We start from the raw sequence: 115,343 nt of genomic DNA on the forward strand, positions 1-115,343 counted from the left end.
CCGTAGCTCAGTTGGTTAGAGCACCACCTTGACATGGTGGGGGTCGGTGGTTCGAGTCCACTCGGACGCACCAAATTTCTAAAGCAGTGCAGTGCGTCCGTAGCTCAGTTGGTTAGAGCACCACCTTGACATGGTGGGGGTCGGTGGTTCGAGTCCACTCGGACGCACCAAAGCGTTGTTTTCTCAAACTTGCCCTATCAGCTTAACACTCACGCTATTGTTAACTCGCCAGCACGGCCCCATACTTTTGTTTCTGCCATCGCAGGCCATATATCCTATCATCAAGGCGAATACCTTATCAGGACAGATCCCATGCTGACATTTACCGCAGAGACGCCCTTTGAGAAGCTCGACAATGGTCTCTCCCGCCGACAAGGGAAAATGAACGACGGAGCACGCGCCACAGAAGTCAAATTTGACGCGGGTGCCTTCGGCCAACTGCAAAAGTACCCCCACGCGTTGCAAACACGGGTAGTCTCTGGTGAGTTTGAATTCACCGTAGGCAGCGACACCCAGATAGTACTCGCCGGTGAAACCATCACGATCCCCGCGAATACCGCGAGTGGCTGCTTCTGTTTGTCTGCCGGTACGCTGTGGGAAATCATCACGTCAAGCTAACCCTCGACGGTACTTGTATTTACAGAAGGGTTATTTGCGCAACAAACACCTGCTGTTGGTTTGCATTTGCGCCACATTTGCTGCTGATTTGACGGTTCCGCGATTTAGCATCGGTTTTTATTTTGTTTCCCGCCGCTTAGCCTTTATAATGCGCAACGTCTTTCAGTTGAATGGTTTCAGCCCTTGATCTGCGAAAACGCAATAACAACATATTTTCACCTCATCTCGTTGCGCAGCATCCCCGCATCCCGGCGCGGGCTGAATTTTTCCGCCCCATTTCGACTCTGGTCACCTATCCTTAACTTTGTTTTGTATCACCAGGCACGACTCAAATCCCTTATCAGTGGCCTGACCGCTGGTTTTATTCGTTTCTTTATCCATCACAACTTGTAGAAAAATCCGTCATGAAAAAGACCAAAATTGTTTGTACCATCGGTCCAAAAACCGAATCGGAAGAAATGCTGACCAACCTGCTGAATGCCGGCATGAACGTAATGCGCCTGAACTTCTCACATGGTGATTATGAAGAGCACGGCAACCGCATCAAGAACATGCGTGCCGTAATGGCGAAAACCGGTCAGAACGCAGGCATCCTGTTGGATACCAAAGGCCCGGAAATCCGCACCATGAAACTGGAAGGCGGCAAAGACGCCGCACTGGTTGCAGGTCAGACTTTCACTTTCACTACCGATCAGAGCGTTATCGGCAACAATGAACGTGTCGCGGTCACTTACGCAGGTTTTAGTGCTGACCTGAAAATCGGCAACACCGTGCTGGTAGACGATGGTCTGATCGGTATGGAAGTCACCAACGTGACCGAAAACGAAGTGGTTTGTAAGGTGCTGAACAGCGGCGACCTGGGCGAAAACAAAGGCGTTAACCTGCCGGGCGTTTCTATTCAGTTGCCTGCACTGGCAGAAAAAGACAAGCGCGATCTGATTTTCGGCTGCGAGCAAGGCGTAGACTTCGTTGCTGCGTCCTTTATCCGTAAACGTTCAGACGTGCTGGAAATCCGTGAACACCTGAAAGCCCACGGCGGCGAGCAGATCCAGATCATCTCTAAAATCGAAAACCAGGAAGGCCTGAACAACTTCGACGAGATCCTCGAAGCCTCTGACGGCATCATGGTTGCTCGTGGTGACCTGGGTGTGGAAATCCCGGTAGAAGAAGTGATCTTCGCGCAGAAGATGATGATTGAAAAATGTAACCGTGCACGCAAAGTGGTCATCACCGCAACGCAGATGCTCGATTCCATGATCAAAAACCCGCGCCCTACCCGTGCAGAAGCTGGCGACGTTGCCAACGCCATTCTGGATGGTACCGACGCCGTCATGCTGTCAGGTGAGAGCGCCAAGGGTAAGTACCCGCTGGAAGCCGTTACCATCATGGCGACCATCTGTGAGCGCACTGATCGCGTGATGCCAAGCCGTATCGACAGCCTGAATGACAACCGCAAACTGCGCATCACCGAAGCGGTATGCCGCGGCGCGGTTGAAACCGCAGAAAAGCTGGATGCGCCACTGATCGTCGTCGCCACCAGCGGCGGTAAATCAGCCAAGTCCGTGCGTAAATACTTCCCTAACGCTGTGATCCTGGCGCTGACCACCAATGAAGTCACCGCTCACCAGCTCATTCTGAGCAAAGGCGTGATTCCACAAATGGTTAAAGAAATCGCCTCCACCGACGATTTCTACCGCATTGGTAAAGAAGCGGCACTGGCCAGTGGTCTTGCACAAAAAGGCGACGTTGTGGTGATGGTTTCTGGTGCACTGGTACCAAGTGGCACCACCAATACGGCCTCGGTTCACGTGCTCTAATATAAAACGTGACATAATTATTTTGACAAAAACGCCGCTTTGCGGCGTTTTTTTTAGCACTAGTAAACTATTTTATCAAAAACGCAACCATCGATTGCTCATTATTTGGCTAATTACAAATCGGAGTTGTCCCATGGAATCCGGCTGTTTTCCCTACATTTTTTAACTATTTTTCAAAAGAAGATGCAAGTTTGAGCGAACGATCAAAATAAAGCACTCCAATACAAAAAAATTATTCTCTTTCGAAAAAAGTTTGTGTAATACTTGTAACGCTACATGGAGATTAACTCAATCTAGAGGGTGTTATAATGAATCGTACTAAACTGGTACTGGGCGCGGTAATCCTGGGTTCCACTCTGCTGGCAGGCTGCTCTAGCAATGCTAAAATCGATCAACTGTCTTCTGACGTTCAGACTCTGAACGCTAAAGTTGACCAGCTGAGCAACGACGTGAACGCAATCCGTTCTGACGTTCAAGCAGCTAAAGACGACGCAGCACGTGCTAACCAGCGCCTGGACAACCAAGCTCACGCTTACAAAAAGTAAGTTAGCTTCGGTTAATGAAAACGGCGCACATTGTGCGCCGTTTTTTTTGTCTGTTGATCCCCCCGATGAATCCCCTCTTGCCACCAGGCAAAAAAAAGGGCTCAGCACGCTGAACCCCTCAGTAATACCCGTTATAAGCACATTTTAATTCACAGAGCTGATGGGTGCCCCTTTGAATAAGCCTTTATTCGCTTCCTGCGAGGCTACAGGCGTTAAACTCACCTCAGATGGGTTCTGACCAAGGTTAACCAGCACCGGCATGCCAGAGCGGCGTACAAGCGCACTGTCGAACACGGCCTTATCGGTCTGTGCATCGCCAACAAACGCTTTTTCGGTTTTAGACAGTGCGATCGGCATGGTTTGCGGATCATCGCTTTCAACTCTCGACAGCGGCTGATGCACTTCAACATAGCGTTTACCGTCCGGCTCAACGGAAATTTTCACCGGATCGTTGATCACCTGAACCCGCGTGCCACGCGGTACCATATTGAATAGCGCCTCGATATCGGTTGGCCGCAAGCGGATACAACCGGAACTGACGCGCATGCCGATACCAAAGTTGGCGTTGGTACCGTGGATCAAATACTCACCGTGCCCCATCGCCAAGCGCATGGCGAACAGCCCCATTGGGTTATCAGGACCGGCCGGAACCACGCCAGGCAACGTCACACCTTTTTCTTGATAGCGTTTACGAATATTAGCCGTCGGTGTCCAGGTCGGGTTCGGGATTTTTTGGCTGACAGACGTCACCTGCAGCGGCGTATGCATCCCCGTCTGACCGATACCGATAGGATAAACGATGACCTTGTTCTCGCCCTTCGGGTAGTAGTACAAACGCAGCTCAGCCAGGTTAACCACAATCCCCTCACGCTTGGTGTCTGGCAGCAGCATTTGGGTCGGGATGGTCAATACCGTGCCCGGCTTCGGCAGAAACGGGTCTGTACCGGGGTTGGCCTCCAACATACCCAGCAGACCAATCTTATAGTCGGCCGCAATGGCCTCCAGCGGACGCCCGTCGTTCGGCACGGTATAAGTGGTGTTTTCGCCAATCAGGCGGCTATCTGGCGGCGGCAGCGGGTATTCGCTCGCGCTGGCGGCTTGGGTGCCGGTCAGTACGGTGGCAAACAGCATGCCCATTAAACTCAACGCACGTTTCATTATCATCCCTATTATGCTTATTACGGTTCGGCAACAAGGCTATCTGGCGCCTGGCCGCGGGTAAATCAGACAAGACCTGATTAATACTAGCAATGCTGACGTCAAAGGCAATAAGTCCTCTAAAAATCAACATGTTATAACGTAATCGCTTTATGCATTTGTCAACAGAACGTCAATAGGTAACCTGCTGATATGTCACTAATTTGCGGGATGAATGGCGAGGTGGGCAGGTCTTTGTAAAGACTCACTGACACAAGAAAACATGCAACGTATCAATGAGTCTTAGCGCACATCAGAGCTTGGCAGCCTGAGCGCGGATTGCACGGATCATGGCTTCTAACCCTTGCGAACGTGAAGGTGTCAGGTGTTGGCTCAACGCTAACTCGGCAAAAAACGGACGAACATCCAATGCGATAATCTGCTCTGGGGTCATATGGTGATAAAGAATAAACACCACTGCCAGCAGTCCTTTTACAATCGCCGCATCGCTGTCACCATGAAACTCAACGTGCCCTTGCTCGTCAACCCGCATCACAATCCACACCTGGCTCTGACAACCGGAAATCAGATTTCCCGCCTGACGCTCACTGTCGTCCAGTGCCGGTAGCTTCGCGCCCAGTTCGATGACATACAGATATTTATCTTCCCAGTTAAGGCAACGGGAAAAATTACGCACTAACTTATCTTTGTCCGGCAAGTTCGCCATGAGGATCCTTTCAATAATTTAGGGGCCGGCATGCCGACCCCATGTCTTATACAACAGACGTTCATTCACTCGGCGGCTATGCACGCCGATCGCCCCTATCCCAGCAGTTTGTGAATTCGCTGCAACCCGGCCACCAGCCGATCCACGTCGTCCCTCGTGTTGTAGACAGCCAATGAAGCGCGACACATACTCGGCACATTATAGAACGCCATCAGTGGCATCGCGCAATGGTGCCCGGTGCGAATAGCGATACCATACTTGTCCAGGAAGCTACCAACATCATAGGCATGGTGTTCACCCAGATTAAAGGCGATCACACCGGCGCGCTCTGCCGGGCCGTAGATTTTAAGGGTAGGCACCTGCTGCAGCGCTTCCAGTGCGTAATGCATTAATGATTGCTCATAATCACCAATCGCAGCCAGCCCCAGCGCATTCACGTAATCAATCGCCGCACCCAATCCCATGATGCCTGCGGTATTGGGTGAGCCCGCCTCAAAGCGCCACGGTGGCTCCGCATAGGTTGTGCCATGCGTCAGGCTGACCTGCTGAATCATCGAGCCGCCCCCTTCCCACGGCGGCATTTGCTGCAATAGTGACTGCTTGCCATAAAGAATGCCAATACCGGAAGGCCCATACAGCTTATGGCCGGAAAACACGTAGAAGTCACAGTCCAGCGCCTGTACGTCCACCTGCTGGTGCATCACGGCCTGTGCCCCGTCGATCAACACCTTAAGGCCTGCGGCCTTCGCCTGCGCCGTAATGTCGCGTACCGGGTTAACCGTCCCCAACACATTGGAAACCTGGGTCAACGCCAGCAATTTGGTGCTGGCGTCGATAAGGCCAGGCAATTGTGCCAGATCCAAGGTGCCGTCTTGCTGTAACGGCCAAACACGCAGGTTCAGTCCTCGTTCCTTCGCCAGCATCTGCCAAGGCACGATATTGGCGTGATGTTCCATCTCGGTGATGATAATGCTGTCACCGGATTGCAGGAAATGACGGCCAAAGCTGTTAGCCACCAGGTTAATGCCCTCGGTGGTGCCTTTAACGAACACAATCTCTTCAACGGAAGCGGCATTAATAAACGCGGCTACTTTTTCACGCACCGCTTCCATGTCCTGCGTCGCTTCAGCACTCAGGGTGTGGATGCCTCGGTGAACGGCCGCATAGCCATGACGATAAAAATCCAACTCGCGATCGATCACCGCCTGCGGCTTTTGCGCGCTGGCAGCGCTGTCGAGGTAAGCCAGCGACTGGCCATTGACGTCACGCGCCAACAGCGGGAATTCACTGCGTACCCGTTCAATCGGAAAACTCATGCGGCCTCCCCCGGCAGGCGCTGCGCAATGCGTGCCAGTACCGATTCTCGGATGAGATCGTTACCAATCCCCTCAGTCAGCTCAGCGGCAAAAGCAAAGATAATCATCTGCTGCGCCGCGTGCTTGTCAATGCCGCGCGATTGCAGATAAAACAGCTGCTCTTCATCGATACGACCAACGGTAGCGCCATGGCTGCACTTCACATCGTCGGCATAGATTTCCAATTGCGGTTTGGTATCCACTTCCGCCACCTTACCCAGCAACAGGTTATGGTTGGTCATCTGCCCATCGGTTTTAATCGCGTGTTTTGCCACTTTGATCATGCCGTTAAATACCGCTTTGGCGCGATCGCTGACCACCACTTTGTGCAATTGGCGGCTCTCGCAATAGCCTTTGTTATGCTCAAGGTAAGTACGGGTGTCACACACCTCTTTACCGACCGGCAATACCAGGCTATTGATCACCAAATTAGAGCCTTCACCATTAAGCTGTGCGCTGGTGTTATGCCGTGTTAGCCCAGCCCCCAACAGGAAGCTGTCGCTCTTCACCCGTGCATCGCGGCCAATCACCAGATCGTTATGGGCGAAGTGGTAACTCGGCTGGCTCTCAAACGCCAACTTGCAATGGTTCAATTGGGCATTATCACCGATGTTAGCGGTGAGGCGCGCGCCAGTGAAATGCGCAGCCTGGTTCAGGCTGACGTAATGCTCTATCACCTCGGCCTGCGCATTACGCGCAATATCAAGGTGATGCCGGTGATGCACGGTATTCACCTCACCTTCAGCCCCGCGTCCGCTGCTGATATGCAGCAGATACAGCGGTCGCGCCGCGATTTTACCGGCGGCCACGCGAATAATGCTGGTTTCCTGCGCCAGGCTTTCCGTCAGATGCAGAAAGATCTCGGGCTGGATCGGTTCGGGTAGCGCCTGTAACGTCCCGTAGGGTGCGATGTCGAACTGATAATCACCCAGGTCGCTGTCGCTCAACGCCGCACAAAAACGCCCGTCAACAAAGACCAGCCGATAAGCATCAATCGCCAGCGCCAACGCATCTAACTGCGCGGCAGTGACTGGCTCCACCGGTGGCTCAAGGAACTGCTGTTCAAGCAAACCTTCCAGCGGTGTGTATTTCCAGTTTTCATGCTTGCGCGTCGGCCACCCCAAGCGCAAAGCCTGTTGCCAGTGTGCCAATGCATGGGCAGAGTGCTCACCACCGCGTGCTTCAAACAGGCTATACAGTTGTTGCAGCGCGCGCGCGTTATTGTTCGTCGGTAAGCCAGCCATAGCCCTGCTCCTCCAACTGTTTCACCAGAGAGAAATCGCCGGACTTGACGATGCGCCCCTGAGAAAGAACATGGACGTAATCCGGCTTGATGTAGTCCAGGATACGTTGGTAGTGCGTAACGATAATGAACGAACGCTTGCCATCACGCAGCGAGTTCACGCCGTTAGCGACAATCTTCAGCGCATCAATATCCAAACCGGAGTCGGTTTCGTCTAAAATACAGAGATCCGGCTCCAGCGCCGCCATCTGGAGGATGTCATTACGTTTTTTCTCACCGCCAGAGAAACCGACGTTGACCGAACGGGTCAGCAAGTCAGGCGGCATGTTCAACAATTCAATTTTTTCTTCGATAAAATCAGCGAAGTCGAAACGGTCGAGCGGTTCTTGCTGGCGGTATTTGCGTACGGCGTTAACCGAAGTTTGCAGGAAGAAATGGTTGCTGACGCCGGGGATCTCCACCGGATATTGGAAGGCCAGGAATACGCCCTCACCCGCACGATCTTCCGGGTCCAGCTCAAGCAAATCCTTACCTTTAAAGGTCACTTCACCTTCGGTGACTTCATATTCTTCGCGTCCCGCCAGCGTTGCCGAAAGCGTGCTCTTGCCTGAACCATTCGGCCCCATGATGGCATGCACTTCACCCGGTTTAATCTCCAGGTTCAATCCCTTAAGGATTTCGTTGCCTTCCGCGCTGACTTTTAAATTCTTGATACTTAACATGCAGTGTCCTTAGATCGCGCTGTCGCGCTGTAAATCCGGCGTTTAGCCCACGCTGTGTTCCAGGCTGATGGCCAATAACTTCTGCGCCTCGACGGCGAACTCCAGCGGTAGCTCAGAGAACACGTCCTTACAGAATCCGTTAACAATCATCGAAATGGCATTGTCTTCGCTAATGCCGCGCTGCAAACAATAGAACAGTTGGTCATCGCCAATTTTTGATGTCGTCGCTTCATGTTCCAACTGGGCACTGTTGTTACGCGCTTCAACGTACGGGAAGGTATGGGCACCGCTGTCCGGCCCAATCAACATCGAGTCGCATTGGGTAAAGTTACGCGCGTTTTCTGCCCCCGGCAGGATCTTCACCAGGCCACGGTAGGTATTCTCGCTATGTCCGGCAGAGATACCTTTGGCGATGATGGTTGAACGGGTATTTTTGCCGATGTGGATCATCTTGGTGCCGGTGTCGGCCTGCTGATGGCCGCTGGTCAGGGCTACCGAGAAGAACTCACCGATAGAATTATCCCCCTGCAGGATCACGCTAGGGTATTTCCAGGTGATTGCCGAGCCGGTTTCCGACTGAGTCCATGACATTTTTGAACCTGCGCCTTCACACAATGCGCGCTTGGTCACAAAGTTCAGGATGCCTCCCTTGCTGTCACCGCCAGAGAACCAGTTCTGCACTGTCGAATATTTCACTTCGGCATCCTTGTGCAGGATCACTTCTACCACCGCGGCATGCAGTTGGTAACTGTCGCGTACCGGCGCCGAACAGCCTTCGATGTAGCTGACATAACTGCCCTCATCGGCGATCAGTATGGTGCGTTCGAACTGACCGGTTTTAGCGGCATTGATACGGAAATACGTCGACAGTTCCATTGGGCAACGTACGCCCTTCGGCACATAGACAAAGGTCCCGTCGGAAGCCACCGCTGCGTTCAGTGCGGCGAAGAAATTGTCGTTGGACGGTACGACGCGACCGAGGTATTTACGCACCAGATCCGGGTATTCGTGTATGGCCTCACCGAACGAGCAGAAAATGACCCCGCTTTCCGCCAACTTTTCGCGGTAGGTCGTCGAGACAGAGACAGAGTCAAAAATCGCATCGACCGCGACTTCACTGCCTTCGCGCACAGGGACGCCGAGTTGGTTAAACGCCAACTCAACCTCGTTGGTCAGGTAGTTGTTATCGGTCGGTGCGCCCGGTTGCTGTTCTGCGCCCGGCTGGGATCCACAGGCATCGTCACAACTGCCACAGGAGGGCGCGGAGTAATAGCTGTAGTCCTGGTAGTTCAGCCGATCGTAGTTCGCTTTCAGCCAGTGTGGCTCTTCCATTTGCAGCCAGGCACGGTAGGCTTCAAGGCGGAACTCCAGCATCCACTCAGGTTCATTACGCTTGGCCGAGATGGCGCGCACCACGTCTTCATTGATGCCCTTCGCTAACTCATCGGTGGCCAGTTGGGTAAAAAAACCTTCTTTGTAGCGACCTTCGCTGACCCAAGCCTGCACTTCATTAGGCATTTCTACATTGCTTCGTGTCATGTTGATTGCATCGCTCAAACGCCAAAACTCTCGCCGCACCCGCAGGCATGCTGAGCTTTAGGGTTATTAAATTTGAATATCTGATTCAGCCCTTCACGGACAAAATCTACCGTGGTGCCATCGATAAACGGCATGGCTTTCAACGGCACATACAGTTTGGCGCCATCACGCTCAAACAGCAGGTCGTCGTCAGCAGGAGCACGGGTGAGATCCAGCACATAGGCAAACCCGGCGCAGCCTGACTGCTTGACCCCGAGTTGCAGCCCCTTCACCTGTGGATCCTGCTGCATTAGTTTCGTTATTTGTTGTACGGCGTTGTCACTGAGCAAAATGCCTTGCCAGACATTTTCGTCCAGAGAAAAAGTGCCGACATTTTCCGTTTGCATATGGCCTACCTCACACTCGTGTTTTACCACAGCCAATCTGGGTTGCTACTATGTTAGTGATAACGATTATCACTTCAACCGTTTGTTTTGCGGGGTTATCCGCCAAAAGCCCGGATTTTTGCTTTGGCATGCGGCAACTGCGTGGGACAGTCAGCGCGTCTGGCGCTGCCGGTCGGAAATGGAATCATTTTATCCTTATGAATTTACTGTACATCCTGTCATACCATGCCCCTTACCCGCTGGCGCGAAGGCTTTACAGAACCGGGCTTTTTATGTCGATTTAAACATTCATAGAAAATACCTATTTCTGAATTTTGTCTGTCTCAAAAATGCGTTTATCGACAATTAACGGCTTTTCCCCCTCTTTTGCCTTTCCGTCCGTCCCAACAAAAGCGGCAATCTCTGATTAAAGTTTAGTCGCTACTGACTATGTTGGGGTGCTGTCCCCCCAATGCATCCCCTGCTGGCGATAAAAATTTCAACAGAATGATTGATCACGAACGCACCAATAAATATGATAATGATTATCATTCAATTCTAATTGAGCACGGGCAAATGAATATCTCGATGAATGCGTGGCTGCTGGGCAAAATTGATGACTATAAATTCAGCGTGCGCGACGCTACGGTAGATTTCTACATGGCAGAGGCGTCGCTTAAACGGCCGGAGTGCAATATCAACCATCTGAAACGCTACAACAGTGTCAGCCTGAATATGGCCAATCTGTGTCTGGAAAACGGTGATGATGAAAGCTATCTGCACGCGTTGAGCAAACTGCATAACCGGCTGATCGTAGAGATCAACAACCCACAGCGTTGTCAGCTGTTCCGGGTTCAGAGCTATCATTTTGCCCGTCATACTCTGACCTTAATCTGTCAAAAATATGCAATGGAAGGCACTTGGGAGAAGGCCAATGCCTTCCAGAAAGACTTCGTTAAGCGGGTGCCCTTTCAGTTATGAACGGGCTGAATGGCAAAAATACCCGCAGGTAAGGCTACCTGCGGGGTAAACCTAGTCGATAACGGCCGTAGTCAGGCGTGAAGTGCAGCACAGGCGATCGCGTGAATCGAAGATTTCTATCTGCCACACCTGATGGCGACGCCCCACATGCAACGCCCGACACACGCCGCGCACCTGGCCTTCAAATACCGCACGCAGATGGTTGGCGTTGATTTCCAACCCCACCACTTTCTGTTCCCCTTCGCTACACAGGTAACCGGCCATCGACCCCATCGATTCTGCCAGCACTACCGATGCACCACCGTGCAACAGGCCAAATGGCTGCCGGGTACGCTGATCAACCGGCATGGTCGCTTCGAGATAATCGTCCTCCAGTCGGGTAAATTGGATCCCCACATGACTGACCATACATCCTTCACCGGCCTGGTTTAGTTGCTCCAGCGTCGTCTCTCGTTTCCACAGTTTCACTCAATCATCTCCAGAAGTGCCTGTAATGGGTGTCGTACACCGTTACCCTCAATACGTTTGACCTGGCTGCGACAGGAATAGCCGGTCGCCAGACAACGTTGCCGCGGCAGACGTTGTAATGCCTGATGCCAGGATAGCTCATAAATCCCGAGCGAATTCTCCAGGTTCTTTACTTCATGCCCGTAAGTTCCCGCCATGCCGCAGCAACCGACGCTGACGTTTTCCAGCCTGGCCCCAAAGCGTGCAAAGATGGACGCCCAATGTTGGCCGCTGGCAGGCAAGGCCGTGGTTTCCGTACAGTGACCGAACAAATACCAGGCTTCGCCCGTCGCAGGCTGTTCTGCACGTTCAGCCAAGCGCTGCTGCAACCACTCGTGCACCAGTTGTACCTGGAAATCCCCGCGGGCCTCACCGAGGATCTCGTTATATTCGTCGCGATAGCACAACACCAACGCCGGATCGACACCCACCAGCGGCATGCCAAGCTTTGCCACTCGGTTAAGAAAATCAGCTGTCTTGCGCGCGGTGCGGGCAAATCGTGTCAGAAAACCTTTGATATGTTGGGCTTTCCCGTTCGGTGAGAACGGCAACAGCACAGGACGGTAACCGAGCTTTTCCACCAGCCGTACAAAATCCGCCACCACTTTGGCGTCGTAATAGCTGGTAAAGGGATCCTGAACGATCAGGACATACTGTTCGCGCTTTTCTACGCTCAGCGCTTCAAGCTGCTCCAGCGTCATGGTCATGGCACCATGACCTGAAAGTTGCTGGCGCAGCGTCGGGCTGGAAAGCATCGGCAAATCAACCATGCCAATCGTGTTACGGCTCAATTCACGAACCCAGGGCTGGCGGAAAAAGAAGTTGAACACTTTCGGCGCTTTCGCCATCAGCGGCGTGTAGCTCTCGACCCCTGCGACCATATAGTCGCGTGCCGGCCGCAAATAGCGCGTGTGGTATAGCTGCAGGAAGCGCGAACGGAAGCCCGGCACGTCAATTTTGATCGGGCACTGGGTAGAACAGGCTTTACAGGCCAGACAACCGGACATGGCCTCTTTCACTTCATGGGAGAAATCATATTCGCCTTTGCCGGCGTACCAACTGTTGCGCGTTTTCTCTATCAGAGCCCGGAAACTGAGACGTTGTTGTGGCAGCTGTTTCTCCAGCACCAGCGGATCGACGCCCTGCTCTGAAAGCAGACGTAACCATTCACGTACCAACGCCGCCCGACCTTTGGGTGAATGAATACGGCTACCGGTGATCTTCATCGACGGGCACATTGGGCTGCGTACATCAAAATTGAAGCACAAACCATTGCCGTTACATTCCATCGCGCCACGGAACGAGGTGCGTACCTCTACCGGGATAAGGCGATCAAGCGTGCCACGCTTGGCGGCATCAACTTTCATCATCGGCGCATCGACACCTAATGGCGGGCATATTTTACCGGGGTTGAGACGGTTGTTCGGATCAAACGCGGCCTTAATACGCCGCAGTTCCAGGAACAGCTGATCACCGAAGAATTCAGGGCTGTATTCAGCGCGGAACCCTTTGCCATGTTCCCCCCACAGCAACCCACCATATTTGGCCGTCAGCGCCACCACCTGGTCAGAAAGCTGTTTCATCAACACTTCCTGCTGTGGGTCACACATATCGAGTGCAGGGCGTACATGTAATACGCCAGCATCCACATGGCCAAACATGCCATAGCTCAGGTTATGGCTGTCCAACAACTGGCGGAACTCGACGATGTAATCGGCCAGATGCTGCGGCGGCACACAGGTGTCTTCGGCAAACGGAATAGGTTTAGCGCGCCCTTTGGCGTTGCCTAATAGCCCGACAGCCTTTTTACGCATGTTATAAATTCGTTCAATGCCGGCCAGATCCCCACAGATCTGATAGCCGATCACACCGCCCTGCTTTTCGGTGATCAATTCGTCCAGCCGCTGACAGAGATCCTCCATCTGCCGATCGATCAACACGTTGTCATCCCCGGCAAACTCGACGATGTTAAGACCAAGCATTTCTTTATCTGGCACGTTGGTGATTAATTCATTCACCGAATGCCAGACAATATCTTCACGAGCCAGATTCAGGACCTTGGAATCGATGGTTTCAACCGACAGAGCCTTGGCATCCACCATGAACGGGGCATTGCGCAGTGCAGAATCAAACGAATCGTATTTGACATTCACCAAGCGGCGCACCTTCGGCAATGGCGTAATATCCAGCCGCGCTTCGGTAATAAACGCCAACGTCCCTTCAGCGCCCGTCAGAATACGTGTCAGATCGAAGGTTTGCATGTCATCGCTAAACACATGCCGCAGATCGTACCCGGTCAGAAAGCGATTAAGTTTGGGGAATTTTTCCAGAATCAGTGTGCGCTGCTCACGACAGCTATTGAGCACGGTGTGGTAAATCCGGCCTTCAACCGTATCTTCGCGAGCAATCGTTTCCGCCAACGGCGTCGGCATAGCACGCGTGTCGATCATGTCCCCACCCAGCAGGACAGCTCGCAGGCCCAACACGTGATCGGATGTTTTACCGTACACCAGAGAGCCCTGACCGGAGGCGTCTGTGTTGATCATACCGCCCAGCGTGGCGCGGTTACTGGTAGAAAGCTCCGGCGAGAAGAAATAGCCGAACGGCCGCAAATACTGGTTAAGTTGGTCTTTAATGACCCCCGCTTCAACCTTGACCCAGCCTTGCTCAACGTTGATCTCAAGGATGCGGTTCATATGGCGCGACATATCCACCACAATACCGGTATTGAGCGACTGGCCGTTAGTGCCGGTACCCCCGCCGCGCGGGCTAAAGACCAGCGTACTGAAACGCTCCTCTGCCGCCAGACGCGCAATCAACGCCACGTCTGCCGTTGAGCGAGGGAACACGACGGCATCGGGCAATAACTGATAGATACTGTTGTCGGTCGCCATCGTCAGTCGATCGGCGTAGCTGGTGGCGATATCGCCGTTGAATCCGTTTTGCTTTAACGCTTCCAAAAAGTCGAGCACCCGCTGAACGAGGCCGGGCGCTTGAGAAATCTGTGGGATCATTCGATTTTTGACCCTGTCTGTCTGTTTTATATGCGTTAATGAACGCTGAATCAGGCCTTTATTCAGACCCGCCCTATTTTTTATTAGAGATAAAAACTAACATACTCGTTTAGTGAAGGCATGCACATTATTGCAATTGTCCTGTCACAGAATGGCCCGCAACAAAAGGTGTGCCGCCCTGTAATTTTTGACCAATATGCACCATGATTAAACGGTCCCAAGGACTAAACCTACCAGGATGAGAACCCATTCATGACAATCCCGCAATCTCGATACGATTTGCCACGGATTATTTTTGGCGTGCTATTTATCGCCATTATGATCGTCGCTTGTTTTTGGGTCATTCAACCCTTCATTCTCGGCTTTGCCTGGGCGGGCATGGTGGTCATCGCCACTTGGCCATTGCTCATTAAGTTGCAAAAAGTACTTTGGGGCAGACGTTCACTGGCGGTCGTCGTGATGACGATACTGCTGATCCTGCTATTCATACTGCCGATATCCCTGCTGATAAGCAGCGTAGTGGACAACAGTGCGCCCGTTGTTGCCTGGGCTAGCACGCCGGGAAAATTGCATATTCCCGATCTGGCCTGGCTACAATCAATCCCGATGATCGGCGATAAGATCTATACCAGTTACCACACGCTGGTGAGCGCGGGGGGGACGGCGCTGGTCGCGAAGGTCCAGCCTTACTTCGGCCAGACCGCAACCTGGTTTGTCGCGCAAGCGGCGCATATTGGCCGCCTCTTATTGCATTGCACCTTGATGCTGCTGTTTAGCGTCTTACTCTATGCGCGCGGTGAGCAAGTTGCTCTGGGTATCCGTCACTTTGCGACACGTCTCGGTGCTGCACGCGGCGACGCGGCGGTGGTATTGGCCGGGCAGGCAATCCGCGCAGTCGCGTTGGGCGTTGTAGTGACAGCGCTGGTGCAATCGGTCCTGGGCGGCATTGGCCTGGCAGTAACCGGCATTCCTGCCGCGACGCTGCTGACCGTGCTGATCTTCATCTGTTGCGTTGCACAGCTAGGGCCGCTACTGGTGCTGGTGCCGGCAATCATCTGGCTGTATTGGAGCGGGGACACAACCTGGGGCACCGTGCTATTGGTCTGGAGCTGTGTGGTGGCCACGCTGGATAACGTTCTGCGCCCTGTTCTGATCCGCATGGGTGCAGATTTACCGATGTTGCTGATCCTGTCCGGTGTTATTGGTGGCCTGCTCGCGTTCGGTATGATTGGCCTGTTTATCGGCCCGGTCGTGCTGGCGGTATCCTATCGTTTACTCACTGCCTGGATGAGCGAAGCGCCAGAGCCCACCGCCGATGTAAAAGAGGTCGCCAAAGATCTGGAGCAAATGTAACCCTCTTTAAACTCTGCCCGGGCTGCCGGGCAGAGATATTTCCCCGCCCCTGCCTCTCACCTGGTTTTTTGGATTAACCGGTCACGATAATAAAATCACCACCGTGACTTTCTTTCGAGCACGCATTGAACATACCGAATAAATACACCTTTTTATCAGCCCAATAATAATCACGCCTGGTAAAAATAAAGGGGGATAGGGATATTGATTAGGATGATTCTTAATGACTAATGGTGTTTAAATATCTAGTATTATTGCCATATATTGCTTCAAATACCTGATTTAAAGCAAGATTTCCAAACAATGTAATGCCATACATGTGAATTGCTGTGTGTAGTCTTTGCCCGTCTCCTATGATGGGCTTTTTTTTATTCTTTTTTTGGTCATTATTATTCCTGTGCCCCTTTTTATTTACATTCAGAAATAAAAAAAGCCGCAACAGGGTCGCGGCTTTAGAGTGAGCAATTAATCAACTCCAGAGAATTACTTTCTCTTCGACAGATTAACCCAAGTTTGTACGACAGTGTCCGGGTTGAGTGACAGGCTATCAATACCCTGATCCATCAACCACTCGGCAAAGTCCTCGTGATCAGAAGGACCCTGGCCGCAGATACCGACATATTTACCCTGGCGCTTAGCCGCCTGAATCGCCATCGACAGCAGAATCTTCACCGCTTCGTTACGCTCATCAAAGAGTTCAGACACCACACCCGAGTCGCGGTCCAGACCCAATGTTAACTGAGTCATGTCGTTAGAGCCGATGGAGAAGCCATCAAAGTGTTCCAGGAACTGATCCGCCAACAGCGCATTGGATGGGATCTCGCACATCATGATCACTTTCAGGCCATTCTCACCGCGCTTCAGACCCTGACGCGCCAATTCGGTAACGACGGCTTCCGCTTGTGCTACGGTGCGGACAAACGGCACCATGACCTCAACGTTGGTCAGGCCCATTTCGTTGCGAACGTGTTTTACCGCATCACATTCCATCGCGAAGCAGTCGCGGAAGTTATCAGAGACATAACGACCTGCCCCACGGAAGCCCAGCATTGGGTTCTCTTCGTGCGGCTCATACTTCTCACCGCCAACCAGATTGGCGTATTCATTGGACTTAAAGTCAGAAAGACGCACAATCACACGCTTTGGCCAGAACGCAGCACCCAGCGTCGCGATCCCTTCCGTCAGACGGCCCACATAGAACTCGGCCGGGTGGTCGTAGCCCTGCATCAGCGCCTTGATTTCATTTTGCAATTCGGGGGTTTGTTGATCAAATTCCAACAAGGCCTTCGGATGCACACCAATCATGCGGTTGATAATAAATTCAAGGCGAGCCAGACCCACACCTTCATTCGGTAAACGCGCAAAGTCGAAAGCACGATCGGGGTTACCGACGTTCATCATGATTTTCAGCGGCAGTTTAGGCAATTCAGTCACTTCAGAACTCTGCACGCTAAAATCGAGCATCTCACTGTAAACAAAGCCGGTATCACCTTCTGCGCAAGAAACCGTGACTTTCTGGCCTTCTTTCAACAGATCGGTCGCATTGCCGCAGCCCACCACGGCAGGAATACCCAGTTCGCGGGCGATGATGGCCGCGTGGCAGGTACGACCGCCCCGGTTGGTGACGATTGCGGCGGCCTTTTTCATGATCGGCTCCCAATCCGGGTCAGTCATGTCTGTCACCAGAACATCACCCGGCTCGATACGATCCATCTCGCTGATATTGTGGATGACCTTCACCGGGCCCGCGCCAATGCGGTGACCGATAGCACGCCCTTCCACCAGCACCGGGCTGGAACCATTAAGCTGGTAACGCTCCATGGTTTGCTCGTTAGAGCGCACGGTTTCCGGACGCGCCTGCACGATCAGGAGCTTGCCGGTATGGCCATCTTTGGCCCACTCGATATCCATTGGGCGACCGTAGTGTTTTTCAATCAGCAGTGCCTGATGGGCCAAGCCTTGTACTTCTTCGTCAGTCAGAGAGAAACGATTGCGTTGCTGCTCTGGCACGTCTTCGATTTGTACCTGCTTGCCGTGATCCTGCGAAGGTGCGTACACCATGCGGATTTTTTTCGAACCCAGGTTGCGGCGCACGATCGACGGTTTGCCTTTCAGCAATGTCGGTTTGTGCACATAGAATTCGTCAGGGTTTACCGCACCCTGCACCACCATTTCACCCAGGCCGAAGGCGGAGGTGATAAACACCACCTGATCAAAACCCGATTCGGTATCAATGGTGAACATGACGCCGGAAGACGCCAGGTCAGAACGCACCATACGCTGCACGCCCGCTGACAGCGCCACACCGCGGTGGTCATAACCCTGATGCACACGGTAGGAGATGGCGCGGTCGTTAAACAGCGAGGCGAATACGTGTTTGATCGCCACCATGACGGCGTCGATCCCCTGCACGTTGAGGAAGGTTTCCTGCTGGCCGGCAAAAGAGGCATCCGGCATATCTTCCGCAGTCGCCGATGAACGTACTGCAAATGACGCCTGGGGTTCCCCGTCGGCCAGCTGCTGGTAAGCCAGATTAATTTCACGCTCGAATTCTGCATGGAACGGCGTGTCGATAATCCATTGGCGTATTTGCGCGCCAGCCTTGGTCAGTTGAGCAATGTCGTCAACATCAGTTTGATCCAGTAGCTGATAGATGCGCTGGTTAACACCGCTTTGCTCGAGGAAATCGTTAAACGCCTGCGCGGTGGTGGCAAAACCGTTTGGCACGGCCACGCCCAAATCGGAAAGATTGGTGATCATTTCACCGAGGGAGGCATTTTTGCCGCCGACACGGTCAACGTCGTGCATGCCGAGCTGGTTGTACCAAAGCACATTACGCAAGTCTGGGCCATTGTTGGGCATCGAGACAATCCTTATTGCTATCAGTAGGGTATAGACGGATTTAATTCGCTTGCTTTCTCAGCACCGCCAAAACGGCGCCGAATCAGACTAGCACAATGATCCATAGGAAATGGAAAGGTGAATCGATCAACCCGGCGAAGAAAGTGGATTTTAGGAAAACTTCCTGACAGGGAAAATGGCGATGGAATCGTTCCCTGCCGCACTAATAGCTTAAAACTCAACAAATTAAGTATTTTTTAAACTTCAGTTTTAAAAACCACACTCAAATTCATGTTTTAGACCAAAATAACACCACAATGCGGAATAATAACGCAGGATAAATAACCTTAAACTCTTCATTAAAATTGAAATAGTGTTTCACTGAAGTTTTTACCCACCGCCGCCCCCTTTTTTTGCCCGATTAATGACCGACTCTGACCGCGTTATCACAATTTTTCTGCCCGCCCCTTTACCGCTGGATTACCTGGAGCCCATGATAAGAACAAGCAGACGTGAAAATTACGTCACTGTTCCAGGTAAGGAGTCTAGGGTGGAAAGAAGCGTTTTTTATATTTCGGACGGCACGGCGATCACTGCCGAGGTTTTGGGTCATGCCGTGTTGTCGCAATTTCCAGTGACGGCCACGACATTTACGCTGCCCTTTGTGGAAACTGAAGCGCGCGCCCGCGGTGTTTGTCAGCAGATAAACGAGATTTATCGTGAAACCGGCGTGCGCCCGCTGGTGTTTTACTCGATCATATCGCCGGAAGTGCGCAATGTTATTACTCAGAGCGAAGGCTTTTGTCAGGATATCGTACAAGCGTTGGTTGGTCCGTTACAGGGTGAGCTGGGTGTGGAACCGACGCCGGTACCGAATCGCACCCACGGACTGACGGCCAGCAACCTTGGGAAATATGACGCACGTATTGCCGCCATTGACTACACATTGGCACACGATGACGGAATCTCGTTACGCAACCTCGATCAGGCACAGGTGATTTTGCTTGGCGTGTCCCGCTGCGGAAAGACCCCCACCAGCCTGTACCTGGCGATGCAGTTCGGGATTCGCGCTGCCAACTACCCGTTTACCGCTGACGATATGGACAATTTGCATCTGCCTGCCGCGCTGAAACCGTTTCAGCACAAGCTTTTCGGTCTGACGATTGACCCGGAACGTTTAGCCGCGATCCGTGAAGAGCGGCGCGAAAACAGCCGTTATGCCTCAATACGCCAGTGCCGTATGGAGCTTGCAGAAGTCGAAGCTTTATTCCGCAAGAATCAGATCCGATATCTGAATACCACCAACTATTCGGTAGAAGAAATCTCAACCAAAATTCTGGATATTCTGGGTATGAGCCGCCGTATGTTCTGATCTGACCCTCTACAATACGGACAGGCACCTGACATGATTGAAGGGGCGCGGCATGCTGCGCCCGCGTTAATCGCGGCAAACGTATTCGCCCCCGCAAATCACTGGAAGGACAATTCTACCGGCAGCAGATTTGAATGCTAATCGCAGAGGCTCTCCCCTGCCATCTGTTGATTATTCCTCCATAGCCCATCATTTTTGCGCTTTTTTTCGCGGCTTTGATCAACAGAACACAGTTTCTACGGTTGAATTCATCGGTTTTTACGTTATTGTGATCGCCATCACTTCCCGGCACTCCGGCCGCAGCGAAGAAAAATCTTTAGAGAAAATCATGCACAAAACAGATGAACTGCGGACCGCGCGCATCGACAGCCTCGTGACGCCGCAAGCGTTGGCAGAGACGTTGCCGATCTCGGCGGAAATCGCTGATAACGTGACGGCGTCACGTAAGCGAATTGAAAAAATCCTGACCGGTGAGGATCGCCGTCTATTGGTGGTTATCGGCCCTTGTTCTATCCACGATCTTGACGCCGCCATTGATTATGCCGGCCGGCTGAATGCCCTGCGCATCCGTTATCAGGATCGCCTCGAAATCGTGATGCGTACCTATTTTGAAAAGCCGCGCACCGTGGTGGGCTGGAAAGGCCTGATCTCCGATCCTGCACTGGATGGAACTTTCCAGGTGAATCGTGGCATTGAAATGGCCCGTAGACTGTTGCTGGAAGTGAACCAACTCGGCCTGCCTACCGCCACCGAGTTCCTCGACATGGTTGTAGGCCAATACATTGCCGATCTGATCAGCTGGGGTGCCATTGGCGCACGCACTACCGAAAGCCAGATCCACCGCGAGATGGCTTCGGCGCTTTCTTGCCCGGTAGGCTTTAAGAATGGGACAGACGGCAACACCCGTATTGCCATAGATGCCATCCGTGCCGCACGCGCCGGGCATATGTTCCTGTCCCCGGACAAGCACGGGCAAATGACGATCTATCAGACCAGTGGTAATCCGTATGGCCATATCATCATGCGCGGGGGCAAAACGCCGAACTATCACGCAACCGACATTGTTGCCGCCTGCGATAGCCTGCGTGAATTCGACCTGCCGGAACACCTGGTGATCGACTTCAGCCACGGTAACTGTCAGAAATTGCATCGTCGCCAGCTGGAAGTGGCAGAAAACGTCTGCCAGCAAATCCGTGCAGGTTCTGTCGCTGTCACTGGCGTAATGGCAGAAAGCTTCCTCGTAGAAGGCACACAGAAAATCGTTGCCGGACAACCGCTGACCTACGGCCAGTCGATCACCGATCCTTGCCTGAGCTGGTCCGACAGCGAACAGTTGCTGGCTATGCTCGCGGATGCGGTAGATACCCGCTTCTGAGCCACTCACCGGGGCGCCCGCCCCGGCTTTTCTACCCGCCAGCGACTCATCTATAATTATGCCCAGTCTGCAGCGCGAAAGCGCTTTCGTCACAGGATATGGAGTTCCCTGCATGAGCAATTCATTGTTATCCATCCCCTGCGTTACATTGCAAGGGGAACACAAAACCCTGGGTGATTTCCCTGCCCGGGCCTATTTGGTGGTGAATACCGCCAGCAAATGCGGGTTTACGCCGCAGTACCGTGGGTTGGAAAACCTTTGGCAATACTACCGCGAGCGCGGCCTGATGGTACTGGGCTTTCCCTGTAATCAATTCGGAGCACAAGAACCCGGTGATCCGCTGGAAATCGCCAACTTCTGCACGTTGAACTACGGCGTCAGCTTCCCGCTGTTCAGCAAAATTGAAGTTAACGGTCCGGGTGCACACCCGCTGTTTAACGAATTAAAGCGACTGGCACCGGGTGTATTCGGTAGCCAACGCATCAAATGGAACTTCACCAAGTTCTTGCTGACGGCAGACGGCCAACGAGTGAAACGCTTCGCGCCGATCACCAAACCCGAACGCTTATTTGACCGTATCGAAACCCTGCTGAAATAACCGCAATTTTCACGGGCTGAGTCGCTCAGCCCGTATCACATCACTTTCCTGCAAAAAGGTTCCATTGGTAAGAAAATTTTCCTTGATGTAACCTTTCGTTCACATGATAATGATTCTCACTTTGATATTAATTACTATTTAATGGTCTGTTTTATAAACACATGACGATGGATAATCACAATCATAATCTACCCGCCAAAGCCGCTAGCCCCGCGGCGACCGGCCTGACCTCGCCTCCTTGCTACGACAGCACTCAGCTGCTTGATGCCGATGGCGTGGCGATCATCATCCATCAGGGCCAGCGCTATCAGCTGCGGCAGACCAAAGCCGGGAAATTGATCCTGACCAAATAACACCTATCCCTTAACGCCAGCCACCCCGATCGATGTTGATCCAGGCAGCCAGCAAATCTATTGATATGTTAAAAACATACGGAGAGTTGCGACATGCCTCTGACCCCTTCCACCCGGCTGCGTTTATCCGCATTGAGTCTGGCGATTGCCTGTGCTCTGCCGGCGGTGACTTTTGCACAAACCAACAGCACGACGTCTTCTCGTTCTACGACGGCGGCTTCACCAGCGAAAAAAGACAAAGCCAGCGACGAAACAATGACCGTGGCCGCCACCGGCAACGCGCGCAGCAGCTTCGAAGCACCAATGATGGTCACGGTGATCGAGGGCGATACGCCTGAAAGCCAGACCGCCACCAGCGCCGCCGATATGCTACGCCGCGTGCCGGGTATTACCGTCAATGGCACCGGTCGCAGCAACGGTCAGGACGTTTTTATGCGCGGCTATGGTAAAAATGGCGTACTGACGCTGGTAGACGGTATTCGTCAGGGCACTGACACCGGGCACCTTGGTGCGACATTCCTCGACCCTGCTCTGGTAAAGCGTATCGAAGTAGTGCGCGGCCCTTCTGCCCTGTTGTATGGCAGCGGTGCGTTGGGCGGCGTAATTGCCTATGAAACGGTGGATGCCGCCGATCTATTAATGCCGGGCCACAATAGCGGCTACCGGGTCTATGGCACCGCGGGTAGCGGCGATCACAGCCTGGGTATGGGCGCCAGCGCCTACGGCAAGACCGACAGCCTCGACGGCCTGCTGTCATTCGGCACCCGTGATGTCGGTAATCTGCGCCAGGGTAACGGCTTCGATGCACCGAATGATGAAACCATCAGCAATGTGTTAGCCAAAGGGACATGGATGCTCGATGAGAACCAATCGTTAAGCGGGAATTTACGCTACTACAATAACCGGGCGCAGGAGCCAAAGAACCCGCAAGAGTCCGCCAGCAGCAGCGGTAACCTGATGACCGACCGTTCTACCATCCAGCGTGACGGTCAACTTAGCTACAAATTGAAACCTGTAGGCCAAGACTGGCTCGACGCAGAAGCGAAAATCTATTACTCCGAAGTAGAGATTAACGCACACACCAACGGCAGTGAAGATGAGGCCCGCAAGCAAACCACGCGGGGTGCTAAGTTGGAAAACCGCACGCGGCTGTTTGCGGATACCTTCGCTTCCCACTTGTTTACCTACGGCAGTGAAGCTTACAAGCAGGAACAAACGCCAGGTGGCGCCACGGAAAGCTTCCCACAGGCAAAAATCAATTTTGCTTCCGGCTGGTTACAAGACGAAATCACCCTGCGTGATTTGCCTATCACCCTGCTTGCCGGGACGCGCTACGACAATTACAAAGGCTCTAGCGACGGATATGCGGACGTGGATGCCGACAAGTGGTCCTCGCGCGGTGCAGTCAGCATCACGCCAACCGATTGGTTGATGCTGTTCGGCTCCTACTCGCAGGCATTCCGTGCCCCAACGATGGGCGAGATGTACAACGATTCCAAACACTTCTCGATCCCTATGGGGCCTACCACCATTACCAACAACTGGGTGCCCAACCCAAATCTGAAGCCTGAAACCAATGCGACCCAAGAATACGGTTTTGGATTACGCTTTGACGATCTGTTGTTGGCTGATGACAGCCTGCAATTTAAAGCCAGCTACTTCGACACCAAGGCGCGGGACTACATCACCACGGACGTCACCATGGAGCTGGGGCGCGGCCCACGTGGCCCTTATTGCATCAGCTGTACCACGTTCTCGACCAACATCGACCGGGCAAAAATCTGGGGTTGGGACGCCATGCTGAGCTATAAAACCTCGATTTTTGGCTGGGACTTGGCATACAACCGTACCCGCGGCAAGAACGAAACCAGCGGCGAATGGCTAAACAGCATCAATCCAGACACCGTCACGAGCACATTGGATATTCCACTCGGCGAAACAGGCCTGTCAACCGGTTGGGTCGCCACCTTAGCCCAACGGGCTAGCCGCGTAGAAACCGGCACGCCAGAACAAGGCGGCTACGGCGTCAACGATTTCTACCTGAGCTATAAAGGCCGCGATCGTCTGCAAGGCGTCACCACCACCGTGGTGCTGGGGAACGCCTTCGACAAAGAATATTACTCGCCGCAGGGCATTCCGCAGGATGGCCGTAATGCCAAACTGTTGGTCAGCTACCAGTGGTAACGTTTTAAGTCCGGCGGGCAACCCGAATGCCCGCCGATTGCACCTTACACAGGAGAACTATTTATGAGCAATACCCTCTACGCACGCTACCAGCAGGCCAAGATTGATAACCCAGGCAAATATGCACGTGATTTGGCCGAACTGCTTGGCGTTAGCGAAGCGGAACTGACCCATGCTCGCGTTGGTCAGGATACCCGCCGCCTCCAGACTGATGCCCGTACCCTGCTGACCGAATTGGAGCAGGTTGGCGTCACCAAATCCATCACCCGTAACAGCTACGCGGTGCACGAGCAGATGGGGCGCTACCTCAACCAACACCTGAACGGACACGCGGGGCTGATCCTCAACCCGCGCGAGTTGGATTTGCGGCTGTTCCTCAACCAGTGGGCCAGCGCCTTCGCCATGAGCGAAACCAACAAGCGCGGCGTGCGTCACAGCATTCAGTTCTTCGATCATCAGGGTGACGCGTTGCATAAGGTGTACACCACCGACGAGACCGATCTGTCCGCCTGGATGGCGTTGGTGGAGCGCCATCTGAGTGCAGAAAATCCGGCGTTGGAACTGAAAGCCCCGGACGCTACGGTCAGTAACGCCGCACCGGACAACGAAAAGATCGACCGCGAATGGCGTGAAATGACCGACGTTCACCAGTTCTTCCAGTTGTTAAGCCGCAATAAGCTGACGCGTCAGCAGGCCTTCAAGGCCGTCGGCAACGATTTGGCCTACCGGGTGGATAACAGCGCCCTGTCCCAGTTGCTCAACGCAGCGCTCGGCCTGCAAAACGAAATCATGATTTTTGTCGGCAACCGTGGCTGTGTGCAGATCTTTACCGGTCAGATCGAGCGTCTGATGCCACAGGAAGGCTGGATTAACGTGTTTAACCGTCGCTTCACCCTGCACCTGATCGAAGATGCCATCGCCGAAAGTTGGATCACCCGCAAACCAACCAAAGACGGCTTTGTCACCAGTCTGGAATTGTTCGCTGCTGATGGGACACAAATCGCCCAGCTTTACGGTCAACGTACTGAAGGTCAACCTGAACAAACCCAGTGGCGCGAGCAGGTTGCGGCACTTGAACCTAAGGATATTGCTGCATGACATCCTCATTGACCCGTCGCCTGGCGTTGTGCATTGCGCTGGCGTTACCCTTCACCGCTACGGCGGCAGAACGTATTGTCTCGATAGGCGGTGACGTCACCGAAATTGCCTTCGCACTGGGCGCGGGCGATGAGGTGATAGCGCGAGACAGTACCAGTCTGCAACCGGAAGCCGTCAAAAAACTGCCGGATGTCGGCTACATGCGCCAGCTTAATGCCGAAGGCATTCTGGCGTTAAAACCCACGATGGTATTGACCACTGAGTTGGCCGAGCCGGCCTTGGTACTGAAACAACTGGAAGAAAGCGGCGTTAACGTGGTGCGCATTCCAGGCGATACCACGTTGCAGAGCGTGCCGGAAAAAATCACCGTCATTGCCAATGCACTGCAACGAACCGCCCAAGGCAAGGCGTTAAACACGCGCTACCAGCAACAGTTGGCGGCGGTAAAAACAGATGCCTTGCCGGTCAGGGTCTTGTTCGTCATGAGCCATGGCGGCATTACCCCCATGGCTGCCGGGCAGCACACCGCGGCTGATGCGGTCATCACCGCAGCCGGTCTGAAGAACGCCATGCAAGGATTTAGCCGCTACCGCCCGCTGTCGCAGGAAGGCGTGATCGCCAGTGCACCCGATCTGTTGTTGGTCACCACTGACGGCATTAAAACCCTCGGTGGGCAGGAACAACTTTGGAAATTGCCCGGCATTGCACTCACGCCTGCCGGTAAACAACATCGTGTGCTGGTCGTTGACGATATGGCGCTGCTCGGTTTTGGGTTAGAAACGCCTGCCGCGCTGGCTAAATTGCGTAATGCGGCGGAGCAAAAGTAATGCGCAGTCGCACTTCCCCACGCCTGGCGATTGCCAGCCTGCTGGTGTTACTGACGCTGCTGGCGCTGGGTGCCGCCAATATGGGTGCACTGACCTTGTCATTCCGTACCTTGTGGCAGCAACCGTTCAGCGACACCACCTGGCATATCTGGTTAAACATCCGTCTGCCGCGCGTGCTGTTAGCGGTGGTGATTGGCTGCGCGTTAGCCGTGTCCGGTGCCGTAATGCAGGGGCTGTTCCGCAACCCGTTGGCTGACCCCAGCTTGCTGGGTATCAGCAGTGGCGGTGCGCTGTTTGTCGCACTGATTATCGTGATGCCACTGGCGTTACCACCGGTAGTTGCCCTCTATGGCCACATGCTGGCGGCGTTTCTCGGCAGCATGCTGGTGTCTATCCTGATCTACGGCATCAGCCGCAGCGGGCACGGGAGCCTGTCGCGTCTGTTACTGGCGGGCATTGCCATCAATGCGCTGTGCATGGCGGCAATTGGCGTACTGTCTTACCTCAGTAACGATCAGCAATTGCGCCAGTTTTCATTGTGGATGATGGGCAGCTTGAGCCAGTCGCAGTGGCCTACGCTGGCGGTTTCCGCCACCCTGATTTTACCAGCGACCCTACTCACGCTGTTGCAAGCGCGTAGACTGAACCTGCTCCAACTGGGTGATGAAGAGGCACATTATCTTGGCGTGAACGTCCAGCGTGCCAAACTGCAGCTGTTGTTATTAAGCGCATTGTTGATTGGCGCGGCAGTGGCAATGAGCGGCGTGATTGGCTTTATCGGGCTGGTGGTACCGCATCTGGTTCGTATGCGCCTTGGCGGTGACCATCGCTGGCTGTTGCCTTGTTCTGCACTGGGGGGAGCTTGCCTGCTTTTAGTCAGCGATACGTTTGCACGCACGCTGGTTGCACCGGCGGAAATGCCCGTCGGCTTGATGACCAGTCTGATTGGCGGGCCTTACTTCTTATGGCTGGTCATGCGCCAGCGGGAGCGTGTGGGTGGATAACACATCAAGTCTGACAGCGCAGCAATTACGCTACAGCCTGGGTTCACGCAGGTTAATCAACGACGTGTCACTCAGCATCAACAGCGGTGAAATGGTGGCGATTATCGGGCCGAATGGTGCGGGTAAGTCGACGTTGCTACGTGTGTTAACCGGGTATCTGGCTCCAGGTTGTGGCGAATGCCAGTTGCTCGGACGCCCGTTAGAACAGTGGCATCCCCAGCAATTGGCGAAGGTGCGCGCGGTAATGCGCCAGCATAGTGATTTGGCCTTTCCCTTTACGGTAGAAGAAGTGGTCAGCATGGGGCGTGCGCCACATGGCAAGCGGGATGCGCAGCAAGCAATACAACAGGTGATGACGCAAACCGGCTGCCTTGAATTGGCACAACGAGATTATCGCCAACTTTCCGGCGGTGAACAGCAACGGGTGCAGCTTGCCCGCGTATTGGCACAACTCTGGCAGCCACAGCCCTCTCCGGCCTGGCTGTTTCTTGACGAACCGACGTCAGCATTGGATCTCTACCACCAGCAGCATACGCTGAGGCTACTGCGGACGCTGACACGCCAGCAGCCCATTGCCGTGTGCTGCGTACTGCACGACCTCAACCTGGCCGCGCTGTATGCCGACCGCATTTTGTTGCTGCATCAGGGGCAACTAGTCGCTTCGGGGACGCCGCAAGAGGTCTTGCAGGCGGAGATTCTCACCCGTTGGTATCAGGCGGACTTGGGAGTGGTGCACCACCCGGAAGTGGCGTTGCCGCAGGTGTATTTGCGCCAATAAGTTGACTGCCATGCCTATACCCGATGAATGTTAAGTTGCAGCCAGGCGCCCAGCTGATGTGAACGCGGCTCGCAGCGAGGGGTGTGGCCCATGGACGGGCCACCTCACTGAGTGCAGGTAACCACCCTGCAGCTTGAAAGACGACGGGTATTTCAGCTCGAGCAGGAAATCTCCAGGTGTTTGCCCCAATCTGGCGGCAACGCCGCGAGATCGTCATATTCCGCTGTGTCAGCAAAAGGGGTCAGTAAGGCCTGATGTAAACGTGCCAGTTTGCTGACATCGTTCTGTTCAGCACTCTCGATCGCCTGCTGTGCCAGATAGTTGCGCAGAATTAACTTAGGGTTCACGGCATTCATTGCCCGCTGACGCTCGGCATCACTCACCTGTTCTTGCTGCAAACGCTGACGATATTGCTGATACCAACTGTCGAATGCGGCGCGATCAATAAACTCATCCCGTAATGGCGACTGCGCTTGTTGCTGTTCCGTTTGGCCCAACAAACGGAAGGTACGGCTATAATCCCGCCCTTCTTGTGCCATCATGCTCAACAACCCGGTAAGCAGATCGTTATCCTGCTGCGACTGGGTGAAGAAACCGAGCTTGGCCCGCATTTGCTCTCCGTAGGCACGCATCAGCGCCGGTTCGTAGGCTCCTAGCGCCTGCTGCAACTGTTCGGTGCTCATCAATCCGGACAGCGTCTGCGCCAGCCGGTGGAGGTTCCACAATGCGGCTGCCGGTTGATTATCAAATGCATAACGGCCCTGATGGTCAGAATGGTTGCAGATATAGTCGGGCTGGTAATCATCCAAGAAGCCATAGGGGCCGTAATCAATGGTCATACCCAGAATCGACATATTATCGGTATTCATCACGCCATGTGCGAAGCCAACGGTCTGCCAATGGGCGATAAGCCGTGCGGTACGTTCGACGACATCGGTAAACCACTGCAAATAGCCATCGCTTTGATCTTGAAACTGCGGCCAGTGGCGGGCAATGACAAAATCAGCTAACTGTTGTACCTGCTCTGGCTGTTTGCGGTAGTAGAAATGTTCAAAATGGCCGAAGCGGACATGGCTTTCTGCTACGCGCAATAGCATCGCTCCGTGTTCTGGCTGTTCACGGTAAACGGGATGCTCACTGGTCACAATGGTCAGTGCTCGCGTTGTTGGAATACCCAGATGATGCATTGCCTCAGAGGCCAGGAACTCGCGGATCGCCGAACGTAGCACCGCACGGCCATCCCCCATACGCGAGTATGGCGTCATTCCGGCCCCTTTCAGATGCCAGTCCATACTGCGGCCATCGGCCAGTCGCTGTTCGCCCAGCAGAATGCCACGGCCATCACCCAACTGCCCAGCCCAAACCCCGAACTGGTGCCCACTGTATACCTGTGCCAACGGTTTCATCCCTGGCAGCAGCGTTTCACCCGCCCAAATCGGGGTTTTATCTTGGGTAAACCAACTTTCGTCCAGCCCCAACTCACGCGCGAGTGGCTCACTGTGATACAGCAGGCGAGCGCCTTTCAGCGGCGTAGGGTTCAATTCGGTATAAAAACCGGCTAGCTGGTCATGGTAAGCATTTTCAAACTGCGGCATAGGCCCTCCGTTACAGCTAGTGTAGAGCCAGGACGGAACGATTAACACAGAGGAAATGTAGGGAGAACGCATCTGCCCGAAACGCGGGCAGATGCGGGAGATCAGCGTTTATGCCGATACGACTTAAATGTCTTTTTACGCTGGTAGATAAAATACTTAATCAGCGAGAAAATGATAATGAATAACAGCGCCGGAATCACAGAAAAAATCATCCAGTCCACTATTGGCTCCGTTGTGTGTGCGGTCTCAATTATTGTTATTAAACTCATCGGGTGTTACCCGTAACGCTGCCAGATTATCCACACCGACGCTAGGCCATAAAAAACCTTGCAGCCCAAAAACGCCAGCATGTCTGAGCTTATTAAAGTATTCCTTTTTCTCTATTCCTCCGACGATCACCCCCTTACACAGCAGATTGATATTCTTTAATAGCGAGTCAATGACCACGTCATATCCCTGATGGGTAAACAACTGCCAGTAAAAACGCTTGTCAATTTTCACATAGTCGAACAAACCATCATACAATGCCGTCAACGTTGCCTGACCAGAACCAAAATCATCCAACCATAGCGAAAACCTCTCGCTAAGCCGGTAGATTTTTTCATTGTTTTTACCTGCCGAAAGATTCGGAAAACCTTCACTGATTTCAAAGGCAATAAAAGGCCACTTTCTGATGCGTTCACACAGTTGATCATCAGTGAGTATCAAATCGACAAGAGTTTCTTCGATATTCAGCGTCAACAACACGTTGTTTTCGGCAAACCAGGGTGCATTCTGTTCTGCCAATTTCAATTGCTCATTAAATAACTCAATCCTTTGCTCAGCGGTCAATAAATTAATCCCAATGTCAGCCGGCATAGCCAAATCACCGTCCAGACTATTAAAACGGTTCAAGATTTCTACCGCTAACAGCCTGCCCTCCATTGAGTAAACAGGTTGAAAAACATAGCTACTAATAAAGTCAGCTTCGAATTGGATTTTCATTTCAATGCCACAGGCTGAATGGCGAGCACCTCATCGTATATCAATATATTTTATCGATCAATCCCTCTGAGATTAATCGGAAATATCAATGCAGCCTCCCATAACTTATCATTTAATTGATAGATTAAAGCTATATCCACGACACATCAGACGGAAACAGAAACAATTTGGCTTAAGGGTAAAAACACGCACCACACCCTAAAAAAAGCGATATTTAACTTAAGTGATATCGTCACGCTAAAAATTTGACTTATTATCATTGTTTTCATTAAAGAAAATCCTAACAACGTAAATCTATTAACAAGGTATACGACAAACATAAGCACAAGAGACACATAAACTGATTAAATTTAATTACGCATCAATTTCACTCGTTATTCCTTGCATTGAAACGGTAAAAAAATGCCACCTTGCTTTTTGAGAAAAATCTACTACATCGATGTTTTGGCTGCATTTTTTGTCGAAGGGAGGATACCGGCCGTCAGTAAGCCCCTCTTTCTGGCATAAAAAAGGGATGAGTTGCCTCATCCCAGAACATTCAGAATCTGAATATTATTTAATCGTCTCAACCAGCCATTGCCGCAGCTCGGCCAATTCAGCCCCCTGTTCTGGAAACTGGGCAATCAGACTGTCACAGCACGCTGCCAGTGCATCAGTACGGTAGGCACAGCCAATCAGCATGTCGGCCAAATGTTGTAACGGTGCCGGGCTAAGGCTGTCGGTAAAGATTTGCGCCCGGCAGATGAGGCCCTTCTCTACGTCAAAAAAGATATCTACCCCGCCCCAGACAAAACGTTCATTTAGCAAATGACTAAACGCTGGCGCCTTGCCAAAGTTCCATTCCCAACTGCTTTGTTTGGCGAACTGTGCGGCAAAATCCGGCAGGTCAGGATAGACATCAGGCGAGATGATCTCCGCCGTGGCGGTCTCTCCATAGTGATTAAAGAACGCCTGGATCACCGCGTTGCATACGTGTTCATGGCTAATGTCGGGTAGAAATTCGGACAGATTGGCAACGCGAGAGCGTACGGACGTGATGCCTTTAGCCTGCAATTTCTTGGGGTCAGGATTAAGGTAGTCCGCCAAGCGGTTAAGATCGGCATTGAGCAATAACGTACCGTGGTGGAACCCACGATCCTGCGTTTCTCGGTAGGCTGAGCCGGAGATTTTGCGTACGCCGTCTGCGGTATCGATCACGAGATCATTACGCCCGGATGCGGTGGCGGAAATACCCAGCTGTGCCAACGCCTGCAGGATAATCCCGGTTGAGACTGTCTTATCGTAATCGGGCTTGCCCGCCATAAAAGTAAAACAGGTATTCCCCAGATCGTGAAATACCGCGCCACCGCCACTGCTACGACGTGCCAGGCGAATACCGTCTTGTTCCATCCTGCGGGTATTGCACTCTTTCCAGGGGTTTTGTGACTGGCCAATGACCACGGTTTCGGCGTTGCGCCATAAGAACAGAATTTTCTGCGTAGTCATTTCGCGGAAGATGCATTCTTCCACAGCCAGATTGAACCAAGGATCGTAAGAGTCGGAAATCAATAAGCGTAAACGTGTCATGGCGGTCACCGTTAAATATGTGATACCGCCATGATACACCAAATCAAAGAGTTAAGACTAAATGCGGCGAGCCTGCCAGTAGGCCTTTTTCCAATATACGTTGTCCAGAGACGAACGCATCACGCCTCTACTGGTGGACGCGTGAATGAATTGATCGTTGGTATCATAAATGCCGACGTGCAAACCGTTCTCGCCAGCACCGGTTTTGAAAAAGACTAAATCGCCCGGCATCAGTTCATCACGAGACACTTTGGTGCCCAGAGACGTTTGCTCTGTTGTGGAGCGAGGTAATTGCATATCGAAACGGTCGCGGAAGGTGCGATAGACGAACCCGGAGCAATCAACGCCGCCCCGATCCACGCCACCGTAACGATAAGGTGCGCCGTACCATTGACGCAGCTGCTCATTTAACTGAGCCACCACCACAATGGAATCCGCCAACCGGCCGCTTGGAGGCGGTGCATGGCTGCTGCAACCAGCAAGTATTAAACTGGCGAGTAAAAACCAAATACGCATCCGCATAATATCCCTTCATTGAACACGCTGCCGCATCATGCCGTCCGGTAAAGCCTACCGCCTGCGAGGCAAAGCTGGCACCACGTAAGGAGATCGCTATTTTGGGCTAATTTATCCCCCACCGGGGGAAAAAGGCAAGCGCTGTGAAGGAGATAATCGTATTAGCGCCAGTTTTTGTGCTATTGGGGCGTTTTTACCGTGGCTTGGCTGTTAATCAACCACACGCCAAACAGGATAAACAGCGTACCCAATGTTTTCAGTAAGGTAGCCGATTCGTTAAACCATGGCAAAATCACCGCCGCCAGATAGACCAACGCATAACTGACACTCAGCAAGGGATAAGCACGGTTAAGAGGCAAATGGTGGAGCGCGAAGAACCAGCATAACATTGACAATGCATAGCCGAAAATACCGCCACTGACCGCCAGAAGTGGTAACCAGTATTGGCTAAACAGGCTGAGAGTGACGTCAGCAAATGACATCAGTGGGATCTGTGACATTCCCCACTTCATCAACAGCTGTGCCAGCGTAACCAGCAGGACGCTGGCAGCGCCCCAGGCATAGCCCCTCATGGATTTATACTCATCAGCAGGATCCCCAGCATAATCGAACCTACCCCCCACCAATGCCGTACGGTAGTCGGTTCTTTAAACAACCAACGGGCGGCAAGCGTCACCAACACAAAGTTCAGACTGAGTGTCGGATAGGCCAAACTGAGCGGCAAACGTTGTAATACGTTAAGCCACACGGCCATACCTAACCCTAACAACAACACCGCCAGTGCCAACCAACGCAGCGTTGGCCCCCGCCTGACGGCGGGAGCCAACTGCCAGCACTGGGCGGCCTGTTTCTGGCACAGCTGCCCACCACAGGTGAGCAAGCTGACCACAATGACCAACAGATAGCCGATGATCATGGCTGCTGCTGATACCAGAACAATGCCAGACGGTTCATTACCTGCACCTTATCCGCCGGCGGCAGATTTTGCTGTTCAATGCTTTCGCCACGGGACAACTGCAAGACCAGTGAAACATCGCCCTGCTTACGTGCCTGTTCCAACCACTGTGGGAAGTCCGCATCGCTGATGAAATGGCTACGCGCATCTGCGTAATCCAAGCCATAGGAAACTTCTCCCTTCTGGTTAAACATCAGTACATCGCTGCGCTTCAATTCCCAGGCCAAACCCGCAGCCACGCCAACGCTATCAGTCAGTACATAACGGCTGTGGCTTAACTCAGCCATATTGGTCTGCGCGAAGTTTTGCGGCAATTTGGAGTCAGTGACCTGTTGTGGAATAGCATAGCCAATCAGCAGGCACAGCAGCAACGGGCAAGCCGCCGCCCAGCTCCAGCGTTTTGCATTATTGCGCACCGATACGACAGCAAACAGCAACCAACCGGCAAAGGCGATAATGCCGATGACGATCTTCGGCCACTCTTGTGCGGTAAACAAATGCACTTTCGGCAGTAACCCGGAGCCCAGGACCAGCAGCGCCACGATGCCGATTAATCCAAACAATCCGTTTAATACGGCGTTAACCTTGAAGACCTTACTGCGCAGTGCCGCCACGCAATCTTCAGCATACGCCGCCATTAACAACGCCATCGGTGCCATGCATGGCAGAATATAGGTTGGCAACTTGCCCTTGGCGATGCTGAAGAAGATCAGCGGCATCATCACCCAACTGAGCAGGAAGAACAGCTCAGGCCGTTGGACGCGTTCACGCCAGCCTTTGAGCAGCGCCCCCGGCAAAAGTGCCAGCCATGGCAATACAGCAGCCATCAGAATCGGGAGGTAATACCAGAATGGCGCTTTATGTTGGGCATTGTCTTCGGCGAATCGCTGAATATGCTCAACCCAGAAGAAGTAATTCCAAAAGTCCGGTTCACGTTGTGCAATCGCCAACGCCCAAGGCAAGCTCAACAACACGGCAACCACGATCGCCACAGGGCCATAAATCAACAGATCTTTAATCCGCCGCTGTTGTATAACGATCGGGATCACCGCAATCACCGGTACCGCCAGTGCCAGGAACCCCTTGGTCATAAAGCCCATTCCACAGGCCAAGCCCAGCAGCACGTAGCCACCCAGTTTGCCTTTAACCGTGGTGGCTTTCAGCGTCATATAATAGCTGACCATGGCTGCGGCCAGCCACAACGAGATCATCGGATCCAATACGCTGTAGGTACCGATGCTGAAAACCAGCACCATAGACAGGAAAATCAGTACCGCCAGGCAAGCGCGGTGGGCATTGCGCCACATCAGCATTGCCAGTACAAATACCAACAACGCCGTCATGCCGGTGCTAAATACCGAACCAAAGCGCACCGCAAAGTTAGTATCACCAAACAACCATTGGCTGATGTTGTTGAACCAATAGCCAGCAACCGGTTTTTCAAAATAGCGCAGACCGAGCAAATGCGGCACGACCCAGTCGCCACGTTGCAGCATCTCTCGGCTAATTTCAGCATAGCGAGTTTCATCTGGTTGCCATAACAGGCGACCGTTGAGAGGAATCAGGTAAACCAAAGCAAAAAAAATGGCCAATAAAATGGCCCATGATCCTTTTAGCGCCTTCATGAATCGTCCTTCACATCGGTTTGACAGCCCAGCCAACCTTCGCGGCCAGGGAAAGGAGCACGCTCGACGCGGCCCAATGGCAATGACGCCAAATCTTGGGGCAACAGTGCGCTTAACGGACAGAATTCTATGCCCTGCCGTTGCGCCCGCTGCAGTAACTGCTCAAACATGGCTGCCTGTGACATACCTTCAACTTCAGTGTGAATGGTATATACCGGCACACCCGGATCGCTTTCAATGGCCCGCAGAATGTAATCGTTAAAGTCAGCCATACTCACTTCGCTACCAATCACCTCATCAAAGGTCGGTAGCGTGACTGGAATCTGTACGGTTCCCAGGCGGCCATCGCTTAACACAGGTCGGAAGGGATGCGTACCACGACAATCGCTGTTGTAATGAAAACCAAAGCGCTGCTTCACTTCCAACACCCGCGTATCTGCACGCCAACCGGCAACCGCTGAACATTTAACCGGCTGACCGGTACTGGCAGCCAGTGCGTCCACACCAAGTTGAACCTGCTGCGTCAGCTCAGCCTCAGACCAGCGCGCGACTTTGGCTTGCCAACCCTGATGATCCCAGGCATGTAACCCCACCTCATGCCCGGCCTCTGCGGTAAGTTTCATCAACGGCCCCAGCCGACGGGAGATATTGCGTCCCGGCCAGGCTGTGCCAGCCAGCAAAATGTCCAAGCCATACAGTGATGCTGCGTTAGAACGCAGCATTTTCCACAGGAATTTCGGACGCAAAAGGCGCCAAAGATGGCGCCCCATATTGTCCGGTCCTACGCTGAAAAAGAAACTGGCCTGAATATTGTACTTGTCAAACAACTCCAGCAACTGCGGCACCCCTTCCCGGGTGCCGCTGAAGGTATCTACATCAACTCGCAGACCGACTTTCTTCATGCACCGTCACCTTCCTGAACGGTTGTGCGCAAGAAGTAATCCAGCGTATCAGCAACGGTTTGCTGCATCGCGATGGTCGGCTGCCAATCCAGCAGGCGACGCGCATTCTTGATGCTTGGCGTACGGTGCTCAACGTCCTGATAGCCTTTACCGTAGTAGCTGCTGCTTTCCACATCTTTGAAGCCGGCAAACGGCGGGAAGCGATCGCGCAGCGGGTGGTTGTTGAAGCTTTCAAGCAGCATTTCTGCTAATTCGCGGATGCTGGCTTCGTTGGTCGGGTTACCGATGTTGACGATCTGGCCGTCACACAGGCCATCACGGTTTTCGATAATGCGGAACAGCGCCTCAATACCGTCGTTGATGTCAGTGAAACAACGTTTCTGCGCCCCGCCGTCCATCAATTTGATTGGAGAACCTTCAACCAGATTGAGGATCAACTGGGTAATAGCACGGGAAGAACCAATACGCGCAGCATCCAGGTTATCCAGACGCGGCCCCATCCAGTTAAATGGACGGAACAGCGTGAACTTCAGGCCTTCTTTGGCACCGTATGCCCAGATAACCCGATCCAGCAACTGTTTGGACACGGAATAAATCCAGCGCTGTTTGTTGATTGGCCCAACAATCAGACGTGAGTGGTCTTCGTCAAATTCCTTATCGTCACACATGCCATACACTTCAGAGGTGGACGGGAAGATAATGCGCTTATTGTATTTCACGCAGTCGCGGACGATTTTCAAGTTTTCTTCAAAATCCAGCTCGAACACGCGCAGTGGGTTGCGGGTATATTCGATTGGCGTCGCAATAGCCACCAGCGGCAGAACGACGTCACATTTTTTAATGTGATACTCGATCCACTCGGAGTGAATGCTGATGTCACCTTCCACAAAGTGGAAGCGCGGGTTATCAAGGAAACGGCTGATAGCATCAGAGCCAATATCCAAGCCGTAGATATCGTAACGGTCATCACGCAGCAGGCGTTCGGTCAGGTGGTTACCGATGAAACCGTTAACCCCGAGAATCAGCACACGCGTTCTGCGCTTCATCACTGCGTTTGGCTTGGCTGCCAGGCGCACGTCGGTGACGATACCCATTTCCTGTGCCAGACGGCTGCCCTGTACGTACAGACCCGCATCGTTTTGACCGGCAACGATTTCCAGTGCGCCTTCAGCGCAGGCAATAACCAGCGGAGAAGTGCTGAGCACGGTACCCGGTTGCTTGTCGTGCTGTGTATCCAGCACGCGAGCGCGCCAAACGATCAATTTACGCTGGCCAAGGTAGCTGAAAGCCCCTGGGTAAGGTTCGGTAACAGCACGCACCAGGTTGTTGATTTCCTGCGCGGATTTATGCCACAGAATTTCACCGTCTGCCGCAGTGCGACGGCCAAAATAGCTGGCTTCGGCTTCGTTTTGCGCGGTGAACGTGGCGGTACCGTTTTTCAGTTTTGGCAGCTCGTCTTTCAGCAGTACCTGCGCGGCTTCCAACACTTTTTTGTGCAGCGTCAGAGCTGTGTCTTCAGCGGCAATGGTTACTTTACGTTGACCAACGATGTCACCCGCATCTGGGCGCTTGACCATTTTATGCAGCGTCGCACCGGTTTCGGTTTCGCCATTCACCAACACCCAGTTCACTGGTGCACGGCCGCGGTAGTGTGGCAGCAATGAACCGTGCAGGTTGAAACCGCCTTTCGGGGCCAGTGACAGAAGTTCGTCGCTCAGCAGATTGCGATAATAGAATGAGAAAATAACGTCCGGCTGCATCTGACGGATACGCTCGATCCACAGCGGGTGGTTAACGTCATCCGGCGCATAAACCGGCAACTCCAATTCTGCACCCAAGCGGGCAACGGAGGAGAAAAAGTTGTTCTCACCAGGATCGTCGGTATGCGTGAATACCGCTTGAACATCATAGCCTGCGTCAGTTAGCGCTTTCAGGCCTGCGCAGCCAATATCATGGTAAGCAAATACAATAGCTTTCATTATTCTTCTTCCTGAGTATTGTGAGTCGGTTGTTCACCGACCACTTTCTGAACAAAATAACGGGGACGAGCACGCACGTCGGTATAGATACGACCGATGTACTCGCCCAGCAGGCCCATGCCGACAAATTGGGCGCCGATAAAGGTAAACAATACGGCAAACAGGGTGAACACCCCGCCGCCTGACCATTCAGGTCCCATAATCAAACGCAGAGCGATCAACAGCACTGCCAGTATGAAACCTGAGAGAGCTATCACGCTGCCGACAACGCTGAGCAAACGCAGCGGTGTTGTCGTCAAGCAGGTGATCAGGTCATACATCAGGTTAATCAGCTTCATCAGGCTGTATTTGGAATCGCCAAACTCACGCTCAGCATGCAGCACTTCAATTTCTGTGGTGCGGCGGGCGAAGGTATTCGCCAGGATAGGGATGAAGGTGCTGCGCTCGTGGCAGTTAAGCATCGCCTCGATAATATGGCGACGGTAAGCACGTAGCATGCAACCGTAATCCCCCATCGATTTGCCAGTGGCGCGTTGGATCATCATATTGATGATGCGCGAGGCACTTTTGCGGAACCAGGAATCCTGACGATTAGCACGCACGGTGCCCACAACGTCGTAGCCTTCTTCCGCCACGCGCACTAAACGCGGGATCTCTTCTGGTGGGTTTTGCAAATCGGCATCCAGTGTAATCACCAGATCGCCACTCACCTGGTTGAAACCGGCCATGATCGCCGAATGCTGACCGTAGTTACGGTTAAGCAATACCGCAATAACACAGCTGCCTGGCTGTTCAGCCGCGGCGGTCAACATGTCAGCAGAGTTGTCACTGCTGCCGTCATCGACCAGGATAATTTCATAAGGTTGGGTCAATTGTTTACAGGCAGCACTGGTACGCTCAAGCAAAGCAGGTAAGCTTTCCTGCTCGTTGTATACCGGGATCACCACCGAAACTTTTTTTATCGGTTCAACGCGAGACACGTAACGACTCCACAACAGAAGACAAGGCTTTGACCACGCGATCAACATCGTCGTCGGTCATATCAGGGAATAGCGGTAAGGTACACAGGCGCGCCGAGTTCCATTCAGTATTCGGCAAAGACAGCTGCGGATAACGTTCACGATAAAACTTTTGAGTATGGGCCGCGCGGAAATGCAGACCGGTGCCAATACCGACTTCTTTCAAGCGTTCCATCAGTTGATCGCGGTCGATCCCACAGCGCTCGGCATCAACGCGTACCATAAACAGATGCCATGCGTGGTCATGCGGGTAATCCGGCAAACCCAGCGGCAGGAAAGGCGAGCCTTCCAACGCGGTGAGATAACGCTGCGCCAGCGCTTTACGGCGAGCATTAAGCTGCGGCAAGCGTGCCAGTTGCACCACGGCGATGGCCGCATGGATATCAGAAAGATTGTATTTGTAGCCAGGCTCGACCACTTCAGCCTGAGGTTTGCGCCCCAGTTGCTGGCGGTCAAACGCATCAACGGCCAAACCGTGGAATTTCAAACAACGCAGGCGATCCGCCAATTCATCGTCGTCGGTGGCAATCAGGCCGCCTTCGGCGCAGGTCAGATTCTTAATCGCGTGGAATGAGAAGATGGCCGTGCCACGAGCACCGACCCACTCACCGTTGTAACGGGAACCGACGGCGTGGGCCGCGTCTTCAATCAGAGGAATGTTGTGGCGTTGAGCCACATCGCGCAACGCGTCCATTTGCAGTGGTGCGCCAGCGTAATGTACCGGAACAATAGCTTTGGTTTTTGCCGTAATCGCTGCTTCAACATCGCTGGCGCTGACCATCAGCGTATCGCGGTCAACGTCAATCATTACCGGCGTCGCGCCGAGCAATTCAATCATGTTGAGGGTGGAAACCCAGGTCTGTGAGGGAGTGATAACTTCGTCGCCTGGGCCAATACCCAGAGCCATCAGGGTGATATGCATACCGGCGGTGGCGGAACAAACAGCAATGGCATGTTTACAGCCGAAGGTGGCGCAAAACTCACTTTCCAACTGCTGATTTTGCGGCCCGGTAGTGATCCAACCTGAGCGCAATACCCTTTCTACCGCCGCGATTTCTTCATCGCCAATCGCTGGGCGTGAGAAAGGTAAAAATTGATCCATAGTTAACCCCAAACGTATCAAACTTCTTTTAATGACACTGTAGATCTCTTTTATTTAACGGATATTAAACGCCAGAGAGAATCGTTCCTGGTTGATTAACTGCCAATGTACGGCCGCAAGCTTAACTAAACCTTAAGATGCGATTTATTATCAGTTAACTATCTGATCTGCGAGGGCCATCATCATAAAATCAAATTGATTTGATAATCAATTAGTTATAGTAATTTATAATTATTTACTTATTATTTTTGAACTTAATCATCGTAGCACGTCAGCGACGGTTTTCAAGATTGGACAGACAATTTTAAGCAAAAAGGGAAATAACGCCGACCGTTATCTCGCTATTTATATCGGGTCCGTTTAATTTTCGTTTAGGGTGAATTTTAACCGTGCTAACGGACTATGCAGTTTTGGTCATAATCCAGCGTTGATCGCCAACCGCCTGCAAGTGAAAATCCACGTCATAAATTGTTGAAAGCAATAACGGCTCCATCACTTCCTGCGTGGCTCCTTGGGCAACCAAACGGCCTGCATGCAATAACCAAACTCGGTCGGCCTGCTGCAAGGTATGGTTGAGGTCATGCGCGCAAACTAATGCACTGCGCCCACTTTGGCAAAACTCCCGCAGCAACCTATCCAGGGCAACCTTCTGCGCCACGTCCAGACTGTTTGTCGGTTCGTCCAGCAACAACAGTTGGCTCCGCGGATTGACCGTCGGCCAGACTTGCAACAATACCGCCGCCAGCCGCACCCGTTGCCACTCCCCGCCGGATAGTTGTGTCAACATGCGGGACAATTTATCCATCAGTTTCAGACGCTGACAGAGATAAAGAAGGGTACTTTCCAGAGCCTCTTCCTCGGCCCCCGCCGGGCGGTGCAGTTCCAGATATTGGAATACGGGCATCAGCGCGACCGGCGGCTGTTGCTGGCTCAAATAGGCACGGCGCAACGCCAACTCATGGCCCTGATAGTCTTCCAATGGTTTCCCGGCGAGCAAGATATCACCTGTACCCGGCAATATACCCGCCAGTCGCGCCAGCAGCGTGCTTTTACCGGCGCCATTCGGACCAATAAGGTGAAACTGCAACCCAGCATCGACCTGTGCTGAAAACGGCGTAAAACGCCCTTCTACCCCAACCTGACTGAGTTGCAGCATGCTTAATTACCACTCCCTCTTTATTTTTCGGCCAACGCCTGTTTAACCGCAGCAACCAAGATCGGATCTTCCGGCGTTGTGTCCGGGGAGAAACGCTGGATCACAGTGCCATCGCGCCCGATCAGGAATTTCTCAAAGTTCCACAAAATATCGCCGGTTTGCTTCGGTGCCCGGCCCTTGCTGCTCATGCGTGCCAGGAACTCACTGCCCTGTGGTGCAACGGCTTGAGGTTCTGCAGCGATCAGCGCCTGATACAATGGATGCCGGTTTTCACTGTTGACTTCGAGTTTGGCAAACATCGGGAACTGGACGCCAAAGGTGCCACGGCAAAAAGCCAGGATCTCTTCGTTGCTTCCTGGTTCCTGCCCAAGGAACTCGTTAGACGGAAAGCCCAGGACTTCAAAACCTTGCTCCCGGTGGGTTTCATATAAGGCTTCCAGTCCTTCGTACTGTTTCGTCAAGCCGCACTCTGATGCCACATTCACCACCAGTAACACGCGGCCTTTATACGTACCCAGCGTGGTGGGCTGGTTTTGGATGGTATTCAGTGGAATGTCATAAATCGGTTGAGCCATGGATTTTATCCTCTTGTTTTGCTTGCAGATGAACAGAGAAACTACCTTACGCTTTTTACCCGGATCAGTAACCAGATAAATAGAGGTGCACCCAACGTAGCGGTCACCACACCAATGGGTAATTCAGCCGACAGCAAAGTAATACGAGCCATGACATCGGCCGCAAGCAACACGCCGGCGCCCGCCAACGCGCAGCCGGGCAATAAATAACGTTGGTTGGTCAGGCCACTCAGACGCAGTATATGCGGTATCACTAACCCGACGAAACCGATCACCCCCGCCAAGGCGACGCTAACCCCCACCAGCCAGCCGATCGCTAAAACCAGCAGGTTGCGCCAGAGGTGCAAAGAAAGGCCAAGCTGGCGAGCTTGCACTTCCCCCAGCGCCATAAAGTTCAGCGCCTTGCCCTGAACGCACAACCACAACAACACGGGCAACAGCGCCAATACCAGCCACTTCTGTCGCCAGTCAACGCCGCCAAACCCTCCCATCATCCAATACATAAGTTGGCGCAAATCCAGACTGGAACTGAAATACACCGCCCAGGTCATCACGGCACTGCACAGAATGCCCAGGGCAACGCCGACCAGCAGTAAACGCGCATTGGTCAAGCGCTTGCGCCGCGCAAAACTGAGCAACAGGAAAGTCATTATCAATGCACCGGCAATAGCGCTCAGGCTCATCATCGCCACCGGCAGCAGGCCGTTGCCCAACAGCACCGTTAGCACCAACGCCACACCCGCGCCATTTGCCACCCCCAGCAAACCCGGTTCGGCCAACGGATTCTCAAAGAGTGCCTGCATTACCGCACCCGCAACCGCCAGGCTCGCCCCGACCAACATCACCGCCAGCGCACGGGGCAAGCGTAATTGCCAGACAAAGAGCTGCGCCGTTTCACTCGACCACTGCGTGGGCCAAAGCCATATATCACCGGCACTGAGGCTGAAAACAAAAGCAACGGCAACGCCCAACGCCAACACCATGAGATGCCGTTTATCGCGATGACGCTGTTTGTGCAGCAATAAGGTAAAAGTCTGGCGGGTTGACATAAGTGTGGCGGTTCCCTGCTGGCCGTGATCAGCGGCCGAATAATTGACGTCTGGGTCAAATATTAGGGGGTTAGCCTCAGAAGGGAAAGCATTGCATAAGGATTACGGCAGGAAAACAGCGGCTAATCCTGCCCACAACCCTCAGGTGATGGCAAGATTAGCCGCCGTTAAATCAATTAGCGGCGAGGGTCGTTATTGTTTTGCGGATAGGGTTTGCCGTGACCATTGTCACGATCGCGGCCATTATCGCGGTCGCCATTGTCATGATGATTGCCGTTATCACGATGATCACGCTCACCGTGGAACGGGTTACCCCCTCGCTCAGGGCCACGGTGATCATTTCCGCGCGGCGGCGAGGGTTGCCAACGCCCACCATCCCAATACATACCGCGGTTGTTTCGTTCGCCAATACCGCGTCCCTGGTGTTCATGCCACCATTGTGGTGGGCGCCAGTCGTATCCATCCCAATAGTAGCCGCGACGGTCCTGATCCCCCAAATGCACCGCAACACCCGGTACATTGATATCGATAGAGACATCCGCCTTTGCAACCAGCGGCAGCAGCAGCGGTAAACACACCAGCAACAGGATCTTTTTCATTTTACGCTCCTACTTTATTTTCTCGCTGTGGTGTTTATATCAGTGCGTTTATTTTGCGCCTATCTCACCAAAGCCTATTTTCAGATCGTTTTCATCTCCTTTACACAATCCATACAGTCAACTTTTCGTTATTTAAATAATTATAGCTGCTAACAACGTTTAACGAATAACTGACGTACTGCGTACCCTACCGACATTTATAATTCAACCAACACCCACCAGAGAGATATTATTATGATTAAGCGTATTGTACTGCTGCTGACCGTTGCCGTGCTGGCCACGGCGCTTAGCGCCTGTTGCTACGGACCTTACGGTGGTGGACACCGAGGCGGTGGTGGCCCTGGCCACTACTACAACCATTATTAATTATTAGGGGCTTCGGCCCCTTTTATTTATGGTAATGCGAAGTTAAAAATAACCATAAGAATAATCCGCAAACGATATATTATTTTGGATTTAAAAAAACCAATGAAACTTAATTTTTTAATTCGTTTTTCCGCCTTAATTTAAGAATAAACCGAATTTAATACACAAAAAGAAAAAGGCCGCAAAAGCGGCCTTTTTTGGTTTCACGTAACTTACTCTTTCGGGCTTGCGTTCTCTACCCGACTTTTCAGCTTTTGTCCCGGACGGAAAGTGACCACGCGGCGCGCCGTAATCGGAATATCCTCGCCGGTCTTCGGGTTACGCCCCGGACGTTGGTTTTTGTCACGCAAATCAAAATTGCCAAAACCTGACAGTTTTACCTGCTCACCGTTCTCAAGAGCACGACGTACCTCTTCGAAAAACAGTTCTACCAGGTCTTTGGCATCCCGTTTGCTAAGCCCAAGCTTTTCAAACAGGTGTTCTGACATTTCAGCTTTAGTAAGCGCCATAGGTTCAATCCCTCAAGGATGCTTGGAATCGCTGTTTTAGAGCCTCTACACATTTTGCAACGGTAACGGCTATCTCCTCTTCTTCCAGTGTACGAGCGGTATCCTGCAATACCAGACTGATAGCCAGGCTCTTATAACCCTCTGCCACGCCCTTGCCACGGTACACATCAAACAAGTTTACGCCAACTACCTGATTTGCGCCAACTTTCTTACACTCTGCCAAAATATCTTCTGCGGGGACGTTTTCAGCCACCACAACAGCGATATCACGGCGGTTTGCCGGGAAGCGAGAAACCTCTCGCGCCTGAGGCACGGCGCGGCTTGCGACCTTGTTCCACTCCAGTTCGAACACCACTGTTCGGCCGTTAAGATCCAGTTTACGTTCAAGTTCCGGATGAACTACACCGATGAAACCTACAGGTTCACCTTGGAAATAAATGCCCGCACTCTGCCCCGGGTGCAATGCTGGATGAGTCTCTGCCTTGAACTGAATTTCAGATAATTTACCGGTCAGCTCCAGAACAGACTCCAGATCCCCTTTTAAATCATAGAAGTCGACAGGCTTACGCGCCAGATCCCAATGTTCTTCATGCGTATGGCCCGCAATCACCCCAGCTAGCATGACGTCCTGACGGATACCCAGATTTGCCGCAGTATCAGGCACAAAGCGCAGGCCGCTTTCAAACAGGCGCAGGCGAGTTTGCTGACGATTCTGGTTATAGACAACCGCAGACAGCAAACCGGTCCACAGAGACAGACGCATCGCAGACATTTCGACCGAAATCGGGCTTGGCAGAATCAAGACGTCTTCGCCAGGGTGCAGTAAGGCCTGAACTTTAGGATCAACAAAGCTATAGGTGATAGCTTCCTGATAACCGTGATCGACCAACATGGTCTTCACACGCTTCAACGTCAGATCCGCTTCACGATGCTTGGTCATGATCAGGTCAGCGCGTACCGGGACGTCAGGAATATTGTTGTAGCCGTAAACACGGGCCACTTCTTCCACCAGGTCTTCTTCGATTTCCATATCAAAACGCCAGCTAGGCGCAACCGCCAACCAGTTATCGCCCTGCTCGGTCACCTGGCAACCCAAACGACGCAGAATGTCGCTTACCTGCTCACTTGGCACAACGTGACCAATCAGGCGATCCAGTTTTTCACGACGCAACGTAATGGTGGCGCGTTTTGGCAGCTCGCTTTCAGCGGTTACATCAATCACAGGGCCAGCCTGACCGCCGCAGATATCAATCAACAGACGAGTCGCTCGCTCCATTGCTTTATACTGCAACGCAGGATCAACGCCACGCTCGTAACGGTGTGATGCGTCAGTGTGTAAGCCATGACGGCGTGCGCGTCCGGTAATGGACAACGGGCTAAAGAAAGCGCACTCCAGCAGCACATCCTGGGTGGATTCGTTAACACCGGAATGTTCACCACCGAAGATGCCCCCCATCGCCAGGGCTTTCTGGTGATCGGCAATCACTAAAGTATCGGCGTTCAGCTTCGCTTCGTTACCGTCCAACAGCGTCAGGGTTTCGCCTTCGCTTGCCATACGCACCACGATACCGCCTTCAATGCGGCTCAGGTCGAAGGCATGCATGGGTTGCCCCAGTTCCAACAGTACATAGTTGGTCACATCAACCACAGCATCAATGGAGCGGATACCGCAACGACGCAGTTTTTCACGCATCCACAGTGGGCTGGCAGCCTTAACGTCGATGCCTTTTACTACGCGGCCAAGATAACGCGGGCACGCCTGAGGCGCATCAACACGGATTGGCAATGTATCATTGATAGTTGCGGCTACCGAGCTCATATCCGGTTCGGTCAACGCGACCTGATTCAAAACGCCAACATCGCGTGCAACGCCAATAATACCCAGGCAGTCGGCACGGTTCGGCGTGACGCTGATTTCGATCGCGTTGTCGTTCAGCTGCAGATATTCGCGAATATCTGTCCCGATTGGCGCGTCTTCCGGTAGCTCAATGATACCGTCGTGATCGTCGGTAATCCCCAGTTCGGAGAACGAACAGAGCATACCCTCAGAAGGTTCGCCACGCAGTTTCGCAGCTTTGATTTTGAAGTCGCCTGGCAGCACTGCGCCCACGGTAGCAACAGCCACTTTCAAGCCAGTGCGGCAGTTTGGTGCGCCGCAGACGATGTCCAGCAGACGGTCACCACCCACATTAATCTTGGTTACGCGCAGTTTGTCCGCGTTCGGATGCTGACCGCACTCCACAACATGGCCCACGACCACGCCGTTAAAGGCACCCGCGACAGGCTCCACGCCGTCCACTTCCAGGCCGGCCATGGTAATTTGATCGGATAATGCTTCGCTGCTGATGGCCGGGTTTACCCACTCGCGCAACCAGAGTTCACTGAATTTCATGTGATATTCCCGCCTTACTTAAACTGTTTGAGGAAACGCAGATCGTTTTCGAAGAATGCACGCAGATCGGTAACACCGTAACGCAGCATCGTCAGACGCTCCATACCCATACCGAAAGCGAAACCGGAATAAATTTCCGGATCGATGCCCACATTGCGCAGCACGTTCGGGTGAACCATGCCGCAGCCCAGCACTTCCAGCCACTTGCCATTTTTACCCATCACATCCACTTCAGCGGAAGGCTCGGTAAACGGGAAGTAAGACGGACGGAAACGAACCTGCAAGTCTTCTTCAAAGAAGTTATTCAGGAAATCATGCAATGTCCCCTTCAGGTTGGTGAAGCTGATGTCTTTATCAACAATCAGGCCTTCCATCTGATGGAACATCGGGGTATGTGTCTGGTCGTAATCGTTACGGTACACACGGCCCGGTGCAATAATGCGGATTGGCGGCTGCTGGTTCTTCATGGTGCGGATCTGCACGCCGGATGTCTGTGTGCGCAGTAAGCGTGTGGCGTCGAACCAGAAGGTATCGTGATCGGCGCGCGCCGGGTGATGACCCGGAATATTCAACGCGTCGAAGTTGTGATAGTCATCTTCAATTTCCGGCCCGGTCTCCACGGAGAAACCTAACTCACCGAAGAAGGCTTCGATACGGTCGATGGTGCGCGTCACCGGATGCAATCCACCGTTTTCCATGCGGCGGCCCGGCAAAGAGACGTCGATGGTTTCTGCGGCCAGACGTTCGTTCAATGCGGCAGATTCCAGCGTGTTTTTACGCGCGTTCAGCGCTTCCTGCACCGCTTGTTTTGCCTGGTTGATCACCGCACCGGCAGCCGGGCGATCTTCCGCCGGCACGTCACGCAGCGATTGCATCTGCAAGGTGAAATGACCTTTTTTGCCTAAATATTCGACGCGTACCAAATCTAACGCGGCAACATCCTGGGCATCTTCTACGGCTGCCTTGGCATTGGCAACCAGCTCTGCGAGATGTGGCATTGCTTTCCTCTTCCTCTGGCCGATATGGCTCTAAGTAATTGTTATCTATTATTCGAACACGCCTTTAGCACATCTTCAAAGCATTTAACGCTTTAACCCGGCTTCGAAGACGGCCAAAAACAAAAAAGCCTCCACAAGGGAGGCTTAGGCGCTACTTTTCGTTTCTTTTCTTACGCGCAAAGCCTCCTGAGTTCAGGCGCTAAAGTAAAAAAAGAAACGAAAAATAGCAGCTTTCATGATTGTATTACCTGGTCAATGATTGTCCACCAGTGATATAGCGGCGGTCAATAAAAGTCAATGTGTGTCGCTGAAAACAAAGATTAAAGAGGGAGCAAGCTCCCTCTTTAATAACTGACTTACGCCAGTGCTGCTTTCGCTTTCTCAACCAGTGCAGAGAATGCCACTTTGTCGAAGACTGCGATGTCAGCCAAGATCTTACGGTCAATTTCAATAGAAGCTTTTTTCAAGCCGTTAATGAATTTGCTGTAAGACATGTCGTTCTGACGAGCAGCAGCGTTAATACGTGCAATCCACAGCTGACGGAACTGACGCTTACGTTGACGACGGTCACGGTAAGCGTACTGACCTGCTTTGATTACTGCCTGGAAGGCAACACGATAAACGCGCGAACGGGCACCGTAGTAACCTTTCGCTTGTTTTAAAATTTTCTTGTGACGTGCGCGTGCAATTACACCACGTTTTACGCGAGCCATATGCTCTCTCCTAAAGTCTTATTCTAGATTCAAAAAAAATGGCTTAAGCGTACGGCAAGCACGCGACAACCAGGACCATATCGTTTTTAGACACCATGCCTTTCGGACGCAGGTGACGTTTACGCTTGGTTGCTTTTTTGGTCAGAATATGACGCAGGTTAGCATGTTTACGCTTAAAACCACCGCTGCCGGTTTTTTTGAAGCGTTTGGCTGCACCACGTACAGTTTTAATCTTTGGCATTTTAATTAAATCCACTTCGCATTGTTAAACAACAAGTCAGTGAGGCGAATAAAACCCACACAACGCATGCGCTGCGTGGGTTCGATTACTTGGAAGCCTTACTGTCTCTTCTTAGGTGCGAGCACCATGATCATCTGACGACCTTCGATCCTTGTAGGGAAGGATTCGACAATGGCCAAATCAGAGTCTTCACACAGATCTTTACGGACGCGGTTAAGCACTTCCATACCGATCTGTTGGTGCGCCATCTCACGCCCACGGAAACGCAGGGTGATTTTGGCTTTATCGCCATCTTCCAGAAAGCGAATCAGGTTGCGTAGTTTGACCTGATAGTCGCCATCATCGGTACCAGGACGGAATTTGATTTCCTTGACCTGAATAACTTTTTGCTTCTTCTTCTGTTCTTTTGTCGACTTGCTCTTCTCGTAGAGGAATTTGCCGTAATCCATGATTCGACAAACTGGCGGTTCGGCATTTGGGCTGATTTCTACTAAATCAACACCCGCTTCCTCAGCTTTTTCAAGAGCTTCATTCAGACTGACAATACCAATCTGCTCGCCATCGACGCCGGTTAGGCGAACTTCTTGCGCGCGAATTTCTCTGTTAATGCGATTAGGACGCGCCGGTTGAACTCGTTTTCCGCCTTTAATACTTTATTCCTCCAGTTGATGAAGACTACGGCTGCGAATCTCTTTCAGCAGCTTGTCTACGACTTCATTTACGTCCAGGCTTCCCAGGTCTTTGCCACGGCGGGTACGAACGGCAACTTTGCCTGATTCGACCTCTTTATCACCGCACACCAACATGTAAGGAACCCGTCGTAAAGTATGTTCGCGAATTTTAAAGCCAATCTTCTCATTTCTCAAGTCCGCTTTCACGCGAATACCTGCGTCCTGCAGTTTTTTGGTCAATTGCTGGACATAATCAGACTGACTGTCGGTGATATTCATCACCACCACCTGCACCGGAGCAATCCAGGTCGGGTAGAACCCTGCGTATTCTTCGGTAAGGATACCGATGAAACGTTCCATGGAGCCCAAAATAGCGCGGTGAATCATTACCGGGACCACGCGATCGTTGTTTTCGCCAACATACGATGCGCCTAAACGACCCGGCAAGAAGAAATCGAGCTGCACGGTACCACATTGCCATGCACGATCCAAACAATCATGCAGAGTAAATTCAATTTTTGGTCCGTAGAAGGCACCCTCACCCGGCTGATATTCAAACGGAATCCCGTTTTCAGTCAGCGCTGCAGCCAAATCGTCTTCTGCACGCGTCCACATATCGTCAGTACCGATACGCTTCTCTGGGCGGGTTGAAAGCTTCACAGCAATCTTGTCGAAGCCAAAAGTGCCGTACACATCATAGACCATTCTGATGCATTCGTTTACTTCGGCACGCACCTGCTCTTCAGTACAGAAGATATGGGCGTCATCCTGAGTAAAACCACGTACACGCATCAGGCCATGCAGAGAACCTGACGGCTCATTGCGGTGGCAGCTGCCGAACTCGCCCATACGCAGTGGCAAATCACGGTAAGACTTCAAGCCCTGGTTGAAGATCTGCACGTGTCCCGGGCAGTTCATTGGCTTGATGCAATACTCGCGGTTTTCCGACGAGGTAGTGAACATGGCGTCTTTATAGTTTTCCCAGTGCCCGGTTTTTTCCCACAGCACACGGTCCATCATAAATGGCCCTTTCACTTCCTGATACTGGTACTCTTTGAGCTTCATACGCACAAAGGCTTCCAACTCACGGAAAATGGTCCAACCGTCGTTGTGCCAGAACACCATACCCGGTGCTTCTTCCTGCATATGGTACAGATCGAGCTGCTTGCCGATCTTGCGGTGGTCACGCTTAGCCGCTTCTTCCAGACGCTGCAAATAGGCATTCAGCTGTTTCTTGTCTGCCCAGGCAGTACCATAGATACGCTGCAGCATTTTATTTTTGCTGTCGCCACGCCAGTAAGCGCCCGACGTTTTCTGCAGTTTGAAATGATGGCAGAAACGCATGTTCGGCACGTGCGGACCGCGGCACATGTCGACGTATTCTTCGTGGTGATACAGGCCAGGACGGTCGTCATGGCTGATATTCTCATCCAGAATCGCCACTTTGTAGCTTTCGCCACGTGCAGCAAAGGTGTCGCGGGCTTCTTGCCAGCTAACCTTTTTCTTGATGACGTCATAATCTTTGTCAGCCAACTCATGCATCCGCTTTTCAAGCAGATCCAGGTCTTCCTGCGTCAGGGTACGGTCAATATCAACGTCATAGTAGAAACCGTTGTCAATCACTGGACCGATGGCCATTTTGGTGTCTGGCCACAGTTGTTTGATCGCATGGCCTAACAGGTGCGCACAAGAGTGGCGCATGATTTCCAGACCTTCGGCGTCCTTGATGGTGATGATCGCCAGTTGCGCATCTGATTCGATCAGATCGCCGGCATCAACCAGTTCACCGTTTACACGGCCGGCAATACAGGCCTTCGCCAAGCCAGGGCCGATATCAAGGGCAACATCCAGGGGGGAAACGGCACGATCAAAATGACGCTGACTTCCGTCAGGAAGAGTAATAACAGGCATTAATAATTCCTTATCTACAGTGGTGACCCACACGACAGATCACATGAAGAAATACAAAATCGTTTAAATACATTATGTTATGAACGCTATTCAACTTTACCCTGCCGAATATATGCCCTCATGAACACATAATGTCTATGTGACATGGTGCGACGCCATAACGGAACGAACAGTGTAACACTATGATTAGCGCGCCATCTACCCGGAGTTTCTGGGCAGGCTTTGAATAAGCGATGAATTAGGTTCTCTACACCAGAAAGCCTCTCCTGCACGCAAGACCCTAGGCGTCATGACACTAAAATAAGCCGGTTCAGGCAGATATATCTGTTCACCGATAATTTTTTGTGTCCAACCCCAAACGGGTCCTGAGCAGACAGACAATAATATTGCGTCAATCAGCTATGGCGAACATGCTCCGCTCCCGCTATCCTGATGCCATTAACGGCAGAGTTGAGACAGCATCCCGCATCATGAACCGGTTATTGAAATTACTTGTTGGTGCCTGCATCGTGTTGGTGGCTATTTTTGCGCTGTTGCATTTGGGGGCAGACCGCCACCCAAGAGCCATTGCGGTTAACGAACCGCCAATGGAGTGTGAAGATACACAAGAGATAACCAGCGATTGTGTGAATGACGATGATACCAACACTGACGCTGTTCCTGAGCTGACCCCTTCCAGCACTCAAGGATAATGAGCTGCAAATACCATTCCTCTATATTACAGATCTATTCCCCTGCCACTGCCCCTCAACAGGTGGCAAACCAGGGGATGACTCTATGCCGCGTCACAACATTCACTGAAAACAGGAAGTTTGAACCATGACGAGTATTCTGCAGTTATTCCAGGCCATTGGGCTGGGTTTGGTGCTACTGCTGCCGTTGGCCAACCCACTCACTACGGTCGCGCTGTTACTCGGTCTTTCGGGTAACATGACGCGTGAAGAACGCAATCAACAATCACTGATGGCGTCGGTCTATGTGTTCTTCATCATGACGGTGGCGTTCTATGCCGGTCAGTTAGTCATGAACACTTTCGGGATTTCTATTCCCGGCTTGCGTATTGCCGGTGGACTGATCGTGGCATTCATTGGCTTTCGTATGTTGTTCCCGCAACAGCGCGCGGAAGAGGCGCCCGAGGTTGAAACCAAGAACAACGAATTGCGTAAGAAAACCTCCGTCAATATCGCTTTTGTCCCGCTAGCCATGCCCAGCACCGCAGGCCCTGGGACCATTGCCATGATCATCAGTTCGGCCTCAAGCGTTAAAGAAAACACCCTGGGATTTGCGCATTGGGTACTGCTGGTAGCACCTGTAGCCATCTTCCTGACGGTCGCCGTTATCCTGTGGGCCTGCTTGCGCAGCTCCGGCGCTATCATGCGTCTCGTGGGTCAAAGCGGCATTGAGGCAATATCACGCCTGATGGGGTTCCTGCTGGTGTGTATGGGTGTGCAATTTATTATCAACGGCATATTGGAGATCATCTCCACTTACACCCCTGCCGTCGCCTGACCGGTTAAACGGGCGCGATTGCCGCGCCCGCTTCACTTATTTACCTGCCGGCGCCTGCGCGCCTAGAATCCCCTTGCCTTCCGGCACTTCGGTAAATCGACTGAGGATCTCGCTGTAGGTTTTCGCCGGGTCCAAATCCTTGAACTGAGTCGGATAGATAAACTTCGCCAGATACTCGAGTCCAACGATATTGTAAGGATGATTGTAGAAGTTGTGGTAGATGCCATAGAAGCGCCCCTCTTTCACCGCGGAAAGCTGGGCAAAGCCTGGGCGTTGCTTCATTTTGTTGAACGCATCATCAACCTGCTGTTGCGTCACACCATAGCCAAAAGGCACTGCGGCGTTGGTTTTGCTGGCCCACTGGGAGCCGGATACAATATAGGCATCCGGTTTCATGCTGATCACTTTTTCAAGGGATACATCACCCGTCGCGCCCGGTAACAGTGCTGAACCCACGTTGCGTGCACCTACCGCCTCAATCATCCCACCCCAACCAACATGCGCGTGCGTGAAACAGCAAGACTCCAGCCCATTCAGGCCGGCTTTCGCCTCAATAAACACCAGCGGCTTTGGTTCTACCGTTTTGGTTTTATCGAGGATGTGCTGATAGTGCTGCTGATAAAAGTCGGTGTACTGCTTCGCCTCACTTTCACGGTTTAGCGTTTCCCCCAATAACGTGATGCTCTTCGGGGTATTCTCCACTGGCTTTAGCATGGTATCGATAAACAACACCGGGATATTCAGTGCTTGCAGCTTGTCCAACACGCCAGTCTGGCTCAGCGACGGTTTAGAACGCAGCTGCGCTACCATCAGGTCAGGGTGCTTGGCGATGACGCTTTCCAGGTTAACCTCGCCCTTGTCGCTAAACCCCATATCAATAATGTTGTTTGCTCCGGGCCACTTACTCTGCAGGATTTTCCAGGTCTCACCATCACTTTTCTTCAGCAGGTTGTTCCATGCCACCACGCGGGTAAAGGGATCGGCGCGGTCAAGCAAGGCCAGCGCCAAAATATCGCGACCGTCCTGCACCACAATGCGTTTCGGCTCTTGCTTAATGGTCAGGGTTTGACCGGCGGCATCAGTCAGGGTGAGTGGATAAGTGGTCGCCATTGCCTGAGCAGACAAACCACAGGCGCAGGCTAAAGCCAGCAGGGTCATTCGACGGTGCACGTAACACTCCTTAGCGTAGGAAATTAATCCAGAAATAATAATGAGAATTGCTCCCATTATCAAAGAGAACGCCAGACGAGTTTTCGGTTAATTGAAAAGAGATGTGAACAAGAACAAGCTGGTGCGCCGGAGCCGGCGCACCATTGAGATTAAATCAGGCCGTAGATCAACGCCGACAACGCAATCAGCCCCATCACCAGTACGAAGACATTACTTAACGCGCGATAGCGGCGCATTGCAGGAACCGCTCGCACTGCATACATCGGCAGAATAAACAGGATCGCCGCGATGAGCGGGCCGCTGATGGTTTCGATAATATGCAACGCACTCGGATTCCAGACCGTCGCCGCCCACGTCAGCAGGAACAGTAACACCGCGGAAATTCGGTGTGTAATACGCGAACTTAAGGGTTTACCTACCGCACGCGTCAGGCCGTCAATCAGGCTGGTCGCCCCTTCTGTCACCCCCAGAGAGGTCCCCAGATAAGACTTGGCCATCGCGAGCATCGCCATCATCGGGCCAAGATAGGCAATCAGTGGATTAGAGAATTTATTCGCCAGCGTAGTCAACACGGTGATGTTTTGCTCTTTAGCCTGTTGCATATCTTCATGAGACAGGCTTAACACGCAGCTGAAGACAAAGAACAATACCGTGACGCAGATCAGGACATAGCTATAGCGCATGATACGTGCGCAGCGGCGTTCAGCCAGATCGCCATACAGACTCTTTTGGGTCGAAGCAAACGACGAAATGATCGGCGCATGGCTAAAAGAAAAGACCATTACCGGCACAGCCAGCCACAATGAATGCCAGAGATCAGGGCTGTTGAATTGCGTATTGGCCAGTCCGTTAACAAAGTTGGCCGTTTGCCAGGTGGGCATCAGGTACAACGAAATCCCCATCAAAAACACCAGCAGCGGGAACACCAACATCCCCATCGCCGAAACAATGGCGTCTTTGCCGCGCAACAGAACCAGATTCAACACAACCACGACTGCCAGGCTCAACCAGATACGTGGCAATGGCGTGATATGAAACTGATGAATCAGGAAGCTGTCGAGCGCGTTGGTAATCGAAATGCTGTACACCAACACAATCGGAAAGAACGCCATCAGGTACAGCACCATGATGATTTTACCGGCCAGCACGCCGAAGTGCTCAACCACCACATCATGAATATTGCCGTCGCGGCTGGAGCCGGAAAGCACAAAGCGGCTCAGTGCGCGATGCGGTAAATACGTCAACGGGAAGGCAAACAACGCCATCAGCACCAACACTAACGGACCATTTAAACCGGCGTTGATGGGCAAAAACAGTGTACCTGCACCCACCGCCGTAGCGTAGAGACCAAACATCCAGAGGGTGTCGGTTTTATTCCATTTGGCCGGCTGGGCGGAAGCCAGCGTACCTGAATCGGGAGAAATCGTACTCATAGGAAAGCTTACCTTAATCTGCGGCGACAACGATTGCGCCTAACGGGATATCCTTCTCCGCGAATTTTTAATAATAATCAGTGGATTAACTCAGAATTTCATTCACATACCTGATAAAAGGACGGCAAAGGATAATTAAAAATGCTGTCCGGGTCCATCTCTCGCTTGCTGAGTGTCTGCTTAGTGAACAATTATCGCGGTAAAAACCGCCACGGGGAGCACAAAAAGCTGGGGCCTCTTACGAGGCCCCAGTCGGCGTTACTTGTTAGCGTCCGGGTGTTCCGGTACCGCTGCGCTGCCCATCTCCTTCTCATCGCGGATCATCGAGCGGTCTTTACGCACGCTGGCCACGTCAGAAGCGCTGATAGGCTTGGCGCTGTTACCCCAGCTTGAGCGAATGAAGTTAACCACATCAGCCACCTGCTGGTCATTCAGACGCCAACCGAACGGTGGCATGGTGATGTTGGATACAGCCCCTTTCACCGCTGGCGTTGTGTTGCCGGTCAACACAATGTGAATCAGCGACGTCGCGTCTTCAGTTTGCACGACCGGGTTACCTTTAAGCGCCGGGAAGGCGCGCTTGTAGCCTACGCCATCAGTACGGTGGCAGGCTGCACAGTTATCGACGTACAGCGCCGCCCCCGGTTTGCTGTCGTTACCACGCCACAGATCCTTGGCGACACTGTCTTCGACAGGCACTGCCTGCTGCTTGCCATCTTTCGGTGGCAGCGTTTTCAGGTAACGCGAGATCGCCGTCAGGTCTTCATCGCTCAGGTACTGCAAGCTGTGCTCAACCACGTCGCTCATACCGCCGAAGACGATCGACTTGTCATTACGACCGGTTTTCAGGAATTCGGTCAGCTCGGCTTCACTCCAGGTCCCCAACCCGTCCTTATTGTCACCGCGCAGGCTCGATGCAACCCAGCCATCAATCGGTGCATTACTGCCGGACAGATAGTTATCACCGTCGTTATTGCTCAGTGCCTTTTCCTGCATGGTGTTGCTACGCGGCGTATGACAAGCACCGCAGTGCCCCAAACCTTCCACCAGATAACGACCACGTTCAATGACGGGATCGGCCTTGGCATTAGCCACAAAGTCCGCAGGCGCCGGCGCAAACATGCCACGCCAGATGCTCAACGGCCAACGCATCGACAGCGGCCAAGGGATGTCTGAATCCTTATTGGCCTGCTCCACCGGCTCCACACCGTGCATGAAATAGGCGTACATGGCGCGCATGTCGTCCTCTTTCACCAGCGCGAATGACGGGTACGGCATTGCCGGGTATAGCGTGCTGCCATTTTTGGCGACACCCTTACGCACCGCATTGTCGAACTCTTCGAAGCTGTAATCACCGATACCGGTTTTCTTGTCCGGCGAGATATTGGTGGAGTAAATGGTACCGATCGGCGTTTCCATTGCCAGGCCACCGGCAAAGGCTTTACCGCTTTTACCATTGGTGTGGCAGGCCACGCAGTCACCGGCGCGCGCCAGATACTCGCCGCGCTGGATCAGCTCACTGCTGACGGTGGTGTCCTGCGCCCAGACGGAGAAACTCAGTGCACTGAGAACCAGTGCGGGAACAAATGCTTTCATCAGTCGCCGTCCTTATGCCTGCACCAAAGGGCCTGGGTTTTTCAGATACTGCTCGCGGATGGCGCGTGCAGACCAGTAAGCCAACGCGGCTACGGTGCCGGTCGGGTTGTAACCCAGCCCCTGCGGGAACGCCGACGCGCCGATCGAGAACACGTTATGCACGTCCCAGCTTTGCAAATAGCGATTTACCGCGCTGGTTTTCGGATCTTCACCCATTACCGCGCCGCCATTCATATGGGTGGTTTGGTAGCTGGTCGTATCAAAATGGCTGTTGGCGTTTTTCGGACTGCCAGAGATCAGTTTCGGGTTCATGGCCTTGGCGATCGGTGCCATTTTGTCGAACATGAACTGCGCCATCTTGATGTCGTTTTCCTGCCAGTCGAACGTCATACGCAGCAGCGGTTGGCCGAACACGTTCTTGTAGTTAGGATCGAGATCCAAATAGTTGCTGCGATACGACTGGTGCGCGCCGTGGGCATCCATCGAGACATGATGGGTATAGGCATCCGCCACCGCCGCTTTCCATTTGCTGCCCCACGCCGGAGTGCCTGGAGGGGTTGGCAATCCAGAGATGGGTTTAGTGCCCGCCTGGTTGACCCAGAACGGCGAGCCGCCGACGAAGCCTTCTTTAGCATGGTCAAAGTTGTCGGCGTTGAAGTCGTCCACACCTACACCATTACCGCCGGCACCAATGAACGGGTTGGTAAACACGTCCTTGTCAAAGAACGCCTTGATGGTGGTCAGATTCTGGTAAGCGAAGTTACGCCCTACCACACCTTCACCGGTCACCGGATCGTAAGGCTTGCCGATGCCAGACAGCAGCATCAGGTGAACGTTGTGGAACTGGAACGCACCCAGGATCACCAACTCGGCTGGCTGTTCGATTTCACGGCCCTGCGCGTCGATATAATTCACGCCGGTTGCACGAGATTTATCGTCGGTCAGGTTCACCTTCAACACGTTGGCGTTGGTGCGTAACTCGAAACGCTTCTCCATCCGCAACGCCGGCAAGATATTGACGTTCGGCGATGCTTTGGAATACATGTAACAGGCATAGCCGCTGCAGAAACCGCAGAAGTTACATGGCCCCATCTGCGCACCGTAGGGGTTGGTGTAGGAATCTGATGTATTGGCTGACGGCAGATTGTAAGGGTGATAACCCACGTCCCGCGCCGCTTTCTCAAACAGCTGTGCAGAAAACGTATTCTTCTGCGCCGTCAGCGGGAAGTTGTCTGAACGGTCCGCCGCAAAAGGGTTTCCGCCTTTCGTCGCCATCTTCTGGCCTTTGACTGTCCAGGCCGTGCCGGACGTGCCGAACACTTTCTCGGCCTTGTCGAAGAAGGGTTCCAGCTCGTCATAGGTTACGCCGAAGTCTTGAATGGTCATGTCCTTCGGAATAAAGCTTTTGCCATAACGTTCTTCGTAGTGGCTACGCATGCGCAGCTCGATAGGATCGATGCGGAAATGCACCCCAGACCAGTGCAGACCTGCACCACCCACGCCGGTACCCGGCAAGAACGCCGCCAACTGGCGATAAGGTACCGCTGTCTGGCTGGTATTGTGACGAATCGTCACGGTGCTTTTAGACAGGTCCTGGAACAGTTTGCGGCGAATATTATAGGTCAGTTCGTCAATCACCTGAGGGTAGGAACCGTCCGGGTAGGTATCGCGCATCGGGCCGCGCTCCAGCGCAACCACGTTGAGGCCAGCCTCGGTCAGTTCTTTGGCCATAATGGCGCCAACCCAGCCGAAGCCGACGATCACCGCGTCTACTTTTTTCATTACCGTTGCCATTGTTAACCCCTCTCCCCACGAATTGATACCGGGGGTAAGGGATAACGCTCTCCTCGCTCGACCCAGTCCATAAAATCGGCGCGCGCGCCCGGAAAATTAATGAGCTTCCAACCGACCATGTCTTTATTGCCACCATGGATCGGATCGCTGAAGAAACCTTCGCGGGTGTTTTGCAACAGGTAGGAGAAAAACAACTTGGCAGGTAACTGCTGGAATTCCGCATCACCAGACTCAAACTTTTGCAGCATGGCGTCCTGCTGCGCAGCGTCTAATTCGGCAAAAACTTTACCGGCGGTTTTCTTGCTGTAAGCGTCGGCATCGGCAATACCGAGGTTGTAGATTTGCTTCGGCACCAACGGCAGCTGGTAACCCATTTCCTTCGGCACATCCGGGTTAAACGGTCCCTGCATGTACCAAATAGAACCGGTAGCGTAAGGGGTATTCATCTGACGATCGATAAATTCCGGTACGCCGGCTTCCAATGCGCCAGGACCGCGATCGTCAGCAGGGATCAACCGTGCCGTCGCCGCCTTGACGAACGCCCACTCTTCCGGGGTGAAGAACGTGGGCTGGTAGTCATTTTGTTTAGGGGTATCTGTCGCCGCAACCGCCGGCATGGTGGCTGTCAGCGCGCTAACGCCACTGCCGCCAATCACCGCTGCGGGGATTAAAGTCATCGATTTCAACAGGAAATCGCGCCGTGAATTGTTAGTTTTATCGTCCGACATATCACATTCCATCCAAAGATAATCACAACTATTTAACCTCAACCTTGCGGTCGATGCGGGTTTTAAACATAAATTGTTACCTATTTGTCTATTTATTGAAGGCCACAAAGTGAGCAAACGCAAAAATGTTACCGGTAACTTATTGAATGAACGTAAAGATTTGGCTGTTAATGTAAATTTAACTATTTGTGCGGTTTTTTAGGTAACAGGATGGGAAATAACGAAAAATGAGAGTTGTATCGCGATTTTACTGCGCGCCGATAAAAAAACGGCCCCATTAAGGGGCCGTTTAATCAACCACATCTGAACTAGGGTGACATTGCCTGGTAGGCTGTCGTCACTTTCCATAAATAGCGCGGCGCCTGCGGGGCTGGGTGCTTTTTCTGGATGTGTTGATAAAACTCATCCGGGCTCATTTGATTGATGCGGTTTACCGCCACGCGCTTATCTGATGAGAAAGTGCGTAACATGGCACCGGCCCCATTCACATAAGAAACAATGGTGGCATAACGCAATGTTTGTGGATCATTGATCCCGGCTAGCTGCTGGCTTTGAAGAATATTGATATAGGCTGTTCCCAGATCAATATTGACCGCCGGATCCTTCAACTCACGCGAGCTTGGCTGCCCGCTTCTTCCTTTAAGACGATAGGCATCACGCCCGGCGGTTGAAGGTTTCAGCTGCATTAACCCCACTGCGTTCGAGGTGCTGACTGCGTTCGGGTTAAACCCGGACTCCACCTGAATAATCGCTTTAATCAGCGTTTCGTCAACGCCATAACTGTTGGCGGCCTGACGAATATAATCGTTATAGGCTATCGGTGTCCCTGTGCGGTTAACCGGAGCTTGCGGGGGGGTCTTTAACCAACCACCGCGCGATGTGCCACTGCTTAAATTATTGTTTGCGTTTTGCGGGTCTTTGGCGCACCCCGACAAAAGCAAAATTGCCGTCAGGCAACCTATTTTTGTTTTCACAGAATCCTTCACCCCTTTCAATGAGTTGCGTAGCATATACAACTTGTAAGGACGCCTGTACGCTTTTTTTGGTCTACTCTCAAGCTACTCGTATACCAAGAGGTGATTTATGAGTCAATCTGCAACGACGTGTTTTGTGGTGACTTTTCGCTACCAGGAAGAAGGATTAGCTGATTTAGCCAAGCTAACAGGACAATTAACCCTTCAGGGATTTGTCACGTCAGTGACTGACGAACAAGGCGTTCCACATGAGCTGGGCAGCAACAGTTTTGCGTTAATAACCCCGCTGGATCAAAAGGATGTACTGTTGTTGGCACAGAAGCTGGGTGAGGTCGCGCTGAGGAAAACCCCGGAGGTCGATATTGTCACCTATGACGACTACGTTAAGCGGTTACATACTGATACATAAAATGCTATAACTTACGGGGCGGTATTATTTTTTCGTGTTGAGGAAATAACCGGCAGTCAACCTGCAGGTGACGCTTGACTTTGCTCTAATTGATATTGATAATCATTTTCATTTGAGCCAGGAGATGTCACCATGCTTTTGAAACAATACATTTTTCCACGCCTTTCTATTGTTCGGGCGTGGACATGTTGTCGCCCTTTCGCACTGATGTGCCTATTAGTGAGCGCCAGTCTGACTAGCCATGCTGCCTTGGCGGAAAAAAAATTGCGCGTGGTGACCACCTTCACCATCATCCAAGACATCGCTCAAAACGTGGCCGGTGATGCTGCCGTGGTAGAGTCAATTACCAAACCGGGCGCCGAGATCCACGATTACCAACCGACGCCACGCGATATCGTCAAAGCGCAACATGCAGATCTTATTCTATGGAACGGCATGAATCTGGAGCGCTGGTTCCAACGTTTCTTCGAGAACATTAAACAGGTGCCCGCGGCGGTAGTGACTGAAGGCATCACCCCACTCCCGATCCGTGAAGGCCCCTATAACGGCAACCCGAACCCGCATGCCTGGATGTCCGCCACTAACGCGCTGGTGTATATCGAGAATATTCGCAAAACATTGGTGCAATACGATCCTGCCAATGCGGAAACCTATAACCGCAATGCCAAAGCCTATGCGGCCAAAATTGCCGCGTTGGACGCCCCCTTGCGCGAACGCCTGGCGCGCATTCCTGAAGCCCAGCGCTGGCTGGTAACCAGTGAGGGTGCCTTTAGCTATCTGGCGAAAGACTATCAGTTAAAAGAAGTCTACCTGTGGCCCATCAATGCTGATGAGCAAGGCTCACCGCAACAGGTTCGCCGAGTGATCGACGCCGTTCGCGCTCATCATATTCCTGTGGTATTCAGCGAAAGCACCATTTCTGACAAGCCGGCCAAACAGGTGGCGAAAGAAACCGGGGCAAAATATGGCGGCGTGCTGTACGTCGATTCGCTATCCACTCAGGGCGGCCCGGTCCCTACCTATATCGACCTGCTCAATGTTACCGTACAAACCATTGCCAAAGGATTTGATCAATGACCACTGAGGTTTTTGTCCGCCCAGAGTTAAGCGTGGACGACGTTACCGTGACCTACAACAACGGACATACCGCTATCCACAACGCCAGCTTCAGCTTGAGTGGCGGTGCAATCTGCGCGCTGGTGGGCGTTAACGGCAGTGGCAAATCGACACTATTCAAAAGCATCATGGGGCTGGTGCGCCCCACCACGGGGCGCGTTCAGCTAAACGAACAGCCAGTCGCGCAAGCACTGAAGAAAAACGTTATCGCCTACGTCCCGCAAACCGAAGACGTCGACTGGAATTTCCCTGTGTTAGTGGAAGACGTGGTGATGATGGGCCGCTATGGCAAAATGAACTTTCTGCGTATCCCATCCAAAGAAGACCGCTTACGGGTCGATAAAGCATTGGAGCGCGTTGGCCTCAGCGAGCTGCGTACCCGCCAGATTGGTGAACTGTCTGGCGGGCAGAAAAAACGTGTCTTTTTGGCACGCGCTTTGGCCCAGCAAGGTACGGTGCTGCTGTTGGACGAACCCTTTACCGGCGTCGACGTCAAAACAGAAAACGCCATTATTGACCTGCTGCGTGCGCTGCGCGATGAGGGACACCTGATACTGGTCTCTACCCATAACCTGGGCAGCGTGCCGGAATTTTGCGATCGGGTCATCCTGATTAACCGCACCGTGCTGGCCGCCGGTCCGACAGAAACCACCTTTACCCAGAGCAATCTGGAGCAGGCATTCGGCGGCGTACTGCGCCATATCAACCTCTCAGGCCCGGATCTGCACGACGATAATGACCCGCGTACCGTAACGGTCTTGACCGACGATGAGCGTCCAGCGGTGTTCTATGGGCATACCAAGAGCGATCCCCCGGCACAGAGCCAGCCAAAGGAGAAACAACCCTGATGCTGGAACTCCTGTTACAACCCTTCAGCTACAACTATATGGTCAAGGCCATTTGGGTTAGCGCTATCGTCGGAGCCGCCTGTGCGTTCCTTTCGGCCTACCTGATGTTGAAAGGCTGGTCGCTGATGGGCGATGCGCTATCGCACTCCGTCGTGCCCGGCGTCGCAGGTGCCTATGCGCTTGGGCTGCCTTACGCTGCCGGGGCCTTCTTCACCGGTATGCTGGCTGCATTGGCCATGACGCTAGTGCGTCACATCACTCGCCTGCGCGAAGACGCCATTATCGGCTTTATCTTTTCCACTTTCTTTGCCGTAGGCCTGCTGATCGTTTCGCTCAACCCAACGTCGGTTAACGTGCAATCCATTATCTTCGGCAATATTCTTGGCATTGCTGACGAGGATGTCTTGCAGGTCGAAATTATCATCGGCGTTTCACTGCTGATTCTCTGTCTGGTCTGGAAAGACTTGCTGGCGGTGTTCTTTGACGAAAACCACGCGGTGTCTATCGGCCTGTCACCGCTGCGCTTGAAGATCCTGTTCTTCACGCTCCTTAGCGCCTGCACCGTCGCCGCCTTGCAAACCGTTGGCGCCATTTTGGTGATTGCCATGGTGATCACACCGGGTGCTACCGCTTATTTGCTGACGGACCGCTTCAGCCGACTGGTGATCATTGCCATCATTATCGGTGCGCTAACCAGTGGCCTTGGTGCATACCTGAGCTTCTTCCTTGACGGCGCAACCGGTGGCGTGATCGTCACCTTGCAAACGCTGGTGTTCCTGGTTGCATTTTTCTTCGCGCCCAAACATGGCCTGCTGGCGTCCAAGCGGCGTGTGGCGCATGAACAGACCGGAGGCCACTGATGGAAACCCTGTATCAATTGCTCAGCGAACCTTTCGCCTACCCGTTTATGCAACGAGCGATCTTGGCCGCCATAGTTACCGGTGTCGTCTGCGCCGTTTTGTCTTGCTATCTGGTGCTCAAAGGCTGGTCCCTGATGGGTGACGCCATCTCACATGCGGTACTTCCAGGCATTGTAGTGGCATTCGTACTGGGCATTCCCGTGGTTATTGGCGCATTTTTTTCCGGCATTTTCTGCGCAGTGGCTACCGGCTACCTGAAAGAGAACAGCCGGGTGAAAGAAGACACGGTGATGGGTATTGTCTTCTCCGGCATGTTCGCCTTCGGGCTGGTTTTGTTTTCACGCATCGACACCGATCAACACCTGAGCCATATCCTGTTCGGCAACATGCTGGGCATTACCAATGCAGAGCTGAAACAAACCCTGCTGATGGCGGGTATCACCCTGGTTGTGGTGCTGCTAAAACGCAAAGATCTGATGCTCTACTGTTTCGATCCTAACCATGCCCGCGTTATTGGCCTGCCGGTAAAGCTACTGCATTACGGGCTACTCTGTCTGCTGGCATTGACCATTGTCGCTTCGTTGCAGGCGGTGGGGGTTATTTTGGTGATTGCGATGCTGATTGCGCCGGGCATTATTGCCTTTATGCTGTGCCGCAGTTTCGATCGTATGTTGATCGTCGCTACGGTCGTGTCAGTCTTCTCCTGCGTGCTAGGCACCTTGATCAGCTTCCACATTGATGGCGCCACGGGGCCCTGCATTGTGATCGTTCAGGCCATTCTGTTCGTTTTCGCTCTGCTCTACAGCAAACTCAAACCGTTACAACGTCACGAAGAGAACTTACTCACCGATAAACACTAAAATGGATGGCGGTGCACCATTGCGCCGCCACTTCGTATTAGTGTTGCTGGTAGATATCCGGTCGAACGATATGCCAGACAAAATCCTCACGATTAACCGCTTCGTAACCCACTTTTTGGTACAACCAAGGGGCAGTGCCAGTCACCAACATAATCCGTCGCAACCGTTGCAGCACAGGGTGTTCCAACGTGCAATCCATCAGCCAACGCGCTAACCCCTGCCCCTGATAATCCGGGGAGACAAAGACATCACACAGATAACCGAAAGTGGCGTAATCCGTCACCAAACGAGCAAAACCAATTTGTTGCTGCTGATGGTACAAACCGAAACACAGGCTGTTGTCGATTGACAGTTGCACCGTCTGCAGCGAGATACCGGTCGCCCACGTTGAAGTGGTCAAAAAAGCATGCGTAAAGACAATATTTAAATCACTTTTATCACTGGTGATCAGGTATTCACCGCGTTGCCATTGCTGATTTTGCTCCATTTCCTCTCATCTCATTGATAATGAAGGCCATTAAAGGTTTCTACTGTCGCGACATGTGCAATCAGCCAACTAAACATTACCCCCATACCACCAAGTTGCAACATGCACAGTACTTAAATTAATCAATAGCGTATATACTTTGAGCAAACGCGGGTGGCGAGAAAATCGCCGATTGTTGGTGCCAGCTGTGCGCCAGGTCGTGTTTTCACAAGGCTAAAGACGCTAGCAAGGCACCATCCGATTCTCTATTTCAGCCTCAGAACAATGGAGTTGGCCATACAAGAAAGTACCGCCGTCGATTTCTTATAAACTTCACGTTTCTCTGTCACATCTCGATCAAATCTCCAGTTCATTACATAAACAACAGGCGCATTAGGATATTGGCCGATAAAATCTCGATATAACTTTATTTGTGAGAATAGTTTCTCATCATTCATACCTAATGATGCCGTTGAGGGCGGGACCAATACCCACTTTGGGCTTTCTTTATTAGATTGAGGTGCGACACGATTATATGTTTCCCACATATCAGATAGCGACCAATCATAGTTATCAACACCCACCCAATCAGGTGAACTTTTATCTGCAAGCGGACAGGCTGACGCTGGTGCTCCATTCTGTATTTCATTGAGATATGCTGGAACTTGTGAGTGACGATATGAAAGTATCGTATAAATAGGTATCGAAAGCCCATGGTTTTTCATGGCCTGCCTTACTGTACAAACATAGCTGGAATATTGGTATGCATCATAGATTTTGTTTGTCTGTAATGCAGGCACATCAAAAGGTTCATCAATGAAATAAATAGCCGAGGGCTTATTTTTGGCAGCACTGATATCCTGAATTATTTTCCAGATATTTTTCCATGAACCAGCAGCCTGACACTCACTGTTAGAGGCTGCCCCAGGGCAGATATCCACAAATGGTGAACCAGCCGTTACACCTGAACCAGCTTGAATGTTAAGCGCACACATTCCATTCGCGCAAATTGGCAAGTTTAAGTTTTTAATTGAATGAACAACATTAAGGTTTGTTGCACTATACCCTGCTCCATAGATCGAATTAAACGCGTCAGTAGCACTAAAAGATGGATTACTAACATCATAAAAATCCAACCAATCATAACCATAATATTTAACATTATCATCTGCTGACGCAGACCATGATAAAAAAACCATCAACCAAATCAGATAAACACGTTTGAATTTCATACTTTCTCCTTAGAAAACAATAACAGCATCTAAATATCGCTCTATGATGATATTACTTTACGAACATAAAAAAATGCCATCTATGTTGTGCCATTGATAACCAATCACGTATAGGTGTAGCAATAATTAATGACTCGAAATTAACAAATCACCTTAATTAAAAGTGAAAAGCCACATGGCGTTATAGAAGTCGTGGAATAGGAGCGAGCATTAAAGAGATAACGCATTGTTTAAATGCGATCGTTTGACTCATTGCTCAGGATATCTTCCAGCAACATAAATGCGTATCTCGCATTTATGTTGCTGGTGATCAAACAGTTACCGCGTTGCCATTGCTGATTTTGCTCCATTTCCTCTCATCTCATTGATAATGAAGGCCATTAAAGGTTTCTGCTGTCGCGACATGTGTAATAAACCTACTAAACATTACCCCCATACCACCAAGTTGCAACATGCACAGTGCTTAAATTAATCAATAGCGTATATACTTTGAGCAAACGCGGGTGGCGAGAAAATCGCCGATTGTTGGTGCCAGCTGTGCGCCAGGTCGTGTTTTCACAAGGCTAAAGACGCTAACCTAATGAATTCGCAGGCAGCACAGAGGGGGTGTACCATGTGGCAAGCCGTTAGTCGTCTGTTAAGTGAACATCTTGGCAGCGCAGAAATCCGCGAAAGAATCGAACTGCCCGGGGGCGATATTCACCCTGCATGGCGCGTGAGTTACGGTGACAAGCAGGTGTTTGTCAAATGCGACGCTCGGGAACTGCTCCCCATCTTTACGGCTGAAGCCGATCAATTGGCGTTACTGGCACGCAGTAAAACCGTGCGGGTCCCCGAGGTGTACGGCGTTGGTAGCGATCGCGACTACAGTTTCCTCCTGCTGGAATACCACCCCCTTAAACCCCTTGACGCCCACGGCGCTTATTGTCTCGGCCAACAGTTGGCCTATCTGCATAAATGGAGTGAACAGCCGCAGTTTGGCCTCGACTTCGATAACGATCTGTCCACCACGCCACAGCCCAACGCCTGGCAGCGTCGCTGGTCAGAGTTTTTTGCCGAGCAACGCATCGGCTGGCAGTTACAGATGGCCGCGGAAAAAGGCATGACCTTTGGGGATATTGATGAAATTGTCGACATCGTCTATCTGCATCTCCAACACCATCAGCCGCAACCTTCTCTGCTGCATGGCGATCTGTGGCCAGCCAACTGCGCCATGACCGCTGAGGGCCCACTGCTGTTTGATCCGGCCTGTTATTGGGGAGACAGAGAATGCGATTTAGCGATGCTGCCGTTATATCCGGAATTGCCACCGCAGATTTATGACGGTTACCAGAGCGTATGGCCTTTAGAGAGTGGTTTTATCGAACGTCAGCCGCTGTATCAGCTGTATTATCTGCTTAACCGTAGCAACCTGTTTGGTGGGCAACACCTGGTCAAGGCTCAGCGTGCTGTGGACGCATTGTTACATCCTGAACAACAGTAAAATCAAGGCGCTGAACGCAGCGCCTTGCCTTTATCTGACATCAAGCCGCGCCAGCCAACTGGCCAAGCAACTTGATCACAAACCAGGCGATCACGGCAATCACTACCGGCAAAATGTACAGCGGGAAGTATTGCAGCAAGATGGTGTGATGCGGCAGCGTAATTCGTTCTTCCAACTGCGCACGCGTATGACCTTCACTCCCCTTGGCCTGCTCAAGGATCATTTGATCCTCCAACCCTTCGCGAATAAATTTCACCTGACGTGACATGCGCGCGCCCGAAGCCTGGAGTGCCAGCCCGACAAAAATCAGAATATAAATGATGATGAACATCAGATTAGCACCGCTAAACAGGCTTTTTTCTACGTCAGGCACCGGCGAGTTATACCAAAAGATATTCAGAAACGGCGTATTGAAGCGCACCATATCTACCATTACGTGAACGAAATCCAGCATCACCGCATTAATGCCTGCCGTCTTTTCACTGTGCTGATACACAAACATCAACATAGAGATCAGCGTCGACAGCAATGCAGGGATGAAAACCACCCAACCAAGAATACGTTTTATAATGGCAATCCGCCCAGCCTGTTGATACGTCATGTGTTCCCCTTGTAAGTGACGTAATCGTAATTGCTTAAGTCTACCTGTAGTTACTGAAGCTCGCCCATCGTTTTCTTCAGCGTTACTGTGCTACAAGCGTAGCCGGGATCATCCAAAGTCGACAGATCAATAGCGACCGCTCGTTACCATTAATCGTTATATAGTTAAATAAGTTCGTCTCGACAGGAGTCTGCATGATTCGACTGATAATCTTATTGCTGGGTGCGAAGGCATTGCACAGCCAGCGACGCTTGCTGATGTTGTTTGGCTGGGTATGGGTAGCCATCGGTGCACTGATGCTGTTCGACGTTTTGCAGGACGGCCGCTCCGTTCTGGCATTGGATGCGCTGGCCGTGCTGTTGGCGCTCGAGGGGATGGTGGCCATTTCCGCCGCGCTGGTGATTGGCTCCTCCGCGAGCCGCCCGGTATTGTTAAAGGGGCTCGGCTTTTTGTTTTTGGCCTTCTTGGTGCTCGACGTACCCGCCGACGATAACATTGTCGCCACGCTGGTATTCGGTAGCGCGTTATTGCTCGACGGCGCAGTTCGCATCGCCTCATCTACAGTGATCCAACACAGCCGCTGGAAACTGGTTGCACTGGCAGGCAGCGGCGAAATTCTGCTTTCGTTGATGATCTTTGTCGGCTGGCCGGTGCCGCACCGAATGACGGTGCCTTTTTGCCTCGGCGTGATGATTCTGCTTTCCGGTTGGGCGCTGTTGCGCATTGCCCGGCAGTTAGGGAGCTTTGCGTTGAATCAGAACCCAACGCCGGAGCCCCCCACGTTAACGGGGACAGATGAAATTGCCTTGCTCACCCTGTATATCTGGACACCGATGGGTTCAGCAAAAGATGCCCGGCGACGTTACATCGTTGATCGTTACATCGCAGCCGTCGACGGCAACGGGAATATCTCCACGGGCCACGCAGCCTTGGCGCTGGCACCGGACGTGTATATCAGCCACTACCCGCTTAACGATATCAGCCAGTCCACACAAGATTTTCGCCAGTTGCTGCATTCCGGTGAGAAAAACAACGTCGACGGCCGATTTCTGCCGGGTTTGCAGCAGGAAGTGGCAGCCTGGTGTCCACCGGACAAGAAAATTCAGTTCCATCGTTTTAATCCCACCGCACTACGCGCTTTTTGGCAGCGCTACCATCAAGACGCCACCTACAATCTGACCCGTCGTAACTGTTCCACCACGGTCATTTTGGCGCTCGACAGCGCACTGGAAGGCGTACTGGGTGATAAACATCTGTGGCGTCGCTTCCTGTTGCTGATACTCGATCCTAACCTGTGGATGTTGGCGGTGCTGCGCAGCCGTGGCGAAAGCATGACCTGGACACCGGGATTGGTGCTGGATTATGCGCGGATGCTGCAGCAGGTTACCGAACGTCAACACCAGCGCTGGTGGCTAAAACTGCAGGATATGTGGCGTATTCTGCGGTATGGCAAGGCTCGGCCGCGCAGGCAAAAGTTTTAGTCTCCCCGCCGGCAATGGTAAAGTGTTGGCCACATTCACCGGCGCCGGCAGGAGTTAACCGCTAATGGCCTATTCGCAACGTATTGAAACCGCTATTTTTGATATGGACGGTTTATTGATCGATTCAGAACCGCTGTGGCTCCAGGCAGAGCTGGATATTTTTGGCGCACTGGGGTTGGATTTGTCTGACCGTCACAAGTTGCCAGATACCCTGGGCCTGCGCATCGATCTGGTGGTGAAAATGTGGTACCAGGCCATGCCGTGGCAAGGTGTTTCACAGGAAGAGGTTTCCGGCCGCATTATCGAGCGCGCTATCGAGCTGGTCCGCGAGAAACGCCCTCTGCTGCCAGGTGTACAACAAGCGCTGGAGCTGTGTCGCAGTCTGGATCTGAATATCGGCCTGGCTTCCGCTTCGCCACTGCATATGCAGCAGCAGGTGCTGAAGATGTTTGATCTCGACGGCTACTTTGACCAACTGGTCTCCGCCGAATATCTGCCTTATAGCAAACCGCATCCGGAAGTGTACCTGATCGCCGCCGAACGCCTCGGCAGCGATCCGCTGCACTGCATTACTCTGGAGGACTCCTTCAACGGCATGATCGCCACCAAAGCGGCGAGAATGCGTTCAATCGTGATCCCTGCGCACGAATACCGACACGATACACGCTGGGCATTAGCGGATCATAAACTCGATAGCCTCGAACAGTTGACACCCGACCACCTGGCCTGATCTGCATGGCATCGGTTTAATCTTAATCCGATGCCATGATGTCTATCTTCTCCCCTAATCCGCAAGCCAATGTCTAAAACCTGTTCTCCGTCATAAAATAAATAAAACGTTATTTCATTTTTATTGAGTTACCGTGCCACCCTCCTTATGCTGGAGCAACAAGAAAGCACCGGGCGGTTGGCGCAGGTTGTCACTGCCACGCAGCCGAACGCTGGCGTCCGGCGCTTTCTCCCTCACCAACCGCCTTAATGTCGCAAAAGTGCACAACGATTGGCCATTTAAGTAACAAGCCGTTGTAAACCCGAGAAAAATAAACAATTGGTTACAGGGTAACTGCTTCCACTACTGGGAATTTTCCCATATACTGGATAAATTAACAGTTTATCAGCCGGAACAGCAGTATGACCGCGGAAGGGCATCTTATTTTCTCTGTCGCTTGCGCGATTTTCGCCAAGAAGGCCGAGGTGACACCATCGCTTGCTACCGGCGACTGGTGGCATATCATCCCTGCCGCGCTGCTGACGTCGTTACTCCCCGATATCGATCACCCCAAATCAGTGCTGGGTCAGCGCCTGCGTTGGATTGCCATTCCAATTTCACGCGCATTTGGCCACCGTGGCTTTACCCACAGCTTACTGGCAATCGCTGGCGGTATGGCGTTGTTCCAGCTCGATGTACCGCGTAGCTGGCCCATCCCTGCCGACGTCCTGCACGCCATGATTATTGGTTACTTCAGTCACCTGCTGGCGGATATGCTTACCCCTGCCGGAGTCCCCTTACTTTGGCCCTGCCGTTGGCGTTTTCGCTTGCCACTGCTTAATTCTCAAAAAGGCAATCAACTTGAGCGCGCCCTGTGTCTGTGCCTGGTGGCTTTCGCCATCTATTGGCAAGGCGGGTGCACCATCCCAGTGCAGTCATATTTTGAGCAGATAAAAAATATCAGACTGTGATCACATAAAAGTGCCCACTTAGCACCCATAAAGCACATTAATTAAACAAATTAGCACGTGGAGTTATATCAAATTCCATTTGGATATAAGTGAGCCACCACGCAAACTGTTACGATATTTAGTATTGCTACGCCATGGTGCATAGCCATTTTTATATAAGAAAAATATTGGAGACATTGGGGATGAACCTTCCGCTCGTTATTAACGTGGTGATTTTTGTCGCCCTCCTTTTGCTGTTGGCGCAAACCCGCCACAAGCAATGGAGCCTGGCGAAAAAAGTCCTGATCGGCCTGGTCGTGGGCGTGGTGTTCGGTCTGGCACTGCAACTGGTCTACGGCTCGGACAACCCGGTACTGAAAGAATCCATCAGCTGGTTCAACATTGTCGGCAACGGCTATGTGCAACTGCTGCAAATGATTGTGATGCCGCTGGTATTCGCCTCTATTTTGAGCGCGGTTGCCAAGCTGCATAACGCCTCTTCCCTGGGGAAAATCAGCGTCCTGACTATCGGTACCCTGTTGTTCACCACGCTGATTTCAGCGCTGGTGGGCGTGCTGGTGACCAACCTGTTCGGCCTGACTGCTGAAGGCCTGGTTCAAGGGGCGCAAGAAAGCGCGCGTCTGTCAGCGATCCAAAGCAACTACGTGGGCAAACTGGCCGACCTGACCGTACCGCAGATGGTGTTGTCCTTTATTCCTAAAAACCCGTTTGCCGACCTGACCGGAGCCAGCCCAACGTCGATCATCAGCGTGGTGATCTTCGCTACCTTCCTCGGCGTGGCGTCGCTGCAACTGCTGAAAGACGACAAGCCTAAAGGCGAACGCGTGCTGGTGGCGATCGATACTCTGCAGGCTTGGGTGATGAAACTGGTACGTCTGGTGATGAAACTGACTCCATACGGCGTATTGGCACTGATGACCAAAGTGGTCGCCGGCTCTAACGTCCACGACATCATTAAACTGGGTAGCTTCGTCGTCGCCTCATATCTGGGTCTGGCTATCATGTTTGCGGTGCACGCTGCCCTGTTGGCATTCACCGGCGTTAACCCGCTGAAGTTCTTCCGCAAGGTATGGCCGGTCATCACTTTCGCCTTTACCAGCCGCTCCAGCGCCGCCAGTATTCCACTTAACGTGGAAGCGCAGACCCGTCGTCTGGGCGTGCCGGAATCCATTGCCAGCTTCTCGGCCTCGTTCGGTGCCACCATTGGCCAGAATGGCTGCGCGGGCTTGTACCCGGCGATGCTGGCGGTCATGGTTGCCCCAACCGTCGGTATTAACCCGCTGGACCCGGTGTGGATCGCGACCTTGGTCGGGATCGTCACTATCAGCTCCGCCGGCGTTGCCGGTGTGGGTGGCGGCGCAACCTTCGCCGCGCTGATCGTGCTGCCGGCAATGGGCCTGCCAGTTACGCTGGTTGCCCTGCTGATCTCGGTTGAGCCCTTGATCGACATGGGCCGTACCGCACTGAACGTCAACGGCTCTATGGCTGCCGGTACCATCACCAGCCAGCTGATGAAGCAAACTGACAAGTCCATTATGGACAGCGAAGACGAAGTCGAACTGGCTCACCAGTAAATTTCGTCAGCACTAAAAAACCGGGGCTTTCACCAGCCCCGGTTTTTTTATATCTGGCAAACGACTATGGCCGTTCACCCTTCGCCAACCGCTGATTGATTTCGGCAATCATCCCCGGCAATTGTACCAATGTATCAATCACGTAGTGTGCCCCGGCAGCATACAACTTATCCGCCGCCAACCTGCGCCGCCGTTCAATCTCTTCATCATTCATTTGCTGGTATTCCTCCCAAGTGGCGCCGAATTCGTTACCCGACAGCGCCAACCCGATGCTCCACATCCCCGCGTTGATCCCCTCGCTGATACCCGGCACCGCGTCGTCCACCTTGACGCAATGCGCCACGGCATCAATGCCCAGCATAATCACGTTCTGTAACGCCATCCACGGCCCAGGACGGCCGCCAACGGCCAAATCATCCGTCGCTACCCAATGGTCCGGCGCATAGCCACGCTGCGCTGCCGCAGGTGCTAATACCTCCATCACTGCACGCGGATAGCCTGAACAGGAGCCAATCTTGACGCCTTGTTCACGTAACGCGGCAATCACCTGCGGAACCCCCTCAATAGGGTCGGCAAAGTCGACGACTTTGGCAATTTGCAGCGGCATAAAGGCTTGGTACAACGCATCAATATCTTGATGGCTCATAGAACGACCGAGCTTTTGTTGCCAGCGCGCATCTACCGCCGGCAGCTTGCCCAAAGCTTCAATGTGCTGCCACTTGCCCAACCCCATTGGAACACGTGCTTCAGCCAAGCTAATGTCAATATCAAAGGTCTGCTTAAAGGCTTCGACAAAAATCTGCGTCGGCGCAAAAGAACCAAAGTCCACCGTCGTACCGGCCCAGTCGAGAATCACTGCGTTAATCTGGTTCATGGGTATCCTATCGCTCCCAATACATTGCTTGCCCGACCGCAGCCAGCAAACGTTCAATATCTTGCGGATAGACTTCGCCAATGTTGCCTATACGGAAGCAATCGTTCTGCGATACCTTACCGGGGTAAATAACGAAGCCCTGTTGCTTCAGGCGCTGGTAGAACTCTGTAAAGCGGTAATTTTCTGCCTTAGGTGAATAAAAGGCAGTGATAATCGGCGAGTGAAGATCGTCTTCCAACAACGTTTCAAATTCAAGTGCGCGCATCCCTGCAACCAAACGTTGTTGATTAGTACGGTAGCGGACGTTACGGGCACCAATGCCCCCTTCTTGCGCCAGTTCGCGCAGGGCCTGCGCAAAAGCCAGTAAAGTATGGGTTGGCGACGTGAAACGCCATTTACCGGCGTTATCTTCCATGCAGCGCCACTGAGCATACAAGTCCAGCGACAGCGAACGCGAACGCCCAATGCACTTTTCCAGCTCGCTGCGTCGTGCTATCACAAATGCAAAACCCGGCACGCCCTGTATGCATTTATTGGCAGAGCTGATCAGATAATCAATGCCCAGCGCATCCACATCCAGCGGAATACCACCGAAACTGCTCATCGCGTCCACGATCAAGGTTTTGCCATTACGCGCCGCCAAACCTGAGACCCGTTGCAGCGGGTTGAGCATTCCCGTCGTGGTTTCACAATGCACCATGGCGATATGACTGATGCGCGTATCGCTTTTCAGCACAGCGTCCATCGCTTCTACATCCGGCTCATTCACTTCACCGCAGTTGAATGCGTGGTGGTTGATATCCATCAACCTGGCCATCTCAACCATGCGCGCGCCATAAGCGCCGTTGTTGACAATCAACAGCTTGTCCTGTGGGCCAATCACCGTTCCCAACACCGCTTCTACGGCAAAACTGCCACTGCCCTGCAATAACACCGAGGTATAGCCGGTCGACTGAGTCGCCAGCGCCACCAACTGCTGACGGATGTTCTGCACCACACCCAGGTTGTAATCTTCATCCCAGGTACAGCTATCGAACAACATGGCCTCTTTCACCGTTTTTGACGTGGTCAGCGGACCAGGCGTTAACAACAGGTAATCATGTTCAGACATTTCACTCACCTAATTGGTCTATACCAGATTGCGGTATAGTGGCGGTAAATTTGCTCTCGGGTCAAACGACAACCGCAGCTGAAACAAAAAATTCATCTGCACATGTATAATGGGCAGGTGCCAAAATGCCATAGCGAGTTGAAATGAAAGAACATCAGAGCGAGATCCCCCACTACCTGCAAATCAAGGATCAGTTACAGGCGCGCATCACTCTTGGTGAACTGCAGGCGGGAGATAAACTGCCTTCTGAGCGCGAGCTGTGCGCAATTTTCTCCACGACCCGGGTTACCGTCCGTGAAAGCCTGGCGCAACTGGAAGCGACCGGGGCCATTTACCGTGCCGATCGCCGGGGATGGTTTGTGACGCCAGAACGGCTGTGGTTAGATCCGACGCAAAACACCAACTTTCACCGCTTGTGTCAGGAACAGGGGCGTGCGGCCCGCACTGCGCTATTATCGGCTGAGAAAACCAGGGTACCGCGTGATGTGATGCAACCGCTGGCATTAGCGCCATCGGATAAAATCTATCTGCTACGCCGTGTGCGCTATGCCGATGACCGGGCAATTTGTTATTGTGAAAATCACTGTCTGCCCGAGCGAGTACCGGAACTACTCCGCCGAGATCTCAACGGCAGCCTGACCGAGATTTATCAGCAACACTACAACCTGACCTATCGCAAAATGCACCTGTCGTTTTACCCGACCGCACTGCCACACAATGCCGCTGCCGCCTTGGGTGCGATGGTTGGCCTGCCGGCACTGTTGCTGCGCCGACTTAATTACGATCAGCAAGGCCGCATTCTCGATTTCGACATCGAATATTGGCGCCACGACAGCCTGCGCATTGAGGTTGATACGCTTTAATCCTGCATGCCGGTGCGCCGTCGTAAGCCCACAATAAAAAGGCGCAGCCATGACTGGCTGCGCCCTTAATGCCCTATACCTACGGGATCAGAATGGATAGTCGTGGTAACCCATTTGCTCGGAAATGTTACGCGCGGCGGTATGCAAACGTTTGATGTAATCGGCCTTCGCGTCTTCGGAGTAACGAATAGAAGGGAACGAAATGCTCAGACCCGCAGTGACTACGCCAAAGCGGTCAAATACCGGCACGGCTATACAGCGTAACCCTTCTTCCTGCTCTTCAATATCTTCGCCCACGCCCTGTTCACGCACCTGATCCAACACTGACAACAGCGCTGCGGCGTCGGTCAGGGTGTTCGGAGTACTGCGGGTAAATTCAACCTGCGACAGGATGTGGGTTACTTCCGCCCGATCGCGCCAGGCCAGCAGCACTTTGCCAATCGCAGTGCTATGCAGGGGGTTACGGCGGCCGATGCGAGAGTACATGCGCAAGTTATACATGGCATCGATTTTGTGGATGTAGACAATGCTATCTTCATCCAATGCCCCAAGGTGAATGGCTTCACGGGTGTGACTCGACAGTTCACGCATTTGGACGTCAGCGATGCGGATCAGATCAACGCTCTGTAACGACTTGGCTCCCAGTTCAAACAGCTTGAGAGTAAGCGCATATTTTTCCGACTCGTCTTCCTGCGACACATAGCCCAAGGACTTCATGGTTTGCAAAAAACGGTAGACAGTACTTTTGGACATCATCACCCGCTGGGAAAGCTCAGTAATGCCGATCTCGCGTTCCTCGCCCAGCGCCTGCAAGATACCAAAAACCTTTAGCACCGACGACACGGCATCCGGTTGCTTATCTGGATCTGCGTTAACCATATACCCTACCCAGCTTCTGTTTTAAGAAATTTGAACACGGGTTTCAGTATACGCGGTACCTCAGAGACCATGCAATCCAGCCAAGAGATAAATGCCTGAGAGGGAAAGGGTTAGGCGTTTCGCTCTCATTGGTTATTACAATTGCGTGCGAAACTGTGGATGCAATCGCAGACGAATATGATTAGCATGATAATACTCCCCCGAATTAATACCGCCGAGATCAACATGCGTCCTTGTACTGACGGCCTCCCCGTCCCGCAGCGCTATGGGGCTATCCTTGCCATTGCCCTGGGCATTACCGTTTCAGTGCTCGACGGTGCGATTGCTAACGTGGCACTGCCGACCATCGCCCGCGATCTGAATGCCAGCCCAGCCAGCTCCATCTGGGTAGTGAACGCCTATCAGTTAGCCATTACCATTTCACTGCTGTCGTTGGCCTCACTCGGCGATTTGATTGGCTATCGTCGCATCTACCAGGCTGGCCTGCTGGTTTTCAGCGTTACGTCACTGTTTTGCGCCCTGTCCGACTCACTGACGACACTGACCATCGCCCGCGTGCTGCAAGGTTTTGGCGCCGCCGCCATCATGAGCGTCAACACCGCATTAATCCGCATTATCTATCCGCAGCGCTTCCTTGGGCGTGGTATGGGCATCAATTCGCTGATTGTCGCCTTCTCCTCGGCGGCAGGCCCCACAGTAGCGGCGGCGATCCTGTCGGTGGCGTCCTGGCAATGGTTGTTCGCCATCAACCTGCCGATTGGCATTGTGGCGCTGTTGCTGGGGATGAAATATCTTCCGGCCAATAGCCAGAAAAGCACCAACCAGCGCTTTGACCCGACCAGCGCCGTGATGAACGCGCTGACCTTCGGGTTATTGATTACCGCCATCAGCGGCTTTGCTCAAGGCCAGAGCCTGACGTTGATTTTCAGCGAAATCGCAGCACTGCTGGTGATTGGCTTCTTCTTTGTCCGCCGCCAGCTGCGCCAGGAATTTCCGTTGCTGCCGGTAGATCTGCTGCGCATCCCCATTTTTGCACTGTCGATGGGCACATCAATTTGTTCGTTCGCGGCACAGATGTTGGCTATGGTCTCATTGCCGTTCTTTTTGCAAAGCACGTTGGGCCGTGATGAGGTCGCCACCGGGCTGCTGCTAACGCCGTGGCCGTTAGCCATTATCGTCATGGCCCCCCTCGCAGGGCGGCTGGTAGAACGCGTCCACGCCGGGCTGCTCGGGTGTATCGGCCTGGCCGTGTTTGCATCGGGGTTATTCCTGCTGGCGATGCTGCCGCATAACCCGTCGGACATGGATATTATCTGGCGTATGGTCCTGTGCGGCGCTGGTTTCGGGTTGTTCCAATCGCCCAATAACCACACGATTATTTCCGCCGCTCCACGTAACCGTAGCGGCGGAGCCAGCGGCATGCTCGGCACCGCGCGGTTGTTGGGGCAAACCTCCGGCGCAGCCTTGGTGGCGCTGATGTTTAACCTGTTCCCTGCCTCAGGTACTCATGCCTCACTGATCCTGGCGGGCACCTTTGCCACATTGGCGGCGGCGGTCAGCAGTTTGCGTATTACTCAACCGCGGGTACAACCGGTAGAAAGCCACCAACAAGCCAAATAGCAGGCATAAAAAAACCCCGGCAAGCCGGGGTTTTTAACGTTATCAGGGTTACTTCAGGTACTGGCCTGAACGCAGCGCTTCGATACGTTTATCGAGCGGCGGGTGCGACATGAACAGTTCGCTGAACGACTTGGATTTGCCGTTGATGCAGAACGCCATCATGTTGCCCGCTTCCTGCGGTTCGTAACTGGTTTTCAAGCGTTGCAGCGCCGCAATCATTTTCTCGCGACCAACCAGTTTGGCAGAGCCGGCATCGGCGTAAAACTCACGGTGGCGTGAGAACCACATGGTGATAATGCTGGCCAGGATACCGAACACCAGTTCCAATACCATCGACACACCGAAATAGATCATCGGGTTACCGTTGCCTTCCCCTTCGCCGTCACGGTTGCCCAGGAAGCCTGCGGCCGCCTGCGCGATCAGACGTGAGATAAAGATCACGAAGGTGTTTACGACACCCTGAATCAGCGTCATGGTGACCATGTCGCCGTTGGCAACGTGGCTGATTTCGTGGGCAATAACCGCTTCCGCTTCGTCACGGCTCATGCTCTGCAACAGACCGGTGCTGACAGCAACCAGCGACGCATTACGGCGTGCGCCTGTAGCAAAGGCGTTAATATCCGGTGCATGGTAAATCGCCACCTGCGGCATGGCGATGCCTGCCTGTTGTGACTGACGGCGTACTGTTTCCAGCAACCAGTTTTCAGTTTCGTTACGCGGTTGTTCAATCACTTCCCCGCCAACGGAGCGCAGCGCCATCCATTTGGACATCAGCAATGAGACAAACGAGCCGCCGAAGCCGAACAGACCAGCCATGATCATCAGGCCCTGAACGCTACTGGATTGGATTCCCGTCAGGCTGAGTACCAGCCCGAAAACCAACATCACCGCCAGGTTGGTGAGCAGGAACAGAGCTATACGCATCATAAAATGTTTACTTCCTCATAAATGTTAACAAAACGCTGTCTCGGATACCCTAGATCGTATGGGCATTCGTCACAGTTTCAAGAGTTCCACGCCATTAACCTACTAAAAATACGAAACTTTACAAAAACGGCGCGCGAGCAATGCTTTTCAAATTGTAAACGATTGTTGCATAAAGAGGTGGGTTTTCTAACGGAAAATCAGCGCTGTTTATTATTCAAACGCCCGAGATGAGTATAACCGAACCCTTCGGCGTATTTCAGCCCATAGCCCAGCGTGCGGTCAAAGCCGATATGCGCACACCAAATCAGTGCAGCCATCAGCCAAAACGGCTGTTGGAGCCAGACAAACACCAGGCCACAGAGTATCGGGCCTATATAGGAATGTGCGATGTTATACCCGATCGCCCCGGCCTTTTTACCCAGTGCATAGGCGATAAATGAAATATCTGGCAGCAGAAAACAACCGGCAAACAGCCACCCGCTATAGTGTTGGTAATGATATATCGCGACAGACAGGATCAGAACCAGCAGCGCTTCGAGCCGCAGCAGAGTACGCATTGCAGGAGTTAAGTTGCTCATCATCATGTTCCCACCCTGTGTTTAACGTCGAAAAACGCTTCAGGAGCGCCCATTAAAAAGCGCACCCTTGGGTGCGCTTTTCATTTGCTGATGTTCGACTGCGTTACTTCGCCGCCGCTGGCTGCGCCTGGTCAAGGTGCGCCAGATCCAGTGCGATATGCACGGTTTCATCCAGGTATGGGTCTGGTTCCTGGTAATCCTTCGGCAAATCATCCAGCGACTTCAGCGGCTTCTTACCGGCACGCTGCAGACGATCATTAATCCGCTGCAAACGGGTAGCATCATCATCGTGGTTCTCTTTCTCACGCTGGGCGAGGTTGAGTGAAACGATGTTACGCTTGTCCTTCAGTGCCTTGTAATGCGCGATATCCTGCGCGATGTACTGGAACTCAGGATCCTTCGCGATGCGCTGCTCATGATCTTTCAGCAGTTCAGGTTCGAACGGCTTCAAGTCGCCGGTTTTGGTGTAGGTCGCAGCATTGATGCTGTCCCACGGCATCGCGTTATCTTCAAACGCTTCACCGGTTTCCGCGGGATCAACACCGGTTGGCATCAGGATATCCGGCGTCACACCCTTACGTTGAGTACTGCCGCCATTGACGCGGTAGAACTTCTGAATGGTGTACTGCACAGAACCCAAGGCCGGCCATTCCGGACGCAGCATCTGATCGTAAATGCGGTTCAGCGAACGGTACTGTTGCACAGTGCCTTTACCGAAGGTGGGTTCACCGACGATCAGGGCACGGCCGTAGTCCTGCATTGCCGCAGCAAAGATCTCGGATGCCGAGGCGCTGAAACGGTCAACAAGTACCACCAATGGCCCTTTGTAATAGGTCACGCCGTCGGTGTCTGCGTCTTCACGCACTTTGCCGTTGTTGTCACGTACCTGCACAACCGGGCCGCTCGGAATGAACAGGCCAGACAGCGATACCGCCTCAGTCAGCGCACCGCCACCGTTGGTGCGCAGATCAATGATCAGGCTCTTGACGTTTTGCTTGGCCATCTTCTGCAACTGCACTTTCACATCATCGGTCAGGCCAACGTAGAAGCCGGGAATATCCATCACCGCGACTTTCTCATTGCCGACGGTCTTGATGGTCATTTTCACCGCACGATCTTCCAGACGGATGCGCTCACGGGTCAGCGTAACCACCCGTGTTTTGGTGCCTTTGCCGGCCGGCAAGATATCCAGGCGCACTTTGCTGCCCTTTGGCCCCTTAATCAAGGAAACCACGTCATCCAGGCGCCAGCCGATCACATCAACCATGGGTTTGCCTGCTTGGCCAACGCCAACAATACGGTCACCTACGGTGATCGCCTTGCTCTTCGCCGCCGGGCCACCTGGCACCATAGAATTGATGAGGGTGTAATCGTCATCCATCTGCAACACAGCACCAATGCCTTCCAATGACAGGCTCATTTCGGTATTGAACTGTTCGGTGTTGCGCGGAGAAAGGTAATTGGTATGTGGGTCGATTTCATGCGCAAAGGCATTCATTACCAGTTGGAATACGTCTTCGCTGTTGCTTTGCGTCAGGCGCTTGATAGCGAACTGATAGCGTTTGGTCAGCGTGTCGCGTATTTCCTTGTCGGTCTTACCGGTCAGCTTGAGGTTCAGCTCGTCATATTTGACTTTGACATTCCACAGGCTGTCCAGTTCGGCCTTGTCTTTCGGCCACGGCGCTTTGCTGCGGTCGAGATCGATAGTGTCGTTGCCGGTGAAGCTCATTGGCTTTTCCAGCAGCGATAAGGCATAGGTGTAACGCTCAAAACGGCGTTTCTGGGCCAGATTGTACAGCGCGTATGGCGTATCCAGCTTACCGCTTTTCAGTTCTTCGCCAAGCTGATCGCGCTTGTTAGCGAATTGCGCCACGTCAGAGGCCAACAACACATTATGGCTGTAGTCCAACATATTCAGGTAACGATCAAATATCTTGCCTGAAAAGTCCGCGTCGAGGGAGAACTGGCGGTAATGAGAGCGAGTGAAGCGCGACGTTACGCGCTCACTCACAGTAGCATGTTGCGGTTCCTGCTGAAGCTGCGGCAGTTGATCGATGCGGATGTTGGCTGTGTCCGCTCCGTAACTTACACCCGCCCACAACAGACCCGCGACTGCTGTTAATCTGACAAATTTGTTCATGCCTTGGTTGGCCTCCGTATCAGAACTGCAAGTGTTCTGCGCGCACAATCATCGCCAGACCGGAAGAGAGCTGCACACGTACGCCATCTTTAGCGATTTCGAGTACGGTAGCATCCATCGCGCTCTTGCCTGCTCTGACTTTGATTTCTTGGCCAATTTGCAGTTTAGAGATATCCGTGACTGGCACATGACGCGGCTGGCTTTCCTCTTTTACTGGACGAGGTTGGCGAGCTGGCTGTGGGCGAGTTTGTGGGCGCGGTTTGCGGTTCTCCTGTGCGGCTCCACCTTCGCGACGCACGGCAGGTTTTTTACCTGCAGGGCGCGGACGGCGTGGTTCCGCGTCGGCTGATTCACCGGCAGCTTCACGTTTTTTCGCGTTTTGTTCGGCACGCTGTGCCTGAACGCGCGCTTTCGCTTCTTCAAGCTGTTGACGGGCATGATCGACATGCTGCTGTTCCAGCTCACCGCACGGATTGCCGTCCAAATCGACGCGCTGTGCGCCAACTTTGACACCGTACAGATAACGCCAGCTTGAGGTGTACAGGCGCAGAGCAGAACGCAATTGCGTTTTGCTCAGGTTTTCTTCCCCTTGAACACGCTCGACCAGATCCTGAAAAATACCGATTTTCAACGGGCGAGCTTCGCCCTCGGCGCTAAAGCAGAGCGGAAAACGCTCGGCAAGAAAAGCAATGACTTCTTTACTAGAGTTCAACTTAGGTTGATTTTCCATGAAATTTCCTGATTACAACGGGTTTGCCAACCAGCGCAGGCATGAACAGGCGTCATTATAATGACGCCATCGGTAAATGCCACGTTAACCGTAGATCAACTTGCTGTCACAGTGACATATTTCGCACTATCACACTGTTCCAGCTGCGCGCAAAGCCCCGTCACCACTGCTTCCAGGCCCCTTTCGTCCTGTTCGTCGAAACGTTGATAAACTGTGCTGTCAATATCAAGAACGCCGATAATATGACCGCCTACGTTCAGCGGCAGCACAATTTCTGCATTACTGGCCGCATCGCAGGCGATATGGCCTGGGAACGCATGGACATCGCCAACCCGCTGAACGCGGTTTTCCGCCACCGCGGTACCGCACACACCCTTACCCACAGGAATACGCACACAGGCGATTTTTCCCTGGAACGGACCGAGCACCAGTTGGTTGCCGTCGATCAGGTAAAAACCCGCCCAATTGACGTCGTCAAGACGCTCATTGATCAACGCACTGGCGTTGGACAACGCAGCGATGAAGTTGGTTTCCCCGTCGAGCAGCGCACCCAAATCACGTTTTAAATCTGTGTAGAACTCTTCTTTTGTCATCTGTTAACCATGGTTTTCTATTCCTGTGTCTAATATTAAAAGAAACACAGGGGGTCAGTCATAATGCGCATGAGCGACAAGTTATTTGATTTTCTATTGTATATCATGCAGGTAGTTTTGCTGTCTTGCCATTTTTCTGCCAGCTGACCCTCAGCATAATTGCTATTACATCGGGTTGTCCAAAGCAATCATGAGACGTTTTGAAACAACAAGTTAGCCCGGCAGTCACCTTAGTGAATGAAATAAGCTTTATTCTTTTTATATCAATGCATTGGATATTCTCTGCCGGTGCTTGTAAAGCCATTGTCCAACCTGCGCGCCATAGGCATTAAATGCCAATCGCCACGGGGTTGTTGAACTGTTGCTTCACAACCCCTGTCGGGCAAGGTATGTTTGCCTCGCAGAAACCCTGTTTTCCCTGCGTTGCCGCCCTGAGCTTTATCATCAGCAGGTTAGACCAGGTTTATTTTTCAGCTACGCTATGAAATCCGGCGGGCTCTAGGGCAGCTTTTGTCATGATGAAAATACACGCGATCACCACACCACTTTCCAAAGCTCGCCACCAACGTTGTTGCGAATGCGACCTGCTCTTCGTGTTGCCGCCACTCAGCGGTAACCAGGCCGCTTACTGCCCGCGTTGCGATGCAAAAGTAGTGAGTGGACGCGACTGGTCAATGACCCGGCTCACCGCCATGGCAGTCACGATGTTGCTGTTAATGCCCTTCGCCTTCAGTGAACCACTGATCAGCATCCGTTTGCTGGGGGTGCGTATTGACGCCAGCCTACTGGAAGGTATCTGGCAGATGAGCCGTCAGGGCGATCCCATCACCGCCAGTATGGTGGCATTTTGTACCATTGGCGCCCCGTTGACCCTGGCACTGTCACTGCTTTACCTGCGGTTTGGCCATGCGCTGGGCATGAATCTACGGCCGGTGCTGCTGATGCTGGACCGATTGAAAGAGTGGGTCATGCTCGATATTTACCTAATCGGCATGGCCGTTGCGACAATCAAGGTCAAAGAGTACGCCGACATTCAGGCCGGCAGCGCGCTGATTGCATACCTGTCGCTCACTCTGCTCAGTATCCTGACGCTGATCCATGTCAATTTGGAGCAATTGTGGGAGCGTTATTACCCGCAGGAACAGCCGGAAGGTCCGCCGGCGGCGCTGCATGTCTGTTTGTCGTGCCATTTTACCGGCTATCCTGACGAACGCGGCCGCTGCACACGCTGCCATATTCCGATGTGCCATCGTCAGCCTTATAGTCTGCAAAAAACCTGGGCCGCTCTGATTGCAGCAATGATTCTGCTGATCCCGGCCAACCTGATGCCTATATCCATTATTTACGCCAACGGTGCGCGCTTGGAAGATACCATCTTCTCTGGTGTCGTCTCGCTGGCAACCTCCGGCAATGCGCCTATTGCCGCTATCGTTTTCATTGCCAGCGTCCTGGTGCCCTTTACCAAGGTCATTGTGCTGATTACCTTGCTGTTCAGCATTCATTTCAAGACCTCGCACAGTTTGAAAACACGTATCCGCCTATTGCGTCTGGTGACCTGGATCGGGCGCTGGTCGATGCTCGATCTGTTTGTTATTGCGTTAATGATGTCGCTGGTGAATCGCGACCAATTGTTATCTTTTACTATGGGACCGGCTGCCTTTTACTTTGGGTCTGCGGTTATTTTAACTATTCTTGCCGTAGAGTGGCTGGATAGCCGATTGATTTGGGATGCACATGCAACAGGAAACGCCGAATACACCGACTGAGGCGCGGGTCAAAAACAAGCGCCGTATTTCGCCATTCTGGTTACTGCCGTTTATTGCCCTGCTGATCGCGGGGTGGTTGGTTTATAACAACGTCCAGGAACGTGGCACCACGGTAACCATAGACTTCCAGTCTGCCGCAGGCATTATCGCCGGGCGTACCCCTGTGCGTTACCAAGGGGTGGAAGTCGGTACCGTACAAAGCATCAGCCTGAGCAAGGATCTGCGCAGTATCGTGGTCGAAGCCAGTATCAAAAGTGACCTCGAAGACTCACTGCGCGACGGCACTCAGTTTTGGCTGGTGACACCGAAAGCCTCGCTGGCGGGGGTATCTGGCTTGGATGCATTGGTCGGCGGCAACTACATCGGCATGATGCCAGGCAGCGGGCAGCCGCAAACCCACTTTACCGCGCTCGATACCCAGCCCAAGTACCGGCTGAACACCGGCGAACTGATGATACACCTGCACGCAGACGATCTCGGTTCGTTGAATACCGGTTCGCTGGTGTACTACCGTAAAATCCCCGTCGGCAAGGTATATGACTACACCATCTCCGAGGGCAATAAAGGTGTCACTATCGACGTGCTGATCGATCGCCGCTTTGCCAATCTGGTCAAAGGCAACAGCCGTTTTTGGAACGTCTCGGGCTTCAAAGGCGATTTTAGCCTGGCAGGCGCGTCAGTGCAGATGGAAAGCCTGACAGCCCTGGTCAATGGCGCCATTGCTTTTGATTCACCGCTCGATGCCCCGCAGGCCAAAGCCGATCAAAGCTATACCCTGTATCCCGATTTGGCGCACAGCCAGCGCGGCGTCAACATCACGCTGGATCTGCCGAGCGGTAACAATTTGGCCGAAAACCGTACCCCTCTGATTTACCAAGGGTTACAGGTGGGCACCCTGACCAAGTTAACCTTGCAACAGGACAGCAAGGTCACCGGTGAACTGACTATCGATCCCGCGGTCGTGGATTTGATGCGTAGCGGCACGCGGATCGTCATGCGCAGCCCACGGTTGAGCCTCAACGACGCCAAACTCAGCCAACTGCTGACGGGCAACACGCTGGAGCTGGTGCCAGGTGAAGGCGAACCACAACAACATTTCAACGTTCTCGATAGCAGCGAAACGTTGCTGCAACAGCCTGGCGTCCTGACTGTGACGCTCAACGCACCGCAAAGTTACGGCATCGACGTTGGCCAACCGCTGGTTGTGCATGGCGTCAAGGTTGGCCAGATCATGAGCCGCGCCCTGACCGCCAACGGCGTGGTGTTTACCGCCGCCATTGAAGCGCAATATCGCAGCCTGTTGCATAAAGACAGTAAGTTCGTGGTCAATAGCCGCGTTGACGTCAAGCTGGGGCTGGATGGTATGGAGGTTCTTGGTGCCAGTGCCCAGGAATGGCTGGACGGCGGTGTGCGTATCATTCCCGGCAGCAAGGGTGACGCTGTCAGCCAGTATCCGTTATATGGCAATAGCGAAAAGGCAGAGGCCGGCATCATCGGCAATAGTCCGACCCCTACCCTGACACTGACGGCGGTCAGTCTGCCAGACGTACAGGCAGGATCGGTCGTGTTGTACCGTAAATTCCAGGTAGGCGAAATCGTTAACGTGCGGCCCAAAGCCAACGAATTTGAGGTCGATGTTTATATCAGCCCGGAATATCGTAAACTACTGACTAACGAAAGTATTTTCTGGGCCGAAGGTGGCGCCAAAGTGCAATTGAACGGTAGCGGCCTGACGGTTCAGGCATCGCCACTCAACCGCGCGCTGAAAGGGGCCATCAGTTTCGACAACCTGCAAGGCGTGACGCTGGACAAAGGCGCCAAACGCGTGCTGTACGCCACAGAAACTGCCGCCCGTGCGGTAGGCAGCCAGATTATCCTGAAAACCTATGACGCCAGTAAGCTGTCACCCGGTATGCCGCTGCGTTATCTCGGTATTGATATCGGCCAGGTGGACTCATTGAAATTGGCACCTGAACGCAATGAAGTGCTCGCCAAAGCGGTGTTGTACCCGGAATACGTGCAAACCTTCGCACGCCTGGGCAGCCGTTTCTCCATCGTATCACCGGAAATTTCCGCAGCCGGGGTGAGCAATCTCGACACCTTGCTACAGCCCTACATTAACGTTGAACCGGGTCGTGGGCGCGAATTGCGCAGCTTTGAACTGCAGGAAGCCAGTATTACCGACTCACGTTACCTGGACGGCCTGAGCGTTATCCTCGACGCAGCAGAAACCGGGTCGCTGCAAATCGGCACGCCGGTATTGTTCCGCGGCGTGGAGGTCGGAACTGTTACCGGTTTCTATCTGGGCACCATGTCCGATCGCGTTCACGTCGCGTTGCGCATCAGCAAGAAATACCAGTATCTGGTGCGTAACAACAGCGTATTCTGGCTGGCCTCCGGCTATAACCTGCAGTTCGGTCTGACCGGTGGCGTCATCAAGAGTGGGACATTCCAACAGTTCATTCGCGGCGGCATTGCATTTGCCACACCGCCAAGCATTCCTCTGGCACCGAAGTCGACGCCGAACAAGCACTTTATGCTGAATGCTGAAGAGCCGAAGGATTGGAAAGCTTGGGGCACCGCAATCCCTAAAGAGTAATTTCGTAACATCGTCAGGGGCTCAGCAATGCTGGGCCCCTACTGCTCTCAGGTTTGTGATAAACTCCCGCCCTTATTTTGACTGCTGCCAGAGAGCTCACCCGTGGCCAAACCTGCCTCCGTTTTTTTGCCGCCCGCGTTTCTCGACGCGACGCGCGCCATCATGCCCGCCGACCTGTCGATGGACGATTTCATTGCCGCCTGCCAACGCCCATTACGCCGTAGCCTGCGGGTCAATACCCTGAAGATCAGCGTTGCTGACTTTCTGGTATTGGTGCAGGACTATGACTGGCAATTGGAGCCTATCCCTTGGTGTGCTGAAGGCTTTTGGATAGAACGAAAAGATGAAGAATTGCGTTTGGGCAGCGCGGCGGAACATCTGAGTGGCCTGTTTTACATTCAGGAAGCCAGCTCGATGCTACCTGTCAGCGCACTGTTCGCTGACACGGAAACGCCACGACGGGTCCTGGACGTCGCTGCTGCACCGGGATCAAAAACCACCCAAATTGCTGCCTTGATGAATAACCAGGGCGGTATCGTGGCTAACGAATACTCCGCCAGTCGGGTAAAAGTGCTGCACGCCAATATCAGCCGCTGTGGCGTAAAAAACGTGGCGTTAACTCACTTTGACGGTCGGGTCTTCGGTGCTGCGTTACCGGAAAGCTTTGACGCCATTTTGCTGGATGCGCCTTGCTCCGGTGAAGGTGTGGTGCGCAAAGATCCAGACGCCATGAGCAACTGGTCGCTGGAAAGCGTTGCCGCCATAGCGGACACTCAGCGCGAATTGATCGACAGTGCCTTCCATGCCCTGGCCCCCGGAGGGGTGATGGTCTATTCCACCTGCACACTCAACGCGCAAGAGAACCAGCAAATCGTCAACGGGTTGTTGGCAGCCTACGGCGATGCAGTCAGCATTGAACCGCTGGGTGAACTGTTCCCCGGCGCTAAACAGGCGTTAACTGCCGAAGGTTTCCTGCACGTATTCCCGCAAATCTACGACAGCGAAGGCTTCTTCGTGGCACGTTTGCGTAAGCACCACTCCGTTGCCCCACTGGCAAAACCAAACTATAAACTGGGTAAGTTTCCGTTTACCCCGCTTTCCGGCAAGGACTCGGCTGACATTGCCCAGGCCGCCGCTGCCTCCGGCCTGTCCTGGGATGAAAGCAGTCGCCTGTGGGCACGCGATAAGGAGATTTGGCTGTTCCCCGCCGAACTGGAAGCACTGGTCAATAAAGTACGATTCTCGCGCATCGGGCTGAAACTGGCCGAGCGTTTCACCAAGGGTTACCGCTGGCAACACGAAGCTGTTATCGCCTTGGCGATGGGCGATAGCAAACAGCGTTTTGAACTTAATGCCGCGCTGGCGCAAGAGTGGTTCCACGGCCGCGATTTGTACCCGGAACTGCCGCCGCAGACCGACGAATGCATTGTCACCTATCAACAACAACCGTTAGGCATCGCCAAGCGCATTGGCAGCCGGATCAAAAACAACCTGCCGCGCGAACTGGTCCGTGACGGCGTGCTGGATTTCCACCAACAATAATCCCATGTTTGCCCTAACTGGCCGGTCAATCCCCGGCCGGTTAATCCTCCTAATAATATTCCTATACGTAAGTATTATTATTCTAATCATTTCCATAACTAATCATTATCCCCCTGAGATGCTGGAAGATAGCGACATCTTTCAAAAACAAAGAAAATTTTCGGCCTTTCCCCAAGACAATTTCGAGTTCTTATTCTATTAATTAAGCTGTAAATAAATTAATGCGTTCAACCCGTTTTCGGGTGGCGATTTTGTGGGGTTCTCCCTTACACAGCAAGGAAACTAATATGAAAAAGATTCTGATGGCATTGACCTCGGTAGCCACCCTGCTGTGCGCAAATGGCGCAGCTAACGCAGGCACAATTCAAGGTACGCTCGGCGTATCGTTAACCATAGGTAACGGCTGTGTCGTTACCGGTGGTACCTCAACCGGAACCGTCAACAACTTTGGTTCTATCAGTTTCGGCACCTACTCCTCATTGGCCAACATCATCACCGCCAGCTCAACCGGCACCGCTGGCGCGGGCAGTTCGATCGGGCTGAACTGCACCGACGGTACCGCGTATACCGTTGCGTTGGATAACGGGTTAAACGCCTCCAGTGGTCAACGTCGGATGGCCAGCAGTGTTCCTGCTTACATCAGCTATAACCTTTATCAAGATGCCGCTCATACGCTCACGTGGAACAACACCACTGGCGTTCTTGCCGGTACCGGTACAGGTGCGGTCGTCCCATTAACCGTCTATGGTCTGGTGCCATCTTCAGGTACCACCCCGGCTGCTGGAGCCTATGCCGATACGGTGACCATGACGGTAACCTGGTAAGCATGCTGCGTCTGGTCAGCGCCTGTCTGTTATTGCTGGTGGCTGTAAACGGCCGTGCTGATGTCAAGACTGCCACTGTCTCGGTCAACGCCACACTGGTTAAATCCTGTGTGGCGGGTACCACCAGCGGCGGCAGCACCACTTTCGGTACGCTTAACTTTGGTACAGTGTATTTCCTCAATACCGCTGTGCCGGTTACCGGACAGCAGAATTCCGGGGCCTTACAGGTAAATTGCAACAATGGAACCAGCTACACCGTGTTGCTGAGCGGCGGGCAGAGTGGGAATACGGCGGCGCGGTATATGCAGAGCACTGCTGGCGCAAAAGTCAGTTATAACCTCTATACCAACGCCGCTCATACCCTGGTCTGGGACAACGTGACCGGCGTGTCGATGACAGCCACCGGACAAACGACCTGGCTACCGGTGTATGGCTTGGTTCCCGCACAAACAACCCCCGCTACCGGTAACTATTCCGATACGGTGCAGGTAACGATAAATTGGTAATGAAAAGCGCGAAGACCTGTTTGCTGTTAGCTGGCCTGATAAGCGCCTGCGGGGCTTCTGCCGATACCGTTAGCCAGGCCTTTACGGTGAATGCTTCCATTATCAAAGGCTGCGTATTGGGGAGCGGTGTCACTGATGTTACGACATTCGGCACCCTCAGCTTCGGACAGGTCTCCTCACTCAGCAGCAATATCAGCATCGTATCCAGCGCTGGCGCTGGCTCGGTACTGATTCGCTGCAATCCAAATGTGAGCGTCACATTGGCGCTTAATGTAGGCAGTAATGTGACCGGATCCATTTCCGGCGGCAGGAAATTACAAAACGCAACCACGTTGGAAACGCTGGTGTACCAACTGTACCAGGACAGTAACTACTCAACCCTTTGGGGAGATGGCACCAACGGTGGCAACGCACAAACCGTGTCCAGCACCGGCAGCACGCAAGAAATCAAAATTTATGCCCGTTTAATGTCGACCAGTATCCTGCCCACCAGTGGCACCTATAGTGATACGGTCTTATTAACAGTGACTTATTAAGCTTTAACAAGGATCACACTATGCGAACCGCCCTTAGACTGTCTTTGATGACAGCCCTCTTGCTCGCAAGCCAGCCATACGCTTTTGCCGCCGCGTCCATCCTTATCTGGCCGATTGATCCAGCCATTGAAGCCAATCAGCCAGCCACCGCACTGTGGCTGGAGAACCGCGACAGCAAAACCGTTTATATGCAAGTTCGCGTTCTCGGGTGGCAACAGGTTAACGGTAAAGATGACTACCACAACCAAAGTAACGTGGTCGCCAGCCCGCCGGTTGCCACTATCGCCCCCGGCAAACGTCAGCTGATCCGTTTAATTAGACAAACGCCGACCCCTGACGGTAAAGAGCAGGCATACCGTATTCTGGTCGATGAAGTGCCGATTAAGGATCAGGACGGTGCTGCCCCAGAAAAAGGGGCTCAAATGGGATTAAAATTCCAAATGCGTTATTCCGTCCCGCTGTTTGTCAGCGGCAAAGGGATCTGGACCAAGCAGGATTACGAGCATCCGCGTGACTACGCAACGGCCAGCCAACCGCAGCTCAGTTACCGGTTATCACAGCAAAACAGCCAACGCTGGCTTGACGTGCGTAATACCGGTGTAGTGCATGCCCGGCTTTCACAAGTCAGCATGCAGGGCAAGCCTCTCGCGGCCGGATTACTGGGCTACGTCCTGCCGGGTTCGCAGGTACGCTTTGCCTTACCGCCGTCAGCCAGTTTTGCCGGCGGTAAGCTACAGGCGACGGTCAACGATAATAAACAGCCAATAACGATTCCGGCCTATTGAGCCTTCGGTGCTGGTGAATCGGATACGCCTCCCTATTGGCAACGGATTGAGACTAAAACCGTTAGCCCTTGCCGTACTCTGTATGGTGGTAGACCTGTGGCTAGCAGACGTGCGGGCGGACGATCTGCCACCGCCGCCCGGTGCGATCACCATGCCCGATACTACCCTCTACCTGGAGCCGGTGGTCAATGGCAGGCCAACCGGCAATGTGCTCCCCATTAGCTACCGCGGCGGTCACTACTACCTCACCCCGCAACAGCTTATCGACGCCGGCCTGCCCGTGGCAGATAAACAGGCGAAAGAAATTGCCGTCGATCAGCTCAATAAAGTGGATGTCACCTACAGTGGCGAAACCCAACAGCTGATGATTAACGTGCCCAATGACTGGCTGCCGAATCAAAACATTAGCGCCACCGATCCGGAACAGCGTCTGAAAGCACAAAGCAGCCTTGGTTTTCTCTTTAATTATGATGCCTATGCCAGCCAGAGCGGCAGTGGTAACCCCGGGTATTTCTCGCTCTGGAGCGAACAGCGCTTATTCGACGGATTTGGTGTGATCGCCAATACCGGTATTTACCGTGGCAGTTTCAACAACGACAGCACAAGCGAACAAAACAGTCGCTACGTCCGTTACGACAGCTCATGGCGCTACAGTGACGAAGACAGCATGCTGAGTTACACCGCAGGCGATGTCACCACCGGCTCGTTACCCTGGACAACAGCAGTCAGAATTGGGGGGCTGCAACTGGCGCGTGACTTCGCCACACGTCCGGACGTAATAACCTACCCATTACCGCAGTTTTCTGGGCAAGCAGCGGTGCCCACCAGCGTCGATCTGTATATCAACAGCTATAAAAATACATCGACGAATGTGAACCCCGGGCCTTTCACGCTCAATACCGTTCCCTACATTAATGGTGCCGGTCAGGCAACGGTAGTGACTACCGATGCACTCGGTCGCCAGGTGAGTACGACCGTGCCCTTTTACGTCGCCAGTAATTTGTTACAGGCCGGTATGAGTGATTTCAGCCTATCGACCGGTGCCCTGCGGCAAAACTACGGCATCAGCTCGGGTGACTACGGGCAATGGGTTGCCAGCGGCAGTGGGCGTTACGGCGTCACCGATTGGTTAACCCTGGAAGGCCGTGCCGAAGGTGCCGCACAACTGGCCGTCGCTGGCACCGGCGCAGACATTCGAATTGGGCAATGGGGGGTAGTAAACGCCTCTTACAGTCATAGCCAGGCGGGCAGTGACGCATTCAACGGCACGCCGCTGCCCGTGCAGATTTACTATGATCCCATCACAGGTCAACCGTTCACACCGGCCGAACCTACCGACGTTTATCAGTACACCAGTACGCGTGGGGATCAAACCAGTCTGGGGTACACCTACAGCAACTCACTGTTCAGCCTTAACGCCCAGCGGGTTCTGCGCAGTGAAGGCTACGGCGATCTTTCTGCTTATAAGAGCAGCTACCGTCTGAGCCGCCGGACCGATCAGTTCACCGGCAGCATTGGGCTCGAACGCTTTGGTAGCATTGGTGTCGGCTATTTCGACGTCCGCGATGCCATCGGCACGCGCACGCGCTTGGTCAACTTATCTTACAGCCTGACTCTGTGGCGTAATATGAGTCTGTATGCCTCGGTAAACCGTGAGATAGGCAGCAGCGGCTACAGCTCGCAACTCCAGCTCAGTATCCCATTCGACAGTTGGGGCACCGCCAGCGTGAGCACCACACGTGACACCAATAATCGCTGGAGTGAACGCGTGGGTTACAGTCGGTCTGCACCTACGGATGGTGGATTGGGATGGAACCTGGCTTATGCCGACAGCCAGGGCAGTGGCAATGATTATCGACAGGCCGACCTCACCTGGCGTACGTCACTGCTTGAAACCCGCGCGGGCCTGTATGGCAACAGCAATAACTACACGCGTTGGGGCGAAGTCAGCGGTTCTCTGGTCGCCATGAACAGCAGTTTCTATGCCACCAATACCATTAATGACGCCTTTGCACTGATTTCAACGGATGGCTACGCCGGTATCCCGGTGAGCTACGAAAACCAACGGATTGGTATAACCAATAACAATGGCTATCTATTAGTGCCTACCGTCACTTCGTATTACCATGCCAAATTCCAAATCGACCCCTTAAATCTGCCTGCGGACGTTACCCTCCCAACGGTAGAGAAAACCGTCGCCGTACGAGACCACAGTGGTTTCCTGGTTAATTTCCCGGTCAAACGTGTTTCAGCTGCCGACGTTGAGCTGGTCGATGCGCAAGGGAAACATCTGGCCAATGGCAGCCAGGTCGCCGTCATCGGCACGAATCAGCAAAGCTATGTCGGCTGGGACGGCATGAGTTATATCGACCCGGTAGAACAACACAACCGCCTAAGCGTCATTCCGGCTGACGGCGGTGCGCCATGCCAGGCAGAATTCACCCTGGATAAACCGCAAGGTATGCAACGCATCGGCCCCGTCGTCTGCCGATAACCCATTACGGAGAAAAAGATATGTCTCGGCCACTCATAATAATCCTGGCGGCGTTGTTGCTGATGACCTGTCAAAGAGGGCTGGCAGCCTGTAGCACCACCAGCGGTACGGTAACGCTCCCCACCAGCAGCTCCTTTGCCGTGTACAACGGTCAGATCAATGCTCAGGGTACCGCAGGACTTAACTGCACCGGCCTTGGCCTGTCGCTGTTGTCACAAAATACCGTAACGGTGAAAATCGCCTCAACCACAAACACCATGGCACTACTTAATAACAACGGTTCCGGCGATAAAATTTCCTACCTGATTTACCCCGATGCGAATTACCAATATCCCTACAGCATCGGACAAACCATCGATTACAGTTCACTGAATCTACTGTCGCTGATCCTGATCTCCTCTAACGTTAACTTCCCGGTTTATATCAAGACCACTGCAGGAGCGAACGTCAGTGCCGGCACCTATACCGATACCATTAACCTGATATGGAACTACCATATCTGCGGCCTGGGGGTGCTAGGACTGTGCGTCTGGTGGGATGGCACCGATCAACCCAGTACCGTCACCGTGACGGCAATCATCACCAAGAGTTGCCTGATCAATACCGCCAACAGCGTCAATTTTGGCAGTATGGCCCTGGTGGGCCAATTTAATCCCATTAACCAAAGCATCACCCTTACCTGCACCAAGAGCCAGGGCTACACCACCTACTTCACCAATGGCAACAACCCGGTTACCGGCTGGCGGCAGATGATTAATGGCACCACTAATTTTCTGCAGTACCAAATTTATCTGCCCAATACCTCTACCGTATGGAGCAGCACCAACGCGCAAAGCGGCGCCGGGACCGGCCTGGCGCAGAGCATCCCTTTCAAGGCAGCCATTAACCCGGCACAAACCGAAGCGCCGGTCGGTACCTATCAGGACAACGTCAGTTTTGTGGTGACATATTAACGCCATGCGGTAGCCACCGAACACGAATGTTGCCAGCTTGTATTTTTTATGTGGCATTTTTTGCTCATTTGTCTATGCTGATACTGATGACCCTAACTGGTCACACCTCATACCAGCAGATCAGGCAAGGAGTTCCAATGGGCAAAACCGTGGTGAAAATAGGCAGTTTTGAGGTCGACGATGCACATTTGTCTTCTTCGTCAGAGCAAGCCAGTACGCTGGCAATCCCTTGCAAGTCGGATCCCGACCTGTGTATGCAGCTAGACGGTTGGGATGAACACACCAGCATCCCGGCAATGTTGAATGGCAAGCAATCGCTGCTGTATAAACAACATTACGATCGACAGACTGATGCCTGGGTGATGCGATTAGAATGAACGGCAGTAAACGGAAGAACGCGCAGTGTCCGCTAAGAACACGGCGCGTTTTTTTATGCGATAGCGATACCGCGGCCGGCAAAAAAACGGCCAAAGTGGTTCATCGGTAACCGAACCTGTTTGCGGGTCGCCAGGCTGTCACCGGAAGGATTGTGGAAGGTCACGCAGCCAGCCTCGACCGCCGTCACCAAAACCAGATGCCCCCCTCGTTGAGGAGGTACCTGCTCAGGCTGGCGAATGCCAGGGTGCACCGAGGCCATAAAATAACGGTGTCGCGCTAATAACGGCAGCAACTCCCCAGGTTCAAGCCCAACCCGAACCTCTGCCGCCAGCGCAAACTGCTCACGCACATAGTCGACAAAGGGCGCGTAGATCAGCCCCTTAATACGCTCCCCCTCACGTACGTAAGCGCCGTACGGCAAACTGCGGCGTGCCAGCTCCATTAGCGATGGCGCATCACCATCACGGTGGCTCAACACCATTTTCAGACAGGCCATACCGCAGACGTGGTTAGCCCATTCGACGTATTCCGCACGGTCATGCGCACCACTGAGCGCCCAGTTGGCGTCGTCAGCCAACGTCACTCGGCCCGCAATCAAGTCGGCCGCAAGTTCGGGTGTCGCCCACTGGCAGACGTAGGGAACAGGACGTGTCAAATCAGAACGTCTCTGCCACTTTGAAATTCATCAGCACCAGCGTCATATCAGGTGAGAACAGTTCATACTCTTCAAAGAAACTCTGCAGCTCTTTACGCCAGTAGGCCAGTGAACGGTCACCTTCGCCTTCAGCATAAGCATGCGCTTCATCAACCTGATCGTAGGTTTTCATTTCTACTGATGTCAGTTCTACCGCGCAAATCGGGTTACCCTTGCCATCAACCACCACAAACACATCGCCGGCCAGCGGGATACCTTCACCGTCAAGATTGCCGCAGGTTGCCGTCTTGGTCCCGTTGAGGATCAGCTTTACGATGTCATCGGCCTGCTGCTCAGTATTGCCAAACGCCCAACGTTCGGTGTTTTCATATTTTTTCGGAATTTCGCTCGCCATTGCCATACCTTATTGAATGAATCATTGTGCAGACAGAATAGTACAACGTATTCCCCGCTGCCTGCACCTGCCTAATTCACCCCGCTGTCACTCATTCCCACATTTTTTACAAGCCGTTTACGGTAAATGCCTGTGCCTGTGCCAGGACAACAGGCATACTGTGGGCGAGATCCACTCCATGGCGACGGTCAGGCGGTAAAATGAAAGATGCAGATAAAGACTCAGATGACACCTTTAGTGACTTACTCAAAGTCCTGGCGGTGGTGGTGATCGTTATCTTTGTTATCGGCGGCTGGTATTTCAGTTGATTACACCAACAGGAGGTCACATTGGCAACCAAACGCATGCGCACCAAACACTGGAAGATGTTTTTGATTTTGTTGCTGATCTGTCTTGCCCTACTGTTATTGCGCTGGGCGGCAATCGTCTTTGGCTAACGGCAAGGAGCAAGCCTGATGGCAAAACATAATGGCAAAGGCATCCAAATCGCCTTACTGCTGCTGGCGCTGGTTATTTTGATCTGCGGTGTATTGATGATTACCACCGAATTAGGTCACCAGATGCTTGAAGAGATCGAAGATATTCTCGAATAACGCCAGTCCGGCCGGACACTGGCGGACACCGCACTAGGGGTGATCCCGTTTTGCGGGTTGTTGGGCTTCGGGCTCCAGCAGCTCGCGCAGATAGGCTATTCGTGCCTCCCCTTGTGGTAACCACAGACGACTCAACCAATGCCGCACTTCTGCCCGCTGACTCCGGCGATGGTAGCCAGCCAATTGATCGATCAGTTTCATCATTCATCCTCCAGATATTCAACACTGTCAGTATTGGATAAAAAAACCAGAAGAAATACTGATGGTTTGTTTTTTATACTTCCGGTTTTGGAATTGTGCGATCGGGGTGGTGGCGAACCCCAAGCTCACCTGCTACATTGACCAAAAATCACCCAGCCGAGGTAAACGATGATGTTCTCGGAGCAGGAGATAAAACCCGTGTGGGATGAAGTAGCACGTTTGATCGGCGACAGCGTGATGCAGTTGCGCCATCGCGGTGAGGTTTTAACGGTAGAAACGCTGGCGAAACACCTGACACAACAACTGGACGACTGCAACGATATCGAACGCCGTATCCTGATCGGCGCGGCGATCAACATGCTGAAAGATGGAAAATGAATCGCCAACCGGAATGGTTGGCGATTCGGCAGAAGCCCGAGGTATGCAAGCCCGGCCTTCTGGGCATTACTATGTCAGGCTAACATGACGGATTTAATAGGAATTGTCGGGTTTTTCCTCAAAACACCGAATTATTGTTGCCATCAGGCCTCACGCCAGCACGAAATCACTGATTTCCAAGGGTTGCCCCACCACTTTCACCAGAAAATCACTGCCGTCAAACCCGCCGCCCATATTGATTGCCACATCACTGACATGAGCCTGTTGGTCATAGGTCAACATAGCCTCCCCGGCCTTGCCGCTAAATTGGCTGACAAATTCAAGGCTATTGCTGCCGGTATTAAACAGCGACAGATCAATCTTGTCTTCACCACGAACAAAATCGTGGATCCAGTCCGGTGCAGACGCACGCGATTCCGACGCACCAAAATAAACAAAGGTGTCTTTACCTGCGCCACCGTACAGGTGGTCAGCGCCCTCGCCACCAAACAGTACGTCGCTGCCCGCTCCGCCTTGCAGTAGGTTATTCGCGGCATTACCAATCAAGACGTCATTTCCCGCACCGCCAATCGCATTCTCGATCGTAACACCGGCAGCGATTGAAACGTTCCCCTTCAGCCCCCCCACATCGGAGAACGATTTCTCGTTAAGATTAATGCGCTGATTCTGGCTAAAACCGGAGAAATCAAAAGTGTCATTGCCGCCGGCATCCCACGCGGTAAACACGATTTTGTCCTGGGCATGGGTGGCCGTGAGGAAATCACGATCGGTATTGGAATTAAAGCCATAAACCGTATCACCGCTACGGGTCGTCATATTGGCGCCATAAAAATGCTGAATCGCCGTGATGTCATTTAACAATGGAGCAGAGGAGTATGCCCCCTTGAAGTCCTGCCCGGTGCTGCTTTCACTGAAATAACTCATGACGCTGTGGGCGCGGCTGTCTTCAAAGTAGGTGGCATCTTTGCTGTAAGTGATGCTGACGCCAGGCGCAGCGTTGTAATCGCCTGGATGTTGCAGCCCCAGCGCATGGCCAATCTCATGGGTAAATGTCTGGCGTCCATATTCATTTTCATGAATCAGATTATTGACGAACACGTTGCTTTTGGCGTTATACCAGGTTTGCCCCGCCACCGATGGAGAAGAGTCCGGGTTATAAGCGAAAGCATATGAACCACGAGAGCTGACATCAAAAAGACCAAATTTGATATTCGCGCTTTGGGTATTGCTGGTTTCTGTAAAGGTGATATTGGCAACGTCTGACCAAGATTGCAGCGAAAGTTTCGCCTGTTCACGCTGCTGTGCATTAAAGCTGCTGAACCCGCTGATCGCCATGCTCGACATATTGCCCGGTGCCTGCTCCCAGAAGCTATAGCTCAGGTTAACCGCCGTTTCTGTTACCCCTTTGTCGTGCCAACTGCGATCGCCACGAATCAATTCCAGCCCGGCATTATCAAAACTTTTTGAGGGATGGATCACATTAAGCTGTGAATCGCTTTCAGGTTTATACGCGCCCTGAAGGGCCAATACCGTTATAGCTTCAGCAGAAGCGCTAGCCTGTTGCTTGTTTGATGACATGCCAAAATCTCCATATTCGTCATTTCAGTGAGCTGAGGGCGTCACTGACGGATAGCCTTAATGGCCGGGGTCCGGTGCTGAGTCAATACGGGGATTTCGGTAATGCGGCTGGCACCCTCCATGAGCACTCTTAATGAGAACGATAATCCCTTAACAAAAAGCATAGACACTTTTAATTAAAATACCGCCTCACCTCATTAAAATAATGACGCCCTTTCCCATTACGCTTTGGTGCTTATTATTAGCCCGCGACACAAATAAAAAAACCGGGGCAATCCACCCCGGTATCCATAATGTCATTTGGACTCAGATTAACCAACCCAATAGCAGCGTCGCACCAATGACGGTAGAAGCGCCGCCAATACGCGTGGCAATTTGCGCGAAAGGCATCAATCCCATGCGGTTGGATGCGGAGAGGATCGCTACGTCGCCGGTCCCCCCTAATCCACTGTGGCAACAGGTCACAATCGCCGCCTCAACCGGGTACATTTTTAAATAAGGCGCAATAAGGAAACTCACCAACCCCATAGACAACACCACTGAACCGCAGACCACCACATAACCTACTGAAAAGACGGCTACCACGCTTTCTAACGGCACATACAACATACCCAAGCCAATCATCAGCGGCCACACCAGCGCGGTGGAAACAAATTTATAAAAGCTGTGTGCTCCCGTTTCCATTGAGGTGGGTATCACTCGGCAGTATTTGCACAGTACCGCAAACAAGATCATCAGCACCGGGCCAGGGATATGCACAATGTGTTCGAACAGACCACCGACGATAAAGAAGGCGCAAATCACCAACAGCCCGCCCCCCATCAATTGGAAATCAACGTTACCGCTGGTTTCTTTAATGGCAAACACGGCGTTTTCTTGCGCCGAGCGGATTAGCATGCCATCGCCGCTCAATGCCTTGCGCTTCATACCCAGACGGGCCAACACACCTGCCGCTACGATGGCGAAGATATTGCCCAATACCGCTGCGGGTGCCAGTTGCGCCACATACACGTCTGGTGTTGATCCCAGAATGGCAGAATACGCCAGTGACAGGGGCAAAATGCCTTCACCAATGCCGCCACCGATGATCGGCACAATGATAAAGAAGAAGGTGTGATAGAAAGTAAAGCCAAACAACTTACCCACCAACAGCCCCGTCACCACGGCCGTCACCGTGCCGACGACCAAAGGCACAAACATGCGGATCATGCCCTGAATCAGGATCACCCGGTTCATGCCAAGAATACTGCCGACCACCAAACTGGCGATCACAAAGTACAGCAGATTAGCGTCTTTCATCAGCAGATGAACGGTTGCCATTACGTTCGGCTGGAAGAAATTAAAGTAAACCAATACTGAAGGCACCATCAGGCACAGAATCGCCGGACCACCAATATCGCGCAGCACAGGAATACTTTTCCCTAACTGTGCCAGCGCAAAACCCAGTGTCATGATCACCGCCAGACCACCGATCATATTCTTTGGCAAGAAGTTGGCGTAGGCCGAAACGGCAACAATGGCACAAATAGTGATAAACAGTGCAACCGGTACTGCACCGATATCCATCTGCCGGATTTGGTTAATTAATCTTGACGGATCAGGCTGCGGTGTTTCTTTCTCACACGCAATTTCTGCATTTATCTGTTTCATTATTCACCCTGCTGACAAGTGTTCAGTATGGAGCGGATCGTCTAACGATACGTGGAGTAATTTAAAGCGTTAAAACAAGCCATTATCTGGATAAATTAGATTTCTTATAATAAATAAAATAGTGGACAGCACTGACAATATGATAAAAAATAAAAATACAAAACTAAATTACGCCTTATTAATCCAATATTGTGAACCTTCGCCGATGTTGGTTTTAATTAATTATCGTCAGCGTTTTGTAATTAAAATAATCAGTCGTAAATTCACTGCTATGCTATAGGTGGAAGTAAAAATCCGCGCGTTTATTAATGAGAACCGGAGCGGCAATTAGCTGAATCCGGTCAGCTGTACCCGAGCCTCTCTCTGTACGCGGCACCGTGCAGAAAACAGGCACATAATATATGCCCTGCGGCTTACTGAATGCGGGTAGTTTTGCTGCGGCCCGAAAGTCAGCGGGCATAGAACTAATAAGGAAGTAGGATATGTCTTCAATCGCTATTACCCCACAAACGCTGGCCCGTTACGGCATCCATCAGGCTACCGAAATCGTCCATAACCCAAGCTACGAGCAACTCTTCACTGAGGAAACCCGTGCCGACCTGCCGGCACTGGAGCGCGGAACGCTAACCACATTGGGTGCGGTTAACGTCGATACCGGCGAGTTCACTGGCCGCTCACCGAAAGACAAATACATTGTGCGTGACGACACCACGCGCGATACCGTCTGGTGGTCCGACAACGGCACCGGCAAAAATGACAACCAGCCGCTGTCGCCCGAGGTCTGGCAACATCTGAAAACATTGGTGGGCAACCAACTGTCCGGCAAGCGCCTGTTTGTTGTGGATGCGTTCTGCGGTGCCAATGCCGATACCCGCCTGAAGGTCCGCTTCATCACCGAAGTGGCCTGGCAGGCACACTTCGTCAAAAACATGTTTATCCGCCCGACCGACGAAGAACTGCAACGTTTCGAACCGGACTTCGTGGTGATGAACGGGGCCAAATGCACCAACCCGGACTGGCAACAACAGGGGCTGCATTCAGAGAATTTCGTTGCCTTTAACCTGACTGAACGTATGCAGCTGATCGGCGGAACCTGGTACGGCGGCGAAATGAAAAAAGGGTTGTTCTCGATCATGAACTACCTGCTGCCGCTGCAGGGCATCGCTTCAATGCACTGTTCTGCGAACGTTGGCGAACAAGGTGATGTGGCAGTGTTCTTTGGCCTGTCCGGCACCGGCAAAACCACCCTTTCCACCGATCCCAAACGTCAGTTAATCGGCGATGACGAACACGGCTGGGATGATGACGGCGTGTTTAACTTTGAAGGCGGCTGCTACGCCAAGACCATTAAGCTGTCTCAGCAGGCAGAGCCTGAAATCTACCAGGCGATCCGCCGCAACGCGCTGCTAGAAAACGTGCAGGTATTGGCCGATGGCAGCATTGATTTTGATGACGCCAGCAAAACCGAAAACACCCGTGTTTCTTACCCGATCGACCACATCGAAAACATCGTCAAACCGGTGTCTAAAGCGGGCCATGCGAAGAAAATCATCTTCCTGACTGCGGACGCTTTCGGGGTGCTGCCACCGGTATCTCGCCTGACGCCGGAACAAACCCAATATCACTTCCTGTCCGGTTTCACGGCCAAGCTGGCGGGGACTGAACGTGGGATCACCACCCCAACCCCAACCTTCTCTGCCTGTTTCGGCGCAGCCTTCCTGACGCTGCACCCGACGCAATATGCCGAAGTGCTGGTTAAACGTATGGAAGCCGCCGGCGCCCAGGCCTATTTGGTTAATACCGGTTGGAACGGCAGCGGCAAGCGTATTTCCATTAAGGACACACGCGGCATCATCGACGCTATCTTGAACGGTGAGATTGAACACGCCGACACCTTTACCCTGCCGATCTTTGGCCTGGCAGTGCCGACAGCGTTGCCGGGCGTTGATCCTTCGATCCTCGATCCGCGCAAAACTTACGCTGACGAATCGCTCTGGCAGGAAAAAGCGCAGGATCTGGCGCAGCGTTTTATCGACAACTTCGCTAAATATACCCTGACCCCTGCAGGGGAAAAATTGGTGAATGCGGGACCTAAACTGTAAGGCAACGGGGCGCAGCACGTTGCGCTCAGTCCCATAAGCAAAGAGATATTCACGATTCAGGGGCCGATTGGCCCCTTTTTTACGCCAGTTGCTTATCCAAATTAATCAATGCCTGTGCCAACACCCTGGCGCCATCCGCCAACTGTTGCTCGGTAATCGATTCCTCAGGGCAATGACTGCGCCCGTTCAGGCAAGGAATAAACACCATTCCCACCGGCCCGGTCGGTGCCATGTAAACGGCGTCATGTCCAGCGCCGCTAGGCAAACGACGACTGGCCAACCCAAGTGATTGCGCAGCATTATCAATCGCCTGCATCACCGATTCCGCGCAGGCGGTAGGGCGCGCACGGCTAACGTGCTGCAATTCCGCCTGCAAACCCAACGCCTGTAACCGCGAAAGGCACTGCTCCAGCAGGACCTCAGGAAAGCTGTCCAATACTTGCTGACTGTCGCTTCGGACTTCAAGCATTAACTCCACCCGCCCCGGTACGGCGTTGGGTACATTCGGCGTCATAGCGATACGGCCCACGGTCGCTACCACATAATGCGGGTTGCCGCTTTGTCGTGATGCCGCGGCATGGGCCTGCTCTATCACATGTGCCGCACCGACCAGTGCATCGCGACGAATATCCATAGGCGTGGTGCCCGAGTGATCCGGTTGCCCAACCACAGTCACCAATACACGGCGAATGCCGACAATATGCGTTACAACCCCTATCGGCAGCCGTTGGTGCTCCAACACTGGGCCCTGTTCTATATGCAATTCAAGGTAAGCTGCTGTCCCCCCGGGCAGGCGCAGCGGCTGGGCCAGCTTTTCAGGCTGAGCACCGATACGAGCCATTGCCTCCGCCAGTGTTTCACCCTGTGCGTTCTTCGCCGCCAGCATGCCACTGTCCAACTCACCGCTGAGCGCCCGGCTGCCAACGCAAGAAATGCCATAATCACTCGGCTCTTCGGACAGAAAATCGATCACCTCAAACGGATGCTGCAAAGCAATTGTCTGTTGGTGCAGGCTATGGGCTATTTCTATCCCCGCCAATACGCCGATAATGCCGTCATAGCGCCCGCCGCCCACCACGGTATCGCAATGTGACCCCGTGACGAGTGGTGCCAAATCATTGCGTAGCCCTGCACGACGTCCGATCAGATTGCCCGCCTCATCCAACGTCACTGTCAGTCCGGCCAGCTGCATTTGCTCAGCAAGCCAGATACGCGCCTCACTGAACAGCGGTGTAAAGGCACGCCGTGTCCAGGGGACGTCCGGCAGCGTCATCTGTGCCAGATGATTGACCCTTGCCCATAAGCGTCCGCTATCGATTAACGCTGTCATTGGTTTTCTCCTCTGGCAATGTGTGGACGCAGGAACTGGCCTGTCCCCGGAGTGTTAACAATATGCCCATCGACGAAAACCGCCTCACCACGGCAATAGGTTGCTTCTACCCGCACGCTAAACTCCATGCCCTCAAAAGCGCTCCATTTGACGGCTGACAGACTGTTAGCCGGGTCGAATCGATAATGTTCCGGCCGCAGAATGACAAAGTCAGCGTCCATGCCGGGGTTGAACGCCCCTTTGCGATCGTCGAGAAGGAAATGACGCGCAGGGTTGCGGCACAACAGTTGTGCCACGGTCGTCGGTGCGATGCCGTGTTGCTCACATCCTGTCCACAGTGCGGGCAGCAAGGTTTCCAATCCGGGACCACCGGACGCATTTTTGAACACGTTGGCATCCCCTTTCCGCTCCAGCCCCCAACTGACGTGGTCGGACGAAACGAAAGTACAATCGCCCTGTGCAATATGGCTCCACAGTCGTTCCGTTTCCGCTTTTGGGCGGATCGGTGGGTAATGTTTGGTTTTGGCACCAAATTGGCGCGTATGCTGTTCGTGATTGAGCATCAGGTACTGAACGCACGTTTCAATACTGACGGGATACCCGGCCTGTCGATACATCCGGTACAGCTCGAAACCGCGTGAGGTAGAAACATGCACCGCATGGGCGCGAGCACCGCTTTCTGCCCCCATTTCATAAATCAGCGCCGTCGCCAGATTTTCGATCAAGGGCGTATGGGCACGCATAAAAGCATCCCAGCCGGTATCCCCCTTGTCGATCATCCGTTGAATATTCTTACGCGTCAGCTCCTGCATTTGGTTGTGTACCGCACAGGCCAGCCCCGTGGGCGCAATCAGCTCAAAGGCGTGCATCAGGTCATCCTCATCCACTCGAGGGAAGCGTCCCGGTGTGGCCTCAAAGGTAGAGAATTTAAAGGCACACACGCCACCTTCAATCAGACCCGCGGCGGCGTCAAAACCGTAGGTTGCATTAAGGGTACCAAACAAGGCCACGTCAACATGGCAGTCACGCTCGACCTCGGCAATCTTGGCGTCCAGCAGTGCGCGGCAAGCCACAGGCTCGGGGTCGTCATAGGGCATATCAACCATCACCGTGATCCCCCCCGCCGCCGCCGCGCGCGATGCCCACCCCAGCCCTTCCTGATTCGCCTGGCTGCCAGAATGTACCTGACCGTCAATCACGCCGGGCAGGATCCACTTGCCGCTGGCCTCAATGACTTTGCATGCCTCGGGGGCTTGTCCACTGCCGCTCCCAATGATTTTACCGCCAGCGATCGCCAGCCAGCCGTCAGGTGTCACCCGTTCGGCATCCACCAGATTGCCCTTTACCACCAGCTCGGGTCGTTGACTCAGATTCATCATGCCTCTCTCCTTATTACCCCCTTCCGATAACTGCATAAAAATGCAGTTATCTCAGGTTATCAATCGACCAGTTGTGCCGATACCAAGGGCAGTGTAGGGTGAGGCTATCTATTCTGTCTTATGCTTGTTTATCACTCATGCATAACAAAATGTTAACTACCCGTGGAGGACGTGTGCGTTTAAACCTCAAACAAATCGAAGTGTTTCGCGCCATTATGCTGACCGGTTCGATCAGCGGTGCCGCAAAACTGCTGCACGTTTCTCAACCGGCAGTTTCACGACTCATCGCCTATACCGAGCAACGGTTAGGCCTGACGTTATTTGAGCGTATCAAGGGGCGGCTGTACCCCACGCCAGAAGCTCGCCACCTGTTTGTCGAAGTCAACTCTGTGTATCAAGGAGTACAGCGGGTCAACGAAGTGGCGGAGGATTTGATCCAAAACCGCATGGGACACCTGCGCATTGCCTGTAGCCCAAGTTTAGGCCAAGGCCTTATCCCCAGTGCTATCGCCAAGTTTCACGCACAACTGCCTGAAGCACGGGTAATTCTGCACACCATGATCCCGGATGTGCTCTTGCAAGCGGTGCTGACACAACAGGTCGAATTGGGCGTCGCCTTTCTGCATGAGGGCCATCCCAACGTGCATTCGCGTCAATTGTACGAGAACCGATTAGTGGTGGCGCTGCCCGCTTCTCATCCACTGACGGCTAAAAATGTGATTGGCATCGAAGAGTTAATCGACCAACCCTTCATTGGCTACGGTGCCGACATCCCTATCGGCCAGCTGGTACGCAAACTGTTGAACGATGCCGACATTATTCTGAGACCCACCGTTGAGGTGCAGCAGATCCATGTCGCCTGTGCATTGGTGCAAGCCGGGGTAGGTATCGCATTGATCGACGAAATTACCGCCAACGGACCGGTGTGGACCAAGGTGGTTTTCCGGCCGATAGAACCCACTGCAAATACCCCTATCAGTATCGTGCATGGCATGTACGAACCGTTGTCGCGCTTGGCACAAGCGTTTATCCATACCCTGGAGTCAGTACAGATCCACTGGTCGCGCTAGGCCATTTTTTCGCCCTTTCCCTTGCCGCTGTCCCTCATGACGGCGGCGCATTATTTTTTCCAGGCCACGGGTTAACATTTTGTTATACGCAGGTGATAAAAAGTAATGCGACATTTTAGTTAACCGCCCCCTAGTATCGAATTCCGGTAGCGCAACTATTCACAGATTATTCATTCAAGCGCAATCTCACCGATACTTTCAGGAGCACAGACCATGGGGCGTGTTTTAACACTTGATGATGTAGAAGCCGCAGTAAAAGGCGGTTCGGTATTTGCCTGCGGCGGTGGCGGCTGGGTGGCCCACGGCCTGGAACTGGGGCGGTTGGCCGTGACCATTGGGCGGCCAGAGTTAGTGACTCTTGATGAGTTGGCCGATGACGCCTGGATCGCCACCGCTGCGGCAATTGGCGCCCCCGGCGGTCTGACCGATTGGCAGATGCTGGGTGTCGACTACGTCAAGGCGGTCCAACTGGTACAACAGGAACTGGGCGCCCCTATCGCGGGATTGATGGTTGGCCAAAATGGTATGTCCAGTACCCTCAACGGCTGGTTGCCTGCGGCAATCCTCGGCTGCAAGGTCGTTGATGCCGTTGGCGACCTGCGCGCCCATCCCACCGGTGATATGGGTTCTATTGGCCTGGCCTCCAGCCCGCAACCCATGATCCAGGCCGCCGTCGGTGGTAACCGTAACCATAATGCCTATATCGAGTTGGTCGTGAAAGGTGCCACCGCCAAGGTATCGCCAGTGCTGCGCAAAGCGGCCGACATGTCCGGCGGGTTCATCGCCAGTTGCCGCAACCCGATACCGGCCGCCTATGTACGCCAACACGCGGCACTGGGGGGAATCAGTCAGGCGATCTCATTAGGTGAAAGCATTCTGGCGGCACAGGGCCGTGACGTTGTCGACGCGATTTGCCGCCACACCGGCGGTCAAATCATCGGCAGCGGCGTCGTTGCCGACAACAGTTTGCGCTATACCGAAGAGGCGTTTGACGTCGGTATTGTGACGATTGGTCAGGGGAATGGGCTGCGCCGCATCCACGTCATGAATGAGCATATGGCAGTAGAAGATGCCCATGGTGAGCGAATTGCCAGTTATCCGGACGTCATCACCACACTGGATATGGCCGGTAACCCGATCAGCGCAGGGCAACTGAAAGCCGGGATGGACGTCGTGATTTTCCATATGCATCACTCGCAGTTCCCGCTCTCGTCTTCGGTTACCGATCCTGCGGTCTATCCCCCGGTGGAGAAAACGCTGGGTATTGATCTACGCAGTTACCTGCCGACAGGAGATGCCGCATGAAAAGAACCTTTGGGGTCACCTCCGGCACCCAATTACGCTGCCTCGGCTGGCGACAAGAGGCCCTGCTGCGCCTGATGGAGAATGTGTTGGCGGTAGGCGAAAACCCGGATGAACTGGTGGTGTATGCCGCTCTGGGCCGGGCCGCACGTGATTGGCCATCACACGATGCCATTGTTCACGCACTGAAAACCATGCGTGAAGATCAGACCTTGCTGGTGCAGTCCGGCAAACCCATCGGCGTGTTGCAAACCCACGCCAATGCACCGTTAGTGATCATGGCCAATTGCAATATGGTCGGCCAATGGGCGAAAGCGGAAAACTTCTACCGCTGGGAAAAAGAGAATCTGATCTGCTGGGGAGGACTGACCGCCGGTGACTGGCAATATATCGGTTCGCAGGGCGTGATCCAGGGCACCTATGAAATCTTCTCGCGCATTGCCGAACGGCATTTTGACAACGATCTACGCGGGCGTTTTATTCTTACCGCCGGATTGGGTGGCATGGGCGGTGCCCAACCACTGGCAGGCACCCTGGCCAATGCCGCGATTCTGACCATCGAAGTCAATCAAGCCAGCATCGACAAGCGGCTGAAAAATGGTTTTCTTCAGCATCAAGCGGCAGATCTCAACCAGGCACTGGCGATGATCGCTGCCGCCCAACAGCGCAAAGAGGCCCTTTCTGTTGCCCTGCTAGGCAACGCCGCCGAGATCTACCCGGCTATTTTGGCCCGTGGTGTCATCCCTGATATCGTCACCGACCAAACAGCAGCGCATGACCTGGTTTACGGCTATGTCCCTGCGGGCTATAGCCTCGCTCAGGTGGCGACACAGCGCGAAACAGACATCAATGCCCTGATGGATGCCAGCCGCCGTTCAATCGTTCAGCACGTACAGGCCATGATCGGTTTTATGGATCGCGGTGCGGTGGTGTTCGACAACGGCAATCTCATACGCACTCACGCCCATCAGGGCGGCGTTGAGCGTGCATTCGAGATCCCTATTTTCACAGAGGCCTTCCTTCGCCCGCTGTTTTGCCGCGCTATCGGCCCGTTCCGCTGGATAGCCCTGTCCAATAACAGCGACGACATTCGCGTGATTGATGACTATCTGCTGCAGCGTTTTGCCGACAATCGCATCGTCAGTAATTGGATCACCCTGGCACGTAAGCATGTTCCGTTCGAGGGATTACCGGCGCGCATCGCTTGGCTTGGTCACGGTGAACGTACCGAGCTAGCGCTAGAGGTGAACCGTATGGTGGCAGACGGGCGCCTGTCCGGTCCGATCGCCTTCACACGCGATCATCTCGATGCCGGTGCGATGGCACATCCTAATATCATGACTGAAAAGATGAAGGATGGCTCCGATGCGATCGCCGACTGGCCGCTGCTCAATGCCTTGGTCAACTGTGCCTCTATGGCGGATCTGGTGGCCATTCACTCCGGTGGCGGCGGTTACAGCGGTTATATGACCAGCTCTGGCATCACCACCGTTGCTGACGGCAGCATTGCGGCGGCACAGCGCCTGCAACTGTCGATGACTAACGACACCAGCACGGGCGTGATGCGCTACGCCGACGCCGGCTATCAAGAGTCACTGGACGAGATTGCTGAAAAATCCCTGCCGTATATCTCACTGCCTCGTGGAGAACAACGATGAATAAAAGCACGGCTCCCTCAATATCGCCTCTGTTGGCCACTGACGCCAGTGTCACGCCGCGTAAAAAAAGCAGTGGGCGCAAAGCGATTGCCGCCGCTTCTGTCGGTAATGCGCTGGAGTGGTATGACTTCTCGGTATACGCTTTTTTTGCGGTGTATATCGCGCAGAACTTCTTTCACCCGAACGATCCCGGCACCCAATTGTTTGAAGCCTTTCTGGCCTTCGGCCTCGGGTTCGTCATTCGCCCCCTCGGTGCATTGGTGATCGGCGCTTACGGCGACCGGGTCGGCCGTAAGGCCGCTCTGACGCTGACGATAATGACCATGGCCGTCGGTACCGCAATCATTGCCTTTGCTCCCCCCTATAGCGCCATTGGTATAGGGGCACCACTGCTGATCCTGTGTGGCCGAGTGCTGCAAGGGTTTTCCGCAGGCGGTGAAGTTGGCGGTGCCGCGGCATTCTTGATCGAACATGCCCCCAAGGATCAAAAAGGCCAGTACGCTTCATGGCTGCAGGCCAGCATGGGGATATCCAATATCCTTGGCGCACTGGTGGCGACAGCCGTCACGCTGACACTTAGCCACGAGCAAGTGGGTGACTGGGGCTGGCGCATTCCCTTCATTATCGGCCTGTCAATCGCCCCGATCGGCCTGTGGATGCGTAAAACGCTCGAAGAAACGCCCCTGTTCGCCGAGGAACAGGCGCGACGGCTGCAAGAGAAACGTGCACCAGAGATGCCGTTGCGCTTGTTATTCCGTACCCATCGCCATGCCGTCCTGCTGGGTACCGGGCTGTCAATCCTATGGGCCGTGAGTGTCTATGCGCTGATTATTTATATGCCGATTTACGTCCAGCGCGTACTGCACTTCGAAAGCCACCAGGCGTTTTTGGCAGCGCTGATCGGCAACTGCTTTATGGTGGTGTGTTGTGTCGCTGCCGGTGCCTGGTCAGACCGGATAGGGACACTGAAGATCTTGCAGGCCGGGGCTGCGCTACTGCTGGTCGCCAGCTACCCATTGTTGTTGCTGCTGGATGCCTACCACACCACGGCGATGCTGATACTGGTGCAGACACTGTTTTGCGTGCTGGTGTCATTGTTCGTCGGCGTGGCGCCCGCAGCCTTATCAGATCTCTTTCCTACCGAAGTCCGTGCCAGCGGCATGTCCGTCTCTTACAACCTGGCTGTCACCGTGTTCGGTGGTTTTGCCCCGGCAATCCTCACTTGGTTAACCCAAAATACCGGTACCCGTTTTGCCCCAGCCTGGTACGTGATGATCGCCAGTTTATTGGCGCTGATCACCCTGTATTTGATCGCCCGTCGCCCACAGCGGCAGTTCTAAACCAGATCGCGATTACAACATCATAAAAATCAATAATAAGGGTCTATTTATCATGCCAGGAAAATTGACGTTATCGCTGTTGATCCTGCTCACGCTCGGTTACAGCCAGATCGGGGCAGCCACCGTAACCCTCGACGGCCACTCTCTTACCCCGCAGATTGTCGCCAACGTCGCCGATGGCGAAGCATTGGCAGTGGCTCCGGCAGCAATGGAGCGCGTGACAATGTCACATAAGGTATTAATACAAGCTGCGCAGAACGGGTTGAAAATCTATGGGTTGACGGTCGGCGTAGGCCTGAACAAAGACCGCCCGATGGTCGATGTACACGGCAAGCTAACGCAAGAAGTGGTAGAGGCATCGAAGAAATTTAACGTCGGCCTGTTGCATGCCCACTCTGGCGGCATCGGTAACCCCATGAGCATTCGAGTCGCGCGGGCGACCATGGTAACCCGCCTCAACGCCTTGTTGAGCGGTGGCGGTGGCGTTCAGCCAGCGATTGTCGACGCCTATGTCGCCTTCCTGAATAAAGGTATCACACCGGTCATCCCCGCAGAGGGTTCCGTGGGTGAAGGCGACATTACGGTAATTAGCCACGTCGGACTGGCGATGCTCGGCGAAGGCGACGTCTATTACCAAGGTAAAAAGGTGGCGGCCAAAACGGCATTGCATAGCAGCCAAACGCCGCCCATTGCTCCTTATGCCAAAGACGCGTTATCGATCCTCAGCTCTAATGCTTACTCTGCCGCCAGCGGCGCATTAGCCCTGGATTCATTGTCTCACCTGATACAGGTTAATACCTTGACCTACGCGCTCAGTCTGCAAGCGCTAAATGGCAACGTATCCCCTTTCCTTGCCAATACCCTGGCATTGCGCCCTTATCCCGAAGTGGCAGCCACGGGGAAAAACCTGCGTGAGCTGCTGGCCGGCTCCAGCCTGTGGCAACACGACGACAGCCGCCCCTTGCAAGACCCACTTAGCTTCCGCTCCGGCGTCTATCTTTTAGGAGAACTTCAACGCAGCTATCAGCAAGCTTACGATCAGTTACTGGTGCAGTTGAACAGTTCTGATGACAATCCGGGTGTCGCACTGAACGTGACAGCACCGTCACAGCGACCGCAAGAGGCCGTCGGGTACGTCAGTGAAGGCGACCTGCAGGGTGCCGTGCTCCCCAGCGCCAACTTTGAGCCCCTTCCGTGGGTGTTGGCCTTCGAACAATTGGGGTTAGCCTTGGCGCACAACTCGCTGGCCAGCGCACAACAGGTGGTCAAACTGAACAACCCTGCATTTACTGGCCTGACGCGTTTTCTCGGCACGGATCATACGGTACATGCCTTTGGTGCGATGGAAAAACCGGTCATGATGCTGGCAATGCGCAACAAAGAGCTGGCAATGCCAGTGTCGCTTGATTACTTCCCAGTCGCCGGCGATATCGAAGACATCGCCACCAATGCCCCGTCGGTGGTTGAGCGCGTTCAGCAGCAAGTGGATAACAGTTATCAATTGCTGGGCATTCTGCTGGTTCATGACGCACAGGCCGTGGACTTACGCCAGCAACGCCACAATGGTTTTGTGCTCTCTGCACCTACTGCAGCACTCTACGCTGCGGTACGCAAACAGGTCCCCTTTATCGAGACAGATCGCCCGCTAGCCCCAGATTTTGCAGCCGCCGAGCAAGTATTACGTCAATACGGCAAGTAAGCCAGCAGACCTCCCCCACGCTCAGGGCGCCGGCAACGGCGCGCTGAGCAATCCAGGCAACAACACCGCCACCGCAGCCGCGATGCGATCATCGATTTCACTGCCCGGTGGCAACAGCCCCAGTGCCATTTGGCGCAACGGTTCCGCTATCACCATCGCCAGCAGCAGATCGCTGATCTGGGTGTATTCCAGCTCACGTAGCCAGCCGCGCCGCTGTTGGCGTTGCAGCCAATCAGCCACAATAGCCCGACCGCGTTCAATACCGTTGCGCTGGTAGATGACCAACAGCGCTTCCCGGCCTGGAAACTCGCCTTGTAACAGACGAAACATCCCCAGGGCCTGTGCGCTCAATACCTGCCGTGCTATCGCCCGTAAGCCTTGTTCCAACAACATCGGCAGTTCTGCCACCTGTTGTGGATCTTGTTCGAACACCGGCTGAAAAGCGTCCGGCCAACTTGCTACCGCCTGCATCACCAGTGCCTCTCGGTTTTCAGCAAAGCGGTACAGGGTCTTTTTGGCCATGCCTGCCTGTTTTGCCACCGCGTCCACTGTCGTCGCGGCATAGCCCTGCGTCAGCAGGAGTTGCAGGGTCGCCTCCACCACGGCGGCCCGCAGCTCGCTTTCCGGGACCGCTGGCCTTCCGCGTGAACGCGATTGAGCGTCTGTTTCATTTGCCATGATTAATCCTCTACAGCGTTGACAGAGACAGCATACCGGCATAGTCTTATTTTGGAAACAAAATTAGTTTCCTAAACAAAAAGGATGACCGTTATGACACATCAATCGCTGGTGCTCCCTTGGGGCGTTAATGATATCAACGCGTTGCTTAAACCGGAACCATTGCGGCTGGAGATGGGGCTGACACGTAGCATGGACGGTTTGTTGACCGTGGCTATTCGTACCGACCTGCACGGCTGCAAAGGCCGTATGCTGGAGTGGTGGTTTACCTTTTTTGAAACCACGCAACACATCCGCTGGTGGCATCCGCACGATCACGTCGAACACCGAGGCTGGGACGCCCACTGGAAAAAAGGGGAAAGCTATGTCGGGGCCAGCATCGACGCGGTGGAGTGGCTAGCGGAAATGCCACCGACACCGGCTCGGCTGAAGTTCCATGCCGCCGAAGACTTCTTTGCTGCACACGCCTTGCAGCAGGCACGCGAAAGCCAGGCGTTATCTGCTGCGATTTGCGCCCGCATCGGTTTCGGCGAACAGGTAGCGTTGAACGATAACGGCGACCCTCTCGACGGAGAAATGCTGCACCTGGTTCGGGACACCCCTTATGGTTGCGTGTTGCGCAGCCGCTTCTTACTGGGGAAATCCTGCACCAACGCACATGACGAATTACCGGATGAAGTCGGTTTTAACCTGATGCGCCATTGTTACAATGAATTCAGCTATCTGGCACAATTTCTGCCCTCCTTGTACTACGCTGAAAACGGACGCGAGGTCGCCCCTTTGCCATGGTGAATCCCGTCTCACACTTCCTGTTTAAAATAATTGATTGTTTTGTCATAAGAATTTAGAACTGAATGACAATAATTCAAAGACACGGGAATGGGGATGGACACACAAACGGCGGTTATCGACGCACGCCAGTCGCGTCAGGCCTTGCTGGCCGGTTCGGTCGGCAACTTTATCGAATGGTATGAATTCGGCGTTTACGGTTTTCTCGCCACCGTGATCGCCGCCAATTTTTTTACCCTCCAGGGTGAAAGTGAAATCA

The 115,343-nt window shown here is 53.1% G+C and carries 109 protein-coding genes, 1 tRNA gene, 1 other RNA gene and 1 other annotated feature (1 of these 112 only partly in view); of the genes, 52 read left to right on the forward strand and 59 right to left on the reverse strand.

Going from position 1 to position 115,343, the window contains the following annotated elements; all coding sequences use genetic code 11:
- Window positions 1-93 precede the first annotated feature (93 nt).
- From AC2FCQ_RS03970 to AC2FCQ_RS03985, 4 genes are all read left to right on the forward strand, one after another.
- Window positions 94-170 (forward strand) — tRNA-Val (locus AC2FCQ_RS03970).
- A 142-nt stretch (window positions 171-312) separates the two neighbouring features.
- Window positions 313-618: a cupin domain-containing protein gene (locus AC2FCQ_RS03975; protein ID WP_490307606.1), complete on the forward strand. Its 306-nt coding sequence runs from the start codon at window positions 313-315 to the stop codon at window positions 616-618.
- A gap of 404 nt (window positions 619-1,022) precedes the next feature.
- Entirely contained in the window at window positions 1,023-2,435 is a 1,413-nt protein-coding gene (gene pykF, locus AC2FCQ_RS03980) for a pyruvate kinase PykF (protein WP_037418669.1), read from the forward strand.
- A 308-nt stretch (window positions 2,436-2,743) separates the two neighbouring features.
- The gene (locus AC2FCQ_RS03985) at window positions 2,744-2,980 is read left to right on the forward strand and encodes a major outer membrane lipoprotein (RefSeq protein ID WP_004943717.1); all 237 of its coding nucleotides are present in this window, start codon (window positions 2,744-2,746) and stop codon (window positions 2,978-2,980) included.
- Between the two features lie 144 nt (window positions 2,981-3,124).
- Here the strand turns inward: AC2FCQ_RS03985 and AC2FCQ_RS03990 are convergent, their stop codons facing one another.
- The 7 genes from AC2FCQ_RS03990 to sufA form a co-directional block, all read right to left on the reverse strand.
- The gene (locus tag AC2FCQ_RS03990) at window positions 3,125-4,138 is read right to left on the reverse strand and encodes a L,D-transpeptidase family protein (protein ID WP_490307607.1); all 1,014 of its coding nucleotides are present in this window, start codon (window positions 4,136-4,138) and stop codon (window positions 3,125-3,127) included.
- A 292-nt stretch (window positions 4,139-4,430) separates the two neighbouring features.
- Window positions 4,431-4,844, reverse strand: coding sequence for a cysteine desulfuration protein SufE (sufE, locus tag AC2FCQ_RS03995; RefSeq protein ID WP_490307608.1), 414 nt, complete (start codon window positions 4,842-4,844; stop codon window positions 4,431-4,433).
- A gap of 95 nt (window positions 4,845-4,939) precedes the next feature.
- A complete protein-coding gene (gene sufS / locus AC2FCQ_RS04000; RefSeq protein WP_490307609.1) occupies window positions 4,940-6,160 on the reverse strand; it encodes a cysteine desulfurase SufS in 1,221 nt (406 codons plus the stop codon).
- A complete protein-coding gene (sufD, locus tag AC2FCQ_RS04005) occupies window positions 6,157-7,443 on the reverse strand; it encodes a Fe-S cluster assembly protein SufD (protein WP_490307610.1) in 1,287 nt (428 codons plus the stop codon). Before sufD ends, sufS begins: the two co-directional genes overlap by 4 nt.
- Window positions 7,418-8,164: a Fe-S cluster assembly ATPase SufC gene (gene sufC, locus AC2FCQ_RS04010; protein ID WP_209633036.1), complete on the reverse strand. Its 747-nt coding sequence runs from the start codon at window positions 8,162-8,164 to the stop codon at window positions 7,418-7,420. Before sufC ends, sufD begins: the two co-directional genes overlap by 26 nt.
- A gap of 42 nt (window positions 8,165-8,206) precedes the next feature.
- A complete protein-coding gene (sufB, locus tag AC2FCQ_RS04015; protein WP_037418869.1) occupies window positions 8,207-9,703 on the reverse strand; it encodes a Fe-S cluster assembly protein SufB in 1,497 nt (498 codons plus the stop codon).
- Between the two features lie 14 nt (window positions 9,704-9,717).
- A complete protein-coding gene (gene sufA, locus AC2FCQ_RS04020; RefSeq protein WP_037418650.1) occupies window positions 9,718-10,089 on the reverse strand; it encodes a Fe-S cluster assembly scaffold SufA in 372 nt (123 codons plus the stop codon).
- A 555-nt stretch (window positions 10,090-10,644) separates the two neighbouring features.
- Between sufA and AC2FCQ_RS04025 the strand changes: the two genes are divergently transcribed.
- A complete protein-coding gene (locus tag AC2FCQ_RS04025; protein WP_037418867.1) occupies window positions 10,645-11,049 on the forward strand; it encodes a hypothetical protein in 405 nt (134 codons plus the stop codon).
- 51 nt (window positions 11,050-11,100) lie between these two features.
- Here AC2FCQ_RS04025 and menI read toward each other — a convergent pair whose 3' ends face one another.
- Window positions 11,101-11,517, reverse strand: a complete 417-nt coding sequence (gene menI, locus AC2FCQ_RS04030) for a 1,4-dihydroxy-2-naphthoyl-CoA hydrolase (protein ID WP_490307611.1) — start codon at window positions 11,515-11,517, stop codon at window positions 11,101-11,103.
- Window positions 11,514-14,570 (reverse strand): D-2-hydroxyglutarate dehydrogenase YdiJ, encoded by a 3,057-nt coding sequence (ydiJ, locus tag AC2FCQ_RS04035; protein WP_490307612.1) that lies wholly within the window; start codon window positions 14,568-14,570, stop codon window positions 11,514-11,516. The genes menI and ydiJ overlap by 4 nt, the downstream gene beginning before the upstream one ends.
- Before the next feature lie 252 nt (window positions 14,571-14,822).
- On the opposite strand from ydiJ, the gene ydiK reads away from it, so the two are divergent.
- Both ydiK and rprA read left to right on the forward strand, forming a co-directional pair.
- Complete coding sequence (gene ydiK / locus AC2FCQ_RS04040; protein ID WP_209633033.1) at window positions 14,823-15,923, forward strand: AI-2E family transporter YdiK; 1,101 nt, start codon at window positions 14,823-14,825, stop codon at window positions 15,921-15,923.
- A gap of 261 nt (window positions 15,924-16,184) precedes the next feature.
- An RNA gene (gene rprA / locus AC2FCQ_RS04045) (antisense sRNA RprA) lies at window positions 16,185-16,295 on the forward strand.
- A gap of 111 nt (window positions 16,296-16,406) precedes the next feature.
- On the opposite strand, the gene ppsA is transcribed toward rprA, so the two are convergent.
- Window positions 16,407-18,785 carry a phosphoenolpyruvate synthase gene (ppsA, locus tag AC2FCQ_RS04050; RefSeq protein ID WP_490307613.1) on the reverse strand — a complete coding sequence of 793 codons (2,379 nt, stop codon included), beginning with the start codon at window positions 18,783-18,785 and terminating at the stop codon, window positions 16,407-16,409.
- Between the two features lie 529 nt (window positions 18,786-19,314).
- Here ppsA and ppsR point away from each other — a divergent pair.
- The 9 genes from ppsR (at window position 19,315) to AC2FCQ_RS04095 (ending at window position 28,353) form a co-directional block, all read left to right on the forward strand.
- Window positions 19,315-20,136 (forward strand): posphoenolpyruvate synthetase regulatory kinase/phosphorylase PpsR, encoded by an 822-nt coding sequence (gene ppsR / locus AC2FCQ_RS04055; protein ID WP_209633031.1) that lies wholly within the window; start codon window positions 19,315-19,317, stop codon window positions 20,134-20,136.
- Window positions 20,137-20,464: 328 nt separating this feature from the next.
- Complete coding sequence (locus AC2FCQ_RS04060; protein WP_037418629.1) at window positions 20,465-21,511, forward strand: 3-deoxy-7-phosphoheptulonate synthase; 1,047 nt, start codon at window positions 20,465-20,467, stop codon at window positions 21,509-21,511.
- A 112-nt stretch (window positions 21,512-21,623) separates the two neighbouring features.
- On the forward strand, window positions 21,624-22,109 hold the full coding sequence (locus tag AC2FCQ_RS04065; protein WP_209633030.1) for a glutathione peroxidase: 486 nt from the start codon (window positions 21,624-21,626) through the stop codon (window positions 22,107-22,109).
- A 167-nt stretch (window positions 22,110-22,276) separates the two neighbouring features.
- Window positions 22,277-22,462 carry a hemin uptake protein HemP gene (gene hemP / locus AC2FCQ_RS04070; protein ID WP_209633029.1) on the forward strand — a complete coding sequence of 62 codons (186 nt, stop codon included), beginning with the start codon at window positions 22,277-22,279 and terminating at the stop codon, window positions 22,460-22,462.
- Window positions 22,463-22,555: 93 nt separating this feature from the next.
- Window positions 22,556-24,646, forward strand: coding sequence for a TonB-dependent hemoglobin/transferrin/lactoferrin family receptor (locus tag AC2FCQ_RS04075; RefSeq protein WP_490307614.1), 2,091 nt, complete (start codon window positions 22,556-22,558; stop codon window positions 24,644-24,646).
- Between the two features lie 63 nt (window positions 24,647-24,709).
- Window positions 24,710-25,744 (forward strand): hemin-degrading factor, encoded by a 1,035-nt coding sequence (locus AC2FCQ_RS04080; protein WP_209633027.1) that lies wholly within the window; start codon window positions 24,710-24,712, stop codon window positions 25,742-25,744.
- Window positions 25,741-26,571, forward strand: a complete 831-nt coding sequence (locus tag AC2FCQ_RS04085) for a heme/hemin ABC transporter substrate-binding protein (RefSeq protein ID WP_209633026.1) — start codon at window positions 25,741-25,743, stop codon at window positions 26,569-26,571. Before AC2FCQ_RS04080 ends, AC2FCQ_RS04085 begins: the two co-directional genes overlap by 4 nt.
- Entirely contained in the window at window positions 26,571-27,575 is a 1,005-nt protein-coding gene (locus tag AC2FCQ_RS04090; protein WP_314592289.1) for a FecCD family ABC transporter permease, read from the forward strand. The genes AC2FCQ_RS04085 and AC2FCQ_RS04090 overlap by 1 nt, the downstream gene beginning before the upstream one ends.
- Entirely contained in the window at window positions 27,568-28,353 is a 786-nt protein-coding gene (locus tag AC2FCQ_RS04095) for a heme ABC transporter ATP-binding protein (RefSeq protein WP_209633024.1), read from the forward strand. Before AC2FCQ_RS04090 ends, AC2FCQ_RS04095 begins: the two co-directional genes overlap by 8 nt.
- A gap of 152 nt (window positions 28,354-28,505) precedes the next feature.
- On the opposite strand, the gene AC2FCQ_RS04100 is transcribed toward AC2FCQ_RS04095, so the two are convergent.
- The 15 genes from AC2FCQ_RS04100 to AC2FCQ_RS04170 form a co-directional block, all read right to left on the reverse strand.
- Window positions 28,506-29,948, reverse strand: a complete 1,443-nt coding sequence (locus AC2FCQ_RS04100; protein WP_209633023.1) for a protein adenylyltransferase SelO — start codon at window positions 29,946-29,948, stop codon at window positions 28,506-28,508.
- A 246-nt stretch (window positions 29,949-30,194) separates the two neighbouring features.
- Entirely contained in the window at window positions 30,195-30,932 is a 738-nt protein-coding gene (locus AC2FCQ_RS04105) for an EAL domain-containing protein (protein ID WP_209633022.1), read from the reverse strand.
- Between the two features lie 552 nt (window positions 30,933-31,484).
- Window positions 31,485-32,498, reverse strand: a complete 1,014-nt coding sequence (gene lplA, locus AC2FCQ_RS04110) for a lipoate--protein ligase (protein ID WP_209633021.1) — start codon at window positions 32,496-32,498, stop codon at window positions 31,485-31,487.
- A 57-nt stretch (window positions 32,499-32,555) separates the two neighbouring features.
- The gene (locus tag AC2FCQ_RS04115; protein ID WP_490307615.1) at window positions 32,556-33,020 is read right to left on the reverse strand and encodes an NlpC/P60 family protein; all 465 of its coding nucleotides are present in this window, start codon (window positions 33,018-33,020) and stop codon (window positions 32,556-32,558) included.
- Between the two features lie 173 nt (window positions 33,021-33,193).
- Entirely contained in the window at window positions 33,194-33,586 is a 393-nt protein-coding gene (gene arnF, locus AC2FCQ_RS04120; RefSeq protein ID WP_209633020.1) for a 4-amino-4-deoxy-L-arabinose-phosphoundecaprenol flippase subunit ArnF, read from the reverse strand.
- A complete protein-coding gene (gene arnE / locus AC2FCQ_RS04125; protein ID WP_209633019.1) occupies window positions 33,583-33,930 on the reverse strand; it encodes a 4-amino-4-deoxy-L-arabinose-phosphoundecaprenol flippase subunit ArnE in 348 nt (115 codons plus the stop codon). The genes arnF and arnE overlap by 4 nt, the downstream gene beginning before the upstream one ends.
- Entirely contained in the window at window positions 33,927-35,594 is a 1,668-nt protein-coding gene (gene arnT, locus AC2FCQ_RS04130; protein WP_490307616.1) for a lipid IV(A) 4-amino-4-deoxy-L-arabinosyltransferase, read from the reverse strand. The genes arnE and arnT overlap by 4 nt, the downstream gene beginning before the upstream one ends.
- Window positions 35,591-36,496, reverse strand: a complete 906-nt coding sequence (gene arnD / locus AC2FCQ_RS04135) for a 4-deoxy-4-formamido-L-arabinose-phosphoundecaprenol deformylase (protein WP_209633017.1) — start codon at window positions 36,494-36,496, stop codon at window positions 35,591-35,593. The genes arnT and arnD overlap by 4 nt, the downstream gene beginning before the upstream one ends.
- Complete coding sequence (gene arnA / locus AC2FCQ_RS04140) at window positions 36,493-38,475, reverse strand: bifunctional UDP-4-amino-4-deoxy-L-arabinose formyltransferase/UDP-glucuronic acid oxidase ArnA (RefSeq protein WP_490307617.1); 1,983 nt, start codon at window positions 38,473-38,475, stop codon at window positions 36,493-36,495. Before arnA ends, arnD begins: the two co-directional genes overlap by 4 nt.
- Window positions 38,475-39,455 (reverse strand): undecaprenyl-phosphate 4-deoxy-4-formamido-L-arabinose transferase, encoded by a 981-nt coding sequence (arnC, locus tag AC2FCQ_RS04145; protein WP_209633015.1) that lies wholly within the window; start codon window positions 39,453-39,455, stop codon window positions 38,475-38,477. Before arnC ends, arnA begins: the two co-directional genes overlap by 1 nt.
- Complete coding sequence (gene arnB / locus AC2FCQ_RS04150; RefSeq protein ID WP_037418591.1) at window positions 39,442-40,596, reverse strand: UDP-4-amino-4-deoxy-L-arabinose aminotransferase; 1,155 nt, start codon at window positions 40,594-40,596, stop codon at window positions 39,442-39,444. The genes arnC and arnB overlap by 14 nt, the downstream gene beginning before the upstream one ends.
- Before the next feature lie 400 nt (window positions 40,597-40,996).
- Entirely contained in the window at window positions 40,997-41,752 is a 756-nt protein-coding gene (gene btuD, locus AC2FCQ_RS04155) for a vitamin B12 ABC transporter ATP-binding protein BtuD (RefSeq protein WP_209633014.1), read from the reverse strand.
- 20 nt (window positions 41,753-41,772) lie between these two features.
- Complete coding sequence (locus tag AC2FCQ_RS04160) at window positions 41,773-42,327, reverse strand: glutathione peroxidase (protein WP_209633013.1); 555 nt, start codon at window positions 42,325-42,327, stop codon at window positions 41,773-41,775.
- 41 nt (window positions 42,328-42,368) lie between these two features.
- A complete protein-coding gene (gene btuC / locus AC2FCQ_RS04165) occupies window positions 42,369-43,376 on the reverse strand; it encodes a vitamin B12 ABC transporter permease BtuC (protein ID WP_209633012.1) in 1,008 nt (335 codons plus the stop codon).
- A gap of 176 nt (window positions 43,377-43,552) precedes the next feature.
- Window positions 43,553-43,975, reverse strand: coding sequence for a DUF2502 domain-containing protein (locus AC2FCQ_RS04170; protein WP_209633011.1), 423 nt, complete (start codon window positions 43,973-43,975; stop codon window positions 43,553-43,555).
- A 234-nt stretch (window positions 43,976-44,209) separates the two neighbouring features.
- On the opposite strand from AC2FCQ_RS04170, the gene AC2FCQ_RS04175 reads away from it, so the two are divergent.
- The gene (locus AC2FCQ_RS04175) at window positions 44,210-44,341 is read left to right on the forward strand and encodes a hypothetical protein (protein ID WP_265556156.1); all 132 of its coding nucleotides are present in this window, start codon (window positions 44,210-44,212) and stop codon (window positions 44,339-44,341) included.
- A gap of 212 nt (window positions 44,342-44,553) precedes the next feature.
- Here the strand turns inward: AC2FCQ_RS04175 and ihfA are convergent, their stop codons facing one another.
- The 8 genes from ihfA to thrS form a co-directional block, all read right to left on the reverse strand.
- Window positions 44,554-44,850 carry an integration host factor subunit alpha gene (gene ihfA / locus AC2FCQ_RS04180; RefSeq protein ID WP_004943604.1) on the reverse strand — a complete coding sequence of 99 codons (297 nt, stop codon included), beginning with the start codon at window positions 44,848-44,850 and terminating at the stop codon, window positions 44,554-44,556.
- Between the two features lie 4 nt (window positions 44,851-44,854).
- Entirely contained in the window at window positions 44,855-47,242 is a 2,388-nt protein-coding gene (gene pheT, locus AC2FCQ_RS04185) for a phenylalanine--tRNA ligase subunit beta (protein WP_209633010.1), read from the reverse strand.
- Window positions 47,243-47,256: 14 nt separating this feature from the next.
- Entirely contained in the window at window positions 47,257-48,240 is a 984-nt protein-coding gene (gene pheS, locus AC2FCQ_RS04190) for a phenylalanine--tRNA ligase subunit alpha (RefSeq protein ID WP_037418571.1), read from the reverse strand.
- Between the two features lie 118 nt (window positions 48,241-48,358).
- Window positions 48,359-48,481 (reverse strand) — a sequence feature (Phe leader region).
- Complete coding sequence (gene pheM, locus AC2FCQ_RS04195) at window positions 48,433-48,477, reverse strand: pheST operon leader peptide PheM (protein WP_130383008.1); 45 nt, start codon at window positions 48,475-48,477, stop codon at window positions 48,433-48,435. Its footprint overlaps the feature before it by 45 nt.
- A gap of 115 nt (window positions 48,482-48,596) precedes the next feature.
- Complete coding sequence (gene rplT, locus AC2FCQ_RS04200) at window positions 48,597-48,953, reverse strand: 50S ribosomal protein L20 (RefSeq protein ID WP_020826620.1); 357 nt, start codon at window positions 48,951-48,953, stop codon at window positions 48,597-48,599.
- 43 nt (window positions 48,954-48,996) lie between these two features.
- Complete coding sequence (gene rpmI / locus AC2FCQ_RS04205; RefSeq protein ID WP_004943591.1) at window positions 48,997-49,194, reverse strand: 50S ribosomal protein L35; 198 nt, start codon at window positions 49,192-49,194, stop codon at window positions 48,997-48,999.
- A gap of 98 nt (window positions 49,195-49,292) precedes the next feature.
- Window positions 49,293-49,844 carry a translation initiation factor IF-3 gene (gene infC / locus AC2FCQ_RS04210; RefSeq protein WP_013812633.1) on the reverse strand — a complete coding sequence of 184 codons (552 nt, stop codon included), beginning with the start codon at window positions 49,842-49,844 and terminating at the stop codon, window positions 49,293-49,295.
- 3 nt (window positions 49,845-49,847) lie between these two features.
- Window positions 49,848-51,776: a threonine--tRNA ligase gene (thrS, locus tag AC2FCQ_RS04215; protein ID WP_209633009.1), complete on the reverse strand. Its 1,929-nt coding sequence runs from the start codon at window positions 51,774-51,776 to the stop codon at window positions 49,848-49,850.
- Window positions 51,777-52,258: 482 nt separating this feature from the next.
- On the opposite strand from thrS, the gene AC2FCQ_RS04220 reads away from it, so the two are divergent.
- Entirely contained in the window at window positions 52,259-52,468 is a 210-nt protein-coding gene (locus AC2FCQ_RS04220) for a hypothetical protein (protein WP_265556159.1), read from the forward strand.
- A 127-nt stretch (window positions 52,469-52,595) separates the two neighbouring features.
- Entirely contained in the window at window positions 52,596-53,285 is a 690-nt protein-coding gene (locus AC2FCQ_RS04225) for a MarC family NAAT transporter (protein ID WP_209633007.1), read from the forward strand.
- A gap of 36 nt (window positions 53,286-53,321) precedes the next feature.
- On the opposite strand, the gene AC2FCQ_RS04230 is transcribed toward AC2FCQ_RS04225, so the two are convergent.
- The 6 genes from AC2FCQ_RS04230 to AC2FCQ_RS04255 all read right to left on the reverse strand — a co-directional run bounded on the left by AC2FCQ_RS04230 (window position 53,322) and on the right by AC2FCQ_RS04255 (window position 60,980).
- The gene (locus AC2FCQ_RS04230; protein WP_209633006.1) at window positions 53,322-54,455 is read right to left on the reverse strand and encodes an ABC transporter substrate-binding protein; all 1,134 of its coding nucleotides are present in this window, start codon (window positions 54,453-54,455) and stop codon (window positions 53,322-53,324) included.
- Between the two features lie 149 nt (window positions 54,456-54,604).
- Entirely contained in the window at window positions 54,605-55,888 is a 1,284-nt protein-coding gene (locus AC2FCQ_RS04235; RefSeq protein WP_209633005.1) for an SLC5/6 family protein, read from the reverse strand.
- 258 nt (window positions 55,889-56,146) lie between these two features.
- A complete protein-coding gene (locus AC2FCQ_RS04240) occupies window positions 56,147-57,484 on the reverse strand; it encodes a c-type cytochrome (RefSeq protein WP_490307618.1) in 1,338 nt (445 codons plus the stop codon).
- Between the two features lie 12 nt (window positions 57,485-57,496).
- Window positions 57,497-59,278 carry a GMC family oxidoreductase gene (locus AC2FCQ_RS04245; protein ID WP_490307619.1) on the reverse strand — a complete coding sequence of 594 codons (1,782 nt, stop codon included), beginning with the start codon at window positions 59,276-59,278 and terminating at the stop codon, window positions 57,497-57,499.
- Window positions 59,279-59,280: 2 nt separating this feature from the next.
- Window positions 59,281-60,006, reverse strand: coding sequence for a gluconate 2-dehydrogenase subunit 3 family protein (locus tag AC2FCQ_RS04250; RefSeq protein ID WP_209633002.1), 726 nt, complete (start codon window positions 60,004-60,006; stop codon window positions 59,281-59,283).
- A gap of 308 nt (window positions 60,007-60,314) precedes the next feature.
- The gene (locus AC2FCQ_RS04255) at window positions 60,315-60,980 is read right to left on the reverse strand and encodes a transglycosylase SLT domain-containing protein (protein WP_209633001.1); all 666 of its coding nucleotides are present in this window, start codon (window positions 60,978-60,980) and stop codon (window positions 60,315-60,317) included.
- A 109-nt stretch (window positions 60,981-61,089) separates the two neighbouring features.
- Here AC2FCQ_RS04255 and ghoS point away from each other — a divergent pair, with 109 nt between their 5' ends.
- From ghoS to AC2FCQ_RS04280, 5 genes are all read left to right on the forward strand, one after another.
- A complete protein-coding gene (gene ghoS / locus AC2FCQ_RS04260; protein WP_209633000.1) occupies window positions 61,090-61,389 on the forward strand; it encodes a type V toxin-antitoxin system endoribonuclease antitoxin GhoS in 300 nt (99 codons plus the stop codon).
- Window positions 61,390-61,521: 132 nt separating this feature from the next.
- Complete coding sequence (locus tag AC2FCQ_RS04265; RefSeq protein WP_490307620.1) at window positions 61,522-62,466, forward strand: metal ABC transporter substrate-binding protein; 945 nt, start codon at window positions 61,522-61,524, stop codon at window positions 62,464-62,466.
- Window positions 62,463-63,353, forward strand: a complete 891-nt coding sequence (locus tag AC2FCQ_RS04270; protein ID WP_209632999.1) for a manganese/iron ABC transporter ATP-binding protein — start codon at window positions 62,463-62,465, stop codon at window positions 63,351-63,353. Before AC2FCQ_RS04265 ends, AC2FCQ_RS04270 begins: the two co-directional genes overlap by 4 nt.
- Entirely contained in the window at window positions 63,353-64,213 is an 861-nt protein-coding gene (gene yfeC, locus AC2FCQ_RS04275) for an iron/manganese ABC transporter permease subunit YfeC (protein WP_490307621.1), read from the forward strand. Before AC2FCQ_RS04270 ends, yfeC begins: the two co-directional genes overlap by 1 nt.
- Window positions 64,213-65,073 (forward strand): metal ABC transporter permease, encoded by an 861-nt coding sequence (locus tag AC2FCQ_RS04280; RefSeq protein ID WP_265556163.1) that lies wholly within the window; start codon window positions 64,213-64,215, stop codon window positions 65,071-65,073. The genes yfeC and AC2FCQ_RS04280 overlap by 1 nt, the downstream gene beginning before the upstream one ends.
- 37 nt (window positions 65,074-65,110) lie before the next feature.
- On the opposite strand, the gene AC2FCQ_RS04285 is transcribed toward AC2FCQ_RS04280, so the two are convergent.
- Window positions 65,111-65,560 (reverse strand): GNAT family N-acetyltransferase, encoded by a 450-nt coding sequence (locus AC2FCQ_RS04285; protein ID WP_265556164.1) that lies wholly within the window; start codon window positions 65,558-65,560, stop codon window positions 65,111-65,113.
- A gap of 245 nt (window positions 65,561-65,805) precedes the next feature.
- A complete protein-coding gene (locus AC2FCQ_RS04290; RefSeq protein ID WP_490307622.1) occupies window positions 65,806-66,771 on the reverse strand; it encodes a hypothetical protein in 966 nt (321 codons plus the stop codon).
- Between the two features lie 613 nt (window positions 66,772-67,384).
- Between AC2FCQ_RS04290 and AC2FCQ_RS04295 the strand changes: the two genes are divergently transcribed.
- Complete coding sequence (locus AC2FCQ_RS04295; RefSeq protein ID WP_209632994.1) at window positions 67,385-68,254, forward strand: fructosamine kinase family protein; 870 nt, start codon at window positions 67,385-67,387, stop codon at window positions 68,252-68,254.
- Window positions 68,255-68,294: 40 nt separating this feature from the next.
- On the opposite strand, the gene AC2FCQ_RS04300 is transcribed toward AC2FCQ_RS04295, so the two are convergent.
- A complete protein-coding gene (locus AC2FCQ_RS04300) occupies window positions 68,295-68,855 on the reverse strand; it encodes a YniB family protein (RefSeq protein WP_209632993.1) in 561 nt (186 codons plus the stop codon).
- Window positions 68,856-69,049: 194 nt separating this feature from the next.
- Between AC2FCQ_RS04300 and AC2FCQ_RS04305 the strand changes: the two genes are divergently transcribed.
- The 4 genes from AC2FCQ_RS04305 (at window position 69,050) to AC2FCQ_RS04320 (ending at window position 73,590) form a co-directional block, all read left to right on the forward strand.
- A complete protein-coding gene (locus tag AC2FCQ_RS04305; protein WP_490307623.1) occupies window positions 69,050-70,336 on the forward strand; it encodes a protease in 1,287 nt (428 codons plus the stop codon).
- 64 nt (window positions 70,337-70,400) lie between these two features.
- Window positions 70,401-71,066: a hexitol phosphatase HxpB gene (hxpB, locus tag AC2FCQ_RS04310; RefSeq protein WP_265556167.1), complete on the forward strand. Its 666-nt coding sequence runs from the start codon at window positions 70,401-70,403 to the stop codon at window positions 71,064-71,066.
- A 401-nt stretch (window positions 71,067-71,467) separates the two neighbouring features.
- A complete protein-coding gene (locus tag AC2FCQ_RS04315; RefSeq protein WP_209632990.1) occupies window positions 71,468-72,016 on the forward strand; it encodes a metal-dependent hydrolase in 549 nt (182 codons plus the stop codon).
- Between the two features lie 182 nt (window positions 72,017-72,198).
- Complete coding sequence (locus AC2FCQ_RS04320; protein WP_209632989.1) at window positions 72,199-73,590, forward strand: L-cystine transporter; 1,392 nt, start codon at window positions 72,199-72,201, stop codon at window positions 73,588-73,590.
- Window positions 73,591-73,654: 64 nt separating this feature from the next.
- On the opposite strand, the gene phnX is transcribed toward AC2FCQ_RS04320, so the two are convergent.
- Entirely contained in the window at window positions 73,655-74,464 is an 810-nt protein-coding gene (gene phnX / locus AC2FCQ_RS04325) for a phosphonoacetaldehyde hydrolase (protein WP_490307624.1), read from the reverse strand.
- A gap of 7 nt (window positions 74,465-74,471) precedes the next feature.
- A complete protein-coding gene (gene phnW, locus AC2FCQ_RS04330) occupies window positions 74,472-75,575 on the reverse strand; it encodes a 2-aminoethylphosphonate--pyruvate transaminase (RefSeq protein WP_490307625.1) in 1,104 nt (367 codons plus the stop codon).
- Window positions 75,576-75,718: 143 nt separating this feature from the next.
- On the opposite strand from phnW, the gene phnR reads away from it, so the two are divergent.
- Window positions 75,719-76,438, forward strand: coding sequence for a phosphonate utilization transcriptional regulator PhnR (gene phnR / locus AC2FCQ_RS04335; protein WP_209632986.1), 720 nt, complete (start codon window positions 75,719-75,721; stop codon window positions 76,436-76,438).
- Window positions 76,439-76,525: 87 nt separating this feature from the next.
- Here the strand turns inward: phnR and kdgR are convergent, their stop codons facing one another.
- Window positions 76,526-77,317: a DNA-binding transcriptional regulator KdgR gene (kdgR, locus tag AC2FCQ_RS04340; protein WP_209632985.1), complete on the reverse strand. Its 792-nt coding sequence runs from the start codon at window positions 77,315-77,317 to the stop codon at window positions 76,526-76,528.
- Window positions 77,318-77,542: 225 nt separating this feature from the next.
- On the opposite strand from kdgR, the gene AC2FCQ_RS04345 reads away from it, so the two are divergent.
- Entirely contained in the window at window positions 77,543-78,937 is a 1,395-nt protein-coding gene (locus AC2FCQ_RS04345) for an MFS transporter (protein ID WP_209634185.1), read from the forward strand.
- 48 nt (window positions 78,938-78,985) lie between these two features.
- Here AC2FCQ_RS04345 and htpX read toward each other — a convergent pair whose 3' ends face one another.
- The 6 genes from htpX to AC2FCQ_RS04375 form a co-directional block, all read right to left on the reverse strand.
- Entirely contained in the window at window positions 78,986-79,864 is an 879-nt protein-coding gene (htpX, locus tag AC2FCQ_RS04350) for a protease HtpX (RefSeq protein WP_209632984.1), read from the reverse strand.
- Window positions 79,865-80,061: 197 nt separating this feature from the next.
- Entirely contained in the window at window positions 80,062-80,442 is a 381-nt protein-coding gene (locus AC2FCQ_RS04355; protein WP_490307626.1) for a DUF4260 domain-containing protein, read from the reverse strand.
- A gap of 103 nt (window positions 80,443-80,545) precedes the next feature.
- The gene (prc, locus tag AC2FCQ_RS04360; protein WP_490307627.1) at window positions 80,546-82,582 is read right to left on the reverse strand and encodes a carboxy terminal-processing peptidase; all 2,037 of its coding nucleotides are present in this window, start codon (window positions 82,580-82,582) and stop codon (window positions 80,546-80,548) included.
- 19 nt (window positions 82,583-82,601) lie between these two features.
- A complete protein-coding gene (proQ, locus tag AC2FCQ_RS04365; protein ID WP_209632981.1) occupies window positions 82,602-83,312 on the reverse strand; it encodes an RNA chaperone ProQ in 711 nt (236 codons plus the stop codon).
- Between the two features lie 95 nt (window positions 83,313-83,407).
- Window positions 83,408-83,905, reverse strand: a complete 498-nt coding sequence (locus AC2FCQ_RS04370) for a GAF domain-containing protein (RefSeq protein ID WP_490307628.1) — start codon at window positions 83,903-83,905, stop codon at window positions 83,408-83,410.
- Between the two features lie 103 nt (window positions 83,906-84,008).
- A complete protein-coding gene (locus AC2FCQ_RS04375) occupies window positions 84,009-84,209 on the reverse strand; it encodes a hypothetical protein (protein WP_490307629.1) in 201 nt (66 codons plus the stop codon).
- Between the two features lie 214 nt (window positions 84,210-84,423).
- On the opposite strand from AC2FCQ_RS04375, the gene yebS reads away from it, so the two are divergent.
- From yebS to AC2FCQ_RS04425, 10 genes are all read left to right on the forward strand, one after another.
- Complete coding sequence (yebS, locus tag AC2FCQ_RS04380; protein ID WP_209634183.1) at window positions 84,424-85,671, forward strand: membrane integrity lipid transport subunit YebS; 1,248 nt, start codon at window positions 84,424-84,426, stop codon at window positions 85,669-85,671.
- Window positions 85,640-88,270, forward strand: coding sequence for a PqiB family protein (locus AC2FCQ_RS04385; RefSeq protein ID WP_404759735.1), 2,631 nt, complete (start codon window positions 85,640-85,642; stop codon window positions 88,268-88,270). The genes yebS and AC2FCQ_RS04385 overlap by 32 nt, the downstream gene beginning before the upstream one ends.
- A gap of 102 nt (window positions 88,271-88,372) precedes the next feature.
- On the forward strand, window positions 88,373-89,812 hold the full coding sequence (gene rsmF, locus AC2FCQ_RS04390) for a 16S rRNA (cytosine(1407)-C(5))-methyltransferase RsmF (RefSeq protein WP_490307630.1): 1,440 nt from the start codon (window positions 88,373-88,375) through the stop codon (window positions 89,810-89,812).
- Between the two features lie 287 nt (window positions 89,813-90,099).
- On the forward strand, window positions 90,100-90,636 hold the full coding sequence (locus tag AC2FCQ_RS04395) for a Csu type fimbrial protein (protein WP_209632976.1): 537 nt from the start codon (window positions 90,100-90,102) through the stop codon (window positions 90,634-90,636).
- 2 nt (window positions 90,637-90,638) lie between these two features.
- Window positions 90,639-91,142: a Csu type fimbrial protein gene (locus tag AC2FCQ_RS04400; RefSeq protein WP_490307631.1), complete on the forward strand. Its 504-nt coding sequence runs from the start codon at window positions 90,639-90,641 to the stop codon at window positions 91,140-91,142.
- Window positions 91,142-91,678, forward strand: a complete 537-nt coding sequence (locus AC2FCQ_RS04405; RefSeq protein ID WP_209632974.1) for a Csu type fimbrial protein — start codon at window positions 91,142-91,144, stop codon at window positions 91,676-91,678. The genes AC2FCQ_RS04400 and AC2FCQ_RS04405 overlap by 1 nt, the downstream gene beginning before the upstream one ends.
- Window positions 91,679-91,698: 20 nt before the next feature.
- Complete coding sequence (locus AC2FCQ_RS04410) at window positions 91,699-92,463, forward strand: fimbrial biogenesis chaperone (RefSeq protein WP_490307632.1); 765 nt, start codon at window positions 91,699-91,701, stop codon at window positions 92,461-92,463.
- An 82-nt stretch (window positions 92,464-92,545) separates the two neighbouring features.
- Window positions 92,546-94,957, forward strand: coding sequence for a fimbria/pilus outer membrane usher protein (locus AC2FCQ_RS04415; RefSeq protein WP_490307740.1), 2,412 nt, complete (start codon window positions 92,546-92,548; stop codon window positions 94,955-94,957).
- 20 nt (window positions 94,958-94,977) lie between these two features.
- The gene (locus AC2FCQ_RS04420; RefSeq protein WP_209632972.1) at window positions 94,978-95,910 is read left to right on the forward strand and encodes a Csu type fimbrial protein; all 933 of its coding nucleotides are present in this window, start codon (window positions 94,978-94,980) and stop codon (window positions 95,908-95,910) included.
- A gap of 137 nt (window positions 95,911-96,047) precedes the next feature.
- Window positions 96,048-96,287: a YebV family protein gene (locus AC2FCQ_RS04425; RefSeq protein WP_037422480.1), complete on the forward strand. Its 240-nt coding sequence runs from the start codon at window positions 96,048-96,050 to the stop codon at window positions 96,285-96,287.
- A 53-nt stretch (window positions 96,288-96,340) separates the two neighbouring features.
- Here the strand turns inward: AC2FCQ_RS04425 and AC2FCQ_RS04430 are convergent, their stop codons facing one another.
- The gene (locus tag AC2FCQ_RS04430; RefSeq protein WP_490307633.1) at window positions 96,341-96,943 is read right to left on the reverse strand and encodes a hypothetical protein; all 603 of its coding nucleotides are present in this window, start codon (window positions 96,941-96,943) and stop codon (window positions 96,341-96,343) included.
- 1 nt (window position 96,944) lies between these two features.
- Window positions 96,945-97,337, reverse strand: coding sequence for an ASCH domain-containing protein (locus AC2FCQ_RS04435; RefSeq protein ID WP_490307634.1), 393 nt, complete (start codon window positions 97,335-97,337; stop codon window positions 96,945-96,947).
- 329 nt (window positions 97,338-97,666) lie between these two features.
- Here AC2FCQ_RS04435 and yniD point away from each other — a divergent pair, with 329 nt between their 5' ends.
- Window positions 97,667-97,774: a small membrane protein YniD gene (gene yniD / locus AC2FCQ_RS04440; protein ID WP_012144841.1), complete on the forward strand. Its 108-nt coding sequence runs from the start codon at window positions 97,667-97,669 to the stop codon at window positions 97,772-97,774.
- An 18-nt stretch (window positions 97,775-97,792) separates the two neighbouring features.
- Entirely contained in the window at window positions 97,793-97,930 is a 138-nt protein-coding gene (locus AC2FCQ_RS04445) for a hypothetical protein (RefSeq protein ID WP_490307635.1), read from the forward strand.
- Between the two features lie 33 nt (window positions 97,931-97,963).
- Here the strand turns inward: AC2FCQ_RS04445 and AC2FCQ_RS04450 are convergent, their stop codons facing one another.
- Window positions 97,964-98,134 (reverse strand): hypothetical protein, encoded by a 171-nt coding sequence (locus AC2FCQ_RS04450; protein ID WP_490307744.1) that lies wholly within the window; start codon window positions 98,132-98,134, stop codon window positions 97,964-97,966.
- Window positions 98,135-98,299: 165 nt separating this feature from the next.
- Here AC2FCQ_RS04450 and AC2FCQ_RS04455 point away from each other — a divergent pair, with 165 nt between their 5' ends.
- Window positions 98,300-98,509: a hypothetical protein gene (locus AC2FCQ_RS04455; protein WP_209632969.1), complete on the forward strand. Its 210-nt coding sequence runs from the start codon at window positions 98,300-98,302 to the stop codon at window positions 98,507-98,509.
- 150 nt (window positions 98,510-98,659) lie between these two features.
- On the opposite strand, the gene AC2FCQ_RS04460 is transcribed toward AC2FCQ_RS04455, so the two are convergent.
- Window positions 98,660-100,087: a serralysin family metalloprotease gene (locus tag AC2FCQ_RS04460; RefSeq protein ID WP_490307636.1), complete on the reverse strand. Its 1,428-nt coding sequence runs from the start codon at window positions 100,085-100,087 to the stop codon at window positions 98,660-98,662.
- A 306-nt stretch (window positions 100,088-100,393) separates the two neighbouring features.
- Window positions 100,394-101,737: a 2-hydroxycarboxylate transporter family protein gene (locus AC2FCQ_RS04465; protein ID WP_209632967.1), complete on the reverse strand. Its 1,344-nt coding sequence runs from the start codon at window positions 101,735-101,737 to the stop codon at window positions 100,394-100,396.
- Window positions 101,738-102,219: 482 nt separating this feature from the next.
- On the opposite strand from AC2FCQ_RS04465, the gene pckA reads away from it, so the two are divergent.
- Window positions 102,220-103,839 carry a phosphoenolpyruvate carboxykinase (ATP) gene (gene pckA, locus AC2FCQ_RS04470; protein ID WP_209632966.1) on the forward strand — a complete coding sequence of 540 codons (1,620 nt, stop codon included), beginning with the start codon at window positions 102,220-102,222 and terminating at the stop codon, window positions 103,837-103,839.
- A gap of 79 nt (window positions 103,840-103,918) precedes the next feature.
- Here the strand turns inward: pckA and ertE are convergent, their stop codons facing one another.
- Window positions 103,919-105,169, reverse strand: coding sequence for an N-carbamyl-l-glutamate amidohydrolase ErtE (ertE, locus tag AC2FCQ_RS04475; protein WP_490307637.1), 1,251 nt, complete (start codon window positions 105,167-105,169; stop codon window positions 103,919-103,921).
- Window positions 105,166-106,548 carry a hydantoin-5-propionate amidohydrolase gene (gene ertD, locus AC2FCQ_RS04480; protein WP_490307638.1) on the reverse strand — a complete coding sequence of 461 codons (1,383 nt, stop codon included), beginning with the start codon at window positions 106,546-106,548 and terminating at the stop codon, window positions 105,166-105,168. Before ertD ends, ertE begins: the two co-directional genes overlap by 4 nt.
- 173 nt (window positions 106,549-106,721) lie before the next feature.
- On the opposite strand from ertD, the gene AC2FCQ_RS04485 reads away from it, so the two are divergent.
- The 5 genes from AC2FCQ_RS04485 to AC2FCQ_RS04505 all read left to right on the forward strand — a co-directional run bounded on the left by AC2FCQ_RS04485 (window position 106,722) and on the right by AC2FCQ_RS04505 (window position 113,617).
- Complete coding sequence (locus AC2FCQ_RS04485) at window positions 106,722-107,618, forward strand: LysR family transcriptional regulator (RefSeq protein WP_209632963.1); 897 nt, start codon at window positions 106,722-106,724, stop codon at window positions 107,616-107,618.
- 213 nt (window positions 107,619-107,831) lie between these two features.
- Window positions 107,832-108,923 (forward strand): thiohydantoin desulfurase, encoded by a 1,092-nt coding sequence (ertC, locus tag AC2FCQ_RS04490; RefSeq protein ID WP_209632962.1) that lies wholly within the window; start codon window positions 107,832-107,834, stop codon window positions 108,921-108,923.
- Window positions 108,920-110,578, forward strand: a complete 1,659-nt coding sequence (gene ertB, locus AC2FCQ_RS04495) for a thiourocanate hydratase (RefSeq protein ID WP_209632961.1) — start codon at window positions 108,920-108,922, stop codon at window positions 110,576-110,578. Before ertC ends, ertB begins: the two co-directional genes overlap by 4 nt.
- Window positions 110,575-111,918, forward strand: a complete 1,344-nt coding sequence (locus AC2FCQ_RS04500; protein WP_209632960.1) for an MFS transporter — start codon at window positions 110,575-110,577, stop codon at window positions 111,916-111,918. The genes ertB and AC2FCQ_RS04500 overlap by 4 nt, the downstream gene beginning before the upstream one ends.
- A 52-nt stretch (window positions 111,919-111,970) precedes the next feature.
- On the forward strand, window positions 111,971-113,617 hold the full coding sequence (locus tag AC2FCQ_RS04505; RefSeq protein ID WP_490307639.1) for an HAL/PAL/TAL family ammonia-lyase: 1,647 nt from the start codon (window positions 111,971-111,973) through the stop codon (window positions 113,615-113,617).
- A gap of 21 nt (window positions 113,618-113,638) precedes the next feature.
- Here AC2FCQ_RS04505 and AC2FCQ_RS04510 read toward each other — a convergent pair whose 3' ends face one another.
- A complete protein-coding gene (locus AC2FCQ_RS04510) occupies window positions 113,639-114,295 on the reverse strand; it encodes a TetR/AcrR family transcriptional regulator (protein ID WP_209632958.1) in 657 nt (218 codons plus the stop codon).
- 93 nt (window positions 114,296-114,388) lie between these two features.
- Between AC2FCQ_RS04510 and AC2FCQ_RS04515 the strand changes: the two genes are divergently transcribed.
- Both AC2FCQ_RS04515 and AC2FCQ_RS04520 read left to right on the forward strand, forming a co-directional pair.
- The gene (locus AC2FCQ_RS04515) at window positions 114,389-115,087 is read left to right on the forward strand and encodes a DAPG hydrolase family protein (RefSeq protein ID WP_490307640.1); all 699 of its coding nucleotides are present in this window, start codon (window positions 114,389-114,391) and stop codon (window positions 115,085-115,087) included.
- A gap of 93 nt (window positions 115,088-115,180) precedes the next feature.
- Window positions 115,181-115,343 carry the 5' portion of an MFS transporter gene (locus tag AC2FCQ_RS04520; RefSeq protein ID WP_265557117.1) on the forward strand. The gene runs 1,148 nt beyond the window's last position, so 163 of the gene's 1,311 nt are visible here — the first part of the coding sequence; the start codon lies at window positions 115,181-115,183; the stop codon falls past the right edge of the window.

Source organism: Serratia sp. CoH_134_PS_4 (assembly GCF_058190535.1).

What these genes read in the sequence shown, in the direction of transcription:
- AC2FCQ_RS03975 (WP_490307606.1), top strand. Translation starts at nt 313, where the DNA reads ATGCTGACATTTACCGCAGAGACGCCCTTTGAGAAGCTCGACAATGGT.
- pykF (WP_037418669.1), top strand. Translation starts at nt 1,023, where the DNA reads ATGAAAAAGACCAAAATTGTTTGTACCATCGGTCCAAAAACCGAATCG.
- AC2FCQ_RS03985 (WP_004943717.1), top strand. Translation starts at nt 2,744, where the DNA reads ATGAATCGTACTAAACTGGTACTGGGCGCGGTAATCCTGGGTTCCACT.
- AC2FCQ_RS03990 (WP_490307607.1), bottom strand. Translation starts at nt 4,138, where the DNA reads ATGAAACGTGCGTTGAGTTTAATGGGCATGCTGTTTGCCACCGTACTG.
- sufE (WP_490307608.1), bottom strand. Translation starts at nt 4,844, where the DNA reads ATGGCGAACTTGCCGGACAAAGATAAGTTAGTGCGTAATTTTTCCCGT.
- sufS (WP_490307609.1), bottom strand. Translation starts at nt 6,160, where the DNA reads ATGAGTTTTCCGATTGAACGGGTACGCAGTGAATTCCCGCTGTTGGCG.
- sufD (WP_490307610.1), bottom strand. Translation starts at nt 7,443, where the DNA reads ATGGCTGGCTTACCGACGAACAATAACGCGCGCGCGCTGCAACAACTG.
- sufC (WP_209633036.1), bottom strand. Translation starts at nt 8,164, where the DNA reads ATGTTAAGTATCAAGAATTTAAAAGTCAGCGCGGAAGGCAACGAAATC.
- sufB (WP_037418869.1), bottom strand. Translation starts at nt 9,703, where the DNA reads ATGACACGAAGCAATGTAGAAATGCCTAATGAAGTGCAGGCTTGGGTC.
- sufA (WP_037418650.1), bottom strand. Translation starts at nt 10,089, where the DNA reads ATGCAAACGGAAAATGTCGGCACTTTTTCTCTGGACGAAAATGTCTGG.
- AC2FCQ_RS04025 (WP_037418867.1), top strand. Translation starts at nt 10,645, where the DNA reads ATGAATATCTCGATGAATGCGTGGCTGCTGGGCAAAATTGATGACTAT.
- ydiJ (WP_490307612.1), bottom strand. Translation starts at nt 14,570, where the DNA reads ATGATCCCACAGATTTCTCAAGCGCCCGGCCTCGTTCAGCGGGTGCTC.
- ydiK (WP_209633033.1), top strand. Translation starts at nt 14,823, where the DNA reads ATGACAATCCCGCAATCTCGATACGATTTGCCACGGATTATTTTTGGC.
- ppsA (WP_490307613.1), bottom strand. Translation starts at nt 18,785, where the DNA reads ATGCCCAACAATGGCCCAGACTTGCGTAATGTGCTTTGGTACAACCAG.
- AC2FCQ_RS04060 (WP_037418629.1), top strand. Translation starts at nt 20,465, where the DNA reads ATGCACAAAACAGATGAACTGCGGACCGCGCGCATCGACAGCCTCGTG.
- AC2FCQ_RS04065 (WP_209633030.1), top strand. Translation starts at nt 21,624, where the DNA reads ATGAGCAATTCATTGTTATCCATCCCCTGCGTTACATTGCAAGGGGAA.
- hemP (WP_209633029.1), top strand. Translation starts at nt 22,277, where the DNA reads ATGGATAATCACAATCATAATCTACCCGCCAAAGCCGCTAGCCCCGCG.
- AC2FCQ_RS04075 (WP_490307614.1), top strand. Translation starts at nt 22,556, where the DNA reads ATGCCTCTGACCCCTTCCACCCGGCTGCGTTTATCCGCATTGAGTCTG.
- AC2FCQ_RS04080 (WP_209633027.1), top strand. Translation starts at nt 24,710, where the DNA reads ATGAGCAATACCCTCTACGCACGCTACCAGCAGGCCAAGATTGATAAC.
- AC2FCQ_RS04085 (WP_209633026.1), top strand. Translation starts at nt 25,741, where the DNA reads ATGACATCCTCATTGACCCGTCGCCTGGCGTTGTGCATTGCGCTGGCG.
- AC2FCQ_RS04090 (WP_314592289.1), top strand. Translation starts at nt 26,571, where the DNA reads ATGCGCAGTCGCACTTCCCCACGCCTGGCGATTGCCAGCCTGCTGGTG.
- AC2FCQ_RS04100 (WP_209633023.1), bottom strand. Translation starts at nt 29,948, where the DNA reads ATGCCGCAGTTTGAAAATGCTTACCATGACCAGCTAGCCGGTTTTTAT.
- AC2FCQ_RS04105 (WP_209633022.1), bottom strand. Translation starts at nt 30,932, where the DNA reads ATGAAAATCCAATTCGAAGCTGACTTTATTAGTAGCTATGTTTTTCAA.
- lplA (WP_209633021.1), bottom strand. Translation starts at nt 32,498, where the DNA reads ATGACACGTTTACGCTTATTGATTTCCGACTCTTACGATCCTTGGTTC.
- AC2FCQ_RS04115 (WP_490307615.1), bottom strand. Translation starts at nt 33,020, where the DNA reads ATGCGGATGCGTATTTGGTTTTTACTCGCCAGTTTAATACTTGCTGGT.
- arnF (WP_209633020.1), bottom strand. Translation starts at nt 33,586, where the DNA reads ATGAGGGGCTATGCCTGGGGCGCTGCCAGCGTCCTGCTGGTTACGCTG.
- arnE (WP_209633019.1), bottom strand. Translation starts at nt 33,930, where the DNA reads ATGATCATCGGCTATCTGTTGGTCATTGTGGTCAGCTTGCTCACCTGT.
- arnT (WP_490307616.1), bottom strand. Translation starts at nt 35,594, where the DNA reads ATGAAGGCGCTAAAAGGATCATGGGCCATTTTATTGGCCATTTTTTTT.
- arnD (WP_209633017.1), bottom strand. Translation starts at nt 36,496, where the DNA reads ATGAAGAAAGTCGGTCTGCGAGTTGATGTAGATACCTTCAGCGGCACC.
- arnA (WP_490307617.1), bottom strand. Translation starts at nt 38,475, where the DNA reads ATGAAAGCTATTGTATTTGCTTACCATGATATTGGCTGCGCAGGCCTG.
- arnB (WP_037418591.1), bottom strand. Translation starts at nt 40,596, where the DNA reads ATGGATCAATTTTTACCTTTCTCACGCCCAGCGATTGGCGATGAAGAA.
- btuD (WP_209633014.1), bottom strand. Translation starts at nt 41,752, where the DNA reads ATGCTGCAACTCAGTCAGGTTGGGGTAGAAGGGCGTTTTACGCCGTTT.
- AC2FCQ_RS04160 (WP_209633013.1), bottom strand. Translation starts at nt 42,327, where the DNA reads ATGGCTCAACCGATTTATGACATTCCACTGAATACCATCCAAAACCAG.
- btuC (WP_209633012.1), bottom strand. Translation starts at nt 43,376, where the DNA reads ATGTCAACCCGCCAGACTTTTACCTTATTGCTGCACAAACAGCGTCAT.
- AC2FCQ_RS04170 (WP_209633011.1), bottom strand. Translation starts at nt 43,975, where the DNA reads ATGAAAAAGATCCTGTTGCTGGTGTGTTTACCGCTGCTGCTGCCGCTG.
- AC2FCQ_RS04175 (WP_265556156.1), top strand. Translation starts at nt 44,210, where the DNA reads ATGATTAAGCGTATTGTACTGCTGCTGACCGTTGCCGTGCTGGCCACG.
- ihfA (WP_004943604.1), bottom strand. Translation starts at nt 44,850, where the DNA reads ATGGCGCTTACTAAAGCTGAAATGTCAGAACACCTGTTTGAAAAGCTT.
- pheT (WP_209633010.1), bottom strand. Translation starts at nt 47,242, where the DNA reads ATGAAATTCAGTGAACTCTGGTTGCGCGAGTGGGTAAACCCGGCCATC.
- pheS (WP_037418571.1), bottom strand. Translation starts at nt 48,240, where the DNA reads ATGCCACATCTCGCAGAGCTGGTTGCCAATGCCAAGGCAGCCGTAGAA.
- rplT (WP_020826620.1), bottom strand. Translation starts at nt 48,953, where the DNA reads ATGGCTCGCGTAAAACGTGGTGTAATTGCACGCGCACGTCACAAGAAA.
- rpmI (WP_004943591.1), bottom strand. Translation starts at nt 49,194, where the DNA reads ATGCCAAAGATTAAAACTGTACGTGGTGCAGCCAAACGCTTCAAAAAA.
- thrS (WP_209633009.1), bottom strand. Translation starts at nt 51,776, where the DNA reads ATGCCTGTTATTACTCTTCCTGACGGAAGTCAGCGTCATTTTGATCGT.
- AC2FCQ_RS04225 (WP_209633007.1), top strand. Translation starts at nt 52,596, where the DNA reads ATGACGAGTATTCTGCAGTTATTCCAGGCCATTGGGCTGGGTTTGGTG.
- AC2FCQ_RS04235 (WP_209633005.1), bottom strand. Translation starts at nt 55,888, where the DNA reads ATGAGTACGATTTCTCCCGATTCAGGTACGCTGGCTTCCGCCCAGCCG.
- AC2FCQ_RS04240 (WP_490307618.1), bottom strand. Translation starts at nt 57,484, where the DNA reads ATGAAAGCATTTGTTCCCGCACTGGTTCTCAGTGCACTGAGTTTCTCC.
- AC2FCQ_RS04245 (WP_490307619.1), bottom strand. Translation starts at nt 59,278, where the DNA reads ATGGCAACGGTAATGAAAAAAGTAGACGCGGTGATCGTCGGCTTCGGC.
- AC2FCQ_RS04250 (WP_209633002.1), bottom strand. Translation starts at nt 60,006, where the DNA reads ATGTCGGACGATAAAACTAACAATTCACGGCGCGATTTCCTGTTGAAA.
- ghoS (WP_209633000.1), top strand. Translation starts at nt 61,090, where the DNA reads ATGAGTCAATCTGCAACGACGTGTTTTGTGGTGACTTTTCGCTACCAG.
- AC2FCQ_RS04265 (WP_490307620.1), top strand. Translation starts at nt 61,522, where the DNA reads ATGCTTTTGAAACAATACATTTTTCCACGCCTTTCTATTGTTCGGGCG.
- AC2FCQ_RS04270 (WP_209632999.1), top strand. Translation starts at nt 62,463, where the DNA reads ATGACCACTGAGGTTTTTGTCCGCCCAGAGTTAAGCGTGGACGACGTT.
- yfeC (WP_490307621.1), top strand. Translation starts at nt 63,353, where the DNA reads ATGCTGGAACTCCTGTTACAACCCTTCAGCTACAACTATATGGTCAAG.
- AC2FCQ_RS04280 (WP_265556163.1), top strand. Translation starts at nt 64,213, where the DNA reads ATGGAAACCCTGTATCAATTGCTCAGCGAACCTTTCGCCTACCCGTTT.
- AC2FCQ_RS04285 (WP_265556164.1), bottom strand. Translation starts at nt 65,560, where the DNA reads ATGGAGCAAAATCAGCAATGGCAACGCGGTGAATACCTGATCACCAGT.
- AC2FCQ_RS04290 (WP_490307622.1), bottom strand. Translation starts at nt 66,771, where the DNA reads ATGAAATTCAAACGTGTTTATCTGATTTGGTTGATGGTTTTTTTATCA.
- AC2FCQ_RS04295 (WP_209632994.1), top strand. Translation starts at nt 67,385, where the DNA reads ATGTGGCAAGCCGTTAGTCGTCTGTTAAGTGAACATCTTGGCAGCGCA.
- AC2FCQ_RS04300 (WP_209632993.1), bottom strand. Translation starts at nt 68,855, where the DNA reads ATGACGTATCAACAGGCTGGGCGGATTGCCATTATAAAACGTATTCTT.
- AC2FCQ_RS04305 (WP_490307623.1), top strand. Translation starts at nt 69,050, where the DNA reads ATGATTCGACTGATAATCTTATTGCTGGGTGCGAAGGCATTGCACAGC.
- hxpB (WP_265556167.1), top strand. Translation starts at nt 70,401, where the DNA reads ATGGCCTATTCGCAACGTATTGAAACCGCTATTTTTGATATGGACGGT.
- AC2FCQ_RS04315 (WP_209632990.1), top strand. Translation starts at nt 71,468, where the DNA reads ATGACCGCGGAAGGGCATCTTATTTTCTCTGTCGCTTGCGCGATTTTC.
- AC2FCQ_RS04320 (WP_209632989.1), top strand. Translation starts at nt 72,199, where the DNA reads ATGAACCTTCCGCTCGTTATTAACGTGGTGATTTTTGTCGCCCTCCTT.
- phnX (WP_490307624.1), bottom strand. Translation starts at nt 74,464, where the DNA reads ATGAACCAGATTAACGCAGTGATTCTCGACTGGGCCGGTACGACGGTG.
- phnW (WP_490307625.1), bottom strand. Translation starts at nt 75,575, where the DNA reads ATGTCTGAACATGATTACCTGTTGTTAACGCCTGGTCCGCTGACCACG.
- phnR (WP_209632986.1), top strand. Translation starts at nt 75,719, where the DNA reads ATGAAAGAACATCAGAGCGAGATCCCCCACTACCTGCAAATCAAGGAT.
- kdgR (WP_209632985.1), bottom strand. Translation starts at nt 77,317, where the DNA reads ATGGTTAACGCAGATCCAGATAAGCAACCGGATGCCGTGTCGTCGGTG.
- AC2FCQ_RS04345 (WP_209634185.1), top strand. Translation starts at nt 77,543, where the DNA reads ATGCGTCCTTGTACTGACGGCCTCCCCGTCCCGCAGCGCTATGGGGCT.
- htpX (WP_209632984.1), bottom strand. Translation starts at nt 79,864, where the DNA reads ATGATGCGTATAGCTCTGTTCCTGCTCACCAACCTGGCGGTGATGTTG.
- AC2FCQ_RS04355 (WP_490307626.1), bottom strand. Translation starts at nt 80,442, where the DNA reads ATGAGCAACTTAACTCCTGCAATGCGTACTCTGCTGCGGCTCGAAGCG.
- prc (WP_490307627.1), bottom strand. Translation starts at nt 82,582, where the DNA reads ATGAACAAATTTGTCAGATTAACAGCAGTCGCGGGTCTGTTGTGGGCG.
- proQ (WP_209632981.1), bottom strand. Translation starts at nt 83,312, where the DNA reads ATGGAAAATCAACCTAAGTTGAACTCTAGTAAAGAAGTCATTGCTTTT.
- AC2FCQ_RS04370 (WP_490307628.1), bottom strand. Translation starts at nt 83,905, where the DNA reads ATGACAAAAGAAGAGTTCTACACAGATTTAAAACGTGATTTGGGTGCG.
- AC2FCQ_RS04375 (WP_490307629.1), bottom strand. Translation starts at nt 84,209, where the DNA reads ATGGCTTTACAAGCACCGGCAGAGAATATCCAATGCATTGATATAAAA.
- yebS (WP_209634183.1), top strand. Translation starts at nt 84,424, where the DNA reads ATGAAAATACACGCGATCACCACACCACTTTCCAAAGCTCGCCACCAA.
- AC2FCQ_RS04385 (WP_404759735.1), top strand. Translation starts at nt 85,640, where the DNA reads ATGCAACAGGAAACGCCGAATACACCGACTGAGGCGCGGGTCAAAAAC.
- AC2FCQ_RS04395 (WP_209632976.1), top strand. Translation starts at nt 90,100, where the DNA reads ATGAAAAAGATTCTGATGGCATTGACCTCGGTAGCCACCCTGCTGTGC.
- AC2FCQ_RS04400 (WP_490307631.1), top strand. Translation starts at nt 90,639, where the DNA reads ATGCTGCGTCTGGTCAGCGCCTGTCTGTTATTGCTGGTGGCTGTAAAC.
- AC2FCQ_RS04405 (WP_209632974.1), top strand. Translation starts at nt 91,142, where the DNA reads ATGAAAAGCGCGAAGACCTGTTTGCTGTTAGCTGGCCTGATAAGCGCC.
- AC2FCQ_RS04410 (WP_490307632.1), top strand. Translation starts at nt 91,699, where the DNA reads ATGCGAACCGCCCTTAGACTGTCTTTGATGACAGCCCTCTTGCTCGCA.
- AC2FCQ_RS04415 (WP_490307740.1), top strand. Translation starts at nt 92,546, where the DNA reads ATGGTGGTAGACCTGTGGCTAGCAGACGTGCGGGCGGACGATCTGCCA.
- AC2FCQ_RS04420 (WP_209632972.1), top strand. Translation starts at nt 94,978, where the DNA reads ATGTCTCGGCCACTCATAATAATCCTGGCGGCGTTGTTGCTGATGACC.
- AC2FCQ_RS04425 (WP_037422480.1), top strand. Translation starts at nt 96,048, where the DNA reads ATGGGCAAAACCGTGGTGAAAATAGGCAGTTTTGAGGTCGACGATGCA.
- AC2FCQ_RS04435 (WP_490307634.1), bottom strand. Translation starts at nt 97,337, where the DNA reads ATGGCGAGCGAAATTCCGAAAAAATATGAAAACACCGAACGTTGGGCG.
- AC2FCQ_RS04445 (WP_490307635.1), top strand. Translation starts at nt 97,793, where the DNA reads ATGGCAAAACATAATGGCAAAGGCATCCAAATCGCCTTACTGCTGCTG.
- AC2FCQ_RS04450 (WP_490307744.1), bottom strand. Translation starts at nt 98,134, where the DNA reads ATGATGAAACTGATCGATCAATTGGCTGGCTACCATCGCCGGAGTCAG.
- AC2FCQ_RS04455 (WP_209632969.1), top strand. Translation starts at nt 98,300, where the DNA reads ATGATGTTCTCGGAGCAGGAGATAAAACCCGTGTGGGATGAAGTAGCA.
- AC2FCQ_RS04460 (WP_490307636.1), bottom strand. Translation starts at nt 100,087, where the DNA reads ATGTCATCAAACAAGCAACAGGCTAGCGCTTCTGCTGAAGCTATAACG.
- AC2FCQ_RS04465 (WP_209632967.1), bottom strand. Translation starts at nt 101,737, where the DNA reads ATGAAACAGATAAATGCAGAAATTGCGTGTGAGAAAGAAACACCGCAG.
- pckA (WP_209632966.1), top strand. Translation starts at nt 102,220, where the DNA reads ATGTCTTCAATCGCTATTACCCCACAAACGCTGGCCCGTTACGGCATC.
- ertE (WP_490307637.1), bottom strand. Translation starts at nt 105,169, where the DNA reads ATGACAGCGTTAATCGATAGCGGACGCTTATGGGCAAGGGTCAATCAT.
- ertD (WP_490307638.1), bottom strand. Translation starts at nt 106,548, where the DNA reads ATGATGAATCTGAGTCAACGACCCGAGCTGGTGGTAAAGGGCAATCTG.
- ertC (WP_209632962.1), top strand. Translation starts at nt 107,832, where the DNA reads ATGGGGCGTGTTTTAACACTTGATGATGTAGAAGCCGCAGTAAAAGGC.
- ertB (WP_209632961.1), top strand. Translation starts at nt 108,920, where the DNA reads ATGAAAAGAACCTTTGGGGTCACCTCCGGCACCCAATTACGCTGCCTC.
- AC2FCQ_RS04500 (WP_209632960.1), top strand. Translation starts at nt 110,575, where the DNA reads ATGAATAAAAGCACGGCTCCCTCAATATCGCCTCTGTTGGCCACTGAC.
- AC2FCQ_RS04505 (WP_490307639.1), top strand. Translation starts at nt 111,971, where the DNA reads ATGCCAGGAAAATTGACGTTATCGCTGTTGATCCTGCTCACGCTCGGT.
- AC2FCQ_RS04510 (WP_209632958.1), bottom strand. Translation starts at nt 114,295, where the DNA reads ATGGCAAATGAAACAGACGCTCAATCGCGTTCACGCGGAAGGCCAGCG.
- AC2FCQ_RS04515 (WP_490307640.1), top strand. Translation starts at nt 114,389, where the DNA reads ATGACACATCAATCGCTGGTGCTCCCTTGGGGCGTTAATGATATCAAC.